The sequence below is a fragment of the Thermoanaerobacter uzonensis DSM 18761 genome, assembly GCF_900129115.1.
Lineage (GTDB): Bacteria > Bacillota > Thermoanaerobacteria > Thermoanaerobacterales > Thermoanaerobacteraceae > Thermoanaerobacter > Thermoanaerobacter uzonensis.
Map to the genome: position 1 here is coordinate 173015 of NZ_FQUR01000006.1, position 115343 is coordinate 288357.

At 33.4% G+C, this 115343-nt stretch carries 105 protein-coding genes, 2 pseudogenes, 2 riboswitches and 1 other annotated feature (2 of these 110 running past the window's edge); of the genes and pseudogenes, 85 read left to right on the forward strand and 22 right to left on the reverse strand.

What is annotated here, in order from left to right:
- The 3 genes from glgA to BUB32_RS00875 all read left to right on the forward strand — a co-directional run.
- Positions 1–83, forward strand: the final stretch of a protein-coding gene (gene glgA, locus BUB32_RS00865; RefSeq protein WP_072966609.1) for a glycogen synthase. The gene continues 1084 nt to the left of window position 1, outside the view; 83 of the gene's 1167 nt are visible here — the last part of the coding sequence; its start codon lies beyond the left edge, outside the window; the stop codon is at positions 81–83.
- An 82-nt stretch (positions 84–165) separates the two neighbouring features.
- A complete protein-coding gene (locus BUB32_RS00870) occupies positions 166–786 on the forward strand; it encodes a DedA family protein (RefSeq protein WP_072966611.1) in 621 nt (206 codons plus the stop codon).
- On the forward strand, positions 759–1868 hold the full coding sequence (locus BUB32_RS00875; protein ID WP_072966613.1) for a GNAT family N-acetyltransferase: 1110 nt from the start codon (positions 759–761) through the stop codon (positions 1866–1868). Before BUB32_RS00870 ends, BUB32_RS00875 begins: the two co-directional genes overlap by 28 nt.
- Before the next feature lie 327 nt (positions 1869–2195).
- Here BUB32_RS00875 and BUB32_RS00885 read toward each other — a convergent pair whose 3' ends face one another.
- Positions 2196–2942, reverse strand: a complete 747-nt coding sequence (locus tag BUB32_RS00885) for a DUF881 domain-containing protein (RefSeq protein WP_200773831.1) — start codon at positions 2940–2942, stop codon at positions 2196–2198.
- 172 nt (positions 2943–3114) lie between these two features.
- Positions 3115–3651 carry a hypothetical protein gene (locus BUB32_RS00890; RefSeq protein ID WP_072966617.1) on the reverse strand — a complete coding sequence of 179 codons (537 nt, stop codon included), beginning with the start codon at positions 3649–3651 and terminating at the stop codon, positions 3115–3117.
- 151 nt (positions 3652–3802) lie between these two features.
- Between BUB32_RS00890 and BUB32_RS00895 the strand changes: the two genes are divergently transcribed.
- The 4 genes from BUB32_RS00895 to BUB32_RS00910 all read left to right on the forward strand — a co-directional run bounded on the left by BUB32_RS00895 (position 3803) and on the right by BUB32_RS00910 (position 7456).
- Entirely contained in the window at positions 3803–4738 is a 936-nt protein-coding gene (locus tag BUB32_RS00895; protein ID WP_072966619.1) for an L-lactate dehydrogenase, read from the forward strand.
- 87 nt (positions 4739–4825) lie between these two features.
- Entirely contained in the window at positions 4826–5284 is a 459-nt protein-coding gene (locus BUB32_RS00900) for a ferritin family protein (RefSeq protein ID WP_072966621.1), read from the forward strand.
- 1 nt (position 5285) lies between these two features.
- On the forward strand, positions 5286–6386 hold the full coding sequence (locus BUB32_RS00905; RefSeq protein WP_072966623.1) for an NAD(P)/FAD-dependent oxidoreductase: 1101 nt from the start codon (positions 5286–5288) through the stop codon (positions 6384–6386).
- A gap of 2 nt (positions 6387–6388) precedes the next feature.
- On the forward strand, positions 6389–7456 hold the full coding sequence (locus tag BUB32_RS00910; protein ID WP_072966625.1) for an NAD(P)/FAD-dependent oxidoreductase: 1068 nt from the start codon (positions 6389–6391) through the stop codon (positions 7454–7456).
- A gap of 12 nt (positions 7457–7468) precedes the next feature.
- Here BUB32_RS00910 and BUB32_RS00915 read toward each other — a convergent pair whose 3' ends face one another.
- Positions 7469–7897: a PPC domain-containing DNA-binding protein gene (locus BUB32_RS00915; RefSeq protein ID WP_072966627.1), complete on the reverse strand. Its 429-nt coding sequence runs from the start codon at positions 7895–7897 to the stop codon at positions 7469–7471.
- A 218-nt stretch (positions 7898–8115) separates the two neighbouring features.
- Here BUB32_RS00915 and BUB32_RS00920 point away from each other — a divergent pair, with 218 nt between their 5' ends.
- Together BUB32_RS00920 and BUB32_RS00925 are read left to right on the forward strand one after the other, a co-directional pair.
- Positions 8116–8424 carry a nucleotidyltransferase domain-containing protein gene (locus BUB32_RS00920; RefSeq protein WP_072966629.1) on the forward strand — a complete coding sequence of 103 codons (309 nt, stop codon included), beginning with the start codon at positions 8116–8118 and terminating at the stop codon, positions 8422–8424.
- Positions 8417–8812: a HEPN domain-containing protein gene (locus BUB32_RS00925; RefSeq protein ID WP_072966631.1), complete on the forward strand. Its 396-nt coding sequence runs from the start codon at positions 8417–8419 to the stop codon at positions 8810–8812. Before BUB32_RS00920 ends, BUB32_RS00925 begins: the two co-directional genes overlap by 8 nt.
- 25 nt (positions 8813–8837) lie before the next feature.
- Here the strand turns inward: BUB32_RS00925 and BUB32_RS00930 are convergent, their stop codons facing one another.
- Positions 8838–10973 carry a sodium-translocating pyrophosphatase gene (locus tag BUB32_RS00930; RefSeq protein ID WP_072966633.1) on the reverse strand — a complete coding sequence of 712 codons (2136 nt, stop codon included), beginning with the start codon at positions 10971–10973 and terminating at the stop codon, positions 8838–8840.
- Positions 10974–11227: 254 nt separating this feature from the next.
- On the opposite strand from BUB32_RS00930, the gene fbp reads away from it, so the two are divergent.
- The 8 genes from fbp to BUB32_RS00970 all read left to right on the forward strand — a co-directional run bounded on the left by fbp (position 11228) and on the right by BUB32_RS00970 (position 21776).
- Complete coding sequence (gene fbp / locus BUB32_RS00935; RefSeq protein WP_072966635.1) at positions 11228–12316, forward strand: fructose-1,6-bisphosphate aldolase/phosphatase; 1089 nt, start codon at positions 11228–11230, stop codon at positions 12314–12316.
- Positions 12317–12498: 182 nt separating this feature from the next.
- Positions 12499–13506, forward strand: coding sequence for a sugar-binding protein (locus BUB32_RS00940; RefSeq protein WP_072966637.1), 1008 nt, complete (start codon positions 12499–12501; stop codon positions 13504–13506).
- A gap of 9 nt (positions 13507–13515) precedes the next feature.
- Positions 13516–15024: a sensor histidine kinase gene (locus BUB32_RS00945; protein ID WP_072966639.1), complete on the forward strand. Its 1509-nt coding sequence runs from the start codon at positions 13516–13518 to the stop codon at positions 15022–15024.
- Positions 15017–16615, forward strand: a complete 1599-nt coding sequence (locus BUB32_RS00950; protein ID WP_072966641.1) for a response regulator — start codon at positions 15017–15019, stop codon at positions 16613–16615. Before BUB32_RS00945 ends, BUB32_RS00950 begins: the two co-directional genes overlap by 8 nt.
- A gap of 3 nt (positions 16616–16618) precedes the next feature.
- Positions 16619–17698: a sugar ABC transporter substrate-binding protein gene (locus tag BUB32_RS00955; RefSeq protein WP_072966643.1), complete on the forward strand. Its 1080-nt coding sequence runs from the start codon at positions 16619–16621 to the stop codon at positions 17696–17698.
- Positions 17699–17872: 174 nt separating this feature from the next.
- Entirely contained in the window at positions 17873–19030 is a 1158-nt protein-coding gene (locus BUB32_RS00960) for a sugar ABC transporter substrate-binding protein (RefSeq protein WP_072966645.1), read from the forward strand.
- A gap of 17 nt (positions 19031–19047) precedes the next feature.
- Positions 19048–20571 carry a sugar ABC transporter ATP-binding protein gene (locus BUB32_RS00965; RefSeq protein WP_072966647.1) on the forward strand — a complete coding sequence of 508 codons (1524 nt, stop codon included), beginning with the start codon at positions 19048–19050 and terminating at the stop codon, positions 20569–20571.
- A gap of 14 nt (positions 20572–20585) precedes the next feature.
- On the forward strand, positions 20586–21776 hold the full coding sequence (locus tag BUB32_RS00970) for a sugar ABC transporter permease (RefSeq protein ID WP_072966649.1): 1191 nt from the start codon (positions 20586–20588) through the stop codon (positions 21774–21776).
- Positions 21777–21831: 55 nt separating this feature from the next.
- Here the strand turns inward: BUB32_RS00970 and gcvPB are convergent, their stop codons facing one another.
- From gcvPB to gcvT, 4 genes are read right to left on the reverse strand one after another with little or no spacing between them, the layout of a single operon-like run.
- The gene (gene gcvPB, locus BUB32_RS00975; protein ID WP_072966651.1) at positions 21832–23286 is read right to left on the reverse strand and encodes an aminomethyl-transferring glycine dehydrogenase subunit GcvPB; all 1455 of its coding nucleotides are present in this window, start codon (positions 23284–23286) and stop codon (positions 21832–21834) included.
- The gene (gcvPA, locus tag BUB32_RS00980) at positions 23283–24626 is read right to left on the reverse strand and encodes an aminomethyl-transferring glycine dehydrogenase subunit GcvPA (RefSeq protein WP_072966653.1); all 1344 of its coding nucleotides are present in this window, start codon (positions 24624–24626) and stop codon (positions 23283–23285) included. The genes gcvPB and gcvPA overlap by 4 nt, the downstream gene beginning before the upstream one ends.
- A gap of 4 nt (positions 24627–24630) precedes the next feature.
- Positions 24631–25011: a glycine cleavage system protein GcvH gene (gene gcvH / locus BUB32_RS00985; protein WP_072966655.1), complete on the reverse strand. Its 381-nt coding sequence runs from the start codon at positions 25009–25011 to the stop codon at positions 24631–24633.
- A gap of 12 nt (positions 25012–25023) precedes the next feature.
- Positions 25024–26130: a glycine cleavage system aminomethyltransferase GcvT gene (gcvT, locus tag BUB32_RS00990; RefSeq protein ID WP_072966657.1), complete on the reverse strand. Its 1107-nt coding sequence runs from the start codon at positions 26128–26130 to the stop codon at positions 25024–25026.
- Positions 26131–26220: 90 nt separating this feature from the next.
- A riboswitch (glycine riboswitch) is annotated at positions 26221–26292 on the reverse strand.
- Between the two features lie 2 nt (positions 26293–26294).
- Positions 26295–26400: riboswitch (glycine riboswitch) on the reverse strand.
- Between the two features lie 93 nt (positions 26401–26493).
- On the opposite strand from gcvT, the gene BUB32_RS00995 reads away from it, so the two are divergent.
- Both BUB32_RS00995 and lpdA read left to right on the forward strand, forming a co-directional pair.
- The gene (locus BUB32_RS00995) at positions 26494–27474 is read left to right on the forward strand and encodes a lipoate--protein ligase (RefSeq protein ID WP_072966659.1); all 981 of its coding nucleotides are present in this window, start codon (positions 26494–26496) and stop codon (positions 27472–27474) included.
- Positions 27475–27657: 183 nt separating this feature from the next.
- On the forward strand, positions 27658–29319 hold the full coding sequence (lpdA, locus tag BUB32_RS01000; RefSeq protein ID WP_072966670.1) for a dihydrolipoyl dehydrogenase: 1662 nt from the start codon (positions 27658–27660) through the stop codon (positions 29317–29319).
- Positions 29320–29365: 46 nt separating this feature from the next.
- Here lpdA and BUB32_RS12890 read toward each other — a convergent pair whose 3' ends face one another.
- Positions 29366–29524: a hypothetical protein gene (locus tag BUB32_RS12890; RefSeq protein ID WP_200773832.1), complete on the reverse strand. Its 159-nt coding sequence runs from the start codon at positions 29522–29524 to the stop codon at positions 29366–29368.
- A gap of 168 nt (positions 29525–29692) precedes the next feature.
- On the opposite strand from BUB32_RS12890, the gene BUB32_RS01010 reads away from it, so the two are divergent.
- The 8 genes from BUB32_RS01010 (at position 29693) to BUB32_RS01045 (ending at position 37667) form a co-directional block, all read left to right on the forward strand.
- A complete protein-coding gene (locus tag BUB32_RS01010) occupies positions 29693–30136 on the forward strand; it encodes an OsmC family protein (protein ID WP_003867059.1) in 444 nt (147 codons plus the stop codon).
- Between the two features lie 112 nt (positions 30137–30248).
- A complete protein-coding gene (locus BUB32_RS01015) occupies positions 30249–31415 on the forward strand; it encodes a pyridoxal phosphate-dependent aminotransferase (RefSeq protein WP_072966674.1) in 1167 nt (388 codons plus the stop codon).
- Positions 31416–31550: 135 nt separating this feature from the next.
- Positions 31551–33674: a BglG family transcription antiterminator gene (locus BUB32_RS01020; protein WP_072966676.1), complete on the forward strand. Its 2124-nt coding sequence runs from the start codon at positions 31551–31553 to the stop codon at positions 33672–33674.
- A 19-nt stretch (positions 33675–33693) separates the two neighbouring features.
- Positions 33694–34347, forward strand: coding sequence for a 3-keto-L-gulonate-6-phosphate decarboxylase UlaD (locus BUB32_RS01025; RefSeq protein ID WP_072966677.1), 654 nt, complete (start codon positions 33694–33696; stop codon positions 34345–34347).
- Positions 34348–34368: 21 nt separating this feature from the next.
- A complete protein-coding gene (locus BUB32_RS01030) occupies positions 34369–35229 on the forward strand; it encodes an L-ribulose-5-phosphate 3-epimerase (RefSeq protein ID WP_072966679.1) in 861 nt (286 codons plus the stop codon).
- A 15-nt stretch (positions 35230–35244) separates the two neighbouring features.
- Complete coding sequence (locus tag BUB32_RS01035; protein WP_072966681.1) at positions 35245–35943, forward strand: L-ribulose-5-phosphate 4-epimerase; 699 nt, start codon at positions 35245–35247, stop codon at positions 35941–35943.
- Positions 35944–35994: 51 nt separating this feature from the next.
- Positions 35995–36282 (forward strand): PTS sugar transporter subunit IIB, encoded by a 288-nt coding sequence (locus tag BUB32_RS01040; protein WP_234949190.1) that lies wholly within the window; start codon positions 35995–35997, stop codon positions 36280–36282.
- Between the two features lie 62 nt (positions 36283–36344).
- Entirely contained in the window at positions 36345–37667 is a 1323-nt protein-coding gene (locus tag BUB32_RS01045; protein WP_200773833.1) for a PTS ascorbate transporter subunit IIC, read from the forward strand.
- A 202-nt stretch (positions 37668–37869) separates the two neighbouring features.
- Here BUB32_RS01045 and BUB32_RS13315 read toward each other — a convergent pair.
- Together BUB32_RS13315 and BUB32_RS13320 are read right to left on the reverse strand one after the other, a co-directional pair.
- Positions 37870–38334: pseudogene (locus tag BUB32_RS13315) on the reverse strand (transposase); the annotation flags it as partial.
- Between the two features lie 54 nt (positions 38335–38388).
- A pseudogene (locus BUB32_RS13320) lies at positions 38389–38961 on the reverse strand (transposase); the annotation flags it as partial.
- A gap of 191 nt (positions 38962–39152) precedes the next feature.
- Between BUB32_RS13320 and BUB32_RS01055 the strand changes: the two are divergent.
- From BUB32_RS01055 to BUB32_RS01065, 3 genes are all read left to right on the forward strand, one after another.
- A complete protein-coding gene (locus BUB32_RS01055; RefSeq protein WP_072966685.1) occupies positions 39153–39953 on the forward strand; it encodes a Cof-type HAD-IIB family hydrolase in 801 nt (266 codons plus the stop codon).
- Between the two features lie 25 nt (positions 39954–39978).
- Positions 39979–41043 (forward strand): L-ascorbate 6-phosphate lactonase, encoded by a 1065-nt coding sequence (ulaG, locus tag BUB32_RS01060; protein ID WP_072966687.1) that lies wholly within the window; start codon positions 39979–39981, stop codon positions 41041–41043.
- A 587-nt stretch (positions 41044–41630) separates the two neighbouring features.
- A complete protein-coding gene (locus BUB32_RS01065) occupies positions 41631–42023 on the forward strand; it encodes a hypothetical protein (protein ID WP_072966689.1) in 393 nt (130 codons plus the stop codon).
- A gap of 680 nt (positions 42024–42703) precedes the next feature.
- Here the strand turns inward: BUB32_RS01065 and BUB32_RS01075 are convergent.
- Positions 42704–44098, reverse strand: coding sequence for an amino acid permease (locus BUB32_RS01075; RefSeq protein ID WP_072966693.1), 1395 nt, complete (start codon positions 44096–44098; stop codon positions 42704–42706).
- A gap of 418 nt (positions 44099–44516) precedes the next feature.
- Here BUB32_RS01075 and BUB32_RS01080 point away from each other — a divergent pair, with 418 nt between their 5' ends.
- The 17 genes from BUB32_RS01080 to BUB32_RS01160 all read left to right on the forward strand — a co-directional run bounded on the left by BUB32_RS01080 (position 44517) and on the right by BUB32_RS01160 (position 61438).
- A complete protein-coding gene (locus BUB32_RS01080; RefSeq protein ID WP_072966695.1) occupies positions 44517–45686 on the forward strand; it encodes an iron-containing alcohol dehydrogenase in 1170 nt (389 codons plus the stop codon).
- Between the two features lie 456 nt (positions 45687–46142).
- On the forward strand, positions 46143–48647 hold the full coding sequence (locus BUB32_RS01085) for a transglycosylase domain-containing protein (RefSeq protein ID WP_072966697.1): 2505 nt from the start codon (positions 46143–46145) through the stop codon (positions 48645–48647).
- Positions 48648–48740: 93 nt separating this feature from the next.
- Positions 48741–51029: a WD40 repeat domain-containing protein gene (locus BUB32_RS01090; RefSeq protein ID WP_072966699.1), complete on the forward strand. Its 2289-nt coding sequence runs from the start codon at positions 48741–48743 to the stop codon at positions 51027–51029.
- A 26-nt stretch (positions 51030–51055) separates the two neighbouring features.
- Positions 51056–52228, forward strand: coding sequence for a M28 family peptidase (locus BUB32_RS01095; protein ID WP_072966701.1), 1173 nt, complete (start codon positions 51056–51058; stop codon positions 52226–52228).
- 20 nt (positions 52229–52248) lie between these two features.
- Positions 52249–53127: a damage-control phosphatase ARMT1 family protein gene (locus tag BUB32_RS01100; RefSeq protein WP_072966703.1), complete on the forward strand. Its 879-nt coding sequence runs from the start codon at positions 52249–52251 to the stop codon at positions 53125–53127.
- 89 nt (positions 53128–53216) lie between these two features.
- Positions 53217–53504: an ArsR/SmtB family transcription factor gene (locus BUB32_RS01105; protein WP_072966705.1), complete on the forward strand. Its 288-nt coding sequence runs from the start codon at positions 53217–53219 to the stop codon at positions 53502–53504.
- 62 nt (positions 53505–53566) lie between these two features.
- Entirely contained in the window at positions 53567–53887 is a 321-nt protein-coding gene (locus tag BUB32_RS01110; RefSeq protein WP_072966707.1) for a NifB/NifX family molybdenum-iron cluster-binding protein, read from the forward strand.
- 23 nt (positions 53888–53910) lie between these two features.
- Entirely contained in the window at positions 53911–54117 is a 207-nt protein-coding gene (locus BUB32_RS01115; protein ID WP_003870223.1) for a 4Fe-4S dicluster domain-containing protein, read from the forward strand.
- Between the two features lie 5 nt (positions 54118–54122).
- Positions 54123–54497: a hypothetical protein gene (locus BUB32_RS01120; protein WP_042834136.1), complete on the forward strand. Its 375-nt coding sequence runs from the start codon at positions 54123–54125 to the stop codon at positions 54495–54497.
- Between the two features lie 177 nt (positions 54498–54674).
- Entirely contained in the window at positions 54675–55769 is a 1095-nt protein-coding gene (locus BUB32_RS01125) for a TDT family transporter (RefSeq protein ID WP_072966709.1), read from the forward strand.
- A 96-nt stretch (positions 55770–55865) separates the two neighbouring features.
- Positions 55866–56885: an arsenic resistance protein gene (locus BUB32_RS01130; RefSeq protein WP_072966711.1), complete on the forward strand. Its 1020-nt coding sequence runs from the start codon at positions 55866–55868 to the stop codon at positions 56883–56885.
- A 17-nt stretch (positions 56886–56902) separates the two neighbouring features.
- Positions 56903–57034 carry a hypothetical protein gene (locus tag BUB32_RS01135; RefSeq protein WP_234949191.1) on the forward strand — a complete coding sequence of 44 codons (132 nt, stop codon included), beginning with the start codon at positions 56903–56905 and terminating at the stop codon, positions 57032–57034.
- Between the two features lie 95 nt (positions 57035–57129).
- A complete protein-coding gene (locus BUB32_RS01140; protein ID WP_072966713.1) occupies positions 57130–57669 on the forward strand; it encodes a flavodoxin family protein in 540 nt (179 codons plus the stop codon).
- Positions 57670–57751: 82 nt separating this feature from the next.
- A complete protein-coding gene (locus tag BUB32_RS01145; protein WP_072966715.1) occupies positions 57752–58336 on the forward strand; it encodes a TetR/AcrR family transcriptional regulator in 585 nt (194 codons plus the stop codon).
- 51 nt (positions 58337–58387) lie between these two features.
- Positions 58388–59371, forward strand: a complete 984-nt coding sequence (locus BUB32_RS01150) for an acyl-CoA dehydratase activase-related protein (RefSeq protein ID WP_072966717.1) — start codon at positions 58388–58390, stop codon at positions 59369–59371.
- Positions 59372–60469, forward strand: coding sequence for an acyl-CoA dehydratase activase-related protein (locus BUB32_RS01155; RefSeq protein WP_072966718.1), 1098 nt, complete (start codon positions 59372–59374; stop codon positions 60467–60469).
- Between the two features lie 6 nt (positions 60470–60475).
- Positions 60476–61438, forward strand: a complete 963-nt coding sequence (locus tag BUB32_RS01160) for an acyl-CoA dehydratase activase (RefSeq protein ID WP_042834126.1) — start codon at positions 60476–60478, stop codon at positions 61436–61438.
- Positions 61439–61990: 552 nt separating this feature from the next.
- On the opposite strand, the gene BUB32_RS01165 is transcribed toward BUB32_RS01160, so the two are convergent.
- Positions 61991–62479, reverse strand: coding sequence for an ECF transporter S component (locus tag BUB32_RS01165; protein ID WP_072966720.1), 489 nt, complete (start codon positions 62477–62479; stop codon positions 61991–61993).
- A 170-nt stretch (positions 62480–62649) separates the two neighbouring features.
- Between BUB32_RS01165 and BUB32_RS01170 the strand changes: the two genes are divergently transcribed.
- The 8 genes from BUB32_RS01170 to BUB32_RS01205 all read left to right on the forward strand — a co-directional run bounded on the left by BUB32_RS01170 (position 62650) and on the right by BUB32_RS01205 (position 70857).
- The gene (locus BUB32_RS01170) at positions 62650–63375 is read left to right on the forward strand and encodes an ABC transporter ATP-binding protein (protein ID WP_072966722.1); all 726 of its coding nucleotides are present in this window, start codon (positions 62650–62652) and stop codon (positions 63373–63375) included.
- Positions 63372–64127 carry an ABC transporter permease gene (locus BUB32_RS01175; RefSeq protein ID WP_072966724.1) on the forward strand — a complete coding sequence of 252 codons (756 nt, stop codon included), beginning with the start codon at positions 63372–63374 and terminating at the stop codon, positions 64125–64127. Before BUB32_RS01170 ends, BUB32_RS01175 begins: the two co-directional genes overlap by 4 nt.
- A 64-nt stretch (positions 64128–64191) precedes the next feature.
- Positions 64192–64402: a binding site (T-box leader), on the forward strand.
- 52 nt (positions 64403–64454) lie between these two features.
- Positions 64455–66905: a leucine--tRNA ligase gene (gene leuS, locus BUB32_RS01180; protein ID WP_072966726.1), complete on the forward strand. Its 2451-nt coding sequence runs from the start codon at positions 64455–64457 to the stop codon at positions 66903–66905.
- Between the two features lie 351 nt (positions 66906–67256).
- Positions 67257–67958: an AzlC family ABC transporter permease gene (locus tag BUB32_RS01185; RefSeq protein ID WP_072966728.1), complete on the forward strand. Its 702-nt coding sequence runs from the start codon at positions 67257–67259 to the stop codon at positions 67956–67958.
- The gene (locus BUB32_RS01190) at positions 67940–68263 is read left to right on the forward strand and encodes an AzlD domain-containing protein (RefSeq protein WP_003867032.1); all 324 of its coding nucleotides are present in this window, start codon (positions 67940–67942) and stop codon (positions 68261–68263) included. Before BUB32_RS01185 ends, BUB32_RS01190 begins: the two co-directional genes overlap by 19 nt.
- 91 nt (positions 68264–68354) lie before the next feature.
- A complete protein-coding gene (locus BUB32_RS01195) occupies positions 68355–68675 on the forward strand; it encodes a nucleotidyltransferase domain-containing protein (protein WP_072966730.1) in 321 nt (106 codons plus the stop codon).
- 158 nt (positions 68676–68833) lie between these two features.
- On the forward strand, positions 68834–69937 hold the full coding sequence (locus BUB32_RS01200) for a PfkB family carbohydrate kinase (RefSeq protein ID WP_003869897.1): 1104 nt from the start codon (positions 68834–68836) through the stop codon (positions 69935–69937).
- The gene (locus tag BUB32_RS01205) at positions 69934–70857 is read left to right on the forward strand and encodes a pseudouridine-5'-phosphate glycosidase (protein WP_006569248.1); all 924 of its coding nucleotides are present in this window, start codon (positions 69934–69936) and stop codon (positions 70855–70857) included. Before BUB32_RS01200 ends, BUB32_RS01205 begins: the two co-directional genes overlap by 4 nt.
- A 14-nt stretch (positions 70858–70871) precedes the next feature.
- Here the strand turns inward: BUB32_RS01205 and tlp are convergent, their stop codons facing one another.
- Positions 70872–71129, reverse strand: a complete 258-nt coding sequence (gene tlp, locus BUB32_RS01210) for a small acid-soluble spore protein Tlp (RefSeq protein WP_009051883.1) — start codon at positions 71127–71129, stop codon at positions 70872–70874.
- Positions 71130–71347: 218 nt separating this feature from the next.
- Here tlp and BUB32_RS01215 point away from each other — a divergent pair, with 218 nt between their 5' ends.
- The 13 genes from BUB32_RS01215 (at position 71348) to dusB (ending at position 89880) form a co-directional block, all read left to right on the forward strand.
- On the forward strand, positions 71348–72346 hold the full coding sequence (locus BUB32_RS01215) for an inorganic phosphate transporter (RefSeq protein WP_072966732.1): 999 nt from the start codon (positions 71348–71350) through the stop codon (positions 72344–72346).
- 14 nt (positions 72347–72360) lie between these two features.
- Positions 72361–72975, forward strand: coding sequence for a DUF47 domain-containing protein (locus BUB32_RS01220; protein WP_052210510.1), 615 nt, complete (start codon positions 72361–72363; stop codon positions 72973–72975).
- A gap of 152 nt (positions 72976–73127) precedes the next feature.
- Positions 73128–75833, forward strand: coding sequence for a sigma-54-dependent transcriptional regulator (locus BUB32_RS01225; RefSeq protein ID WP_072966736.1), 2706 nt, complete (start codon positions 73128–73130; stop codon positions 75831–75833).
- Between the two features lie 173 nt (positions 75834–76006).
- Positions 76007–76315 carry a PTS sugar transporter subunit IIB gene (locus BUB32_RS01230; protein WP_072966737.1) on the forward strand — a complete coding sequence of 103 codons (309 nt, stop codon included), beginning with the start codon at positions 76007–76009 and terminating at the stop codon, positions 76313–76315.
- A 27-nt stretch (positions 76316–76342) separates the two neighbouring features.
- On the forward strand, positions 76343–77641 hold the full coding sequence (locus tag BUB32_RS01235; protein WP_072966739.1) for a PTS sugar transporter subunit IIC: 1299 nt from the start codon (positions 76343–76345) through the stop codon (positions 77639–77641).
- Between the two features lie 93 nt (positions 77642–77734).
- Positions 77735–78823: a DUF871 domain-containing protein gene (locus tag BUB32_RS01240; RefSeq protein WP_072966741.1), complete on the forward strand. Its 1089-nt coding sequence runs from the start codon at positions 77735–77737 to the stop codon at positions 78821–78823.
- Positions 78824–78857: 34 nt separating this feature from the next.
- On the forward strand, positions 78858–79175 hold the full coding sequence (locus BUB32_RS01245) for a PTS sugar transporter subunit IIA (RefSeq protein ID WP_072966743.1): 318 nt from the start codon (positions 78858–78860) through the stop codon (positions 79173–79175).
- 331 nt (positions 79176–79506) lie between these two features.
- Complete coding sequence (locus BUB32_RS01250) at positions 79507–80943, forward strand: PTS mannitol transporter subunit IIBC (RefSeq protein WP_072966745.1); 1437 nt, start codon at positions 79507–79509, stop codon at positions 80941–80943.
- A gap of 11 nt (positions 80944–80954) precedes the next feature.
- Positions 80955–83009 (forward strand): BglG family transcription antiterminator, encoded by a 2055-nt coding sequence (locus tag BUB32_RS01255; RefSeq protein ID WP_084726970.1) that lies wholly within the window; start codon positions 80955–80957, stop codon positions 83007–83009.
- Positions 83002–83442 carry a PTS mannitol transporter subunit IIA gene (locus tag BUB32_RS01260; protein ID WP_042834104.1) on the forward strand — a complete coding sequence of 147 codons (441 nt, stop codon included), beginning with the start codon at positions 83002–83004 and terminating at the stop codon, positions 83440–83442. The genes BUB32_RS01255 and BUB32_RS01260 overlap by 8 nt, the downstream gene beginning before the upstream one ends.
- Position 83443: 1 nt before the next feature.
- Positions 83444–84610, forward strand: coding sequence for a mannitol-1-phosphate 5-dehydrogenase (locus tag BUB32_RS01265; protein ID WP_072966749.1), 1167 nt, complete (start codon positions 83444–83446; stop codon positions 84608–84610).
- A 367-nt stretch (positions 84611–84977) separates the two neighbouring features.
- Positions 84978–88760, forward strand: a complete 3783-nt coding sequence (locus tag BUB32_RS01270) for a 5'-nucleotidase C-terminal domain-containing protein (protein ID WP_072966751.1) — start codon at positions 84978–84980, stop codon at positions 88758–88760.
- Between the two features lie 139 nt (positions 88761–88899).
- Positions 88900–89880: a tRNA dihydrouridine synthase DusB gene (dusB, locus tag BUB32_RS01275; protein WP_072966753.1), complete on the forward strand. Its 981-nt coding sequence runs from the start codon at positions 88900–88902 to the stop codon at positions 89878–89880.
- Between the two features lie 3 nt (positions 89881–89883).
- On the opposite strand, the gene BUB32_RS01280 is transcribed toward dusB, so the two are convergent.
- A complete protein-coding gene (locus BUB32_RS01280) occupies positions 89884–90678 on the reverse strand; it encodes a DUF169 domain-containing protein (protein ID WP_072966756.1) in 795 nt (264 codons plus the stop codon).
- A 12-nt stretch (positions 90679–90690) separates the two neighbouring features.
- Positions 90691–90936, reverse strand: coding sequence for a 4Fe-4S dicluster domain-containing protein (locus BUB32_RS01285; protein WP_072966758.1), 246 nt, complete (start codon positions 90934–90936; stop codon positions 90691–90693).
- Positions 90937–91165: 229 nt separating this feature from the next.
- Here BUB32_RS01285 and BUB32_RS01290 point away from each other — a divergent pair, with 229 nt between their 5' ends.
- The 11 genes from BUB32_RS01290 (at position 91166) to BUB32_RS01340 (ending at position 104069) form a co-directional block, all read left to right on the forward strand.
- The gene (locus BUB32_RS01290; protein ID WP_072966760.1) at positions 91166–91927 is read left to right on the forward strand and encodes a TSUP family transporter; all 762 of its coding nucleotides are present in this window, start codon (positions 91166–91168) and stop codon (positions 91925–91927) included.
- 64 nt (positions 91928–91991) lie between these two features.
- The gene (locus BUB32_RS01295; protein WP_072966762.1) at positions 91992–92738 is read left to right on the forward strand and encodes a hypothetical protein; all 747 of its coding nucleotides are present in this window, start codon (positions 91992–91994) and stop codon (positions 92736–92738) included.
- A 122-nt stretch (positions 92739–92860) separates the two neighbouring features.
- Positions 92861–93019: a hypothetical protein gene (locus BUB32_RS12895; protein ID WP_200773834.1), complete on the forward strand. Its 159-nt coding sequence runs from the start codon at positions 92861–92863 to the stop codon at positions 93017–93019.
- Between the two features lie 340 nt (positions 93020–93359).
- A complete protein-coding gene (locus tag BUB32_RS01305) occupies positions 93360–94442 on the forward strand; it encodes a LacI family DNA-binding transcriptional regulator (protein WP_072966766.1) in 1083 nt (360 codons plus the stop codon).
- 202 nt (positions 94443–94644) lie between these two features.
- A complete protein-coding gene (locus BUB32_RS01310; RefSeq protein WP_072966767.1) occupies positions 94645–96396 on the forward strand; it encodes an ABC transporter substrate-binding protein in 1752 nt (583 codons plus the stop codon).
- Between the two features lie 17 nt (positions 96397–96413).
- On the forward strand, positions 96414–97406 hold the full coding sequence (locus BUB32_RS01315) for an ABC transporter permease (protein WP_042834094.1): 993 nt from the start codon (positions 96414–96416) through the stop codon (positions 97404–97406).
- Entirely contained in the window at positions 97403–98245 is an 843-nt protein-coding gene (locus BUB32_RS01320; RefSeq protein WP_072966769.1) for an ABC transporter permease, read from the forward strand. The genes BUB32_RS01315 and BUB32_RS01320 overlap by 4 nt, the downstream gene beginning before the upstream one ends.
- Positions 98242–99204: an ABC transporter ATP-binding protein gene (locus BUB32_RS01325; protein ID WP_234949193.1), complete on the forward strand. Its 963-nt coding sequence runs from the start codon at positions 98242–98244 to the stop codon at positions 99202–99204. The genes BUB32_RS01320 and BUB32_RS01325 overlap by 4 nt, the downstream gene beginning before the upstream one ends.
- Entirely contained in the window at positions 99201–100139 is a 939-nt protein-coding gene (locus tag BUB32_RS01330; protein ID WP_072966773.1) for an ABC transporter ATP-binding protein, read from the forward strand. The genes BUB32_RS01325 and BUB32_RS01330 overlap by 4 nt, the downstream gene beginning before the upstream one ends.
- 67 nt (positions 100140–100206) lie before the next feature.
- A complete protein-coding gene (locus BUB32_RS01335) occupies positions 100207–102678 on the forward strand; it encodes a glycoside hydrolase family 2 protein (RefSeq protein WP_072966775.1) in 2472 nt (823 codons plus the stop codon).
- Between the two features lie 47 nt (positions 102679–102725).
- The gene (locus tag BUB32_RS01340; RefSeq protein WP_072966777.1) at positions 102726–104069 is read left to right on the forward strand and encodes a GH1 family beta-glucosidase; all 1344 of its coding nucleotides are present in this window, start codon (positions 102726–102728) and stop codon (positions 104067–104069) included.
- A 63-nt stretch (positions 104070–104132) separates the two neighbouring features.
- Here the strand turns inward: BUB32_RS01340 and BUB32_RS01345 are convergent, their stop codons facing one another.
- Genes BUB32_RS01345 through BUB32_RS01365 form a run of 5 tightly spaced genes read right to left on the reverse strand, consistent with a single transcriptional unit; the run spans position 104133 to position 107920 of the window.
- Positions 104133–104927 (reverse strand): metal ABC transporter permease, encoded by a 795-nt coding sequence (locus BUB32_RS01345; RefSeq protein WP_003869869.1) that lies wholly within the window; start codon positions 104925–104927, stop codon positions 104133–104135.
- The gene (locus BUB32_RS01350; protein ID WP_072966779.1) at positions 104920–105684 is read right to left on the reverse strand and encodes a metal ABC transporter ATP-binding protein; all 765 of its coding nucleotides are present in this window, start codon (positions 105682–105684) and stop codon (positions 104920–104922) included. The genes BUB32_RS01345 and BUB32_RS01350 overlap by 8 nt, the downstream gene beginning before the upstream one ends.
- A 6-nt stretch (positions 105685–105690) precedes the next feature.
- Positions 105691–106575 carry a metal ABC transporter solute-binding protein, Zn/Mn family gene (locus tag BUB32_RS01355; RefSeq protein ID WP_072966781.1) on the reverse strand — a complete coding sequence of 295 codons (885 nt, stop codon included), beginning with the start codon at positions 106573–106575 and terminating at the stop codon, positions 105691–105693.
- A 25-nt stretch (positions 106576–106600) separates the two neighbouring features.
- Positions 106601–107485 carry a metal ABC transporter substrate-binding protein gene (locus BUB32_RS01360; protein WP_072966782.1) on the reverse strand — a complete coding sequence of 295 codons (885 nt, stop codon included), beginning with the start codon at positions 107483–107485 and terminating at the stop codon, positions 106601–106603.
- An 18-nt stretch (positions 107486–107503) separates the two neighbouring features.
- Complete coding sequence (locus BUB32_RS01365; RefSeq protein WP_072966785.1) at positions 107504–107920, reverse strand: Fur family transcriptional regulator; 417 nt, start codon at positions 107918–107920, stop codon at positions 107504–107506.
- Positions 107921–108112: 192 nt separating this feature from the next.
- Here BUB32_RS01365 and BUB32_RS01370 point away from each other — a divergent pair, with 192 nt between their 5' ends.
- From BUB32_RS01370 to BUB32_RS01385, 4 genes are all read left to right on the forward strand, one after another.
- Complete coding sequence (locus tag BUB32_RS01370; RefSeq protein ID WP_042834082.1) at positions 108113–109051, forward strand: AAA family ATPase; 939 nt, start codon at positions 108113–108115, stop codon at positions 109049–109051.
- A 19-nt stretch (positions 109052–109070) separates the two neighbouring features.
- Positions 109071–110213, forward strand: a complete 1143-nt coding sequence (locus BUB32_RS01375) for a DUF58 domain-containing protein (RefSeq protein WP_072966787.1) — start codon at positions 109071–109073, stop codon at positions 110211–110213.
- Positions 110197–111522 carry a hypothetical protein gene (locus tag BUB32_RS01380; RefSeq protein ID WP_072966788.1) on the forward strand — a complete coding sequence of 442 codons (1326 nt, stop codon included), beginning with the start codon at positions 110197–110199 and terminating at the stop codon, positions 111520–111522. Before BUB32_RS01375 ends, BUB32_RS01380 begins: the two co-directional genes overlap by 17 nt.
- A 76-nt stretch (positions 111523–111598) precedes the next feature.
- Positions 111599–112171 (forward strand): LemA family protein, encoded by a 573-nt coding sequence (locus BUB32_RS01385; protein ID WP_072966790.1) that lies wholly within the window; start codon positions 111599–111601, stop codon positions 112169–112171.
- Positions 112172–112188: 17 nt separating this feature from the next.
- Here the strand turns inward: BUB32_RS01385 and BUB32_RS01390 are convergent, their stop codons facing one another.
- Entirely contained in the window at positions 112189–113079 is an 891-nt protein-coding gene (locus tag BUB32_RS01390; protein WP_072966791.1) for a selenium metabolism-associated LysR family transcriptional regulator, read from the reverse strand.
- A 344-nt stretch (positions 113080–113423) separates the two neighbouring features.
- Between BUB32_RS01390 and BUB32_RS01395 the strand changes: the two genes are divergently transcribed.
- Together BUB32_RS01395 and BUB32_RS01400 are read left to right on the forward strand one after the other, a co-directional pair.
- A complete protein-coding gene (locus tag BUB32_RS01395; RefSeq protein WP_072966793.1) occupies positions 113424–114227 on the forward strand; it encodes a TPM domain-containing protein in 804 nt (267 codons plus the stop codon).
- 82 nt (positions 114228–114309) lie between these two features.
- Positions 114310–115343 carry the 5' portion of a THUMP domain-containing class I SAM-dependent RNA methyltransferase gene (locus BUB32_RS01400; RefSeq protein WP_072966795.1) on the forward strand. 100 nt of this gene lie beyond the right edge of the window, so the window shows 1034 of its 1134 coding nt (coding positions 1–1034); it begins with the start codon at positions 114310–114312; its stop codon lies beyond the right edge, outside the window.

Genomic DNA, 115343 nt, shown 5'->3' on the forward strand with positions numbered 1-115343 from the left:
TTGAAGAGATGTTTAGTTGGGAAAGCATTGCTAAAAAGACTTATGAGATGTACAAGGATGTAATAGAGAAATATAAAAAATAAATGCACTAAGGCAGGGGTGACAATTGCCCTGCTTTGTTTTTTTGTGTTATAATAAACTTAAAAAATAATGGATGGTGTGACGATGGAAGGACAATCTTTTCTTTATAATGCGATAATAAATTATGGATATATAGCGCTTTTTATAGGGCTTATGATTGAAGGAACTGGAATGCCGGGACCAGTGGAAATATTATTTTTTGCTGCTGCGTATTTAGTTACAAAAGGGGATATGAATCTTTTTTATGCTATACTCATCGCTGCATTAGGAAATGTAACAGGAAATGTAATAGCTTATTTGGTAGGCTATTATAAAGGTAGGCCTGTTGTTGAAAAATACGGTAAATATTTAAAAATAACAGTAAAAGACCTTGAAGCTATGGATAAATGGTTTGCTAAATATGGAGGATTTACGGTTTTATTAGGTAGGTTAATAGGACTTCCGCGGACCCCGGCTATTTGGGCTTCAGGTATAACCCGTATGAATTTTACTGTGTATGTGATATTTTCTGCTATTGCTGATTTTATATGGTCTACTTTTTGGGCAGGAGTATCTTATCTTGCTGCTATGCAATTGATTAGAATAGACTTTTTTGCGAAAAGTCAACCACCTTGGGTATATTTTGCTTCTACAGTAGGTTTCATGATATTTTTGTATGTAGTTTGGAGGGTAGTCCTTTGGATGAAAGAAAAGTATTTAACGTAACTATTGAAAAGATAACAAGTGTTTCTGACCTTTTAGATATAGAGGATATATGGCATGAGTTAGAGGATGTGGCGGAAATTTATCCTTTTAATACTTTTGAATGGGTATTAAACTGGTGGAAATATTTTGGCTATGGTAAAAGACTGTGGATACTGCTCTTTTATGAAGGAAATACACCTATTGGCATTGCACCTTTTATGATGACATATTTTGAAAATGGACTTTTGGCAAGAAGGATAAAGTTTATAGGTTCTAATAACAGCGATTATCTTGATTTTATTGTGAGAAAAGGTTATGAAAATCAATTTTATATGAGTTTAGTGAATTTTTTAGAAAGATATATAGATGCTTTTACAGTTTTGGATTTGGAACATATTCCTGAAAAGAGTGAGTTTTTTCCCTACCTAATGGGGAGTGACCTTTATTATGATTATGATGTGCAAGATATATGTCCATATGTGGAGTTACCTCAAAGTTGGGAAGAATATTTAAACAGCTTAGACGGAAAATTTAGACGAAATCTCAATTATGAAACGAGAAGATTTTTTAAGGAATACGACGGAAGTTTTTCAATGGTGAAGGATATAGAATCAATAGATAAAGCAATGGATAATTTAATAGTTCTTCATCAAAGACAATGGAGGCAAAAGCATATGCCTGGTGCTTTTTATTCTAAGAGAATAAGGGAGTTCCACAAAGATGTGGCAAAAGACATGCTATTAAAAGGAGAATTGAGTCTTTTTGAATTAAAAGACGGGGGAAAAACCGTTGCTAGTCTTTTAAGTTATCATGTAGGGGATAAAAGGTATTATTATATAAGCGGTTATGATTTGGATTATAGCAAAAGAAGTGTTGGTACTATAATTTTAGGTCTTGCTATAAAGCAATCTATTGAAGAAGGAGATAGAATATTTGATTTTTTAAGAGGAGATGAAAAGTACAAAAAAAACTGGACTTCTTTAAAAAAGCGAAATATACGATTTGTGGCGGCAAGGCCCACAATGGCAGGTAAATTTTTTTGCTACTACATAATTGCGGAAAACAAAATTATTAGAAAAATTAAAGACAGGTTTAGTGAATAAAACCTGTCTCAATTTATTGACAAAGTTGAAAAATATTCAAAGGAGATATTTTGCATCGTCACTCCGATGTTCCAAAGCGACAAAACTAAACTCGACCTTCGGGTTCCGGCAGGGTACCGGGCACATTCGACATCCTTGTCTTAGTGCCCGCCTCCGCCATCCGTGGCTACAGCCCTGCCTCCAACCCTCGGTCTTGTTAAGTTTTGTTGACGCTTTGTCACAAGTCGCACCGATTGCAAAATATCTCCTTTACGAAAGTTTGTCTACAGTCTGAGACAGGTTTAGTGAATAAAACCTGTTTTTAATATATTAAGTAGGTAAGAGGGTTTAAGGAGTCACAGGTTTAGCGTAAAAGAATTTAATAGGGTCACTGTATTTAGGCACTACTATTTTATCAGAAGTTTGTATATCTACTTTGATACCATAAAATCTTAAAGTATCTACTATTCCGCCTTTTAAATTAAGGGCTGCTTGTAATGTGTCAGGGTCTCCTATTGCTTTTATTACGTAAGGAGGAGCGTACCTCGTGGAGTTTATGTTTATTGTGGGGCCTACACATCGTATTTCAGATGTTGCAATTATTCTTTGGTCATTTATAGCTATTGCTTCAGCTCCACCCGCTCTCAATTCATTTACAATACTTAATAAATCTTCATCATGGACTAAGTACAAATTAGGGTCTTCACCGTCTCGAGGCTGTAATTCGCTATCATTTACCGTTACTATAACTCCCGGGCCTATCATATCTGTAAGGCCTGATAAAATTTTATATTTTTCAACATCCTGCTGTAGATTTTTTAAAGCGGCATCATCTTTTGATGCAGCATCTTCGTACTCTTTAAATCTTTTAGTGAGCTCTTCTAATTGCTGTTCTAGATTATCCTTTTCTTCTTGAGCTTTTTTGAGTTGCTGAGTAAGTTCTTCTAATCTTGCATAATTTGTAGCTGAAATAGAGGTAGGAGGTCTATTACCGCCTTGTACAGTTTTAAATTGCATAGAAATCATGAGACCCATTGCAATAAATACAAGCATCAAAGATAAAGTTTGCAATGTTTTTCCTTTCAATTTCTCCACATCCTTTCTCTATATAAAAAGACGCATTCATCTTTCTTTTAGTTTCACCTTATATACATTTCTATAAACAACTGTAACACTCTATAAATACTATAACACGGAAAATATTAAAATTTATTAAGAAATTATTAAGTTTTTATTACAAAAAGGTTACAAAAAACTCTGATACTTTTTATATCAGAGTTTCAGGAGAGTCCTCTTTTATTGCGTTTTCTATGGAGTTTTTAAGAAATAATATTTCCTCTAATTCTTTATTGTATTTATCTATTTTAAACATGGTGCTTTTGTATATGCGTATATCTTCTTCGTTTTTTTGTATACATTTTTTAAGAGAGCTTTTTACGGTTTCAAAAAGCGCATCATAAGTGATGTAATTATGTATTTCAAGGTCGGAGATTGGAACTGCGATTAATTCCTCCCCTTCTATTTTATAGTGATAAAAAATGTTGTCGGGTTTTAAAACTATTTTTTCATCTATGCTTTTATCGTAAATTATTATACCTTCTCCTATTTCAAAGGTTTTACCGCTATAACTTCTAAGTTTTATATTTTCGACTCCTATGTATTTTTTTATTACCAAAAGTATGTTTTTTATTTCTGAAATGGATTTTACAAGCACCTCTTGCATTTTTTTACTTGCTATTTCTTTATCTTTTTCGCTTTTTATAAGTTCTTCCATTAAAGATTTTATTTCTTGTATATCTCCCATAAAATATCACCTCTTTCTTAATATTCCACAGAGAACTTATTTTAAACGTTGAATACATTAAATTATTAGAGGGAAAAATAGACTTGACTATTTTTTGAAATTTGATAGACTTTTATTAACAGATAATTAATATTAAAAAGGAGAAGATATTATGAGCAAAATATCTGTAATAGGCTCTGGATTTGTCGGTGCTACTACTGCATACACACTGGCTTTGAGTGGGATTGCCAAAACTATTGTATTAATAGATATTAATAAAGACAAAGCGGAAGGTGATGCTCTTGATATAAGCCACGGGGTACCATTTATTAGTCCAGTTGAAGTGTATGCGGGAGATTATGGTGATGCTGCAGGTTCTGACATAATAATTATTACAGCAGGAGCAGCACAAAAGCCGGGAGAAACCAGACTTGACTTAGTGAAGAGAAATACGATGATTTTTAAAGACATTGTAGCAAAACTTATAAAAGTAAATGACACAGCAATATATCTTATAGTTACAAATCCTGTAGATATTCTTACATATGTTACTTATAAAATATCTGGTTTGCCATACGGAAGAGTGCTGGGGTCTGGCACAGTTCTCGACAGTGCGAGATTTAGATATCTTTTAAGCAAACATTGTAACATAGATCCGAGAAATATACACGGATATATAATTGGGGAACATGGTGATTCTGAGCTTGCAGCTTGGAGCATTACGAACATAGCAGGTATACCAATTGATAATTATTGCAATTTATGTGGAAAAGCATGTGAAAAAGATTTTAGAGAGGAGATTTTTAATAATGTTGTAAAAGCGGCCTATACGATAATAGAAAAAAAGGGTGCGACATATTATGCGGTTGCTCTCGCAGTAAGAAGAATCGTAGAAGCCATTTTCAGAGACGAAAATTCCATTTTAACTGTGTCATCTCCGCTAACCGGCCAATATGGTGTTACAGATGTGGCTTTGAGTCTTCCCTCCGTTGTTGGACGAAATGGAATCGTGAATATACTTGAATTACCACTTTCACAGGAAGAAATTGCTGCTTTTAGAAGGTCAGCCGAAATTATAAAAAGTGTAATACAAGAGCTTGATATATAAGAGGGGAAACCCTCTTTTGTTGTATATAAAAAGTTACAGCGTGAAAATATATAATTAGATAATAATTTTTTTTAGGGTGTGATAGTTGTGCAGAAAATAACTCAGCAGGAAATCATTTTAAGTTCCTTTGTTGAAGCACAAAATTTAGAAAAGATACTGTTGGATAAAGTAAGAGAATATGGGAAACAATCAGTGGACAATCAAAAAAAAGCATTGCTAAAGCAAATTGAAATAATGATAAAAAATCATAAAGAAGACATACAAAAGGCACAAAAGGCTATGCATATTAGTTCTCTTGTCAAAAAAAATACGTCTCAAGAACCTTTAGACATGCTTCAAGATTTATTAAAAAATTTAGTTAATATTCAAGCCTTCTATAATGAAACTGTTGTGAATATTACTAATCCTTACGTTAGGCAGTTGTTTACTCAAATGAGGGATGATGTTATGAGATTTATTTCTATTCTTCAAATAGAAATTGAAAATCTGGAATCGAAACCTTCTATTCCAAATAACACAATTTTAAATACACCGGAGATGAGTTAACATGAAAGTGGCCATTATCGGGGCTGGAGTTTCAGGACTGACTGCGGCAATTACTTTTCAAAGGTATGGCATCACACCAGATATTTTTGAAAAAAAGTGCAAAATAGGCGAATTATTTAACCATGTTGCCGGATTATTGAAAGTAATAAATAGGCCTATAAAGGATCCGCTTCATCATCTTAAAAATGTTTATGGAATAGAAGTTAAACCAATTGACACAATTGACAAAATAGTAATGAAGGGACCAACTGTAACGGCTTCTGTTACGGGAAGTAATCTTGGGTATATGATTTTAAGGGGACAGGACGCAAACTCTCTTGAAAATCAATTGTATAATAAGTTAGAAATACCAGTTAATTTCAATATAGAAGCTGATTATAAGAAGTTAAAAAATGATTACGATTATGTCATTATTGCTACGGGAAGTTCGCAAATTCCAAAAGAATTGGGTTGCTGGCAAGAGCTGGTGACGACCTGGGTGAGGGTAGCAAATGTTTTAGGGAATTTTGACCCGAAAACTCTTTTAATGTGGATAAACACTCTTTACACTAAAAGCGGTTATGTATATCTCATGCCTTATAATGAAAGAAGAGCGGTCTTAGCTATGGTATTGCCTTATATTTCAAAAGAAGAGTTGCAATATTATTGGGATACATTTTTAAAGGTAGAAAAGATGCATGTGGATATTGTAAATATGGTGGATTTAGAGCATACTTCGGGTAATTGTTTTCCACATCAATATGAAAATCTGATTTTTGTTGGGAATGCAGGAGGAGCTATAGAGCCTTTTTTAGGTTTTGGGACTTTTAACTCTATTGTAAGTGGAGCTATAGCAGCAAAAAGTATAGCTGAAGGAGTCGATTTTAAAAAAGAAATAAGCTTTTTATCTGAGGCAAATATAAAGATGTTAGAATTTAGAAAAGCTTTAGACCTTATGGACAATGATAAGTTGGATAAGTTTATAAAAATTCTTACATTTCCTCCTGTGAAAAAACTTATTTACAATACTAATTTCAATGCTATAAAATATGGCTCTATTTTTATGAAATATACAATAAATAAAATGAACAATAAACCTTATGAACATAGAAAGAAGGTATAAAAATGAGAGTGGCAATAATTGGAGCAGGAGTAGCAGGCCTATGTTGTGCATATACTCTTGAGAAATTAGGTATACCTTGCGACATTTACGAAAGAAAACATACAATTGGAAGCCTGTATTCTTACGGAGAATTGTTATTGCAGATTGTGCATAGACCTTGTAAGGATCCTTTTAAGTTTATAGCTAAAGAGTTTGGAATTTTAGTTGAGCCTTTGACTGAAGTAAAAAAGATAGTTATCAAATCTCCAAAGAGGGAAGCTTTCATTGAAGGTAAAAAACTTGGATATATTGTAAAAAAAGGTCAAGAACAGGAAAGCATAGAAAACCAATTAGCAAAAAGAATAAATGCAAAGATAAATTTTAATGTTAATGCGGATTATAGGGAATTAGCCAAATCTTATGATTATGTGGTAGTTGCTACAGGCAGCAGCATGATAGCAAAGCAACTTACCGAAGTTAAAAATGTAGTTTCTTCAAGGATTAAAGGAGGAATTGCATTAGGAGATTTTGAGCCTCATACTGTGTATTTATGGCTTAACACTCTATATGCAAGGTCAGGCTTTGGATATCTTGTACCTCTTAGTAAAAATAAAGCCTCAATAATTCTTGTGGCTACTTATACGCAAAAAGAAGAGATTGAAAATATGTGGCATACATTTTTGTATCAAGAAAAATTAAATTATGAGATGATAGAAACTTTTGAAACGCAATTGGACATCAGTATAACAGATAGACATCAAATAGACAATATGTATCTAATAGGAAATGCAGGTGGATTTTTAGACCCTTTTTTAGGATTTGGACTTTTAAACGCAGTGGAGAGCGCAGTCTATGCGGGAGAATCAATAAAACATGGTGAAGATTATGAGAAAAAAGTAAAAAAAATAACAGATAGAGTTGATAAACTTGTAGATTTTAGGAAGATGATGGATAGGATAAAAAATGAAGACTATGATAGAATAGTAAAAGTGATTGGGAATCCTATAGTTAAAAGAGTGATGTACAAAACTAATTTAGATGTGATAAAATATTTACATTTTCTTATGAAAATAACAAATAGGACCCAGTAATTAAACTGGGCCTTAAATATTCCACAATTGAAGTCCTGTTGTTTCATCGTAAACTCTTTCCAAATTATTGTCGCCGTAATCTGTTATTACGAATTCTGCAGCAAATATTATTGTCCCTTCCATTAAATGACCGCCAAAAGCGTTTCCGTTTTTATCTGCTAATGTTATGTGGACATGAGCAAAGGGCTTGCCATCTTTTACTGAAATATTTCCTGTAGCATTTAGTATTTCCATGTGCTCGTCTTTTGATATGTAGATGTAGTTTTTGCTTTGTGCATCGTAGTAGCCAAATACTGCTTTTGATACAGCACCTATTATGCGTATTTCACCAGAACGTATATTTTCACTGGCGATGACTTTATTAATTTCTTCTAAAAGGTCTTTACCATATGGAAATCTTCCCATGAACCTTCTTTCAATTAATACACTTTTATACCCCATAAAACCACATCCTTCTAATTTTCATTTTTTACAATATAATTATATCACAAAAAACTTGTTTCAGCATGGCATTTGCATAGTACAAAATTTTGGCCCATGACCGGTTGTTACAAAAAGTTGTAATATGAACTTCAGAATAGTATAATTAATTATTAAGAAGGAAAGATTGGTAAGGTAAGTTAAGGCATAGAAATTAAAACTTGTAAGGAGAAAGATGTATGGGACCTTATGAAAAAGAAATACAAAGCATAAAAAATCAGATAATTCAAAAATATAAGCCAGAGGATATATACCTTTTTGGTTCATGTGCGAGAGGTATAATAACTAAAAGAAGTGACATAGATATATGTGTGATTATTGCTACGGATAATAAAAGAAAACTCATTCAGCAAATGCTCATAGAACTTGATTACACCGTTGACATAGATATAATAGTTTACACTCCGGAAGAATGGAAAAAGTACAAAAATGACCCTTCAACTTTCGCTTATTTAATTAAATCAAAAGGAGTGAGTTTGCTTGGTTGATTCTAAAAAAATTGAAGACTGGTTTAATATGGCTAAGAAAGATTTTAATGGTGCAAAAATTTTGTATGAACATGGTGGCGATTATTATCTTATATGCTTTCACTGTCAACAAGCTATAGAAAAATATTTAAAGGGTTATTTAATATCAAAAACGGGTGTAATTAATGAAGGACATAGTTTGGTAAAACTTTGTAAAGAAGCACAAAAATATAATGAGAATTTCAAAAATTTTCTTAAGGATTGTGCATTAGTAAACTCATATTACATTGAAACAAGATATCCTGCTGAAGAACCTCTTTATGTGGAGAAAGAAGAGGTTTTGGAATGCATGAGAATAACAGAAGAAATTATGAATTTTATAGATAAATTAGTACAAGAAAAGAACTAAAAAGGCGGTTTTCCCGCCTTTTTTATCATCTAAATAAAGCCACAAAGACAAGGGTTATTGTGCTTATGAGCTTTATGAGAACGTGCAGTGAAGGACCGGCTGTATCTTTAAATGGATCACCTACAGTGTCTCCTACAACTCCAGCTTTATGAGCTTCAGACTTTTTACCACCGTAATTGCCAAGTTCTATAAATTTCTTTGCGTTATCCCACGCACCGCCGCCGTTGTTTAAGAATAAAGCCAGTATTACACCTGAAATAGTACCTATCATTAAGAAAGCTGCTGCAGCTTCCTTACCAAGGATTACGCCTACTAATATCGGTGTTACTACTACGATAAGTCCTGGAATTACCATTTCTTTTAAAGCGCCTTTAGTTACAATATCTACTGTTTTAGCATAGTCTGGCTTTGTTGTACCTTCCATTATGCCGGGAATTTCCCTAAACTGTCTCCTAACTTCCAGAATAACATATTGTGCAGCTCTACCAACAGCTCTTATTGCAGTTGAACTAAACAGATATACAATCATTGCTCCTATAAATGCTCCTATGAAAACTTCGGGTTTTCCTATATCTACAGCAAACCAAGAATCAATAGGTTTACCCAGTATCTTTTTGACTTCGTCCAAATATGCAGAGAAAAGCAAGAAAGTTGCAAGAGCGGCTGAACCTACTGCGTATCCTTTTGTCAAAGCTTTGGTAGTGTTTCCACAAGCGTCTAACCTGTCTGTCACATGTCTTACTGACTCTGGTGCTCCTGACATTTCAGTAATTCCACCAGCATTGTCAGTAATAGGTCCAAATGTATCCATTGCAAGTATATAAGCTGTTGTTGACAGCATGCCCATTGTTGCAATAGCTGTGCCGTAAAGTCCAGAAGTCCCTATATGAGGAAGTGCTAATTCACCAAGTTTATATGCTATAAATATTGCTGCAGATATAAATATAACTGGAAGGGCAGTAGATTCCATACCCACAGAAATACCTGTAATTATGTTTGTAGCAGCTCCTGTTGTGGAAGCTTTGGCAATTTCCTGTACAGGACGTTTATTTACAGAAGTATAATAGTCTGTCAAGAATACAAAGATGTAACTTAGTGCAACACCTGTTACTACTGCACCATACAGTAACCAATAATTAACTTCACTGCCATCAGGCAAATGTCCAGAAAGCATTATTTTTACTGCAAAGAAAAGAGCGATTAAATTTACAACTGTAGTGACAAAGTAACCTTTATTTAAAGCTATCATTGGGTCTTTTGATTCATCTTTTGTATTGACGAAAAAAATACCTATGATAGAGGCAATTATACCTATTGCACGGGCTACTAATGGAAATAGTATTCCTTTCCAACCAAAAACGGGATAAAGACCTACTCCTAATATCATAGCGCCAATATTTTCAGCAGCAGTTGATTCGAAGAGGTCAGCTCCTCTTCCTGCACAGTCTCCTACATTATCTCCCACAAGGTCAGCTATAACTGCGGGATTTCTTGGGTCATCTTCTGGAATTCCCGCTTCTACTTTACCCACAAGGTCGGCCCCTACATCAGCAGCTTTGGTATATATACCACCGCCTAGCTGGGCAAATAATGCTACGAAAGAAGCACCAAAACCAAAACCGACGATTAGAGAGGGAGCTTCTTTTATCAAGTTTTCTTGACCTGACAAACCACCATATGCCAAAAACAAGGTAGCAACTCCAAAGAGTGACAAGGCGGTTACGGCCAGACCTGTCACAGCTCCTCCTTTTAAAGCAATTTGCAGAGCCCTGTTAAGGCCAGATTTTGCACCAGCCGCAGCTCTTACATTCGAATTTACTGCCATATACATTCCAATGTAACCCGACAGAGCTGAACAAAAGGCACCTGTAATAAAGGCGAGTCCTACATGCCATGCAAAACTTAACGCAGTACTTGTTCCTTCAGATAAATGTCCATAATAATTAGCTACAATAATTATTACAGCTACAATTAATGCTAAAAATGCAATTGTTTTATATTGTCTGTTTAAAAAAGCCATAGCTCCTTCTTTTATAGCGTCTGAAATTTGTTGCATTTTTTCATTGCCTTTATCTTGTGCAAATATAAATTTAACTAAGCCAATTATAACGAGGGCTGCAATAATTATAACCCCGTAAATTAAAACAAGATAGGAACCCAATTTGTATCATCCCTTTCTTTGTATTTTTACCACTATTCATTACTATTTCGACAAACTTTTAAAAATTCCTTCAATTATTTTTGAAATGTTTCTAATTTAAACGATATAACTGAAATTAATTGAAAGTACAAAAATCGCAAACAAATAAGACATGCTATTGAAAAAATATATATAATAATTTAAAATATAAGCATAAGTAGTATAACATTATTAATAAAATATATTATACTAATCCAAAAAAAGGAGGAATTAATTTGTCAAAAATAACTTTAACTGTGATTAAAGCGGATGTTGGTGGTTTTGTAGGGCATACAGATGTACATCCTGAACTTCTTGAGATTGCTAAGAAACATTTAAAAGAAAAAGGAAAAATGCTCATTGACTTTCATGTGACTAGAGTAGGAGATGACATTGAACTTATAATGACCCATAGAGAAGGAGTAGATAGCGAGAAAGTTCATAAACTTGCATGGGACGTATTTTGGATATGTAGTGAGAAAGCTAAAGAACTTAAATTGTACGGTGCAGGACAAGATTTGCTGAAAGATTCATTTTCAGGTAATATAAAAGGGTTAGGACCGGGAGTTGCAGAGATGGAATTTGAAGAAAGAAAAAGTGAGCCTGTCATAATTTTTATGGCTGATAAAACAGAGCCAGGAGCATGGAATTTACCCCTTTACAAGATGTTTGCAGATCCTTTTAATACAGTAGGACTTGTAATTGACCCTAATATGCACCAAGGATTTAAATTTGAAGTTTATGATATGATTGGGCATAAAAAAATAATATTTGAAACTCCAGAAGATATTTATGATATGCTGGTCTTTATTGGAGCGACAGGACGACACTCTATACGAAAAGTGTATACAAAAAACAATGAAATTGCAGCAGTGTCTTCTACTCAAAGAATGAATTTTATGGCTGGAAAGTATATAGGAAAGGATGACCCTGTACTTATTGTGAGATGCCAGAATGGTCTTCCAGCAATAGGTGAAGCGTTGGAACCTTTTGCTAATTCCTATCTTGTTACTGGTTGGATGAGGGGGTCTCATAATGGCCCTATGATACCTGTTTCATTGGAAGATGCTGTGCCTACCAGATTTGATGGGCCTCCAAGAGTATGCGCACTTGGCTTTCAATTAGCAGAGGGTAAGCTTATTGGCCCACAGGACTTCTTTAAAGATGTTGCTTTTGACAATGCAAGGGAAAAAGCGTTAGAAATGGCCGATTATATAAGGAAGATGGGACCCTTTGAGCCTCACAGGTTGCCTTTAGAGGAATTGGAATACACTACCCTACCTCATGTTGTTGAAAAACTTCAAGGGAGATGGAAGGAAGAATGAGGTGCAAATTGCGCCTCATTTTTACATTTTTTCATGAAAGGACTTTTGAAAAGTTTATCGAATAAATATAAAAGATTGGACAATTTTTATGTGACAACTATTTAATAATTTTGAATTGATATGTAATTGTTAATGTTTTATTATTATTGTAAGGGATACACAAGGAGGTAGTAGCGATTTTTATGAAAACGTTAAATGAAAAGTTTTTTAAGTTAATGGACAAGGTCATTTTAATTTTGCTTATTTTGATAGCAGCATTGAGCATTTTTCTATATAAGCTTCAAAAGGTAGAAGAGCCCATTTTTGCAAAAACGCCTCAATATCACTTTTATATGGTAGCTCAAAATTCTGTAGATCCTTTTTGGAAAGAAGTGAAAATGGGTGCTATGGATGCCGCAAAACGTTACAATGTTGCAATTGAATTTAATGCTCCTAAATTTAATAACATCCAAGAGGAACTTCAGTATTTGGATATTTCTATACTGTCTAAAGTTGATGGCATAATAACTCATGTTTCAAACAGTAAAGAATTTGTAGACTTGATTGAAGAGGCCTATAAAGAAGGGATACCAGTAGTTACTATAGAAAATGACGCAAAAGATAGCAAAAGACAGGCTTTTATAGGTACTAACAGTTTTCAGCTAGGTGAAGAAGCCGGAAAGCTTATGATTAAAGCCACCAAAGGAAAAGCCAACATTGCTATAATTGTTAGCAATGATTATCAATTGGACACTGTAAATCAAAATTTGAAAATCAATGGTTTTTTAGATGCCATAAAGGATTATCCTCAAATGAAAGTAGTAAAAGTTTACACTTCAAAATTAGGTACTTTAAGTGCAGAAGAAATTACTCAGTCAATTATAAGCAGTAAGCAAAACATAGATGCAATTTATACTACAGATTCTGTGGATACTATTGGTACTGCACAAGTAATAGTTGATTTTAACAAGGTGGGAGACATAGCGATTGTAGGATATGGAGATACAGCGGATATTTTAAGGTATATCGACAAGGGAATAATATACGGTACAGTTATGAGTGACCCTTACAGAATAGGATATGAAAGTGTAAAATCTATGGTGGAAATTAAAGAAAAAAATAATGTTTCTACATTTGTTGATATAGGAGTAAATGTTATTACCAAGGACAATGTCAAAGAATATTTCAAAAGAATACAATCAATAGAATAAGGTGATGGCATGAAAAAAGATATGTGGGGATTTACGGGCATAAGGCGAAAATTGATAGTTTATTACCTCATAATCACTATTTTAATGGGTATCACAAGTTTTTATTCGTATTATAATGCAAAGTCAGTTATAAATCGTTTAAAATCAATTTTTGTGGATTATATATACCTTAACAATTTAAATACAGATGTAAACATGTTGGAAACAGAAGTGGAGAAATATTTATCTACCAAATCATCAGACGCCCTTTTAAATTATTATACCCTCTATAACAAACTTCAAGAGCAAGCCTCCGCTATTTTAAATGAAAAAAACTATGACCAGGATGGTTTAATGTTAAAGGATATAGGGAATATGATTGAAAGCCTTCTGAATGAAACTGACGCAGCAATAAATGCTAAAAGAGGCAGGATAAGCAGCGAGTACATTGCACATTTTACGAGGTCCAATAAAATAAGTGAATATATAAAATTTTACATTAATAATCTTCTCAACAGTAAATTGCAAGAGGGTTCTTTAAAATATGCATCTATAACAAAAAACATGGAGTTTATAAGTTATTTGAATGTGTTTTTGATAATAGGTTCTATTCTTTTTAACATATTTCTTGCAATATTTTTTACCTATCGAATTACAAAACCTCTTATAGACCTTTCTCATTTGGCAGTGAGAGTTTCAAAAGGAGATTTTGATGTAAAACCGCTTTCTATAAAGACAAACGATGAGATAAATATACTTGCAGAAGCTTTTAATAAGATGGTAGTAAGCATAAAAAATTATATAGGAGAAATAAAAAATCAGGCAGAAGTAGAGAAAAAATTAAAAGAACAAGAGATGCAAAATCTCAAAATGAGAAATATTTTAAAAGAGGCAGAACTTAAGGCTTTGCAGTCCCAAATAAATCCACATTTTCTCTTTAATACCCTAAATGCAGCTGCACAATTAGCGATGATGGAAGGGGCAGATAAATCTTCGGAGTTTATAGAAAACGTTGCAAACCTATTTAGATATAATCTAAAAAAATTGGATACTACAGTTACTTTGCAGGACGAGATAAACAATGTAAAGACATATATGTACATTTTGAAAACGAGATTTGGCGACAGAGTAGATTTTAAAGTAGATGTAGACGAAGGGGTTTTAGATGTAGAAATGCCTTGTACAATAATTCAGCCTGTAGTTGAAAATGCATTTATTCACGGATTAGAAGATGTAGAAAAAGGAGGTTTTATTAAACTTACGGTAAAGAAGGATAATGATAAAGTTTTAATAGAGGTTATTGACAATGGGATAGGAATGAGTGAAGAAAAAGTAAGGGCAATATTATCAGCAGACAATGAGGATTTATCTAAAAGGCATGTTACGGGAATTGGCATGCACAATATCATAAACAGATTAAGACTTTTTTATAACACTTCTGCTATAGAAGATGTAATTGAGATAGATAGCAAAATAGGAGAAGGAACAAAAGTTACTTTAAAAATTCCTTTAATGAAAGGTGATAAAGAAAATGATTAAATTGCTTATTGCGGATGATGAGCAAATAGTTATAGATTCAATTAAATTTATCATAGAAAAGAATGATGTAAAAGCTGATATAATTGGTTTTGCCAAATCTGGAAGAGAAGCCATTGAAAAAGTGGAAATTTTAAAGCCTGATGTAGTTTTTATGGATATAAAGATGCCAGGAATAGATGGAATTGAAGCTATAAAGCAAATTAAAGAGAGGCATAAGGACATAATTTTTGTTATTATTACCGCTTATGAGTATTTTAATTATGCGAAAGAAGCAATAGACCTTGGAGTGTTAGATTATCTTTTAAAGCCCCTTAATAGAAATAAAGTCGTAGAAACTATAAAGAAAGCTATTGAGGTGATTGAAAAAAGAAGAGAGGCAATGTTAAAAGAGTTAGAGTTAAAGGAGAAGCTCAATAAGATTATTCCTTATTTGGAAGGGCAATTTTTGTATACTACTCTTTTTAGCGGTATAACTTATGATGACTTGTCCTTTTATGAAGATATATTTGGAATAAAATTAAAACGTGGTTATGCCATGATAGTAACAGTGGAGGATTTTGGTAAAAATATCAAAGACCAAAGTCTAAAATTGAGCATAGAAAAACAAAATTTTTATGATTATTTTAAATCAATTGTAAAAAATATTAAAAAATGTTTGATAGGTCCATATTCTATTGACAAATTATTTGTGTATTTTCCTGTAGAAGGGGAAAATTCATTTGAGATTAAAAATAATTCTATAGAAACAGCGCAGAAAGTAATAGAAGCTATAAACCAAAAAGTGGAAATTCCTTACAGGATTGGAATAGGTAGAGTTTATAGTTTTGATAATATTTTAAAGTCTTATTATGAAGCAGAAATGGCATTAAAAATGGCAAAAAATGAACTGATTGTGCATTTTGATGATATTGCAATGCCTCAAAATAGATTTAAGCCTTATCCTATTAATAAAGAAAGACTTTTTATTGATAGACTTATGACTGGAGACCTTCAAGGATCTTTTAGCATATTTAATGAAATTTACGAATGGATGGTTTTAGAATACCAAGAGGATGTAGATAAAATAAAGTCCAAACTTATAGAAATAATAGGTGTTATTAAAAGGAATCTTTCCTATTATGCAGAGGAAGAAAACTTTATTGAAAACCGAGAGTTGGAAGAAATTCTGAAAATAAACGATGTTGATAAAATAAAGTTTATATTTATCAATACGCTGAAAAATCTATTCGAAAACATAAAGACTATCAACAAAGAAAAAATGGATACCTTTATGGCCAAAATAATTAGGTTTATAGAGGACAATTTCAATAAAGACATCACATTGGATGATGTTGCAAAAGAAGTAAATATGAGTTACCACTATTTTAGTAAATTTTTCAAAGAGCAAACTGGAAAAAATTTTATCGATTACTTGACAAATTTGAGAGTAACTAAAGCTAAAGAGCTATTAGAGGATGAAACTGTAAGCATAAAAGAAGTGTGCTATAAGGTTGGTTACAGCGACCCAAATTATTTTAGCAAGATATTTAAAAAAGCTACAGGGATGACGCCTACAGAGTACAGATTGGCTATTTACAAAAAGGGGGTGTGATTGGTGGAGAGTAAAAATGTAATCAAAGTGATAGTAGCAATTGCCCTTATGATTATTTTAGGTGTTTTAGTTTTTTTGACTGTTAAGCATGTAGTAGCATATAGAGAGGTAAAGAACCTAAATTCTAACTTAGATAAAAAAGAACACAAAATTAAAATTGGTTTTTCTCTTGGTACCTTAAAAGAAGAAAGATGGATCAAAGATCGAGATATATTAATGGCAAAGTTGCGGGAATTGGGGGCAGAGGTTTTAGTGCAAAACGCTAATAATGATGACCAAGACCAATTAAAACAGGTGAGATACCTTTTGGACCAAAAAATTGACGTACTTATCATTGTTCCTAATGACCTTGAAAAAGCCTCTTATGCGGTATCATTGGCACAAAAAGAAGGAGTAAAGGTGATATCCTATGACAGGCTTGTTACAAAATCAAATGTAGACCTTTATATATCCTTTGACAACGTAAAAGTTGGAAAACTGATGGCGGAATATTTAGTGAAAAAAGTGCCAAAAGGAAATTATCTCATAATAAACGGTGCTACGACGGATAACAACACAAAAATGATAAAGGAAGGATATGACAGTGTTCTAAATTCCAGAATTGAAAGTGGAGACATAAAAATTGTAAAAGAAGACTGGGCACCTAATTGGATGACGGAATATGCTTTTAATTCTACTGATGAACTGCTGCAAAAGGGTGTGAAAATTGATGCCGTAATAGCAGGGGATGATGCTTTAGCAGGAGGAATTATAGAGGCTTTATCAGAGCACAGATTGGCGGGAAAAGTATTGGTTGCAGCTCAGGATGCTGACCTTGCTGCATGTCAAAGGATAGTGGAAGGAACTCAGGCTATGACAGTGTACAAACCAATTGATAAATTGGCAGAAGCCACCGCAAAAATGGCTATGAAACTTGCAAGGGGAGAAAAATTAAACGTGAAGAATACCATATATGACGGGAAATATTACGTTCCTTATTATGTTCTTGAACCAATTGCTGTTGATAAAACTAATATAGATGATACTGTAATAAAAGACGGTTTTCACAATCGCGATGAAGTATACAGAAATATATCTAAATGATTATTCAGGCTTTAAGCCTGTATTTTTTTGTCTTAAAAAAATACAGATTGATAAGTTAAAAAATTTAAATCGCCAAAAAAGTAAAGGATAACAAAAAAAGTTCCAGAGGCATTTTGAGGGGGGAAGTAGAATTAATTATTAAAATAAATTTTTAGAAAGGAGAGATAATGTACAATGAGTAACAAGCGTAGACTTGTAGTGGTAGTGATAGCAGTCCTGTTGTTAGTATCTGCTTTTCTCGGTGGTTGTGGTTCCTCAAAACAAACTTCTAATTCGTCTTCTAATTCATCTTCTTCAAACCAGGCTTCTAATAACAAAATAGCTGTTGGTATTGTATTACCAACAAAGGATGAGCCAAGATGGATTCAAGACGAGACTCGCTTTAAGGATGCATTAAAAAATACCCCTTATTCTGCTGAAGTTCTTTTCAGCCAAGGCGATCCTGCTAAAGAGAAAGCCAATGTAGAAACTTTGATAAGTAAAGGTATAAAGGTACTTATCCTATGTCCTCAAGATGCAAATGCAGCAGCAGCTTCTGCAGAGGAGGCTAAAAAAGCAGGTGTAAAGGTTATATCTTATGACAGATTAATACTTAATACAGATGCAGTAGATTATTATGTCACTTTTGATAGTGTACAGGTAGGTAAAGAACAAGGACAATATTTAGTTGATCATGCAACGGGTAAAGGCAATCCTTTATATCTCTATGCTGGTGCTTTATCTGATAACAACTCTTTCTTATTCTTCCAAGGCGCATGGGAAGTTTTACAGCCAAAGATCGCTGATGGTACTTTTGTAATTGCAAATTCTGACAAAGCAGTTGCATTAAAAGATAAAAAAGATTTAACTCGTGATGAAATGGCAAGTATTATAGGACAAATTACTACAAATTGGGATTTTAATACTGCTAAAAACCTTGCTCAGGCAAACCTTGCTAAGGCGCCAAAAAATTTAAAGGGTAATGTATTTATACTTGCTCCTAATGACGGTACTGCAAGGTCAATAGCAGACACTTTTAAGGCAGATCCGGACATCAAAAGTTATGTAATTACTGGACAAGATGCTGAAAAACCATCTATTCAATACATTATTGATGGCAAACAATCTATGACTGTCTTTAAAGATGTTAGGATTCTTGTTAAGGATGCAATAAATGCTGCTTTGACATATTTAGACGGAAAAACACCAGAATCTACAAAAACTTATAATAATGGTGTAAAAGATGTTCCTTCTAAACCATCTCCTGTACAAGTAGTAGATAAGAATAATGTAAAACAAGCCTTAATAGATTCTGGATATTACAAAGAAAGCGATTTTACTTGGCCTAAATAATGTTGGAGGTGTAAAGAATGGGTACCCCGCTTATAGAGCTTGTAAACGTAACTAAAAGTTTTTCAGGTGTACAAGTATTATTTGGTGTAAATTTTAAAGTTCAACCAGGGGAGATACATTGTTTAGTTGGAGAAAATGGAGCCGGCAAAAGTACTTTAATGAAAATCTTAAGCGGGGTATACCCTTATGGTGAATACGAAGGAGAGATAAGACTTGAGGGATACCCTGTAAGATTTTTTAGCATAAAAGACAGTGAAAAAGCCGGAATTTCCATTATCCATCAAGAACTTTCTTTAGTTCCAGAGATGACAGTATATGAGAATATCTTTTTGGGAAATGAAATTAAAAAGGGAAGTATTGTAGATACTTTTGAGGAAATAGAAAGAGCACGACAACTTTTATTAAAAGTCAAAGGTGAAAATATTAATCCTACTGTAAAAGCTAAGGACCTTAGTGTAAGTATGCAGCAGCTTGTTGAAATAGCAAAAGCACTTTCAAAAAATCCCAAAGTGTTAATTCTGGATGAGCCAACTTCTGCTTTAAGCGAAACTGAAAGTGAAAATCTACTTATTCTTCTGAAAGAACTTAAAGAACAAGGAGTTACAATTATTCTTATAAGTCATAGATTAAAAGAAGTTTTGAAAGTGGCGGATTCTATAACTGTTTTACGAGATGGGCAAACAGTAGCCTATTTTAATTGCAAAACTGAAGAAATAGATGAAAAAAAGATAATAAAGCATATGGTTGGAAGAGAGATTACAAATCTTTATCCAATGCCTATAGCTAAACCTTTAGATGAACCCATAATGGAAACTAAAAATTGGAATGTAGTTGAACCCAATACAGGCCGCTATTTAGTAAAAGATGCGAACATTGTATTAAAAAAAGGAGAAATAGTAGGGTTATTTGGATTAGTTGGTGCTGGACGTACAGAATTTGGACTTAGCCTCTTTGGGAATCCATATGGCTACATTGTTTCTGGAGATATAATATTAAAAGGCAGAAAAGTAAAGTTTAAAACTCCGGAAGATGCAATTAAGCAGGGAGTGCTTTATTTAACGGAGGATCGAAAAGAAAAAGGGCTGATTTTGATAAACAGCATAAAGGAAAATATAAGTTTGGCGAATTTAAAAGCTTTAAAGAAAGGAATTACAGTTGATGAAGCTAAAGAGATAGAAATAGCCCAAGGTTTTCAGAAAAAACTTAATATAAAAGCTCGTAATGTTGAAGTTAATGTTTCTACTTTGAGCGGAGGGACTCAGCAAAAAGTTTTGGTAGCTAAAGGCCTTTTTGCTGAACCAGATGTTATTATTTTGGATGAACCTACAAGAGGTATAGATGTTGGCGCAAAATATGAAATATACACATTAATAAGAGAATTAGCAAGTGAAGGCAAAGCCATTCTTCTTATATCTTCTGAATTACCGGAAATATTGGGAATGAGTGATAGAATATATGTAATGAGCAAAGGTAAAATTACAGGGGAATTGAAATCAGAAGAAGCCAATCAAGAAATCGTAATGGCTTATGCCGTGAGCTAAAGGAGGGTTTAAGATTGAAGGAATTTATTCGCCATTTAAAAGAATTTTTGAAAGATCATGTAAGAGATTATGCTATGTTTATAGCACTTTTTGCAATAATGGCTGTTTTTGCGGCCCTCTCTGGCGGCGATTTTTTATCACCTGTAAATATTAGTAATCTTGTGGACCAGACGGGATATATAGCTGTTCTTGCAATTGGAGAAACTTTAATTATTGTTATACGTCATATTGACCTTTCTGTGGGATTTTTGTCTGGATTTTTAGGAGCAATTGCAGCTATATTGATGCAATTTTATCACTTTTCTGCTTTATCAGCCATTATAATAGTGCTAGGATTAGGAACATTAGCTGGATTACTAAACGGGTCGCTAGTAACCTACTTGAGAATTCCAGCTTTTGTTGCTACTTTAGCAGGTTGGTTAGCTTATCGTGGCGCTCTTTTGTTAGCTACAAAAGGATCTGGAACTATTATAATTACCAATAAAACTTTTAATGCTATAGGCAACGGTTTTATTCCAGACTTGCCTTTTACAAATAATATTTTACCTAATTATCATAAGCTTACATTGTTAGTGGGTATTGTAGCAGCAGTGCTAATTGTTTATTTTTCTCTTAAGAATAGAGCCCAACAAATTAAAAGAGGATTTGATGTACTTCCACTAGACATTTTCCTTATCGAATTGCTTTTTATTGATGCTTTATTGTTATATATAACTTTTATTTTAGCAGCTCATCGAGGGATTTCATGGACCCTTGTAATTATGATAATTACCACAGTTATTTATAGTTTTATTACTAATAGAACCGTTTTGGGAAGACATATTTATGCAGTAGGTGGTAATCCAGAAGCGGCTGCTTTAAGTGGAATTAATGTGAAAAAAATTACCCTTATTGTCTTTGCTTCAATGGGTTTTCTTTCAGGTTTATCAGGAATATTGTTTGCTTCCAGACTTCAATCAGCTACAACTACTGCTGGTACTCTTTTTGAACTTTATGCTATTGCTGGAGCTTATATAGGAGGAGTATCTGCAGCAGGCGGAGTGGGAAAAGTAATCAACTCATTGATTGGAGCATTTGTTATGTCAACTTTGACTAATGGAATGAATCTTCTAGGAGTGGATATTTCGCTTCAGTATATAATTCTTGGAATAGTTTTGGCTGCCGCTGTCATATTTGATGTAGCGACTCGCAGCAAGGAAAGATAAAAAGACGGGTAAAACCCGTCTTTTTTTATCACCCCGCTTTTTCAATGGTCCTCCTTTATTTGCTCCACTTTAAAACAGGATTTCTTGCAGCCAGTACCTCATCAACCCTTCTTACAGGCGTGTTGTGTGGAGCTTCTTTTAAAAGTTGTGGATTTTCTTTTGCTTCCTCTGATATTTTAATCATCGCTTCAATAAAAGCGTCTAATGTTTCTTTACTTTCTGTTTCAGTAGGCTCTATCATTATAGCTTCATCAACAATTAATGGGAAATATATTGTAGGCGGATGGAAACCGTAGTCTATAAGTCTTTTAGCTACATCTAATGTTGTGATATCATTGACTTTTTCTAAGAGACCAGCCAAAACAAATTCATGCATGCATACTTTGTCAACAGCTACTTTATAGTGATTTTTAAGTTTTTCTTTAAGATAATTAGCATTTAAGACGGCCATTTCGCTGGCTCTCTTAAGTCCTTCAGCTCCCATGGTCAAAATATAGGAATAAGCCTTTATAAGTACATTGAAATTACCATAAAAGCTTCTCACTTTTCCAATAGAAAGCGGCCTATCATAGTTTAAGCTATATATGCCTTCCTTAAACTCTATTACGGGCACTGGCAAAAAGTCGGCAAGCTCTTTTTTGACACCTACAGGTCCTGCGCCAGGTCCTCCACCACCATGAGGTGTAGAAAATGTTTTATGAAGATTTAAATGCACAACGTCAAATCCCATGTCTCCAGGACGTGTAATTCCCATTATAGCATTTAGATTTGCACCGTCGTAATATAGAAGTCCTCCTGCTTCATGTACTAGTCTTGCGATTTCTACTATATTTTCTTCAAAAAGCCCCAAAGTACTTGGGTTTGTCAGCATAAGTCCTGCTACTTCATCATTTAAAACAGCCTTTAAGGCTTCTAAATCTATAGCCCCTTCTTTGTTGGATTTAATTTCAATTACGTCAAAACCTGCAACTGTTGCACTGGCGGGGTTAGTACCATGAGCAGAGTCTGGTACGATTATTTTTTTACGTTTTTTGTCATTTCTGTGCTCGTGATAGGCCTTAATTATCATGAGGCCTGTCAACTCACCATGAGCACCTGCAGCAGGCTGTAATGAAAATTTGTCCATTCCAGTTATTTCAGAGAGCATATTTTCTAATTCATACATGAGTTTCAAAGCGCCCTGTACAGTTTCTACTGGTTGGTAGGGATGTAGAGCTGTAAAATCGACAAGGGATGCCATGTCTTCATTTATTTTAGGATTGTACTTCATAGTACAAGAACCTAATGGATAAAAACCCGTATCGACCCCGTAGTTTTTATTTGATAAAAGAGTGTAATGCCTTATTATATCTACTTCACTTACTTCGGGAAGCTCTATTTCTTCTTTTCTCATCATTTGTTGCGGAAGTATGTCATCTAAAGGTTTTTCTTCTACATCCAACTTGGGGAGAGTGTAGGCTTTTCTTCCTTTACTTGATAATTCAAATATCAATTTATTGTACTCTTTCATTCTATCACCTCCAGCAGAGCTTTTAACTCATCAATTTCTTCTTTTGTCCTTTTTTCTGTAAAGGCTAGCAACATTGTATTTTTGTATTTGTCGTAATCTCTGTGGAGGTTGTATCCGCCTAATATGCCCTTTTCTAAAAGTTTTTTATTAATTAAGTCTACATCTACATCAGTCTTTAATGCAAATTCCATAAAGAAGGGCTTGTTAAAAGCAGGTTTATATTTTCCTGACGCCGTAAGCACTGAAAAAGCATAATGAGCTTTTTGAGTGCATTGATAAGCCACTTCTTTTATACCTTTTTTGCCCATAGTTGCTAGATATACTGCAGCAGTCAAAGCATTTAATGAGTGATTGGAGCAAATATTTGAAGTTGCCTTTTCTCTTCTTATGTGTTGTTCTCTTGCTTGCAAAGTAAGCACAAAAGCACGTCTACCATCTACATCTTTTGTCTGGCCTACTATTCTTCCTGGCATTTTCCGCACAAGCTTTTGCGTTGTAGCTAAAAAACCAAGATAAGGACCACCAAAATTTAATCCATTGCCAAGTGATTGACCGTCTCCTACAGCTATATCTGCGCCAATTTCTCCTGGCGATTTAAGTATACCGAGAGGTATTGGATGTACGTAAGTAATAAGCATTGCTTTATTTTCATGTATTATTTTCTCAATTTCTTGCAGGTCTTCGATGATTCCCATGAAATTAGGATACTGTACAATTACTGCCGCGGTGTTAGTCCCAATTTCCGCTTTTAATTTTTCTAAATCTGTTACTCCTTCATTATCGTCTATTTCAATTACTTGTATATCTCTAAAATGCATATAAGTTTTTAAAACTTTTCGCGTTTCTGGATTTACAGTTTTTGAAACTAATATGGTTTTTCTTTTTGTATTTTCACATGCCATAATTGCAGCTTCTGCACAGGCAGTTGCACCATCATACATTGAAGCATTTGTGACTTCCATTCCTGTGAGGTTTGTAATCATTGTCTGGTACTCAAATATAGCCTGTAGTGTTCCTTGACTTATTTCTGGCTGGTAAGGAGTATATGCCGTGTAAAATTCAGAACGGGATATTATGTGCTTTACAACAGAAGGAATATAATGGTCATATACTCCAGCGCCTAAAAAACTTGTCAGCTCTTCAAGACTTTTATTTTCTTTGGCATATTTCTTTATGTGAGCTGTAAGTTCTACTTCTGACATTGGACTTCCAAGATTTAAAGGCTTTTTTAAGCGAACTTCTTTAGGTATGTTTTCAAATAGATCTTCTATAGAATTTTTTCCTATTGTTTTGAGCATTTCTTTTTCGTCATTGGAGGAGGTGGGAAGGTAGGGGAACATATTCTCACTCCTCATCTAAAAATTTTTTATATTCTTCGGCTGTCATCAAATTATCAAGCTGTGACTTGTCTTTGAGTTCTACTAATACCATCCAACTGCCATAGGGGTCATTGTTTACTAAAGAGGGGTCATCAACAATAGAATTGTTTACTTCAAGCACTTTTCCATCTAGAGGTGTGTAAACATCGGAAGCAGCTTTTACAGATTCTACAACTCCAAGTACATCGCCAGCAGAAAGTTCTGCGCCTACTTCTGGAAGCTCAACGTATACTATGTTTCCTAAGGAATGCTGTGCATAGTCAGTTATTCCTATGTATGCTTTTTCTCCTTCTACTTTGACCCATTCATGGTCTTTTGAATAATACAAGCCTTCTAAAACTTCCATACCAAATACCTCCTATTTTTTATAATTTTTTTTGTAAAAGTTTTTGCTTATGATTAAAGCCTTAAGTGGCTTATTTCTTATCACAATTTCAATTTGATTCCCTAATTGGGCATATTTTGAATCAATCAATGCAAGGCCTATATTTTTCTTTAATGTAGGAGAGAAATACCCTGTTGTTACATAACCTATTTTTTGATTGTCAGCGCGAACTTCATAGCCGTGTCTTGGAATTCCATTGTCTATCATTTCAAATCCCACGATTTTACGCTTAAGTCCTTCTTCTTTTTGCTTTAATAGAGCATCTTTTCCGATAAAGTTGCCCTTATCAAGTTTGACGAAAAACTCAAAACCTGCTTCTAAAGGGGTTATTTCTTCTGAAAGTTCATTTCCATATAGAGGCAAACCTGCTTCAAATCTCAAAGTATCTCTTGCACCTAATCCTGCCGGTTTAAGTCCATATTCTTTTCCAACTTCAATTATTTTTTCCCACAATTCTACCGCGTATTTATTAGGCATGTAAATTTCAAAGCCATCTTCACCGGTATATCCTGTTCTTGATACCAAGCATTCAATCCCAGCTATTTTTACATTGTCTTTAAAGTAGAAAAATTTAATTTCTGAAAGATCAGTATCTGTAAGTTTTTGAAGTATTTCTTCTGCTTTTGGACCTTGTATTGCAAGCTCCGAAATTTCATCTGAAATGTTATTTATCTCTACCTCATATACTCCTTTGTTATCCTTCATCCATTTATAATCCTTTTCTATATTAGCCGCATTTACAACCAAGTAGAAGTGTTCATCAGAATATTTGTAGACTAATAAGTCATCTACAACGCCGCCATTGTAATTGCACATAAAAGTATAAAGGACTTGATTGACTTTTAGTTTTGACAAATCATTTGTTATGAGATTTTGCAAAAAGTTAAAAGCTTCTCTTCCTTTTACAGTAATTTCTCCCATGTGAGAAACATCAAAGAGCCCTGCAGCATTTCTCACTGCTTCGTGTTCAGAGATTATACTTTCAAACTGAATAGGGAGAGCCCATCCTGCAAAGTCAATGATTTTTCCATTATATTTTTTGTAAAGGTCAAAAAGAGGTGTTTTTTTGAGGTTATCCAAACATACCACACCCTTTCATAAAATTTAAAAGAGGAGTTATGATGAGCACAATTAAAACACAACAAGAGAATATGACATGCCATCACAACTCCTCTGTTTTTTAACCTGAGAGCTTCTACTTAAAGTATTGCTCCTTCGGTGCTCTTCCGAGCTTTCCAGAGGTCTATCCGATAGCGATACTTTTGCCTGAGAGCTTCTATAAAGGCTTGGCGGGCCTTTATATTTCCCCTTCGGCTATCTTTTTACAAAGATATCTCTCGCTATCATCATCTAGAACAGTATTAAATTTTTTTAAAATATGCTATACTTTTATTATATTATATTCCATTAAATAGTCAATAATCAAAACGAGGAGAGGTGGATATGTTATATATTTACAATAAGAACACAAATCCCTATTTTAATTTAGCAGCTGAAGAATACGTTTTAAAAGAATTTCAAGAAGAATGTTTCATGCTGTGGAGGAATGAACCTAGCATTATAGTAGGAAAAAATCAAAATACATTAGCGGAAATAAATTTAGATTATGTGAGACAAAATAAAATTCCGGTTGTCAGAAGATTATCAGGAGGAGGAGCGGTTTTTCACGACCTCGGCAATTTAAATTTTACTTTTATAGTAAATGAGGATGTCAGTAGTTTCAGCGATTTCAAAAGATTTACGCAGCCGATCATAGATGTGCTTAGAAAACTTTCTATTAATGCTGAGTTTTCAGGAAGAAATGACATAACAATTGATGGCAAAAAAATTTCGGGAAATGCGCAATATTATTACAAAAATAGAATATTACACCATGGAACACTTTTGTTTTCTTCCAGCATTACAGATTTATCAGAGGCACTAAAAGTGCGACCTGTAAAATTTGAAGATAAAGGTGTAAAATCGGTGTCTAAAAGAGTCACAAACATAAGTGAGCATTTGAAAGAGCCTATTACGATAGAACAATTTATAGATCTCATTATGAATTACATTAGAGAACAAACCGCTGAAAGTGAAATGTATGAATTTACATCGGAAGATATACAAAAAATAGAGAAATTGGTCAGGGAAAAATATAGCACATGGGAATGGAATTTTGGAACATCGCCAGATTACAGTTTTAAAAATGAGAAAAAATTTACTGGTGGCACTGTAGAGGTAAATTTAAATGTAGAAAAAGGAATAATAAAAGATATAAAAATTTACGGAGACTTTTTTGGGAAATACGATGTTTCAGAGGTAGAAAACCTTTTAAAAGGAGTAAAGCATTCAGAAGAGGAGATAAGAAAAGTGCTTTCAAATATTGACATGAATGATTATTTTACCAACATAACTGTTGACAATTTAATAGAAGTGATGTTTTGATAAAAAATACTTTTAAATTGTTGAATTTTTAACTAAAAAGTGATAAGATATATGTAAAAGAAATTGTTAAATAATTATCGTTTTTATTTTATCAAAATTACCCCTTCCCTAATGGGGAGGCTCATACAGAAAATATGATTTATAAATGATTAATGAAATATAAAGAATTGGAGGCATATTTAGATGGATATAGAAATAAAAGTACCTGCTTTCTCAGATACGATGAAAAGTGGGCGAATTACAAAATGGTACGTAGAAGAAGGACAATACGTGGAGAAAGACTCTTGTCTATGTGATATAGCAGTAAATAAAGTAAATTTTGAAGTGTACAGTAATTATGAAGGCATTATTTCAAAAATTGTTTGTCCTGCTGGAACTACAGTTGAACCAGGAGATGTCATTGCAATTATTGCACACTCTGAAGAAGTAAAGCCTTCTTCTACACAAAAAGAAATTAAACAGGAATATGGATACAAGGAATATGATTTAGCTGTCATAGGGGCAGGTCCTGGAGGATATGTTGCTGCTATTAAAGCTGCTAAAAAAGGTGCAAAAGTAGCCTTATTTGAAAAAGATAAATTAGGTGGTACCTGTTTAAATAGAGGCTGTATACCAACAAAAGCTTATGCAAGAATTGCCGAAGTGTATGACATTTTAAACAGAGCTTTTGAATTTGGATTTGACATAAAAATAAACTCTTTTGATTACACTCAAGTTGTAAAGAGAAAAGATGGTATTGTAGGGGAGCTTGTTGAAGGCATTAATGCTTTGCTTAAAGCTAATGGAGTAGATGTTTTTAATGCTGAAGCAAAAGTTGACAAAGAAAAGAATGTACTATTTGGAGAAAACAAAATCAAAGCGAAAAACATTATTATTGCAACTGGGTCATCACCGGCTGAACTTCCTATTGAAGGCATTAATTCTAAAAATGTCATGAATAGTGATACTATTCTTGAAATGACCTCTTTGCCACAAAGTTTATGCATTATAGGCGGCGGAGTAATAGGCATGGAATTTGCCTTTATAATGAATCAATTTGGAGTGAAAGTGTCAGTTGTTGAAATGATGCCTAATATACTTCCTACACTTGATAAAAAGATAAGCTCATCTATAAAATTCACTGCACAAAAAAGAGGAATTAAGATATATACTTCTTCAACAGTTGAGAGAATAGATGAAGAAGAAAACGGCGGAAGTATAGTAACAGTTAAAAATGGTGAAAATATAAAACGCATATACGCAGACAAAGTATTTGTGTCAATAGGAAGAAAATTAAACACAGATATTGGACCGATTGCAGAACTATTAGAATTTGAAGGAAAAGCTATTAAAGTTGATGAGCACATGAAGACAAATATAGAAGGAGTTTATGCAGTAGGTGATGTCACAGGCAAGATGATGTTAGCCCATGTGGCTTCTGCACAAGGGGAAGTAGCAGTAGATAACATTTTTGGCGAACCATCTACCATAGATTATATGAAAATACCTGCTGCAGTATTTACAGAGCCAGAGATTGGATATTTTGGATACACAGAAGACCAAGCAAAAGAAAAATTTAAAGGAATAAAGGTAGGAAGATTTGATTTTAAGTTTAATGGAAGAGCGAAAACTTATGGAGAAACGGAAGGATTTGCAAAGATAATCTCAAATGAAAATGACGAAGTAGTTGGCGCATGGGTAATAGGTAGTGGAGCTTCTGAACTTATACACATACTTTCGACTGCTTGTCAGGCGGGAGCAAAAGTAGAAGACCTGAAAAAAGCAGTTTATGCTCATCCCACTAAAAGTGAAACCATTATGGAAGCTGTGAAGGACATCTTTGGTGAGTCCGTACACAAAGTGTAATTTTAATGTCATTTATCTATATGCTTTCGAAGCTCTTATAGAGCTTTCAGTTTGTTGACAAAATAAAAAAATATTCAAAGGAGATATTTTGCATCGTCGCTCCGATGTTCCAAAGCGACAAAACATAAGCTTCCCCTTCGGGCTCCGGCAGGGTACCGGGCACAATCGGCATCCATGCCTTAAGGTGCCCGCCTCCGCCATCCATGGCTTCGGCCCTGCCTCCACCTTCGGTCTTGCTAAGTTTTGCTGCCGCTTTGTCACAAGTCACTCCTTATGCAAAATATCTCCTTTACGAAAGTTTGTTTACAGTCTGGAAGCTCTTATAGAGCTTTCGAAATACATAAAATTTGAAAAATAAAAGGAGGAGTTTAAAATGGCAATTGAAACCTTTAAAGCGGTTTCAAGAAAATTACCAGAAGGCTTAGCAGTTGAAAGCGAGGTAAGAGGCTTTAAAATAATCTTAGATGAACCTAAAGAGCTAGGTGGCACGAATAAAGGGATGAATCCTGTTGAGGCTTTACTTTGCGCTTTGGGGTCATGCCAGACGATTGTAGCAGCAGCTTTTGCACAGGCGAAAGGCATAAATCTACAAGGTTTTTGGGTAGAATTAGAAGGAGACCTTGATACAGATGGATTTATGGGAAAAGCTGGTGTAAGGCCGGGGTTCCAAGAAATAAGATTTAAAATGCACATAAAGACAGATGCTCCAAAAGAAAAAGTAGAAGAATTTGCAAAGTTTATAGAAAATACCTGCCCAGTAGGAGATTCTTTAGCAAATCCAGTAAAATTAGTTTTGTCAGATGTGATTGTTGAATAATAATCAAAAACACTCCACCTTTTTGCGGTGGAGTGTTTTTGATTTATAAAGAGGATTTTTAAGATTTTTGTAGAACTATAATAATAAAACTATTGTTTTAGGGGGATTAGAGATGAACTTTGAAGACAGAGTGGCAAAAAGAGCGAAGTCCATAGAAATATCTACCATAAGATATTTCTTTAACATGGCACGAGAGGTGCCGGGCGCAATATCTCTTGCTATTGGAGAACCAGATTTTGTAACGCCATTCCACATAAGAGAGGCAGCAAAAAAAGCCCTCGATGAAGGCAAAACAGGATATACTGTAAATCCTGGACTTATTGAATTGAGGCAAGAAATTTCGAATTATCTTAAGAGGAGGTATAGCCTTTCTTACAATCCGGAAACTGAAATTTTAGTTACAATTGGGGCTACAGAAGCTATATACGTCGCTTTAAATACTTTAGTAGAAGAAGGAGACGAAGTTTTAATTCCAGAACCTTCATTTGTAGCTTATGATCCTTGTACAATAATAGCAGGTGCAAGATCTGTTTTTGTGCCAACATATGAGGAAGACGATTTTGTATTAAGGGCAGATGTTTTAGAGAAGTACATTACGGACAAATCAAAAGTGTTAATTCTTCCTTATCCTAATAATCCAACTGGCGCGGTAATGCCAAAAGAGGCGATGGAAAAGATAGCTGAAGTGGTCAAAAAGTATGACCTCATTGTAGTTACTGATGAAATTTATTCTGAGCTAGTATACAGTGGTTTTGAACATGTAAGTTTTGCATCTTTAAAAGACATGTGGGAAAGAACGGTTACTATAAATGGTTTCTCGAAGTCATATGCGATGACAGGATGGCGTCTCGGATATATAGCTGCACCGGAATATTTCGTGAAACACATGACCAAAATACACCAATACGGCGTGACAGCAGCAGCTACAATGTGTCAGTATGCCGGAGTTGAGGCTATAAAAAATGGGGATGAAGATATTTTAAGAATGAGAGGAGAATATGACAAAAGAAGAAAGTATTTACTTCAAAGTGTGAGAGAAATGGGGCTTTCCTGTTTTGAACCCAAAGGTGCTTTTTATATATTCCCATCGATAAAAAAGACAGGTCTTACGTCGACAGAATTTGCCAAAAGACTGCTTTACGAAGCAAAAGTTGCAGTTGTGCCGGGGAATGCCTTTGGAGAAAATGGGGAAGGATATGTTCGCATGGCTTATGCAACCTCTATGGAAAACCTAGAAGAAGCAGTAAAAAGAATGAAAGAATTTATGTCAAAGTTTTAAAAATAAACTGCGGAAGGCGAATAACTTACCTTCCGCAGTTTATTTTTTTTGTTATTTTATTTAGTTTATTTTTGCCACATTTATATTGCAAAATGTTAAGCTTTTCATTATAGTATAAATAGAATATAATTTAAAATGAAAGAGGTGATAATTATCACACTCAATGAAAGATGTACTCAAATTCTTATTAAACTTATTAATTCTAATGCGCCTATTAAAATTTCTGACCTTGCAAAAATATTCAATGTAAGCAGTAGAACTGTAAGATATGACCTTGATACAATTGATGAGTTTTTAAAGTACAATAATTTGCCACAATTGATACGCAAACCGAATGTAGGTGTGAAATTTTCTGAACTATTGGAACACAGAAATAAAGTTTTATCTCTTCTTGATAATCTTACACCCTATTACTACAACTTATCGCAACAAGAAAGGGTAAATATTATCTTAAGTGAACTTATACAACAAAGAGATTATATAACTATAAATGACCTGGCGGATAAACTAATGGTTTCAAGAAGTACCGTTATAAATGACCTAAAAAACGTAAGAAAGTGGCTTATAGAACATGGACTTCAGTTGAAGTCTGCACCGAAATATGGAATCAAAGTTGTGGGGGATGAAAAACAATTACGAAGAGCTGCTATAGAACTTCTGACAGAGGCAATTGACATTGATAAGGCGCTAGATATTGTAAAATCTCCAATTTATACCCGTTCTAGTGTAGGAATTGACAAACAAATTACTAAGCTATTTGAAGATATAGACATACCTTATATCGAGAATTGCATACAAATAGCAGAGAAGGAACTGGAAACTGTTTTTTCGGATGCGGCATTTTCTGGTCTTGTAGTACACATAGCAATAGCGATTAAGAGGATTCAACTAGGAAAAGACATAATTATGCCAAAAGAAGAATTAAAAGCTTTGGAAATTACAAAGGAATTTGCTGTGGCATCAAATATTGCAAAAATGCTGGAAGACCATTTTAAAATTTCTATTCCTCTTGACGAAATTGGATATATTACTGTTCATCTTCTTGGAAGTAATGTTTCAAAAACACGTCCTTATCCTAATGAAAATTGGGTTGAGTACCAGTTATTGACTGAAAAAATTATTATAAATGTCACCAACAAAATACACCAAGATTTGTCAGGAGATAGGCAGCTTTTTGAAGGGCTTTTAGACCATTTAAGGCCTACAGTATACCGGTTAAAACATGGGCTTAAATTAAAAAATCCTATTTTAGATGAGATTAAAGCAAATTATAAAGAATTGTTTGAGATAGTCAAGGAAAGTTTAAAACCTTTAGAAGATTATACAGGCAAAGCATTAAACGACGAAGAAATAGGTTATTTTACAATACATTTTGGTGCTGCAATTGAAAGATTAAAAGTTACGAGAGCCACTAAGCCTAATATCCTCGTGGTATGTGGTACAGGAATAGGTACCGCGAAACTTCTTTCTTCTAGATTACAATCAGTTTTTGATGTAAATATAGTAGATACTGTTGCATACCATCAGGTAAAAGAAATTTTAAGAGAAAAAGATGTAGATTTAATAGTGTCTACTGTTCCAATTCAAGATGAAAGAATTAAAACTATTGAAGTAAACCCCCTTCTTACAGAAAAAGACATAGAATTATTAAAAGACCTTGTTATTAAACCTAAGGTGCAAGGGACAGTTGTTGATGATTTAATAAAAATAATAGAAAGACATTGTGTGATAAAAAGTCGTGAAAAATTAATAGAAGATTTATCAAAATTTTTAAATGTAGCATCATATGAAAATACGAGAGGAGTTGCAAAACCCGTGTTAAAAGACCTTTTGACTAAGGATACTATAAAACTAAATGTTGAGGCAAAAGATTGGGAGGAAGCAGTGAGGATAGGAGGTGAGTTGCTAGTTAAAAACGGTTTTGCTGAACCGCAGTATGTTGACGCAATGATAAACACCGTTAAAGAAATAGGGCCTTACATTGTTATTGCGCCAGGAATAGCGATGCCCCACGCAAGGCCAGAAGCAGGTGCAAAAAAAATAGGCATGAGTTTAATTACACTAAAAAATCCTGTAAATTTTGGCAACAAAGAAAACGATCCAGTAAAAATAGTAGTTTCACTCTGTGCAATTGACCATTCATCACACCTTAAAGCATTATCCGAACTGGTAGAACTTTTGGGGGATGAGAAATTTATAGATATTTTAGATTTAAATAGTACAGAGATGATTTTAAATTATATCTTATCTAGAAAATAATATATGGGAGGATTGGTTAATGAATAATTTACCGAAGTTACAAATTGCTTTAGATGATCAAATGCTTTCAGAAGCAATAAAAACTATGCAGTTGGTATATAAGGAGATTGACATAATTGAGATTGGTACAATCTTATGTTGTTCCGAAGGAATGAGTACAGTTAAAAACTTAAAAGCAATGTATCCAGACAAGATTATACTTGCAGACATAAAAATTGCTGATGCAGGAGAGATATTATCAAAAATGGTTTTTGATGCAGGAGCAGATTGGACAACAGTTATATGTTGTGCACCAATAGACACAGTGAAAGCTGCTTTAAAAGAAGCCAAAAAAAGAAATAAGGATATTCAGATCGAATTAACTGGTAGTTGGACATTTGAACAAGCAAAACAGTGGAAAGAAGTAGGCGTTGAACAGGTAGTTTATCACAGAGGTAGAGATGCTCAAGCAGCTGGACAAACATGGGATGTACATGATTTGAATAATATTGAACGACTTATAAATATGGGGTTTAAAGTAAGTGTTACTGGTGGTATTACAGTTAAAGATTTAAAATTATTCAAAGATATGGCGATAAATATATTTATAGCTGGAAGGAGTATAAGAGATTCAAAAGACCCCTTAGAAGCTGCAAAGGAGTTTAAAACGGCAATAAAGAAATATTGGGGATAAATTTAGAATAGGGTGATTAAGATGTTTGACCTTACTAAAATACCAATTGGTATATACGAAAAAGCTATTTCAAATGATTTATCATTTTATGAAAAACTAGTTATTGCAAAAAGAGCAGGATTTGATTTTGTAGAAATTTCTATTGATGAAAATGATGAAAGGATAAAACGACTTTATATGAATGAAAAAGAGTTAAAAGAATTTAAAAATATAATTGAAGAAGCCGGAATACCAATATTATCTATGTGCCTTAGTGTTCATAGACGCTATTCACTAGGTAGTACTGATTATAATATTAGAAACAAAGCACTAGATATAATGAAAAGAGCAATAATATTCTCAAATTTATTAGGAATAAGGACAATACAAATTGCTGGATATGATGTTTACTATGAAAAAAGTACAGAATATACCAAAAACATGTTTAAACAAAATTTGTTACAAGCAATAGAATGGGCTTCAAAAGCACAAGTGATGCTTGCAATAGAAACTATGGATTATGAACTTGTCAATTCAGTTAACAAAGCATTGGAATATGTAAATTATTATAACTCACCTTGGTTTAAAATTTATCCAGATATAGGGAATTTAACAGCATGGGGATTTAATGTGGAGAATGAAATAGAGGCAGGGATGGGTAATATTGTGGCAATACATTTGAAAGATACACTTCCTGGCCAATATAGGAGAGTACCTTTTGGAAATGGAGTAGTGGACTTTGTCAGATGCTTCAAAAAATTAAATGAGATTGGATTTAATGGTCCTTATCTTATTGAGATGTGGTCATCAGATAAAGATTTAGAAATATCTTATAATACAATATACAATGCAAGATTATGGATAGTAGATAAAATGAGAAAAGCCGGCTTTAAACTTGAATAAGAAGAAGGTGAAAACATGCTTGAAGAATTGAAGGAAAGAGTTTGTAAGGCGAATATTGAATTATTTAATAAAGGGCTTGTTATTTATACATGGGGTAATGTAAGTGCAATAGATAGACAGAAATTACTTATTGTTATAAAACCAAGTGGTATTCCCTATACTGAACTTACACCAGATCAAATGGTAGTAGTTGATTTAAATGGAAGAATTGTGGAAGGGAGTTTAAATCCATCATCTGATACTGCAACTCATTTAGAATTATACAACAACTTTGATGAGGTGGGTTCAATTATACACACCCATTCTACCTGGGCAACCATTTGGGCTCAAGTTGGGAAAGATATTCCACCTCTAGGTACAACTCATGCTGATCATTTTTATGGTTCAATACCTTGTACAAGAGATTTAACAGAAAATGAAGTATTAAATGACTATGAAAGGAATACTGCGAAAGTAATTTTAGAATGTTTTAAAGATAAAGAGTATACTAATATTCCTGGTGTATTAGTAAACAAACATGGTGTATTTGTTTGGGGAAAAAATCCAGAAGAAGCAATTTATAATGCTGTTGTGATGGAGGAAATAGCTAAGATGGCATATTATACATTATTAATGAATGGAAACAATAAAAAAATAGAGAAGTATATATTAGATAAACATTATTTGCGCAAACATGGTCAAAATGCATATTATGGACAAAATATTCATAAATAAAACGAATATTTTTGATATATGCTACTAAAAAAACGGAAAGGAGGTGAAATGTTGATTAAAGTTGTTACAGTTTGTGGGATGGGTGTTGGTTCTAGTGTTATTGCGAAACTTAATGTTGAGAATTTACTAAAAAAACTAGATATTAATGGTAATGTAGATTCATGTGATTTAGGTAGTGTTACATCAACAAATGGAGACATATATGTTACTACAAAAGAAATATTTGAAAATTTACCGGAAAACATAAAAGATAAAACAATAGTAATTTCCAATTTCGTTGCAATAAAGGAAATAGAAGAAGTTTTGGCACCTATTTTTAAAAAATATAGTAAAATTTAGTTTTTACTTCTAATTTAAAGTATAGTTAGTGATTTTAAAATAAATAAAAGGGGGTATAAAATGTGAGTTCAATAATAAATAATGTTGTTATACATTTTATAGTGTTCCAGTTAATGGATAAAGCCCCTATATTTTTGGGGTTGGTTTCCTTAATAGGCCTTTTATTGCAGAAGAAAAAAAGTACAGAAGTAGTAGATGGTGTAGTCAAAACTATGATAGGTATGGTTTTACTTTCAAGTGGTGCTGGGATTTTAACGTCATCTATTGGACCTCTTATAAATACTTTGAGCAGTACATTAGGCATTAAAGGTGTTATGCCTGCGAATGAGGCAGCTTTTGGTGTTGCTATGGGTACAAAGCTTGCCGATGCTATAACAATAACATTTATTTTGGGTTTTTTAATACATGTTTTGCTTGTCAGAATTATTCCTTTTAAAAACAATAAAAATGTTTATTTAACTGCACATATGATGTTTTTTCTAGCCACATTTCTGAATTTAGCTTTGCCTAATGTAATAAAGATAAGTGGTAATTCAGTTATAATTTTTGCATCAATTTTAGCAGCTCTCTATTGGACTTTTTCACCTTCACTTCCCAGAATAGTAGGAAGGCCTTTTTTAAATGACGTAATAACAGTTGGACATTGTAATCAAAGTGGTGCTTTTATGGCTCACTTTATTGGAAAATGGTTTGGGGATAAAACGCAAGATGCAGAAGATTTAAAGTTGCCAGGTTTTCTTTCTATATTTAGGGACAATACAATTGTAACTACTGTAATAATGTTATTAATATTTTTAGGAATAGGGATTGCAATTGGACCAAAGAATATGGCTACTTTGAGTGGTCCTAAAACTAATTGGGTTGTATGGACAATAATACAAAGTTTAACTTTTGCAGCAGGTATGATTATACTTTTATCAGGAGTAAGAATGCTTATTTCTGCTATAGTACCAGCTTTTAAAGGGATATCTGACAAAGTCATACCAAATGCAATACCTGCAGTCGATTGTGCAGTATTTTTCCCTTATTCACCAATAGCTTCAATTATTGGCTTTTTAGGATCAGTAATAGCTGCAATATTAGTTTTAGGGCTTTTAATTGCAATAAAAAGTTCAATAATTATTTTTCCTAGCCCAATAATAATGGTTTTTGACGGAGGATTGGTTGGAGTATTTGGAAATAAAGCAGGCGGATGGAAAGGAGCATTACTTGCTGGATTTGTAAATAGTTTCATAGCACATCTGGGGCTTGTAGTATTATATCCCTTAATGGGACCGGTATATGGTTCTGGTTTGATGTTCTCTAATATTGACTGGACTATTATTTGGCTACCTGTATTATATATTATTAAGTTTGTTGGTAGTATATTTGGGTTTGCATTATAAATTAGGAATGTGTAAAATTAATTAAAATAGTTATTACTAAAAGCCAGAATATGTATGACATACAGTATATAGTAATCAAGACTGACAATCAAACATAAAGGGATAAGAGAAAAGAAAAGACAAAAAGAGGAGCTAAAGCAGGGCATAAATATCCTGTAGAAGTCAAATGTTAAAAAGTACTATAAACTAAATTCAGCGAAATTTAAGCCAATTGCATTAGACCAACAGAGATTTAAACTTATCGAATTTACCTAACTTAATAGTTACAATATTAACAGTAAACAAAGTAACATGGCAAAAAGTATTAAGGTTGTTGAAGGAATTAATATTTCTGACATAAGCTTTTTCAAAATCCAGAGCTTTAAAGCTAAATTTATCTTTATTATTAAATCTTCAATTTATAGACAGCCTTAAAATATAGCGAGTCTATATTAATAGAAGAATAGAAGACCTATAAGTCAGAAAATATAATAGCATACTTGCTACAGCCTATATGCTTTTTGCCATTAAAATATTTAGAATGTTTTATAGGGCAAGCAGAGTCATCTTTAGAATTGACATAACTTGCAAACAAATTTTTGCTTAATAAAATCATCAAAATATTGCTTGCCGTCCTTGGCATTTTAATATCCGCTTTATTACAAACTATATAACCATCATCAGTCAACAGGGATAGTAATTTCAGTGATAGGTAAACCAGAGATATATAGATAGCATCAACAATAATATAATTTTTATGACACCAATAAAACTTATAGCATTTATTAGAAACAGAATAAACTTCTAATTTACAATCCTAAAAGACTTAGGCTGATTATCTTTAGAGAATTTATTTTTACAAAAAGACTAAGGTTATTTAACTAGTGTTAGCTTTAATAGGGGTAGAATCCATGGAAATAGATTCACCTGAGATAATACCCATATTTTTGAGGATATTGACCTGATTTTGAAAAATAGAGGTCAAATAATCATAAGAGAACTCATTAATAAAACGGCGAAAAGTCCAATAAGAAGGAAGAGGTTTAGAAATGTCGAAGCCACAAAGATGAGCAATAATAAGATTATTGCGGAGATAATCTAAAAGGTCAGAAATTGTACCGAATCTTTCAGCTTTCATAACAATAAAAGCTCTAAAAAGTGCATGATGAGAGTAACCCTTACGGCCAGGACTAGAGGAAGGGAATTCAGGTATTGAAGACAGGTCAAGATTTTCAAACATAGAAGAATAGAAATCAATTTTAGACTGAGAGGTAAAGAGTTCAGGTATATTTAAAAGTAATTGAAGCTGGTACATGTAGGATTTCATCCTTCTTAAAAAATATTTTATAGTGTATATATAATAATTCGACAAATGGGAGGGGAAATCCTACATAAAAGATAAAAAATTCAAGAGTGATAGGAAAAAAGTATGTCTGTAGAATGGCTTAAATTAAGGGTTTTGAATTTTATACAAGTTTATATTTTAAATGTTTATGGAGTGATTCAATGTTTATAAAGATGGTAGCTATGGATATGGATGGAACTTTGCTAAATGATGATTTGAAAGTAAGTGATACAGATAAAGAAACTATATACAACTGTTTAAAGAAAGGAATATATATTGTTTTTTTAACGGCTAGATCTTATATTTCCGCAAACTCTTATGCACAAGAAATGAGAATTAATATACCTATGGTGTGCTATAATGGTGCTTTAATTAGGGACTCTTATTTTGGATATCTCTATTATAAGAATACGATCTCATTAGATTTGGCAAGGTGGATTTTAAATGAAGCATTGAAAGAAAATGTTTATGCAAAAGTATATATAGAAGATAAATTTTATATTAAAAATTTTAATAAGGAAGCTGAGAATTATTCCCAAATTTTTAAGACTAAATATGAAATATGTGATATTGAAAAAATAGATGAGGAACCATATATGATTGTTTTAAAAGATGATGAATTAAAATTGAAATATTTTACTAAAAAAATTATAAATAAATCTAAATATAAAAACATGTTTTCATATACATCATCTAAGACTGGAAATTTGGAAATTACAAATAAAAATACAAATAAAGGTAGAGCTCTAGAAATTTTATCTGAATACTTGAATATAAAAAAAGAAAATATTTTAGCAATAGGTAATTCATTGAATGACATAAGTATGTTGAATTTTGCAGGTATAGGTGTAGCTATGAAAAACTCTGATATAGAGCTAAAAAATAATTGGCATGATATTTCCCAATACAGCAATAATGAAAGTGGAGTTTCACACATTATCAAAGATTTTCTAAATCTATAAATTTTATTTTGGAGGTATGATTTTAATGGGTAAAATTGATGAAATTTCAAGAGAAAGTTGGATACTAAATACTTTTCCAGAATGGGGGACCTGGTTAAATGAAGAAATAGAGAAAGAAGTTGTCAAATCTAATACTTTTGTAATGTGGTGGTTGGGATGCACGGGAGTTTGGGTTAAATCAGAAAAAAATACTAATATATGTATTGATTTATGGGTTGGTACAGGTAAAAAAACTAAGAAAAAAGAGTTTATGGATTCACATCATCAAATGGCAAGAATGACAGGAGGTAGGAGGGTACAACCGAATTTGAGAAACGTGCCTGTTGTTTTAGATCCGTTTGCAATTAAACAGATTGACGCTGTTTTGGCTACACATGCTCATAGTGATCATATTGATATAAATGTTGCTGCTGCAGTTGTTAAAAATTGCGATAAATCTGTCAAATTTATAGGTCCTAAAACATGTGTTGATTTGTGGGTTAGTTGGGGAGTACCTGAAGAAAGATGTGTAATTGTAAAACCAGGAGATATGGTAAAAGTAAAAGATATAGAAATATTAGCGCTTGAATCATTTGATAGGACAGTTGCTATTACAGCTCCTGAAGGAATCACACTAAAAGGTAAGATGCCGCCAAGTCTTGATGATAGAGCTGTAAATTATTTAATAAAAACATCAGGAGGTAATATATATCATAGTGGAGATTCACATTATTCTAATTACTACGCAAAACATGGTAATGAACATAATATAGATGTGGCTTTAGCTTCTTTTGGTGAAAATCCGAGAGGTGTTACAGATAAAATGACTGCTTGTGATATTTTAAGAATGGCTGAAGCTTTAAAAACAAAAGTTATAATACCTGTTCATTATGATATTTGGACAAATTTTCAGGCTGATCCCAAAGAAATAAGTATACTTTATGAAATGAAAAAAAATATATTGAAATATAAATTTAAACCTTTTATATGGCAAGTTGGAGGTAAATTTATATATCCAGAGGACAAAGACGCAAGAGAATATCACCATCCTAGAGGATTTGACGATTGCTTTGCTAATGATAATGATCTTCCATATCCATATTTTTTATAACCAAAATAGTTATATTTGAGACAAAGGTGATTGATAGACTGAAGACGGTTTCGTCAGACAAGAGGGACGGTTCCTCTTGTCTGAATTTTTTAGATAAAAGGAACCGTCCCCTTTGTCTGATTACTCTAATAATATATTCTTGCATAATTAATCTGTTTCAAAAGTTGTAAGAAAAGTTAAATTTAATAAAGATTGGTTAACATAAAAACTATATTTTTGTATAGTTTTTTATTTTTTATGCAAAAACTATACAAAAATATAGTAGATATTGAGAAAATATCGCTGTAAAATGAAAGTGAAGAAATCAATTCGATAAAGAATTGATCAAAAAATACGTAATATTAGAGGGAGGAGAAAAAATTGATAAAAAAGTTAGTTTCATTACTTCTAGTTGTGTTATTTCTTACTGTTTCATCTTTTAACCTTGTTTTTGCTGATGATTTAAATAACGTAAAAGATATGACAATGAAATCAAAACTTGAATTATTACAAAAAAATATAACATAGTTCTTTCTGACGTTAAAGTTCTTCCTCCAGGAATTGAACCACAAAAGTTTTCAAATGTAGAAGAATTTGAAAAATACCTGATGGAAAGACAAGTTAGCAACAAAAATTTTATTAATTTAAAAGAAGTACGTAATGAGCCAAATGAACAAATAAATAATAATATAGTAAGTACATTAAACAGTTCAGGAAAACTAATACATCGAAAGCATGTACATTTTTCAACTTGGTTGAATATACTAGTCAAATTTGATTATGTGCATAATAATTATTATCAAAGGAATCAATTTACATCATGTAATAGTGTTGATTCTTGGTATGATGGTTATTCAGTTCCAACAGGTTATGAATGGGAACAAAAAGATTATTCAGCGCAAATATTAGATGGTGGACGCAGTTTAGCGGTAACTATAACAGGTCTAGAAAAACAATATATACTAATCGAAAATGTATTACAAATAATGTCTTTACAATAAATTATTATGATGAATTTTATTATAATGAAATATAGAATAATTATAAGTAAAGCATTTTTGCTTGATAGCTATGCTATATAATCGAAAAGGTTGTGAGGCAAATATTTTAATTAATTAAATCCGAAAATAAAAAATAGCATGTATTGCTGTAGGAATTGCATTTTATACTGTTAAACAAGCATTTTTATATATTGATTGCTAGCTTAAGTTATATATGTATAGGAATTTGAATTTATAGCATAGGCAAGATAGTAAAATTGCTTTCTATAGGTTTTTAAAGTACAATTTAAGTATAATTTTAAATAATTATAAAAAATATTTTTGGAGTTAGGAGGATTTAATAATTGGAATTAAAAAAAAGACTGTTAAAAATTATCGGAATAATATTTACTATAGTTGGCTTATTTAGCATTATTATAATTATTAAATCTATTGTATCTATGGATATGAAGTCTTTTGCAAGTACGGAAAATATATTAGATATATTTGTTTCTCTATTATTTTTGTATATAGGATATATAATTTTAAGATACAGTTGAAAGCAAATCATAGAAATCCTAGTTAAAAAAATGAGAAAGAGGCAGTTTAATTACCTGAGACAAAGTGAGACAAAAGGGACGGTTCCTCTTGTCTGAATTTTTCGGATGAAAGGAACCGTCCCCTTTGTCTGTGTCTTATTTTTATGAATTGTGCTTACGAATCTCTTTCTTTTCATATCGTATATACAACAAATACCCAATAAATCCCAATATAAAAGGTCCGCCTATTACTTCAATTTCGTAGATAACTATATCTTTCATGGTTTTTAAATCACTGGGTGGAATGAAAGACAAAACTATAGCAAGCATAACTGATAGAAAACCTATAATGGCCACTAAATATGGCAATACCTTATTTCCGGGTATCATGAAAGGCCTTGTAATATCTTTGTATTTTTTTCTAAGTGTTATAAAAGAAGAAAACATAAAGAGGTATGGTATAAAGTAAGTTATAGTAGTCATAAGTACTAAAACTGCATAAATTATTTCGACTGTTGGTAAGAAAGTTGTAGAAATTATTATCAAACTAACTAATATTGCTTGGGAAATCATTGCATTTTGTGGCATATCATATTTATTTAATTTTGTAAAGAATTCAGGAAATATACCTTCTTTTGTGCTTTCGAATAACATTTTAATTGGGCCTAACACCCAAACGCCTATACCACCTAAACTTCCTATTAAAATTGTAATTACAAAAAGAGGAACTAAAAAGCTAAGATTAATTTCTTTGCTTATTAATTCTACTGCTTGCATGATTCCACTGGCTGCTCCAATTTTTTCGGGCGATATTATAAACGTTATAGCAACAGTTCCAATAATATATATGCCTGCTATTATAAATGCAGAAATTACTGTTGCTAGAGGAAATGTTTTTTGGGGATTTTCTGTTTCTCCTGCAAGAATTGGAGTTAATTCAATTCCTGCCATTGCAAACATTAAGGTTGACAAAAAAGCGATATTTGACATTTTATTTAAATTAGGTATCCAGTTTGTTAATGAATAATCTGTTGGTATTGGTCGTGTAAATAAGGCTATTAAACCAAGGATTATTAATATTATTCCTGGCAAAAGTGTTCCAAAAAGGCCACCGAAGTTTGAAAGCCATTTACCAAAACTTGTTCCTTTTATATTTATAAGTGTTACAATCCAAAAAACTATTAAGGTAACTGCAATTATATATAGTTTGTTTTCTTTTAAAGATGGATTAATTATATAGGATAAAGTTACTGCAACAAATGTGAGAAGTGAGGGATAATAAAAAAGATTATTTATCCAGTAAAACCATGATGTTATAAAACCCCATTTTTCTCCATAAGCCTTTTTAACCCAAACGTACATACCACCTTGTTCTGGCCAGGTAGTAGCTAATTCTGCAGAGACAAGTCCAGTTGGGATAAAAAATAAAAGTGCGGCAAGAATCCAGAGTATTATTGAAGCAGCACCATAACTAGCAGCTATAGGGAGCCATCTTAGGCCTATTATGGCTGTTACGTTCATGAGTATGATATCCCAAAGCCTCATGGTCTTTTTCATTTGCTTTTACCTCCCACTAACAAATTATTAAAAGATGAAATTTTGACATAATTTATTATACACTTTATGTGGACACAAGAAAAAGAGTAAACGTTATAAAAAATATACAAATAAGCGAGTTAAACTTTATTTTATTGAGAATAGGACTATTAATCTTAGCAGTTCTTTGTTATACTAATACTTACATATTATACAATTATTTATTCTTTTTTATGAATAATATTTTTAAGGCACTTTCTTTAGCTCCAAGTACAGATTGAAATTAGCAAAAATGTCGTATTAATAAATATAAAATCCCATTTCATTATTTTCTCCCTTTGTGTTATAATTTTCTAAGAGGCATTTTTATTAATGTATTTTGACATCTTGTAATTTCACATATGGCAACATGATAAAAAACTCTTGGGGGAGTGATTTTATGGAAAACTTTGTTTTTTCAAGCCCTACAAAGATTATTTTTGGTAAAGGAACAGAACATCAAGTGGGTGAAGAGGTAAAAAAGTATAGCAGCAAAGTATTATTTTGCTATGGTGGAGGAAGCATAAAGAAATCTGGCTTATATGATAAAGTTGTAAATTCTTTAAAAGAAGCTGGAGTTGAGTTTATAGAGCTATCAGGGGTAAAACCTAATCCTAGGCTTAGCCTTGTGCAGGAAGGAATAAAATTATGCCGAGAAAATAATATCGATTTTATTTTAGCTGTTGGCGGAGGAAGCGTTATTGACACTGCAAAGGCTATTGCAATGGGAGTGCCCTATGAAGGCAATGTATGGGACTTTTTTGCAGGAAAAGCGAAGCTTGAAAGGGCTTTACCTGTAGGTGTCATTTTAACTATTCCTGCAACAGGAAGTGAGGCCAGCGACTCTACAGTTATTACAAATGAAGACGGGTGGTTTAAAATAGGATTTCATCATGAGCTGATAAGGCCCAAATTTGCAATTATGAATCCAGAGCTTACATATACATTGCCTAATTATCAAACAGCCTGTGGTGTTGCAGACATTATGGCCCACGTAATGGAAAGGTATTTTACAAATGTGAAAAATGTTGATTTAACTGATAGACTTTGTGAGGCTACTTTAAAAACTGTTATAAATAATGTGAGAATAGTGCTAAAAGACCCAACAAATTATAATGCAAGGGCAGAAATTATGTGGGCGGGTACCATTGCACACAATGATTTATTAAGCACAGGAAGAATAGGAGATTGGGCTTCCCATAGGATTGAACACGAACTAAGTGCTATTTACGATATTGCCCATGGAGCAGGACTTGCAATTATTTTTCCAGCGTGGATGAAATATGTTTACAAGCATGATATAAATCGTTTTGTACAATTTGCTGTAAGAGTATGGGATGTGGACCTACCTTATGAAAACCTCGAAGAGATAGCGTTGGAAGGTATAAGACGAATGACAGAATTTTTTAAAGAGATTGGTCTTCCTGTTACGCTCAAAGAAGCAGGCATTTCTGATGACAGATTTGAAGAAATGGCCAATAAAGCTACAGCGAATGATACTAAAAAACTTGGCAATTTCGTAAAGTTAGGAAAGGAAGATGTCATCAATATATATAACTTAGCAAAGTAAGATTTCTGAAAGTCAGTCATTATTGGCTGACTTTTCAGTTTGTTAACAAAGTAAAAAATATTCAAAGGAGATATTTTGTATCGTCGCTCCGATGTTCCAAAGCGACAAAACTAAAACTCGACCTTCAGGTTCCGGTAGGGTACCGGGCACAATCGGCATCCATGCCTTAAGGTGCCCGCCTCCGCCATCCTTGGCTTCGGCCCTGCCTCCACCTTCGGTCTTGCTAAGTTTTGTTACCGCTTTGTCACAAGTCACTCCTTATACAAAATAGCTCCTTTACGAAAGTTTGTCTACAGTCTGAAAAGTCAGTCATTCTTGACTGACTTTTTTAATGGGATTTTATATTTTATAATTAGTTAATAATTTGTTACAAATTGGACATAAAAAATTGATATGATTTGTGATATAATCAATATGACACAGTAGAAATTAGTAATTTTAATATGGGGGATCAATATGGATAATAACGCAAATTTAAAGCGCAGTGAAAGAAAAAGGCATAAAGAAAAAGGGAAAAATAAAAGTACAGCAAGAAGTATTTTAAAATTTATAATATATGCCGTTATAATCTTAGTATTTGCAGGGATGGGGGCAATTGGCGGAAAAGTTTTAGCTATAATAAAAAATACTCCTCCGATTTCGCAGGAAGCTTTGACAGCGCAGAGCCAATCCTCCATTGTATATGCAAAGGACAGTAATGGTCAGTGGCAAAGAGTAGCAATACTTCATGGTGCTGATAATAGGCTATGGGTTCCTATAGAGAAAATACCTAAAGACTTGCAAAATGCTTTTGTGGCTATAGAAGATCAAAGGTTTTATAAAAATAATTTGGGAATTGATCCCATAAGAATTATTGGAGCACTCATTGCCGATATTAAAGCAGGGGGTAAGCCTGTTGAAGGCGCAAGTACTATAACGCAACAGCTTGTAAAGAATACTATGCTTTCTAGTGAAAAGACGCTTACCAGAAAAATACAAGAGGCTGTACTTGCGTGGAGATTAGAGCAAAAGTATACAAAGGAGCAAATACTTGAAGCATACCTTAATACAATATATCTTGGAGGACCTAATGTAAATGCTTATGGGGTTCAGGCAGCAGCTTTGGCTTACTTTGGCAAAGATGTAAGCCAGTTAGACTTAGCAGAATGTGCTATGATTGCTGGTATTACGAATAATCCTTCTTTATATTCACCTTATGCCAATTTAGAAGCTGCTACAGAAAGGCAGCACCTTGTTTTAAAAGAAATGCTTAAACAGGGGTATATTACTAAAGAACAGTACGATAAAGCAATAGCAGAGAAATTGGTATTTAAAAAGACGAATTTTACCACATATGACCATAAATATTTTATAGACCAAGTCATAAATGATGTAGCAGATGAATTGTCTAAAAAACTCGATATCTCTCATGACGAAGCAATAAACAAAATATATAATGGTGGACTCAGAATTTATTCGACAATGGATTCGAGAATACAAAATTATATTGAAGAAGCTTTTAAAAACCCAGAACTTTTTCCTATGAATTCAAAGATTAAAGACGAAGTTCAGGGTGCAATGGTTGTAATGGATTGGAGAACAGGAGAAGTTAAGGGACTTGTTGGGGGACGCGATACTTCTAATATAGTTAGAGGATTCAATAGGGCAACTCAAGCTTATAGACAACCGGGCTCTTCAATAAAACCTCTTACGGTTTATGGACCGGCTTTAGAAACTGGGCTCACAGCAGCGACAGTTGTTGATGATGTTCCAACAACTTTTGGCAATTGGACTCCTCATAATTACGAAAGTTCTACTTATAGGGGACTTGTAACGTTGAGAGAAGCTTTGACTCATTCATTAAACATCCCTGCTGTCAAAGTCGTTGATAGGGTAGGTATAGCTACTTCTGCAAACTATGGTAAAAAATTTGGACTTGATATAACCAAGAACGATATGTATTTGCCCGCTCTTGCTCTTGGGGGCCTTTACAAGGGAGTTACGCCTCTTCAAGAAGCTGCTGCTTATGGTGCAATTGCAAATGGAGGAGTTTATACAACACCCATTACTTTTACTAAAGTTACAGATTCTGAGGGGAATTTGATTTTAGAAAATAAACCGTTAAGACATGTAGTTTTAAGCGAGCAAAACGCCTATATATTAACGAGCATGATGCAAGATGTTGTAAAATACGGTACAGGTACTCGTGCGAGACTTCCTAATATGCCTGTTGCTGGTAAAACTGGTACTACTGACAATTACAGTAATGCATGGTTTTCAGGTTTTACTCCTTATTATGTTGCTACTGTGTGGATGGGCTATGATAATAATTCTATTTCATTGTACGATACCAGAACGGGTACTAGGGTAGTAGGTGGCAGTTATCCTGCTCAGTTGTGGAAGACGGTGATGCTTCAAATACACAAAGATTTACCTTATAAAGATTTTGTAAGACCACCGGGAATTATTTCTGTCACAGTATGCAAGGATTCAGGGGAACTTCCTACAGATTTGTGCCATTTGGATCCTAGAGGTGACAGAACCTATACTGAAATTTTTGTACAGGGTACACAGCCTACCACTTATTGCACTGTTCATGTTACAGCAAAAATAAATTCTCAAAATGGGAAACTTGCAACTGCTTTAACGCCTCCTGACCTTGTAAAAGATGCTGTATTTATAGATCCACCTGGAAGAACACCAGAACAAAATGCAGTAGCAGCTGATGGCAAGTATGTAGTACCGACGCAATATGATGATACTACTTCAATATTGCCAGGAAATAATGAACCAAACAATGCTCCTAATACTCCATCGGATGTGGTGCCACCGCCTTCCAACAATGGCACTACTCAACTCCCTCCTGCTGGAGAACCGACTACACCTACAAACAATAATGGCTCTACGCCGCAAAATCCAAATAACGAAGTGCAAAGTCCGACCAATCCGATACCTCCAACAAACGGCAATAAAAACCCGTAATTTTAAAAAGCATACTCGAAAGGCTAGCTTTCGAGTATGCTTTTTTTATAAAATGTGCTATTATTAAGGTAATGGATGGTTGGAGGGGTCAATTTGAAAAAAATTATTTTTTTAATAGTCATTTTAGTGGTAATTTTATCAGGATGTAGTGATTTAAAAACGCCAGGGGAAGCTATAAAGCCTCCTAAAAATAATATGGCAGCTATCATTTCACAGGATGGAAATTTGCCCCTTTGGGTAATTCGAAGCAATGGAGAAAGGTTTTTCGATACGGGTTTTATATCCAATGACAAAATTGTTACTTTGGTTTACAAAGACGGTGGCATATATTTAAGAACATATAAAAAAAGTGAAATGATTAAAGAAAAGTTTTTAGGTACAAAAGCAGATTACAGAATATTAGATAGGGCTCTAGATAGATTTGTTGTTAAAAAAGGAGAGACGGAAATAACGCTTTATGACGATAAACTAAATACAATTTTAAATTTTGATGTAGACGTTCAAAAAGATGCCTATCAAAAAAATGTATTAGATGCTATATTGTCTCCTGATGGGAATGTTCTTGTTATTTCAAATGTACATTATAAGGACAATTATCCGGTTAATGGGGAATTTATTTTATTTAACAAGGGGAAGATTGTTAAAAAGATAGATAAGGTAATACCACAACTTGCAAATTTTAGTGATGATAGTAGTAAGTTTTTGTTTGTTGATTTAAATAGTGAAAATAAAGCCAATAATACTTTTTTATATAATCGAGAAGGGAATCTGATAAAAGGGATGAAAATGCCCATTTATTCTTCAACAATGAGGGAAAATTTAAATATAACAAAAGTTTCGGCCGCATTATCTGGCGATGGAAATGCAATTTTGTTTTCTAATTATTATGGTGATGGGCTATATATAGAAAAATTAAATGAGAATAAGATAAAAATTCCGATGGCAACAGAACGATTTTACACTAATAAAAATGCGACTAAATTTGTCATAGGCAATTATGGAGTTTCTAAGATTTATGATGGTTATGGAAAACTTTTAGATTATATTGTAGTGAACTATGGGCTTATAAATGATGTACATTTTGAAGGTAACAATACTTTCTTTGCGGTAAATGGAACGACAGTTCCTAATTCAAAGAGTAAAGATTACATAGGTGTTATGGATGAAAGCGGGAATATGGTGTGGACTGCAAAAGTTTATGATACTGTGGCTATGATTAGATTTTCTCCAGATGGTAAAAGAATTATGGCACAGTCATCAAGATTTATATCAGTGTATGACTATCACAATGGTAAAGTAGATGTCATACCTCGTCCTATAAATGGCAAATATCCTGAATCTATTTGGAAAAAACTATTAAATGAAGATATTGATGCAGAAAATGCCTTTATTTTTACAGATGAACTGGGAAATATTTATGCTGCAAAAAATAGAACTTTGACAAAAGCAACAAAGAATGGTAATAAGTTTTGGGTTGTAGATACAAGCAAGCCGATTAAATTTTTCGCTTTGTCTCAAAATGGGGAAATGATCGCTTTAGCTGTAGAAGGTGACAATGGTAGTGAAATTATAGTTTACAATAAGTCTGGAATGGTGATATCTCACAAATATATAAGAAATGGGCATCAAATCACTTCAATTGCAGTATCCCCTGATGGAAAATATTTTTCTTATGCTGTATCCACTCCTGAAAATGAGGAATATGGGTCATTTATAGACTTATTTAATGATAAAGGGTACATGATATGGGAACAAAAAATTAAATCAATACATGTTTATAAATTAGATATAAATAAAAATGTGGTTACTGCATGTTTTAATGACGGTAAATTTTCAGGATATTTAGCTTTAGATTTTAGTGGCAAAATGCTTTATAATAAAGATATGAAAAACAATATGCCTTTTATAAAAAGTTCGAGAAATGGCCAAATATTTTTTATAAGAAGCTTAGATGATGAATTTGCGTTTTATAATAGAGAAGGTATGCCCTTAAGTGAGAGTTATACCAACAAGGGTATTATACAAGATGTATTAATGTCTGAGGATGGTAAAATTGCAGTATTGATATCTTACAGTGAAGATTATAAAAAGTACGATATTACTTTTTTCAATAATTTTAAAGCCATAAAAAATATAACTTCAGATTGGGGTATTACAAAAGCAGTCATGACACCTGATGGAAAGTACGTTGTAATTCTATCGCGGGAATACAGTAATATAATGAATAATGCTAATAAATTGACCATGTATGACAGTGAAGGGAATACGTTATATACCTATTATCATAAGAGTGGTATTTATGATATTTCGATTACAGATGACGGTACGAATTTGTACTTGTATTGTGCAGACGGTTATGTATACAGATATCGCAATAAATAGTATTTTGTTGAATGGGGGCTTTTAATTTGAAAAGCATTGACTATTTAAAAGAATTAACTAAGTTTGAGCACAGGGGCTCTGCGACAAAAAATGAAAGGCAAGCCGCAGAATATATTTTACAACAATTAAAGAGGATGGGGTATAAAGTTGAGAAGCAGACTTTTAAAACTACAAGAGACAATCTATATATGCTTCCTTTACAAGTGGGTATTTTGCTATTTATTTGCGGTTTTTTCTCATTGATGTACGGCGGACCTTTAGAAATAGCAGTACTTTTACTCAGTTTATTTGCGATAAGCCTTTTGTTATTAGAAGTAAGTGGTAAGCCAGTTGAAACAAGCATGATGCCAAGGTTTTTATCTCAAAATGTTTTTACAAGTTTTGATGAAAGCCGCAGCAAAAGAATAATTGTATCAGCTCATTATGATACGCAAAGAGGCAGTATAATGTTTCATCCTAAGATTGTAGATAGTCTCAATTTTATTTACAACATTTCATATGTGGGTTTTGGGCTTATACCAATTGGAATTTTGTTTAATATTTTCAATTTAAAAGTTATAGCTTCTGCAATATTGTATATTGGACTTGTTATTGTTTTTGCAAATATAATTTTTGTGGCTATATGTGAAGTAACGGGTAGGTACACACAGGGGGCAAATGATAATGGCACAGGGGTAGCTTTAGCTTTAGCATTGGCAGAGTATTATATAAACCATAAAGACAAATTTCCAGATAATGTTGACATGGTATTTTTATTTACTGGCAGTGAAGAAACAGGGGAAAGAGGAATGAAAAATTTCATAAGGGAATACCGTAAAAAACTTTCTAAAGAGACCAAATTCATCATACTTGATAATCTTGGAACTGGTAAAGTTACATACCTTGAGGGGGAAGGAATGATATTTTATAAAAAAGCTGGGAAAATGTTACTTGATATAGCAGAGGAGATGGCAAAAGGTCATGCTGGAAAAGTTCAAAAAATGAAAAATTTGCTCCTCCCTACAGATGCTCTTCCAGCAATGGCCGCTGGATTTGGTGCAATAGCGTTTCTTGCAAAAGATGAAAAGGGAAGACTAGGTAACTACCATTGGCATACAGATACAATAGAAAATGTTGACACACAACTATTAAGTTATGAAGAAGAGTTTTTTAAAGAGTATTTAGTTAAAGTAGCAGAAAGATTAAGTAATAAAAACTAAAATATTTGAGGTGATAATAGATGAAATTAGATCCACAATGTATTCCTTGTGTATTAAACCACGCTTACAAAATGGCTGATAGATACCTTAAAAGTGATGAGGAAAAGGTGACCTATTTGAAAGATGTGATGGAAAGTATAATAAATACACCATCTTCTAAAGCTTCTCCTTATATAACAGGCATTTCGTATAAGCTTCTAAAAAGTTATCTTGGCTTGGATGAAAATTACGACTTTTATTCGGAGGAGAGAAAATATTTTAATGAAAAATTGTTAAATCTGGGAGATGAGTTAGAGCAACTTATAAAAAACTCATCGGACAGGCTTTTGACTGCTGTAAAAATTGCTGCAGCGGGGAATATCATAGATTTTGGAGTTTTTGATAATGTCGAAAAAAATGTAATGGAGAAAGCAATTATACCTACTCTGAAAAAAGAGTTTCCTATGGAAGTCTACAATAAATTTAAAAAAGACCTTGAAAAGAGTAAATATCTTCTTTATGTAGGTGATAATGCAGGAGAAATTGTTTTGGATATGCTTTTAATAAAGGAGATAAAGAATTATAATCCTAAATTGCAAATAATTTTTGTCACAAGAGGAGGATATATACTAAATGATGTAACAAAAGAAGATGCCTATATGGTAGGGATAGATAAATTTGCCTGTGTTATTGACAATGGTACAAATATACCTGGCACAGATTTAGAAGAAGTCTCAGAAGAGTTTATGAAGTGGTTTGAAAAAGCAGATATCATCATATCAAAAGGGCAAGGGAATTTTGAGACTTTAGGAGATGTTCATGGACATAATATTTATTTTATTTTTTTGTGCAAATGTGATCTTATTATGAAAAAGACTAATCTCAAAAGCCTTGATATCGCTTTTTTAAATGTAGAGTAATTTGACCTTTATTATTAACGAATTGACAAAAAATTAACTTGACTATATTTGAAAAATCGAATATAATTTATATGAAAGGGTGAAAAGAAGTGGAAGCTGATGTATATAATAAAGCTGCCGAATACTTTAAAGCATTATCGCATCCTACAAGAATAAAAATAATAGAGCTTTTAAGCAAGAGGGAAATGTGCGTATGTCAAATGATGGCAGCACTAAATTTAGACCAATCCCATGTATCAAGGCATTTAATGGTATTAAGAGCAAATAAAATGGTAAAAACCAGAAGAGAAGGTACTATAATTTTTTATTCTTTAACAGATGAAAATATCATAAACATTATCGAGAAAGTGAAAAATATCTTTCTTGTCACAAAATAAATTTTTTTACTTGCTATATTCGAATATTCGAATATAAAAATATATGAGGGGGGTTAATATAAATGATAATTGCTTTTGCATCAAAAAACCATCTTGGCTTAAATAGCGATATAGGAAGTAATATTGTTTCATCAGAGTATTTTACTGTTGCAGAAATTGAAAATGGAAAATTAAAGAAAGTCAAAAACTTAGAAAATCCCTTTTTTAAAGAAGAGGAAATAAATGCACAAAAATTTGTTGATTTTATCAAAAATACCAATGCACAAAAAATCGTAATTTCAGTTGTAGATAATGCTGACATAGAAAATGAGCTCTTATTAAATGATATAGAAGTTATAAAGAATGTAAATGGAAGGATAGCTGATATATTGAAAGAGCTTTAAACGCTGGAGAGGAGGTGAAATATGTGGCAAAGAATTGGTATCCTATAATAGATAAAGATAAATGCATTCAGTGCTATCAATGTGTGAACTTTTGTCCACACGACGTTTATACCATTGGTGACGATGGGTATCCGGCTGTTGTAAATCCAGACAACTGCGTGGAATTTTGCCGTGGATGTTCAAAAATTTGTGATAATGAAGCTATAACATATTTTGGAGATAGGAGGTAATTTTTATGAGTAAAAAAGGATTACTTTTATGTGTCTGCCAAGGCACATGTCCATCATTTCAAGAGATGGATACATTTGAAGTTTTGAACACTCTAAGAAGAGAGGGAATTTTTGAATGGGTAGGATTACATCCTCAACTTTGTGCAGATGATGGAGACAGGTATTTAAGGGAATTATTAAGAGGAGCTCAAATAGATGAACTTTATGTTGCTGCCTGTGATCCTACAATGCAGAGAAAAATGTACAGAGATGCTTTTGATGACGTAGGATTTCCTAGAGATAAGCATATTGGAATCGAGATAAGAAACATGAATACACAGCAGGTTATTGAGGAAATAAAGAAAGCTGTTGCTCAAAGAGAACAATCTCAAAGTAAATAGTTTGTCTAAAAAGGCTTCGATTGTTGCTAATGCTGTAAAAAAAAATATTTAGCAACAATCGAAGTCATACTTTTTAGGGAAAGTTATAAAGTATTTATCTACTTAGTTGTTGACATATGTTAATTATGCTGATATAATATATTCGTTAATTCGAATATATTAATGGAGGTACGATCAATGGAACACAGAATATGCTTTAACTGCATTATAAGACACTTTTCACCGGCATGGTATGCATCCGTTATGGGTACTGGTGGATTTGCTAATGTTCTTTATTTGTTAAGTGCAAAAATGCCTTTTTTAAAACCAGTAGCTGTAGCACTTTTCTTTTTAAATATATTTTTGTTTTTAATATTTATAATTCCGTGGGTAGGAAGATGGTTTTTACATTTTGATAAATTAATAGAGGATTTAAAGCATCCTGTTATGTCTAACTTTTTTGTTACTATGCCTGTAGGAGGTTTAATTCTTGGAACAAACTTTTTTATGATAGGTAAGGAATATTTTAGCATGGCATTTATTGTGACTTTGGGCACAATTTTGTGGATATATGGTGTAGCTCTTGCCTTAATTTTTGGAGTTTTTGTAACATACAATATGATGATAACAGAGGGTATAGGTCCTGAGCTTACAAATTACTCATGGTATATAACTCCTGTTGCAAGTATTGTAGTGCCTTTATTAGGGAATCTTTTAGTTAAGGCTTATGCTGCTAAAAATATGGAATTGGCAAAATTAATAAATATTACAGATATAGTTTTTTATGGAATTGGATTAATGCTCTTTGTTATACTTAGTAGTATTATTTTGAATAGATTTATAAATCATGCAATGCCGCATGCCATGGCAACGCCAACTTTCTGGATTATACTTGGTCCTATTGGTGTAGGAACTGTAAGTTTGATGGGTATTGCTGACGCTTCGAAGGAAATAGGGTTAATTTTGGTGGCAGATTCTTTAAAGATGCTTTCACTAATTTTATGGGGTTTTGGACTTTGGGCATTTGTGCTTACTGTTATAATAACAATTAAATATCTTATGGAAGGTGGAATACCTTTTTCACTTTCGTGGTGGGCATTTATATTTCCACTGTCAGCATATACTTTGTCAGCTTTTAGTGTATTTATGTATACAAAAATACAGCTTATATATTGGTATACAGTATTATTAGCAATTTTACTTGCTATATTGTGGATAAGCACTTTTATAAAGTCTTTGATTGGAACGCTTAATGGTACACTATTGGTTCCACCAGAAAGTAATAAAAGATAGTTGGATATTTTGGCCAGTAGGCCAAAATATTTTAACTTAAATATTTGATAAATCGAATATTTAAAAGTTCTTTTTAAGCTAAAAGGAGTGTAAGAAATGGTTAATCTTAAAAAATTGCAAAGCCATCTCAATAATTGGATGCTTGTTTATACCTTGATATTAATTATTGCTGGTGTATGGGTAGGCTATGGGCATAGCGCTACTTTATGGGTAAAAGCAAATCAGCAGTTTTTAACTCTTTTAAATACTATTGCAGTTTTCTTTATCATCTATCCTATGATGGTAAATGTTAAACTTGAATTGCTTTTAAAGTCAATGAAAAATTGGAAGGCATTGTTATTAAGTTTGATATATAACTTTGCTTGGGCGCCGATTTTTGGATATTTTATTGCAACATATATGATTAAAGATCCTACTTTGTCAATTGGATTTTTATTGGTTATGGTGGTTCCTTGTTCAAGTATGAGCATTACTTATACAGGTCTTGCTGAAGGAGATGTTGAATTAAGCACTATGATTGTGGCTTTAAGTTTTATTGCGGCAATTTTTGCAGTTCCATTTTGGATGAGGATTTTTGCTTCTCATACGAATGTTCCTGTACCGACAGGTCAACTACTTATGTCTATATTAGAAGTTCTTATTTTGCCAATGGTGTTAGGTTATTTAACAAGGACTTTGGTAGTGAGAGCTTTTGGAGAAGAGAAATTTAAAAATATACAACCAATTTTTCCATCTATATCTATAATTTCAATGTACATTTTAATTTTCTTGATATTCTTTAGTAAAGCTGGTATGGTTGTTGATAAAATAGGATTAATATTGTTTTTGCTTGTTCCAAATGCTATCTTTATTGCAGTTACACTGATATTTGTTACATGGCTTAATAAAGTATTGCACTTTTCGTATAAAGAACATATGGCAATTGTATTTGCTAGTACAGGGAAAAATAATGGGACTGCTGTTGCACTAGCTACTGCCGCTTTTTCTCCTATGGTTGCTATACCAGCAGCTACTATGCCTATCTTTCAGATTATTTTACTGATTTTATATCTTAAATTAGGGCCTTGGATAAAGAAGTATTATGAACCCGTAAATAAAAGAATCTCAGAAGAATAATCAATTACTATGGAGAGTTGATTGCAGAAGCAACGCAAGTTATCAGAATGAACGGAAAAGTTGAAGATATTACGGCAACCATACACACACATCCAACATTCAGCGAAATAATAGCAGAAGCAGCAGAAAAAGCGTTAAGTAGCTTTTAATGTTTTTCCAGTAAATATTATTTCTATAAAAGAATGCCGTCAAACAAGTTGAAAAATTGGTATAAAATATTAAAAGACACGAAAGGGGTGAGGAGATGAATATTTTATATATTTCCGGAAGTCCACGGAAAAAGAGCAACACTGACATTCTTTTAAAATTGACCATGTCAATTACGGGAGGAGAATTTATAAAACTTATAGAGTATGATATAAAGCCTTGTCTGGCTTGTTGGGCCTGCCAAAAGGATGGGGAGTGCCCTATAGAAGATGAGATGACAGAAAAACTTATACCAATGCTTTTAAAAAGTGATGCAATTGTAATAGGAAGTCCAGTTTTTTTTAACAACATTTCTGCTCAACTTAAGGCTTTTATAGATAGAACTTGGTGTATAAAAGGACAGTTAAGAAACAAAATTGGCGGTGCTATTGTAGTGGGTAGAAAATATGGGGAAGAAAGTGCTATAACGGCTATAAATGCGTTTTTCCTTAAGCATGATATGATTCCTGCAAATAGAGGCGTTTGTGGTATTGCTTATAGAGAAAGAGAAATTTTAAATGATACGGAAGCAATAGAGGCGACGAAAAGATTGGGAAAGCGTATATTAGAACTTGGAGAAATATTAGGAATTAAATAGCAAGGTATATTTTGTTTTTTGCTTAAATATGTTATAATATGTATGCAAGCAATTACTTGCATACATATTGTGAGGTGTTTTAATGGGCGATTCGGTGAAGGAAAAGATAGTTATGTCTACTTTAAAACTAATTTCTGAAAAAGGATATAAGTCTACAACTACAAGAAATATTGCAGAAGAAGCTGGTGTAAATGAAGTTACAATTTTCAGATGTTTTGGAAGCAAAAAAGATATAGTGCTTTATGCATTAAAAGAGCTGGAATTATTAAAGCCTGTAGATGAAAGAATATTAGACAATTGTACTGGTAATTTAAAAGAAGACCTACTCATGTTGGCTCATGAATATCATAAAAATTTTACAGAAGAAAAAGCGAAAATCATGATAGGTTTGAGAAGTCCAGAAATTTTCGAAGAGGTAAAAGAATATATGATCAGGATTCCAAAAGGCTTTAAAGAAGTTTTGATAAAGTATTTTGAAAAAATGTATGAGAAAGGATTATTAAATACTGATGATTTTGAACTTTTGGCCTTTGCTTTTATATCATTGAATTTCGGTTTTGTTTTAATGAATGCCTCCTATGGTAACAAGCTAATTGGCTTTAGCGATAGAGAATTTGTTAAAAAAAGCATAGAAATTTTTGTAAAAGCAATAGAAAAAAGTGATTGAAGTAGTGTAAAATATGATATATGATGTACTTGGAGGAGAGGAGAGCAAATAATGAAAATAGGTATTCCAAAAGCTTTAATGTATTATTTTTATTATCCATTCTGGAAAACTCTTTTCGAAAGCCTTGGTTTTGAAGTGGTCACCTCTGACGATACTTCAAAAAGTATTTTAGACATAGGGGTAAAAGAAGCAGTTGCGGAAATATGTGTACCTATGAAGGTATATACAGGGCATGTTTTAAATTTGCTGGATAAGAGTGTTGATTACATATATATTCCTAGGTTTGTAAGCTTAAGGAAAGGTATATTTATGTGCCCTAAATTTATGGGGTTGCCTGACATGATAAAAGGTCTTTTTGATGGCATTGAGAATAAAATTTTGACTCATAACATAGTGTCAAAAAGTACTGACATATCAGAGTTTCACAATTACACAGTTTTTATCGATAAATTGGGTGTGAGTAGAAAAGATTTAAAAAATGCTTTAAAGAAAGCACGAGATAAATGGCTTGAGTTTAGAACTTTGAATAGGCAAGGATATGATATAAATGAGCTTTTGACGAGTGATGAACCAAAAAAATATGATGGTGATATTACAATAGGTCTAATTGGTTATGTATATAATGTTTATGATAGATTTGTCAATATGGACTTGCTTAATGTTTTTCGCAAGCTCAATATAAAAGTTGTGACCTTTGATATGATGGAAGAAAAGATAATACAACGTCAATTGAAAAAATTTAAAAAAAATATGTTTTGGGAGTTTAGCAATATGCTCTTAGGTACGGCTTATGAGTTTATGGAAAGAGATGACATTGACGGCATTATTCATATTACTGCTTTTGGATGCGGTCCTGACTCAATTCTTGAGCCTTTTTTAACTATAGATTCTGAAAAGCACAAAAAACCTTTTATGACTTTAAGAATTGATGAACAAACTGGTGAAAGCCACGTAATTACACGAGTTGAGGCATTTACGGACCTTATAAGGATTAAAAAATATAAAGCTGAAAAATCGATGGAAGGCGTGATTTAAGTGAAGATAACATTTCCTTATATGGGTTCTCCTTATATGTATGAAAAACTTTTTACATTATTAGGACATGAAGTGATAACTCCCCCGAAGCCTTCACAAAAAACTGTAGATTATGGGGTAAAATATAGCCCTGAATTTGCTTGTTTTCCTTTAAAGGTTATTTTAGGGACTTATCTTGAGGCTTTAGAATTAGGAGCGGATACTATAGTGACTTCTGGTGGGAATGGTCCCTGCAGGGCCGGTTACTATGGAGAGGCTCAGAAAAAAATACTTAAAAATATGGGATATGATGTCGAATTTATAATATTTGATGAGCCCAAGAGAGATTTAAAGACTTTTATGGAAAATGTAAAAAAGATAAAAGGAAATAATTCATGGCGGCAGGTTATTAAAACTGTAAAAATTGTATATGACATGGCAAAATCGATGGACAAAGTAGAGAAATTCGTAGAGACCAAGAGAGCTTATGAGTGTAATAAGGGAGAGTTTACTAAGGCATGGCATGAAATTACAGAAGAGTATAGAAGAATAGAGTCTTCTGAAGATGTGAAAAAAGTTGAAAGAAAGGCAATTGAGAGGTTGAATAGTATAAAAATTTGTGAAGTACCGGAAGAAGAAAAAATAAGGATTGGAATAGTAGGAGAAATATATGTTGTGATGGAGCCTTCCATAAATGGTAATATAGAAGAAGTTTTAAATGCTTATGGTGCAGAAGTGGAAAGGTCTCATTACATTTCCGAATGGATTGACTTTAATCTAATACCTTTGCCTTCTTACAAAGAGAAAGAACATCAAATATTGAAAAAAGGTGAGAAATACATAGAGATAATAATTGGTGGGCATGCCAAACAGTCTGTAGGTGCAATAATTGATTTTATGGAAAGAGGATTTGATGGAGTTGTTCATTTAAAACCCTTTGGATGTTTACCAGAACTTGTTTCTCAAAGTGTGATAGATAAAATAATGAGAGAATATGACTATCCAATTTTGTCACTTTCTGTAGATGAACAAATGGCTATTGCCAATGTATTAACGAGAATAGAAGCTTTTTTAGATGTTATAAAACTAAAAAAACACAGAAAAAGGATAGCGAGGTAGACAAAAGTGGAGAAAATATATATTGGTGTTGATGTAGGATCAGTAAGTATAAAAGTTGTAGCCATTGATGAAAATAATGAGGTATTATTCAATTCGTACGTAAGAAATGTTGGGCAACCAATTGATACTGTAAAGGATGAACTAGCCAAATTACACAATGAATTGGCAACTAAAGAAATAGGTGGGGTTGGCGTAACGGGAAGTGGCAGACAGCTTCTTGGATACGTTCTTGGTGCAGATGTAATAAAAAATGAGATTACGGCCCATGCTACTGCTACATTACACTTTCATCCAGATGCTAGTACTATTTTTGAAATTGGCGGACAGGACTCAAAACTTATTATTATAAATGATGGTACGATAGCTGACTTTGCTATGAATACGGTTTGTGCTGCTGGTACAGGGTCATTTCTTGACCATCAGGCACAAAGACTGGGTATAAAGATTGAAGAATTTGGTGAAATTGCATTGACTGCAAAGCGAGATGTGAGAATTGCAGGTAGATGCACAGTCTTTGCCGAATCTGATATGATATCGAAACAGCAATACGGGTTTAGTAAAGCTGAAATATTAAAAGGTCTTTCTAAGGCCTTAGTGAGAAATTATATGAACAATCTTGTAAGAGGAAGAAAATTGAAGCCAGTTTTTGTATTCCAAGGCGGTGTTGCGGCAAATATTGCGATAAAAAAAGCGTTTGAAGAAGAAGTGGGACACGAAGTAATTGTGCCAAAGTATTACGATATTATGGGAGCAATAGGAATAGCGATGTTGGCAAAAGATGAAATGAAGCGGACAGGCAATTCTACTAAGTTTAAAGGGTTTGAGGTTTCAGAGGAGAAATTTGAGACGACGAGTTTTATTTGCAAAGCTTGTCCTAATGAATGTGAAATAATACAAATTAAAGCAAACGGCAAAGTAATAGCGATGACAGGAGATAGATGTGGAAGGTATTCAAATTCTGTCATATAAGCATAAGGAGGCTTTGAAAGTTTTGAAATAGTAGATGAAACGATAGGACATTAAATTAAGTCAAGCAAAATTATTAATGGATCAGATTGAAACTATTCTTGATGAAACTTTTGGCATACATCATGTTACTTTGCAGATGGAATATGAATGTTGCGAGAATGTTGGGCTGATAAATAGAAAAGGTTAGTAATATAAAAAGCCTCCGAATTAGTTTACCAAACAAGGGGAGAAGAATAAAACCTTTTTCCCGTTGTTAGACTGTAGACAAACTTTCGAAAATAGGATATTTTGCAATCGGTGCGACTTGTGACAAAGCGGCAACAAAACTTAGCAAGACCAAGGGTGGAGGCAGGGCCGAAGCCAAGGAGGGCGGAGGCGGGCACTAAGACAAGGATGTCGAATGTGCCCGGTACCCTGCCGGAACCTGAAGGTCGAGTTTAGTTTTGTCGTTTTGGAACATCGGAGTGACGATGCAAAATATCCTATTTAAAAATTTTTGGCTTTGTCAACAAACTGACAATGGGAGAAGAAAACCGTCTTCCCTTGTTTTTATTATTGCTCTTTCGCTTTTTTGAAATAATTTTCAAGCAATGCAATTATTATAATTCCTAATGTACCTCCTATTAAAGCTGTTATAAGTTGAGGCGTTGTAAAAGCCTGTACAATTTTTAGGGGAACTTTTACGTTAAAGAGCTGCATTATATATTTTACTGATAAAGCAAGCCATATAAACTTAACTACAGCACCTATTATCATTCCTATTACTTTGTTTTTTTGTGTTGAAAAGAGCATTACATATAACCCATTACCTACCATTATAAAAGGAATCATTAAAGGAAATCCCATTATGCCTACTAAAAATGCAATTACCGGTGTTAAAAGTCCTATTGTCACTCCTGACCACATTCCAACAGTACCAGCGGCAATTAGAAGCATTGCATTAACGATAGAACCTGTTATAAGTTGGGGCATTTTTAAAAACTGAAATATTAAAGTAATAGCTAATAGGATAGCTGTTCTTGTTATAAATTTTGTATTCACACAAATCGCCTCCTTTCCTCTTATTGTCAATTATATTTTATTACTTTAGCAAAAGAATGTCAAATAAATATCAAAGTTGAAAAGAAATTTTTAGCTTTGTTGACTTTCACACAAAGAAAGGATACAATTTAAATATAAATGTAACAGTTGTTACAATAGAGGTGATTTGTATGAAAAAAATAGAATTTAAAGAGGTTAGTTACGTCACTTCTGAAAAAGAAATATTGAAAAACATTTCTATAAGGTTTGTAGGTGGAGCAATACATACTATTGTTGGCCCTTCTGGAGCTGGAAAATCAACTCTTATTAAGCTGATAAACCGATTGATAGATCCAACCCATGGCAGTATTTTAATAGACGACGTGGATATTAAAACAATGGACGTGATAGATTTGAGAAGAAAGATTGGAATGGTTTTTCAAAAGCCTCATCTTTTTGAAGGAACAGTCAAAGAAAATATTGAGTATGGGCCAATGCTTAAAGGCGAAAAAAATGTGGATGTGAAGTATTATTTGAGTATTGTGGGATTAAACAATGAATATGCTACAAGGGATGTGAAAAATTTATCAGGAGGTGAACAGCAAAGAGTTTCTATAGCTAGAACTCTTGCAAATAAGCCTGAAGCCCTTTTACTTGATGAGCCTACTTCAGCCCTTGACCCTACTTCTACAGAAACAATAGAGAAGTTGATGATTGAGTTAAAGGAAAAAATTAATTTGACGATTATTTGGATAACTCATAATATAGATCAAGCTAAGCGCATTGGAGATTACACAGCATTGCTTAACAAAGGGCAATTAATAGAATATGCTAAAACTCATGATTTTTTTACAAGTCCCCAAAATGAAATTACAGAATTATTTATACAAGGTAAATTAAAGGAGGAAGTTAAATGAGTGTATTATCTTTAACATTGGCCTCAAGTCTTGTGCTAATATCTATTTTTATTTCTTATTATCAGAAACTGGGAATTGAAAAGGAAATATTCATAGGTACCATAAGGGCGGTTGTACAGCTTACAATAGTAGGGTACATTTTACATTACATATTTGCTACAAACAACGCTTTGTTTACTTTGGCAATGGTGACTTTAATGATAGTAGTTGCTGGAAATAATGCTTCAAAGAGAGGAAAGGGAATACCAAATGTCTTTTATTTTATCACTTTTTCGATTGCTTTAAGTGCTGCGATTACAATTTCTTTACTCATTTTGTTTGGAAATATTCATTTTAGGCCACAGGAAGTCATACCTGTATCAGGAATGATAATAGGAAATTCAATGGTAGCTTCAGGACTTGCTGTTTCAAGGTTAAAGGATGAGATAAAAAATAGGTCAGAGGAGATAGAAGCGTATTTATCACTTGGTGCAACTTCAAGACAAGCGGCTCAAAAGGTGATAAAGACAGCGATAAAGACTGGGATGATTCCAACAGTTGACAGCATGAAAACTCTGGGTATCGTGCAATTGCCGGGGATGATGACAGGTCTCATATTGGGAGGAGTGGACCCTATAGAGGCAGTCAAGTACCAGATAATGGTTACTTTTATGCTGGCATCAACAGTAGCGATTTCATGTTTTAGTGTTACTTTTCTCACCTATAGAAACTTTTTTACAAAACATCATCAATTAGTGATTGATTTACAATAATATTGTTTAAAATGATATTGCATTTATTTTTCTTTTATAATAAAATAATGTACAAATCAATTTTTTAAATGCGATGAAGTGGAGCAGTAGGCATTGTAAGCTTTAAGAGAGCCGTTGGTGGGTGTAAAACGGTAGCCTAAGATGCCGAAACTCGCCAGGGAGCAGGCATACTAAATTGTAGTAGGTATGCACGGTTACCGCCGTTACAGGTTTGAGAGGGCGCTTTTGCGCCAAAAAGAGTGGTACCACGGAAGAGTAGCTCTTTCGTCTCTTATGAGATGAAGGGCTTTTTTTAATAAAATTAAAATTAAGTTAGAGGTGAAATATATGGCGTATTCTGTTGAAGTCGATAGAAAGTGGCAAAGAAAATGGGAAGAAACAAAGTTATACAAGTTTAATCCTGAAAATGTGGACAAAAAACTTTACTGTTTAGAGATGTTTTCTTATCCATCAGGTGCTAAACTTCACGTAGGGCACTGGTACAATTATGGTCCTACAGATTCATGGGCAAGACTTAAAAGGATGCAGGGATATGAAGTTTTTCATCCAATGGGGTTTGATGCTTTTGGTCTTCCTGCAGAAAATTATGCAATAAAGACAGGAATACATCCTTATGATTCAACTATGGAAAATATAAGAACGATGGAAAAGCAGTTAAGAGAAATGGGGGCAACTTTTGATTGGGACTATGAAGTAATAACTTGCTTGCCGGACTATTATAAATGGACACAGTGGATTTTCCTTAAGCTTTTTGAGGCAGGCCTTGCCTATAGAAAAAAAGCTCCAGTAAACTGGTGCCCAAGCTGTCAAACTGTTCTTGCAAACGAGCAAGTTATAGATGGAAAATGTGAAAGGTGCGGTACTGAAGTTACAAAGAAAGATTTGACTCAGTGGTTTTTCAAGATAACTGCTTATGCAGAAGAACTCCTTGAAAAACTGGATGAACTTGATTGGCCTGAAAAGACAAAAATAATGCAGAGAAATTGGATTGGAAAGTCGGATGGAGCAGAGATAGAATTTAAAGTTGACGGCAAAGACCTGACATTTAAGGTGTTTACAACAAGGGCTGATACGTTATATGGAGCGACGTATGTAGTTATCGCTCCAGAACATGAGATTGTGGATTTAATTACTACAGATGAATATAAACAAGCTGTTGAGGAGTATAAAGAGTACGCGAGAAAACAAAGTGAAATTGAAAGGTTGTCTACTGAAAAAGAAAAGACAGGAGTATTTACAGGAGCATACGCGATTCATCCTCTGACGGGAGAGAAACTCCCTATTTGGATAGCAGACTACGTCCTTGCAACATATGGAACAGGATGTGTCATGGCTGTTCCTGCCCATGATGAAAGAGATTATGAATTTGCAACAAAATACAACCTTCCTATAAAAAGAGTGATAAAAGGAATTGGAGATGTGGACGACAGTCTACCCTTTGTTGAGTATGGAGTGCTTATAAACAGTGGAGAATTTACAGGTATAAAATCAGAAGAGGCAAGGATAAAGATTGTAGAGAAATTGCAACAAGAAGGTAGAGCTTCTTTTAAGGTTAATTACAGATTCAGAGACTGGCTTGTTTCAAGGCAGAGATACTGGGGGGCTCCAATACCTGTAATTCACTGTGAACGCTGTGGCATAGTCCCTGTCCCAGAAGAAGATTTGCCAGTGTTACTTCCTTATGATGTGGAATTTGCTCCAACAGGTGAGTCTCCACTTAAAAAGCATGAAGGCTTTATGAACGTTACTTGTCCAAAATGTGGAGGCAAAGCGTTAAGAGACCCCGATACTCTTGACACTTTTGTAGATTCTTCCTGGTACTTTTTGAGATATCCCGATAACAAAAACGACAAAGAGCCTTTCAATAAAGAATGGATAAATAAAATGTTGCCTGTTGACAAGTATGTAGGTGGAGCAGAGCATGCGACAATGCATCTTTTGTACGCAAGGTTTGTCACAAAAGCTTTAAGAGACTTGGGATATCTTGACTTTGATGAACCTTTTAAATCATTAGTGCATCAAGGCACAATATTGGGACCTGATGGAAGCAGAATGAGTAAATCTAAAGGAAATGTCATTTCACCTGACGAATACATTAAAGAATACGGTTCTGATGTATTCAGGCTTTACCTTATGTTTGGATTTGCTTATTCTGAAGGTGGGCCGTGGAATGATGATGGTATTAAGGCTATTGCTCGGTTTGTCAACAGAGTGGAAAGATTCATAGAGAAGTTCATTGAAATAAGAAATAATTCCAGTAAAACTAAAGATGAAATGGGAGAAGAAGAAAGAGAATTAAACTATATAAGACATTATACTATAAAAAGTGTCACAGAAGATGCGGACAAATTTCAGTTTAATACTGCAATAGCGAGGATAATGGAACTGGTAAATGCCCTTTATAAATACGAGGCAGATGTGGAAGTTAAAAATATCAAGTTTTATGAAGAAGTGGTGGCAGATTTAATAAAACTTTTAGCGCCATTTGCCCCTCATTTTTCTGAAGAAATGTGGGAAAAACTTGGGCGTGAATATTCTGTCTTTAATCAGAAATGGCCTGAGTGGGATGAAAAAGCTCTACAAAGAGATGTTGTAGAGATAGCTGTCCAGGTAAACGGCAAGCTAAGAGGAAGGATTGAAGTTCCTTCAAATGCTACTGACGAAGAAGTAGAAAAGCTCGCTCTTTCAGATAAAAATGTAAAAGCATATGTGGATGGAAAAGAGATAAAGAAGGTCATAGTCGTCAAAAACAGGCTTGTAAATATTGTTGTGAAATAAACTAAAGCAGGAGGTATGCTCCTGCTTCAGTTTGTTGACAAAGTCAAAAAATTTTAAAATAGGATATTTTGCATCGTCACTCCGATGTTCCAAAGCGACAAAACTAAACTCGACCTTCGGGTTCCGGCAGGGTACCGGGCACATTCGACATCCCTGTCTTAGTGCCCGCCTCCGCCATCCGTGGCTACGGCCCTGCCTCCACCCTCGGTCTTGTTAAGTTTTGTTGACGCTTTGTCACAAGTCGCACCGATTGCAAAATATCCTATTTTCGAAAGTTTGTCTACAGTCTGAAGCAGGAGGTATGCTCCTGCTTTTAAATAAATATTTTTAGTGATGGTGAGGGAGTAAATTATGATAGTAGATAGTGATGTTAAAAAGAGTATAAATGGAGTTAAAAGTGCACTACCTATTGTGTTAGGATATTTGCCAATAGGTTTTGCTTATGGACTAGTTGGCGTGAAAAGCGGTTTTACTATTTCACAAGTGATGGCATTGTCTCTTTTTGTATATGCGGGTTCAGCACAATTTATTGGTATAAGTTTGCTTAGTGCAGGAACAAGTATCGTTACATTGGTATCTACAATATTTATAGTGAATTTGAGACACTTTTTATATAGTACATCACTATCGCAGTATATGAAACACATATCGAGGAAACATATACCAATATTATCTTTTTTTATTACTGATGAGACATATGCTGTTGCGATTACAGATTTGCAAAGTAACTCTGAATACACTGAAGGTTATTTCTACCAACTATTTTTAACCTCCTATACAGCGTGGGTATTTTCTTCATTTTTAGGTGCTGTATCAGGAAGTTTAATAGGAGGCTCTATAAACGTAGGACTTGATTTTGCGCTTCCCGCAATGTATATTGCATTGCTACTTATGCAAATATCAGGGTATAAAAAAGTTTTTATAAGTATATTTTCGGGTTTGCTGTCTATAACTTTGATGTTTATATTACCAGGAAATACAAATGTCATTGCAGCTGCATTAATAGGTGCAGGAATGGGGGTATTGCTTGACAAATGGGTACGAAATTTATAATAAGTGTTATTGGGATGTTTTTAGTTACATATATTCCACGATTTATGCCTGTTTATGGCTTAACTAAAATAGAACTTCCTCAGGCTGTAAAGTCATTTCTTGAGTATGTGCCTGTGGCAGTTCTTTCAGCTCTTTTATTTCCAGTAATTTTTATTAAAGATGAAAAATTATTTTTAGATTTATCAAATGTATATTTACTTTCAGCAATACCGACATTTATAGCTGCATATTTTACGAGGAAGCTATTTACACCTGTTGTTGTTGGTATTGTTAGCTATGTGATTTTATCATATATTATTAAGTAGCTTGGTATGATTTCTGGATAATACATATTATTGTTAAAAAATTTGGTTGTATGATATAATATTTACGAAAGATGAGCTAGAGGTGTTTTTTATGAATGAGGCTGAGAACATTATTAATGAGATAAAAGAGAAGTTAATTGATACTATCAACCCAAAGGCTATCATTCTTTTCGGTTCCACAGCAAAGAATGATAATGATGAAAATTCTGACATTGATTTGCTGATTATATGGGATGGAGTAGAAGATTTAAATAATGTTCAACGACGTATTAAACTAAGAGAGATAATTGGATTTGTTAATAAACCATTGGATATTTTGACATATACTAGTGATGAATTAAAGCAGGTAATAAAAGATGATAGGTCTTTTACTGCAACTATAATAAAGGAAGGAAAGATTATATATGGCTAAAGAAGCTTTTCAAATAGTGAGTAGTTTGAGGGAAGAAATATTAAGAAAATTGAAATGAAACTGCTTTTTAAAATAAGCAGTTTTTTTATTTGCATTTTTGTGATATAATATACTTGCAAATGTTTGATAAACAAATAATTGTTTGGGAGTGTATTGATGTGGCATTGACACAGAGGGAAAAAGAGATATTGAGATTTATAAAGAAAAATCCAATGATTTCTCAAGAAGAATTAGCACAGCTTATGGGTATTAGCAGGTCAGCTGTTGCAGGGCACATAGCAAACCTCATGAAAAAGGGCTTTATATTAGGAAGAGGCTATGTGGTGAGGGACTTTAAAGGTATTACTGTAATTGGAGGAGCAAATATAGATATAAAAGGTAAACCCTATTCAGAGCTTAAGCAGCATACTTCAAATCCGGGACACATAAACATAGCACCTGGCGGTGTAGGAAGAAATATTGCTCACAACCTTGCACAGCTTAGCTTACCTGTTACACTTTTGAGCGTTGTGGGCAATGATGATGAAGGAAGAAGGCTTCTTGAGGAGACAAGGCAAGCAGGGGTAAATGTTGAACAGATTGTAATTTCAAATACAAGGCGTACAGGTATATATCTTGCCATTCTTAATGCAATTGGTGATATGGATGTGGCTCTTTCGGGAATGGACATTTTAGAAGAGTTAAATATACAATATCTTGAGTCCAAGATGGAAGTTATAAAAAATAGTGAGATTGTAGTTTTTGATACAAATATTCCCAAAGACAGCATCAAATATATTGTGGAGCTTTGCTACAATAATAATATTCCTGTAGTGGCAGAGCCCGTTTCCATCGACAAAGCAAAAAAATTAATAGGTGTACTTGACAAAATCGATTATGTAACTCCAAATAAAGAAGAACTTGAATCGATATCTGGAGTTAAAATAGCAAATGATGAGGATATGAAAAAAGCAGTTAAATATTTAAGACAAAAAGGTGTCAAAAATGTCATAGTAACTTTAGGAGAAAGAGGGGTATATATTTCTTCAGAAGAAGTTGAAAAATTTATAGAACCATATCAAGCCGAAATTGTTGATGCTACAGGTGCAGGAGATGCTTTGACGGCTGGCTTGGTCTATGGTATTTTTAATGGCTATACTCTGGATGTATCGGCAAAACTTGGTCTTGCTGCGGCATCTCTTACAATATCCTCACCTTATACAGTAAATCCATTTTTAAATGAAAATCAATTAAAAAATATAGTAAAGGAGATTGTAAAATGAATAAGTTTATTGATTTGTCAAAAGAAGTTAAAGAAGCAATGGAAGAAAGGAAGCCTGTTGTTGCACTTGAATCTACTATAATATCTCACGGAATGCCTTATCCTGAAAATATTGAGACGGCTAAAACTTTGGAGAATATTGTAAGAGAACATGGAGCTATACCTGCTACAATTGCCATTATAAATGGAAGAATAAAAATTGGTTTAAGCGAAGAAGAACTCGAATTTATGGGAACTTCAAAAGAAATATTAAAAGCTAGCAGAAGGGATTTACCCGTAGTTTTAGCAAAAGGACTTAGTGCAGCGACTACAGTTTCCGCAACAATGATTTGTGCAAATCTTGCAGGCATAAAAGTGTTTGTTACAGGAGGTATAGGAGGTGTCCACAGAGGAGCTGAACAGACTTTTGATATATCAGCTGATTTACAAGAACTTGCAAATACAGACGTAGCAGTTGTATGCGCAGGTGCAAAGGCAATACTTGACCTCCCACGTACTCTTGAATACCTTGAAACCTTTGGGGTTCCTGTGGTAGGGTTTAAAACTTGGGAATTTCCAGCTTTTTATACAAGGGAAAGCGGACTTAAAGTTGATTATAAAGTGGAGGACGAAATAGAGGCTGCAAAAATTATAAAGACAAAATGGGATTTAGGCCTCAAAGGTGGAATTTTAATTGCAAATCCTATTCCAGAAGAATATGCCTTGGATAAAGCTTATATAGATAAAGCAATAGAAGATGCTCTTTATGAGGCAGAAAAGCGAAATATAAAAGGTAAAGAAATAACGCCTTTTTTGTTGGATAAAATAAAAGATTTGACACAAGGTAAAAGCTTAAAAGCTAATATTGAACTTGTCAAAAATAATGCCCATGTAGGTGCTAAAATTGCCATTGAATTAAATAAATTGTATAAAGAGGCGTAATCCGCCTCTTATACCTACTTTTTGTCGTTGTCATGTACTTCATCTATTATTTCTTCTCTCATGTTCTGTATACTTGTCAGCCTATTTTTGTTTTTCTGCTTAATCCTTTCTATTTCTTCAGGAGAAAGTTCTTCTGCGTGTAATTTTAGGTAATCTTCTGCTTCTCTATAATTTTCTATAGTATCGTGTATCATCTGTTGCAATTTCTCTACATTATCTGAGCGGTCATCCGGCTTTGGAGGTTTTGTGTATTTATCATTTTCCTTTGCCATAACATCACCCCAATTTTAAAATTTCTCATATTTATTTTGTTCATAAAGAATATTTATATGTATTGTAGAAAAGCATGTTTTTAAGTGCAGAAAATTTTAAAACATGCTTTTTGTGTTTTTTGAAATTTGAAGTACATGTAAATAACTTGTATAATTGTGTTAAGTATTTGTGCGTAAAATAAAAGTTAAATATATACTTTTTTACTTGAGGTGATGTCATGGATTTTTATTCTATCACAATCATAGTAATATTTTTTTATATATTTGTAACTGGTTTTCACGACGAAGGAAATCTTGTTGCTACTATTATATTTTCAAGGTCTATAGATGCAAAAAAAGCTTTTATTCTTGCAGCTGTTGCACAATTTTTGGGTACAACAATAATAAGTACTAATGTCAGTCAAACAATGGCAAAGGATATTGTAAAATATGAGTATTTATTTAAAAGCGGTTCCACTATTAGTTTATTGATATTATCCGGTTTAATAGGTGCCATGACATGGAACTTTATCACTTGGTATTTTGGAATACCTTCTAGTTCTTCTCATGCGTTAATTGGCGGAATGTTGGGTCCTTTTGTCTTAGAATATGGTTATAACTCAATAAATGTACAAGGTATACTATTTAGAGCTATTCTTCCGTTGTTTCTGTCTCCTATAATAGGATTTGTTATGGGATATTTAGTAACGTTTTTTTTATCAGAAATATTGAAAAATCAAACACCGGAAGCGAATAACGTGCTAAAAAAACTGCAATATTTTACTCTCTTTTTTCTTAATGCAGGACAGGGGTCAAATGATGCCCAAAAAGGAATGGGTTTAATCGTTATTTTAATGATGATAAAGGGACAAACTCATAATTTTGAAGTACCTTTTAACATAAAATACATGGCAGCTTTAATGATTTCTTTAGGACTTATATTAGGAGGATTTAGGATGATCAAAAGTGTAGGAACAAGAATATACAGAATAAAGCCTTTTCATTCCTTTAATGCACAGCTTTCTTCCCTTTCAGTTGTAAGTATAGCATCAATCATTGGTGCACCAATCAGTGGGACACAGTTAATTAACTCTTCGATTTTAGGTATTGGGGCGAAAGAAAGGCCTACTGCTGTCAGATGGCAGTTTGCCAGGGGAATGATTATGGCGTGGTTCATAACAATTCCCGTTTCTTTTATAATCTCTTATTTAATTTATGGTTTGACCAAACTTTTATGAGTGAGGTGAAAAGAGTGAATGTATTTAAATGGTTATTTTCTAAAGAAATAGATTTCTATAAATTACTAGAAGAACAGTCAAAATTAACTCTTGAAGGAGTTTGCGCTCTTGAGAAATACATGACAACAGGTAATATCGAAGATGGACATGAAGTAAATAAAATAGAGAAAGAAGCTGACAGAAAAAGACAGGAGCTAATAGATGAACTTGATAAGACCTTTATTACTCCCTTTGACAGAGAAGATATTTTTCAGCTGTCAAAAGCTATTGATGACATATTAGATTATGCTGATACAACAGTTAAAGAGATGGAAATATATAATTTACAACCTACATCAGAATTGCAGGAAATTGTTACTGTTATAAAATTTAGTACTGACCTTATCCACAAATCAGTGTGCAATCTTAATAAAAATAAAAAAGAAGGTATGAAACAGGCATTAAAAGCTAAAAAATATGAAAATGAAGTGGAGAATTTATATAGAAAAAATTTAGCGAAACTGTTTGAAGAAGAAGATGTAAAATATATTTTAAAAATGAGGGAAATTTTCAGACATTTAAGCAACTGTGCAGACAAAATAGACCTTGCAGGGGATATATTAGGGCATATTTATGTAAAGATGATGTAGAAGCTGTAATTGCTTTTATAAAGGAGTCCTGCGGGTTCTTTTTATTATTTATATAGAAAAATTCCTTAAAAATCTTAATAATGATTATGTGTTTTAAAGTGTATTATTTTTTGTCTTTTATGATAAAATGTATCATAAAGGGGGCGAAGAATGTGAAAAGAATTGATAAAGTTTATACCTGTTTGAAGGAATTGTGCAATAAGCAATTGGCTGAAAGAGGAGAAGTAGTGGGAGTTTCAGCTATGGAAATTGCACATGCCCTTAATATACAAAGAACAAATGCTTCCAGCGATTTAAATACCCTTTTTAGAGAAGGAAAAGTTATAAAAGTTGAAGGTAAACCAGTTTTGTATAAGATTAAAGAACTTGATATGGTTTCTGATGAAAGCGATATGGTAGTGAAAGACGTATTTGACAGCATAATAGGAGCTAATTTAAGCCTTAAAAATGCCGTACAGCAAGCAAAAGCTGCTATAATTTACCCACCTAATGGTCTTCATACGCTTTTGCTTGGAGAAACGGGTACTGGCAAATCCATGTTTGCAGAAGTCATGTATAGTTTTGCAAAAGAAATTGGAAGAATAAAAAGAAACGCTCCTTTTGTGACTTTTAACTGTGCTGACTATGCTAATAATCCGCAACTTTTAATGTCACAACTGTTTGGAGTGAAAAAAGGAGCGTATACAGGTGCCGATAAGGATAGAATGGGCCTTGTTGAAAAAGCGGATGGTGGCATACTTTTTCTGGATGAAGTCCATAGACTTCCTCCAGAAGGACAAGAGATGCTTTTTTACCTGATTGATAAAGGGCTTTATAGGAGGCTTGGAGAATCTGAAACACAACATAAAGCAAATGTTTTAATAATATGCGCTACAACAGAGAATATTGAGTCTACTCTTCTTAGGACTTTTATAAGGCGGATACCAATGGTGATTAAATTGCCGGCTTTAGCAGATAGAACATATGAGGAAAGATTTGAACTTATTAAAAGTTTTTTTAGAGAAGAAGCAGCAATTATTAACACTGATATTATGATCACTTCAAATGCTCTAAAAGCTCTTTTGCTTTATGAGTGTCCTAATAATATAGGTCAACTGAAAAGTGATATAAAACTTTCAATTGCAAAAGCTTATCTTGGATACATGATGAAAAGAGATAAAGGAGTATGCGTGCATACTGAAGATTTACCTGAGTATGTTAGAAGAGGATTGTTTAGGTACAAAGAGTCAAAAGATGAGATTGATAAATTTATAACAGGAGATATAATAAAGTTTTCATCCGATAATGCTACTCCTGTTATCCAACAGAATAATCAGATATTCAATTTTTATGAGGCGCTAGAAGAAAAAAGGAAAGCTTTGGAGCAAAAAGGACTTAACGAAAGTGATATAAAACTCATCATGAGTATTGATATAGAAACATATTTGAAAAAGTATCTCTTAAATCTGGATAAAAATAATTTGGAGGAATTATATAAAGTAGTAGATAAAAAGATTGTCAATATAGTAGACGATTTTTTGAATTACGCTAGTAAAAGGCTCAATAGACAGTTCAGTGATAAAACCTTATACGGCCTTTCTATGCATGTAGCCAGTTCTGTTGAAAGAATACTAAGTGGCAAAGACATTGTAAATCATCAGCTGGAAAATATAAAGAAGGTGTATGAGAAAGAATTTGAAGTGGCAAATGTTTTGAGAGAAAGGGTCCAAAAAGAGTTTAACATAAAAGTACCTGATGATGAAGTGGGTTTTGTTACAATGTTTTTATGTCTTGAGGAGGAAACAAAAGAAAAAGACGAAAGAGTAGGCATTATTGTTGCAATGCATGGAGAAGCTGCTGCTACTTCCATTGCGGAGGTTTCCAACAGGCTTTTAGGTGAAAATTATGTAATTGGTTATAATATGCCACTTGATCAAAAACCAGAAGTTGCGTTAAATAATTTAACTAATATTGTAAAAAGAGTAGACAAAGGAAGAGGCGTTTTACTCCTTGTCGACATGGGGTCATTAGTGTTATTTGGTGACATGATATACGAAAAGACAGGAATACCCGTCAAAACAATTGAAATGGTTTCTACTCCTATGGTTTTAGAGGCAGCAAGAAAGGCAATCCTTAACGCATCTTTAGAGGAAGTGTATGATGCAGTTGTCAATTTTAGTCCTTATGTGGGAAAAATCTATAAAGACAGCGTTAAATTTGAAGATTCTCTTAAAAAGAATGTTATCATAACTGCTTGTATAACTGGTGAAGGGACAGCAGTTAAACTTAAATCAATACTTGAAAAAAACCTTGACTTAAAAGAGAAAGATATTCGTGTTATTCCAATTGAAATTGAAAATAAAAGAGAATTTAGAAGAAAACTACTCAACATCAAAGAAGAAAAAAATATTTTAGCTGTTGTAAGTGCTATAAATCCAGAGGATGATTCTATATTGTATATTTCTACCTCAGATGTGTTTGATAATGATAAATTATCTGTATTGAAAAATAAAATTGAAGCTCTTTCGCAAATTGAGGTAATTGATAACATGAAGGAGGTCATAAGAGAAAATATAAAGATAGATTCAGAAAAGTATATATCTTCTTTTAAAAGATTTTACGCAGCTTTAATAAGAGAAGGAGTAAATTTAAATGAAGATATTACAATAGGATTAATACTTCATCTTGCTTGTGTAATTGAGCGTATATTACAAGGGAAACAATTAATACACATTAAGGATACACAAGAATACATTAAGAATTATCCAAAAGAGTTTGATATTATAAAAAAAGTTATAAGGATTATCGAACAAGGATGTAGTGTAAAAATTTCAGACGAAGAATGTGTAAATATGATGAAAATAATCTATTCACTTTAATACACATATGTGTATTGAATACGTTTTTAAACGATACACATTGAAACGGGTTTGATAAACATCGGCATTGAAGGAGGAAAAGAAGCAATCTTGTAGAAGCGATTACTATTTGGCATGAGCTTTGCATATATATCTTACTTGAAAGCAAATAGGATGGGAGGTGAAAGAGTTAAATGAAAATTATATTGGTTTGCTCTGCAGGTATGTCTACAAGTCTTTTAGTAAAACGAATGAATGACGCTGCTATTAGACGGGGCATAAATGTAGAAATCGAGGCTTTAGCTGAAGCAGATTTAAAAAAGAGCCTGGATAATGTAGATGTTATATTGCTAGGTCCACAAGTTAGATATTTATTGAGCAAGATTAAAGAACTTGCAGAGCCAAAAGGAATCGCAGTTGACGTAATAGAAGCAACTTTATATGGAAAAGTTGATGGAGAAGGGGTACTAAATAAGGCATTAGGAATGGTAAAAAAACAATAGCTTAAAATTGAAATGGGAGGGAAGATAGTGAAAAAAGCAATGGAATTTTTGGAAAAATATTTTATCCCTGTAGCTGCTAGATTTGGTTCACAACGACATTTAGTTGCTATTAGAGATGGATTTGCAATGATAATGCCTCTTATTTTAGCCGGTGCTCTTGCTGTCTTAATCAATAATTTACCGATTCAAGCATACCAAAATTTAATGACAGGAATATTTGGTGAGTCGTGGAAAAGTTTTGGGGGAAATCTCTGGACCGGAACTTTTGCAGTAATGTCTATTATAATTGTCGTATCTATAAGTTATAATTTAGCCTTGTCTTATGGTTCAAATGGTATTGCAGCAGGTCTAGTTTCTTTTGCATCACTTCTTATGTTGTATACTCCTTCTTCAAAAGATTGGGCAATCCCCTTTGCTTTCTTAGGAGCACAAGGATTATTTGTGGCAATTATTGTAGCCTTGATTACAACAGAGATTTTTGTACGGCTATTGGGGAATCCAAAACTTGTGATAAAAATGCCTGAAGGTGTACCACCAGCTGTAGCTAAATCTTTTGCAGCGTTATTGCCATCATTAATAGTATTATCTATATGGGCATTATTTAAGTCAATTACAGTAGCTATTGGTTTGACTGATATACATGAAGCTATATTTACTGCAATTCAAAAGCCACTGATGGGTTTAGCTGATACTTTAGGCTCTGCAATTGTTGTAGCATTTATGATACATTTCTTATGGTTCTTTGGTTTACATGGAGCAAATATAATGGGACCAATTTTAAATGCAGTGTATATCCCAGCAATTAACGATAATATAGCCGCTTTCCAAGCGGGAGCCCCTATCCCACATATTGTAACAATGCCATTCTTTGATGCTTTTGTTCATATGGGAGGAGCAGGTACAACATTAGGATTAATATTAGCTATATATATAGCTTCTAAGAGGAAAGAAATGAGGAGTATGGCTAATTTGGGTATAGCTCCAGCATTATTCAATATAAATGAACCGATGATCTTTGGTATGCCTTTGGTTTTAAACCCAGTATTCTTTATACCTTTTGTGTTTACACCTGTGATTTTGACAATAATAAGTTATTTTGCTATTGCTAGTGGGCTTGTACCTAGGACTATAGCTATGATGCCTTGGACAACACCACCAGTAATTGGGGGGTTCTTAGTTACTGGTTCTATAAGAGGGGCTTTACTGGCCTTGTTTAATTTAATTGTAAGCATTATAATTTATTTGCCATTTGTATTAGTTGCAGAAAGAATCGAAAACAGGAGAGAGAAAAAGGTGGAAAAAGAAGAAGCTTTAGCTGATAAATAATATCGAAAGGTATTTAACTATAATTAAGGCATGATAAGCAGTTCAATAAATGCTTATCATGCCTTAAATAAAAATAGCAGGGGAGGTATACTGTTGAGAAAGTTAGGAGTATCAATATATATTAATAAAGATAGTACGGAAAAAATATCAGAATATTTAAATTTAGCGTCAAAATATGGATTTAAAATAGTTTTTACAACATTAATTTCTGTTGAAGAAGAAAACTTTAAGGAGTATTATAAAAAATTTATTTATTTAGTTAAGTATGCAAATAGTATTGGAATGGAAGTAATTGTTGATTTAGAGCCTAAGGTACTTAAAAGGCTTAACGTTTCTTATGATAATTTGAACGAGTTTAAAAAGATGGGGCTATATGGCATAAGGCTTGATTTAGGGTATAGTGGTATAGAAGAGTCAATCATGACTTTTAATGACATGGGATTAAAAATAGTTGTTAATATGAGCAATGGAACTAAATATATTGAAAATATATTATCTTATATGCCTAATAAAGATAATATATTAGGCTGTCACAATTTTTACCCTCACAGATATACAGGATTAAGTTATGAACATTTTGAAAAATGCTGTAGGCAATTTAAAAAATTAGGTATAACAACAGCAGCTTTTATAAGTTCAAATGATGCTACATTTGGTCCGTGGCCTATAACAGAAGGATTGTGTACTCTGGAGATGCATAGAGACCTTCCTATAGAATTACAGGCAAAACATTTATTTGCTACTGACCTTATAGATTATGTGATTATTGGCAATGCTTATGCTTCAGAGAATGAATTAAAAAAATTAAGTAACTTAAATAAACATAAGTTGGAATTTAAAGTTCATTTAGCAGAGAATATTACGGACGTTGATAAAAAAATAGTTTTAAAAGAATTCCACTTTGTAAGGGGTGATGTATCAGAATATGTTGTAAGGTCTACACAAAGCAGAATTAAATATAAGGGGCATAAATTTTTACCTTATAATACTTTTGATATAAAAAGAGGAGATATTTTGATAGATAATTATTTATATCAAAATTATGCTGGAGAGCTTCAAATTGCTTTGAAAGATATAAAAAATAGCGGGAAAACAAATGTTGTTGGAAAGATTGATGAAAGTGAGCTGTTTTTATTAGAATATCTTAAACCATGGAAAAAATTTGGTTTTGTACAAGCATAGCAATTCATACTAATACATGGTAGGAGGATTTTAGATGAATATAGAGGAAATAGTATTTCAAATTATCTTAAATGCAGGAAACGCTAAAAGTAATGCTTTTGATGCATTAAAGCATGCTAAAAAATATGATTTTAAAATGGCAGAAAAGTGTTTAAATAAGGCAGAAGATGAAATTATAAAAGCACATAAAATACAGACTAGTATGTTGCAGAAAGAAGCAGAGGGTGAAAGACAAGAAGCTACACTTCTTTTGATGCATGCAGAAGATCATTTAATGAGCGCAATTTTGGCGAAGGAATTAATTGCAGAAATGATTGAGTTGTACAAGCTTATATATCAAAATAAGGAATAAGGATACAAGTCAAATTATAATAGTTCCTCTTCTGAGTATAAGATAAATCTTTCAAGTTAGCATATCTTTTAAAACTGTTATAAAGTTATAGAAAGCTTCTTTTTTAACCATCTACGATACTCCTACAATAGCCTCCTTGTGCATAAAATAGGAAACTTAAAAAAGATTTTGTCATGCTCTGTACAACCGGTCCTTTTTCACCGGTTATTTTTTTATTTTCAATTTTGTCAAAGAAAACGAATGACAAAACTGATTTTCTTTAAATTGCATAAATGCATATAGGGGTTTACAATAATTATAGAAGAATAAATGCAAGAAGGAGGTAAAATTTATGCAAAACACTAATGCTTTCATAACTGGCGGCGGAAGTGTAAAAGCGAAGTTGCAAAGGCTTGGTGGTTTCTTGGCTGGCATGGTAATACCTAACATTGGTGCTTTCATAGCATGGGGACTTATTACTGCTTTCTTTATTCCAACAGGGTGGATTCCAAATGAACATTTGGCTAAACTTGTTGGACCTATGATAACGTATCTTTTACCAATTTTAATTGGCTATACTGGTGGTAGGCTTGTATACGATATAAGAGGTGGAGTAGTTGGTGCTATTGCAACAGCAGGTATTATAATCGGTTCATCTATACCGATGTTTCTAGGTGCTATGCTGATGGGGCCTTTGGGAGGCTATGTCATTAAAAAATTTGACGAGCTTGTAGAGGGAAAAATCCCAGCAGGTTTTGAAATGCTTGTCAACAATTTCTCAGCAGGCATTTTAGGTGGTTTATTAGCAATTTTAGCATTTCTTTTCATTGAACCAGTGGTAAATGGAATTTCAGTAGGATTAGGTGCAGCAGCTCAATGGGTTACAAACAAAGGCTTATTACCTTTAATAGCAATTTTTATAGAACCAGGGAAGATATTGTTTTTAAATAACGCTATTAACCATGGTATATTAGCTCCTCTTGGAGTAGCACAAGTTAAAGAACTTGGAAAGTCAATATTCTTCTTGCTAGAGACAGATCCAGGTCCAGGTTTGGGGGTTTTACTGGCATATTGGTTCTTTGGGAAAGGCGATGCAAAACAATCAGCTCCAGGTGCTATCATAATACACTTCTTTGGCGGAATACATGAAATATATTTCCCCTATGTTTTAATGAATCCCTCACTACTCTTAGCGGTTATAGGCGGTGGAATGGCTGCAGATGCGACATTTGTTTTGACAAAAGCGGGTTTGGTAGCTACACCTTCACCTGGTAGTATATTTGCAGAGATAGCTATGGCACCAAAAGGCGGATTACTTCCTGTACTTGCAGGTATTACAGTTGGAGCAGTTGTATCTTTCCTTATAGCATCAGTGATTGTTAAGAGAGCTAGTGAAGAGAGTATGTCTGCCGAAAGTATGACCTTTGCACGTTCAGTAGTCAGTGGACTCAAAGCGCAAAGCAAAGGACAAAAAGTTGAAGAAGTAAAGCCTAGTGTACAAAAAATAGAAGGTATGCCTAAAATGATTGTTTTTGCTTGCGATGCTGGTATGGGTTCGTCAGCGATGGGAGAAACTATTTTAAAGAAAAAATTAAAAGAAGCAGGATTGGATATTGTAGTTAAGCATTCTGCTGTAAATCAAATACCAAAAGAGGCCGATGTTGTATTTACACAGGAAAACCTTGCAGAAAGAGCTTCTCAAGTTGTGCCAAATGCTAAAATTGTAACGGTCAAAAACTTTTTAGACAATACAGTCTATGATGAATTTGTAAAGAACCTTAAAAAATAAAATAAAAATTTATGGTGAAGGGTATGGAAGATCTAACTGTAAGACAAAAATTTATATTAAAAACTTTGATAGAGAAAGGTCCTTCTAATATAGAGGACCTTTCCAAGCTTATGGATGTAAGTGGAAGAACTATTATGAGAGAAATAGCCTCTATAAACAATAATTTAAAAAAATATAAAGCTGTTATTATAGAGGACAATGGACAAATCATATTAAAAGGAGAGGAAGAAGCGTTAGATAAAATCCATGCTTCTTTAGGCGCCATTCCTCTCCAATGGCTTTTAACTCCAGAGCAAAGGCAAATATTGATGACAATACAATTGTTACTTTCAAAGGAACCCATAAAAGCTGCTTATTTTAGTTATCAATTTAATGTTGTAGAAGGAACTATAAGTCTCTATCTAGACAAAATAGAGGAATGGCTGAAAATGAGAAATTTATCTCTTATCAGAAGAAGAGGTTATGGGATTAAAGTAGAAGGAAGTGAATTAGATAAAAGAAATGCAATTGTGGAGCTGTTTTATAACTATAAACCCATAGAAGAACTTTTAGCTTTTGTCTATAATGATGAAAAAGACAAATATGTATACACATTTTTTAGTACAGTTTTTGACAATGAGTTAGTTCAATTAGTGAAAAGAATTGCACAACAAATTAAGAATGTTATACATGGTAACTTATCCGACTTAAATTACTTTGGGATGTTTGTACATTTACTTGTTTCTATTTACAGAACAAAAATAGACAAGCCAATACAGCTTAACGATGAATTTGTAAAAGACATTTTACTTTCTAATGAATTTATTTTCATGAAAGATGTAGAGAAAATATTGAAAGAAAATGAGGTATATTTGCCAGATGCTGAATTGGCATATTTGGCCCTTCATTTAAGCCCCAAAAAATACGTCTATAAACAAAATAGATTTGAAGAACTTGGTATTTCTTTACAAGATTTATCAAAAGAGGTTGTGGAAGAAGTTTCTCGACTTTTAAATATAAAGATAAATTATGACGAACAACTTATTGTAGGGCTGTCACAGCATTTTGAACCTGCTCTTTATAGATTGACAATGGGACTTCAGACTACCAATCCATTAGTAGAAGAAATTAAAAATTACTATGGTGATTTGTTTAAAGCAGTAAATAAAGCTTGCAAGTTAATTTTTTCTAAATATAATCTCATGATACCTGAAGAAGAGATTGGCTATATTACAATGCATATTGGAGCTGCAATTGAAAGACAGCAAGCTTTATCAAAAAAATTGAGTGTTTTTGTTATATGTCCGAATGGGATTGGCACGGCGAGAATATTATCAGCTAAATTAAAAGCTCTTTTTAGAGAAATTGATGCTATTGACATTGGGGCAATATGGGAGTATAAGAAAAAAGGTGATAATTATGACCTAATAATTTCTACAGTAAAGCTTGAAGATTTAAAAGATAATGTAATTGTGGTATCGCCTTTTTTGACAGAAGAAGATATTAAAAAGGTAGAAGAGTTTATAGAGAAATATGTAGTCAAGAAAGAAAAAGAATTGCCAGGAAATTTTCCGATGGTGGTGAGAAGACAAAACTTTGAAATAGCAGATGAAATACTTCGAAATTTGCAATTAAAATACGTGGAAGCAAAAACTATTGCAGATTTAATAAAATTCATAGCAAAAGATTTATATGATTTAATGCTTACTGAAGATGCAAAAGAAATAGAAGAGCTAATCTTTAAAAGGGAAGCCATGGGCAATGTTGTCATACCAAACGCCCACATTGCTTTAATTCATACAAGAAGTGACAAAATGGTAATGCCTTTTGTCGGCGTCTATAAACTAAAAACTCCATTAAAGATGAGAAGTGCTGGTTTTTCTTATGAAGAAGTAGATACTTTTCTTGTGATGTTAGCAAGGAAAACAGAAAGCAGTGAGATATTAGAGATGTTAGGTAAAATAAGTATTTCGCTTATAGAGGATAAAGCTTTTAATGAAATATTGAGGTTTGGCGATATCAAAGATATTAGAAATAGCTTAGTTAAAATACTAAATGATACACAGGAGGCTTTGGAGGATGAATAAAGAAATACTAAACGAAAATAATATTGTATTAGATGTGCCATCAGAGTCTAAAATACAAGCTATTGAAAGAGTAGGGAATTTGCTTTTTAAAAATGGCTATGTTGAAAAAGAATATATAGAAGGTATGAAGAAAAGAGAAGAAGATGTAACGACTTATATAGGTAATGGTATTGCTATTCCTCACGGTGTTTCTGAGTATGTAAAATATATAAAAAAATCTGGAATAGTTATAGCGCAATATCCTAAAGGAGTAGATTTTGGAGATGGAAATATTGCCTATATTGTCATAGGAATTGCAGGCAAGGGAGATGAACATTTAGAGATATTATCAAAAATAGCTCTTACCTGCCAGTATGAAGAAAATGTCGAGAAATTGAAAAAGGCAAGGACAAAACAAGAAATAATAGAAATACTTCAAAAAGGTGATGAATAACATGTTAAAAGCGGTTCATTTTGGAGCAGGGAATATAGGCAGAGGATTTATTGGATATTTGTTATATAAGTCTGGATATGAAATAACTTTTGTTGATATATCAAAAGAATTAGTAGAAAGCATAAATAATTATAAAAGTTATAATGTGATTATTTTAAAAGATAATGTGGAAAAGGAAGAAGTAAAAGATATCAAAGCTATTCATATCGAAGATGAAGAAAATCTATCTAAAGCTATTGTAGATGCAGATATAATTACGACTTCAGTAGGAGCTAATAATCTTAAGAACATAGGGGAAAAATTAAGAAATTATTTAAAGGTAAGAAAAGCTAACATTGATAAACCTTTGAATATAATGGCATGCGAAAATGCACTGTTTGCAACAAATATACTAAAAAATAGTATATTGGAAAAAGAGGATAAAGATTTTATTGAGTACGTAAATCGAAAAATTGGTTTTCCTAATACGGCTGTGGACAGGATAGTACCGAATGTAGATATAAAGAAAGAACTGCCAATAGATGTAGCAGTGGAAGATTTTTATGAATGGGATATTGAGAAAAAAGCAATTATTGGGGATTTAAATATCAAAGGGGCGGAACTGGTTGATGACCTTGAACCTTATATAGAGAGAAAATTATTTTTATTAAATGGAGCCCATGCTACCACTGCATATTTAGGATATTTAAAAGGGTATAAATATATATATGAAGCGATTGAGGATGATTTTATAAGAAATGTGGTGTCTGGAATGCAAGAAGAAGCTTCTCTTGCGCTTTCTAAAAGGCACAATATAAAAATTGATAATTTAAGAGAATATTCAATTAAGGTAATAAAAAGGTTTAAAAACTCCTATTTAGAAGACGAAGTTGTAAGAGTAGGAAGAGAACCTACAAGGAAATTGTCTGTAAATGACCGGTTAATGATGCCTGCCAAACTTTGTTATGAAAATGGAGTTATGCCCAAATTTATACTATACGGTATAGCTGCAGGGTTTTTGTTTGATTATAAAGAGGACCCTCAAGCTTGTAAAATTCAAGATGATATTAAAAATTTCGGCTTAGAAAAAACAATAAGCAAAATTACAGGTTTAGAAGAAAATAGTGATTTATTACATGAAATTGTAAAAAAGTATAAAGAATTAAAAGAAACTTTTAAAAAAAGATGATATAGATTGGATTCTATATCATCTTTTTTTTAATGGAAGCTTATTATAATAAATTTAAAAATGTTTACAATACTAAGTAAACGTATAAAAGAAAAAGCAAATGGGAGCAAAATTGGGAATAAATATATGACATTGTTTTAAATCGTGTTTGAAGGTCAAAAAAGTGTTTTATATAATTATATTAAGACTTGTCTGACATCTGATGTATGATGTAATTTACACAAAATTAATAATAGTTTAACTTATATTTAACACTCCTCTAGTATACCTAAAATGTCTAGAATTTTTCCTGCAATTTCTATGGAGGTGGTTGTTGAAAAACTATTTGTTTTCTAACAACAAAAATACGAGTAAAAGGAGGATGTAAATGTTTAGGTCAAGGTCAAGGATACTTGCAACATTTGTTGCAGCAATAATGGTATTTAGCATGTTTTTCTCTGCAATACCGCAGATAGCCTTTGCTGCAACGTCAAAAACATTTGACTTTATAGAAGTCACCGATTTTCACGGTTATTTACAAAATGACGGTAAATTAAGTGATGGAACAATTTATAAGCAGCAAATAGCAGGTGTTTTGGCAAAACAAATTAAAGACATAAAAGCTCAAAATCCTGATAGAACAGTAATTTTATCGGGCGGAGACATGTTCCAAGGGACACCGCTTTCCAACGTCTTAAAGGGACAGCCAGTTATTGATATGATGAATAATATTGGTTTTGATGCAATGGCTCTTGGCAATCATGAATATGATTGGGGAATTGATTCGGTAATTGATACGCAAAATGCTACATTGAAAAATTCAACAATTCCTGTTCTTGCAGCAAATGTGTATGATAAAACAACGGGGCAATTGGTGAATTATGTAAAACCCTATGTAATGATTGAAAAAGATGGAGTAAAAATCGGCATAATTGGCATCGTAGACAACAAAGAATTCCCTAATATAATAATGCCTGCATATATACAAAATGTTGATTTTAAAGATCCTGTTCCAATTGTAAATGACTTAGCACAGCAGTTAAGACAACAAGGTGCACAAATAGTTGTAGTACTGGCACACATGGGTGCATATCAGGATAAATCAGGTAATGTATCAGGTAACCTTATAGATTTTGCAAATCAAGTCCAAGGTGTTGATGCTATTTTTGGCGGACATACACATACAATAGTTACAACACGAGTAAACAATATTCCTGTTGGTGTAGCCGCAAACTATGGTAAAGGGTTTATTGATTTAAAAATAACAGTAAATGATGACGGTACTATTACAACTGGTGACATGCAATACAATAGTATTACGAGTTTGTATTCTACACAAAATCCTATAGTAGATCCTGAAGTACAAGCCATTGTTGACAAGGCTGTTCAAGAAGTAGGGCCAATATTTGATGAAGTTATAGGTCAAGCTGCAATTGACTTGACAAGGACTCAAAGTGCACAACCTTATGGAGACTCTCTCTTAGGTAACTGGGCAGCACAAGTGACAAAGGATGCAGTAGGAGCAGATTTTGGTTTTGCAAATAATGGTGGACTTAGGATAGATATTCCAAAGGGCGATATAACTGTTGGAATGATGTATCAGCTGATGCCTTTTGACAATACAATAGTTACAATGAAAATGACAGGTGCCCAAGTAAAGACTATCCTTGAACAGGCTGTTCAGGATGGAGGAAAGGGCATACAAGTTGCAGGACTTTCTTTTAAGTATGATCCAAATAAACCTACCATGAATAGAGTATTTGACATGAGAAAATCCGACGGAACGCCAATACTCATGGATAAAACTTATCTTGTTGCTACAAATAACTTTATGGGCACTGGCGGAGATGGCTTTGCAGGATTTACAGACCCAAATGTTGCAAAAACCTATGTTGACACATATAAGCTTGTAAGAGATGCATTCATAGATGCAGTTAAAGCCCAAAAGACAGTTACTTCAAAAATAGATAATAGAATTGCACCGGCTAAAATGAGTGATACGACAATAACAGTGCTTGCTACGTCAGATATACATGGTAATATATTCCCATGGGACTACAATACTGCAAAACCAGCAAATCAAGGTCTTGCAAAGGTATCTACTTATGTAAAACAAGTAAGAGCGCAATATCCTTATGTGGTATTAGTGGACAATGGAGATACAATACAAGGAACACCACTTTCTTACTATTATGACAAAATAGACACCACTACAGAGTATCCATTAGCAAAAGTAATGGGAGCAATGAAATACGATACTTGGACATTGGGCAACCATGAATACAATTATGGACTTGACGTCTTAAATAGGGTCATAAAAGACATGAGAAGTGAAGGTATCCATGTACTTTCAGCAAATACTTATAAAGATGACGGAACAAACTTTGTTGACCCTTACTATATTAAGACATTTGATACGCCACAAGGACCTGTAAAAGTGGGTATATTAGGCCTTACAACCAAGACTATACCATCATGGGAAGATAAAGACCACTATGCAGGATTACACTTCAATGACCTTGTAGAGGAAGCAAATAAGTGGGTGCCTAAGTTAAGAGAAGCAGGAGCAGACATTGTAGTTGTTACTATGCATTCAGGCGAAGAATCAGCGACAGATGTAATACCAGAAAATCAAGTAATTGCTGTAGCAACGAAGGTAAATGGTATTGATGCAATAGTCGCAGGACATACGCATGCTATTATATCACAGCACACATATAAGAACCCGGCAGGAGAAACAGTTATAGTTACAGAACCTGGCAAATGGGGACAATATGTATCACAGATAAACTTTAATATAAGCAAAAATGCTGATGGAAAATGGGTAATAGATAGCAAATGGAGTGCAACTATAAAAATGGATGATTCTGTACAAGCAGACCAAGATATTTTAAACCTTGCACAACCATATCAAGATGCAACACTTAAATATATAGGAACAAAAATCGGTGTTGCAGCAGGTGACTTCTTAGGTACTGAACAGACAGTAAAAGAGACAGCTATAATGGACCTTATCAATAAAGTTCAAAAATATTATGCTAAAACTGATCTATCAATTGCTGCACCACTTAGCAGTTCAGCAAAGATATTGAAAGGTGATATAACAATTCAGGACATCATGGGTGTATATGTATATGAAAACTACTTGTATGGAATAAAGATGACAGGAAAACAATTAAAAGACTGGATGGAATGGTCAGCAAGGTATTACAAACAAGTTTCCTCGCCAAATGATCCTATAGCAAAAGATCCTACTTTAAATATACCTGATTACAATCTTGATCAACTATACGGCGCAAGTTATGTAATAGATTTAACACAACCAGCAGGGCATAGAATTAAGAATCTCAAAGTCAATGGCAAACTTGTAAAAGATGACGATGTATTCACAGTAGCAATAAACAACTATAGGTTTAACGGCGGCGGCGGATTTATGCAAGCTGCTGGAATAACAAATCCAGAAATCGTATTTGATTCCGCAAAAGCTTATGGCGATGACGGACAGGTAAGGAATTTGATGATCAGATATATTCAGGAGCATGGTACAATTACACCAACCGTTGAAAATTACTGGTATGTATCAACTACTCCTGTGGCAGAAGAAACACCATCACCAGTAATACAGCCGACACCACAACCTGTACCGAAACCGACCCCACAACCAACGCCGCAACCTGCACCACAACCAACGCCGCAACCTGCACCACAACCAACGCCGCAGCCTGTACCACAACCAACGCCAGCACCGAAACCAGTTCCGCAACCACAACCTGTATACAACTATGGCATTGTAACTGCATCGGTGCTTAATGTGAGGGCAGGTGCAAGCACTTCAGACAAAATTTTAGGAGTACTTCCTGCCGGAAAAGTTGTGACATTGCTCGAAGAAGTCAACGGATGGTACAAGATTGACTACAATGGCAAGACAGGATACATCTATGGCAAATACGTTGCTGCAACGCCAAATCCGTCAAATGTAACTGTTTTGAAAGCTGTAAAAGTCACTGCTAAGAGCGGATTAAATGTAAGAGTAGGGAATTCTATAAATGCAAAGAAGATAGGAGCAGTACCATATGGTACAGAACTAAAAGTAGTTGGAGAATATAATGGATGGTATCAGATACAGTATAATGGCGGATTTGGATATATATACGCAAAATATACAAAATAGGAGCTAAAGAAGAGAAAAGCTGTGGGAAACCGCAGCTTTTCTCTTTTGCAAAAACTGTTGGAGAAAAGAAAATATGTGATAAAATATTTAGGTAAATGGATTATATACAGGAGATTTACAGCGAAAGGATGAAATAAGTTTGAAAATAGGCGATGTAGTTTTAAAAAATAACGTATTTTTATCTCCTATGGCGGGGGTTACAGATAAGCCTTTTAGATTGATTTGCCAAGAAATGGGTTGTGGCCTTGCATACACAGAAATGGTTAGTGCCAAAGGCCTTTATTATGGCAGTGAAAATACAAAAGTGTTGACAGATATTGATGAGAAAGAGAAGGTGGCTCTTCAAATATTTGGCTCTGACCCAGATATTATGGGAGAAATAGCGAGGAGGCTAAACGACAGCAAAGCTTTAATTCTCGATATAAACATGGGATGTCCTACCCCTAAAATAGTTAAAAATGGTGATGGAGTGGCACTTATGCTAAAACCAGAATTAGCAGAGAAAGTAATGGAATCTGTTGTGAAAGCATCAAATAAACCTGTGACAGTTAAAATAAGAAAAGGATGGGATGATAATCACGTAAATGCAGTAGAGATAGCACAAATTGCTGAAAAGGTTGGCGTTAAAGCAGTAGCAGTACATGGAAGGACGAGAGAACAATTTTATTCTGGAAAAGCTGACTGGAGTATAATAAAAAAAGTTAAAGAAAGTGTAAAAATACCTGTTATGGGCAATGGTGATATATTTACACCAGAAGATGCAAAAAGAATGTTTGAGGAAACTGGATGCGATGCAATTTTAATAGGACGAGGGGCGCAGGGGAATCCCTGGATATTTAAAAGAACTGTACATTTTTTAAATACCGGAGAATTACTTCCTGAGCCGACAATACAAGAAAAAATAGAAGTGATTATCAGGCATTTGGAAATGATGATAGAATACAAAGGTGAACGTACAGGTATTCTTGAAATGAGAAAACATATTGCTTGGTATTTAAAGGGATTATATGGAAGTGCCAAACTCAGGGAAGCAGTATTTAAAATGGAAAAGTATAAAAAAATAAAAGAATTTTTGTTAAATATAGCGAGGATGAGTCCTGCTGAATTGCAGGACTCTTAAGAGTTATTTTAAATTGTCGGGCAGTGTTTGCCTCATAGGAATATTTTGACGGTTTAAGAGGTTTTCGACTAATTCAGGAAATTCCTCTGCTGGTATGCCAGCTCCCATTTCTGCAGGGTCATGAAAAGCATGAGATCTTGCTCCACCACAAAGGAGTGAAAAGTTCATTTTCCTATTTAATAAAGGAGAGACTGTCATTTCAGAGCATACCCCACATGTGCCAAGTAAATCTATATTTAATCTTCCGCCTTTTTTCATCAGATATGGTCCTTCAAGAGAAAGAATTTGTGCAGGTAATCCAAAAACAAGGACTACTTGAGGCTCTGCTGGAGCTTTTGAAAGTTTAAATATAATAACTTCAGAAATACTTCCAGGCTCGAGATGGGGGATCATTTGCCTTGTTATTTTTGACGTTTCAAGGGAGTAAAATCTTCTTAAAAGAAAATCTCTTTCTCCATTTTTAATTGATTGCGGCAATTCATATAGTCCAAGGTTAGCAGCTCCTGCAGCGCACAAAAAATCTTCAGCTTTCAATCTTAAGATGTCTGGTGGTTGTGGAAGTCCGGAATAATTAGTAGAGCCTCTCACTGTTTCTACTGCTTGACAGTAAGTTAATTTTCCAATAGGTCTTGGAATAGTCTCAAAAAATTTTTCATACCTTTCACTGTGATGAGCAGGAACTAGATATATTCCAACTGGTTCATATTTCAATTTTAACTTCTTTACTATTTTTGAAGTTAAGTCTTGCCAATCATGTTTTGGTTTTATCAATTGTTCTTCTAACAGTGGACCTGCCATAATTTTTACCTCCTATTGTTTCCCATAGATGTATATTGCATTTGTAGGGCATATTTCGATGCAAGAAAGACACAATATGCATCTTTCTGGATAAATTACTGAAGATTTGTATTCTCTATTGGGGTTAGTTTCATTTTCTCTTTTTGTCAAATTATATACGTCTTCTGGACATACTTCTACACACCGTCTACAACCAATACATTTTTTGTCATCAATCGTTATTTCAGCGCCAGGTCTAAAGAGAGAGAAGTTTGACATTTTATCACCTCAAATTTTATAAAGCTTACAGCTAAATTTTAAGCTTTTTTAACAGATAATTCAAGCGTGTAATATATCAATTTTTCTTATATTTCATATAGGTGTTTTTAGATACAACAAAATGTTGAAGAATTTTTACCTCTAAATTCCACTAAAGTTATAAGTGACAAAAGATAAAAGTGATGATATTATGAAAAAGAGTGGTATTTTTAATGTTGAGGTGGTAACGTTGTCAATTGAATATATTATAGCACTTTGCGGTATAGGATTTGCAGCTGCTTTTATTGATTCTATAGCGGGTGGGGGCGGTATAATAAGTCTTCCAGGGCTTTTAGTACTTGGAGTACCTCCGGCTTTTGCTCTTGGAACGAATAAATTTGCTGCTTCTTGTGCTTCTTTTACCAGTTCTTTGACTTTTATAAAGTATAGAGTGTATGATGGGGATTTGTTGAAATATTTGATATTTGGAACTTTGCTGGGGGCAATTCTTGGTGTTAAAACTGTGCTTCTTTTGGATAGTTCACAATTGAGGATAATTATAATTGCTTTAATGGTTTTTGTTGCAATATATACCTTGTTTGTTAAAAATATAGGCAATGAAAACAAATTTGAAGGCGTTAATAAAAAGACCATTGCAATAGGCCTTATAATTTCTATAATTCTTGGCTTTTATGATGGTTTTTTTGGACCGGGAACAGGTTCATTTTACATTTTTTTATTCTTAACACTTTTGAATTATGATTTTAAAATAAGTGCAGGAAATGGGAAAATACTAAATTTTGTAAGTAATATAACTTCCTTAGTTATGTTCGCATTAAATGGCAAAATTTTATATTCAATTGCGATCCCCATGGCGTTGGCAATGATACTTGGTGCAAGATTGGGAACTAAATTGGCTATAAAAAATGGAGCACGGCTTATAAAGCCTATATTGGTGTCAGTAACTTTCCTATATGCAGTGAAAATGATTTTTGATGTAATAAAACATTAAACTAAGACATGCACAAATGATTTAAATAAACCACATATATGTATCATAGGGAGATGATGCATATATGATGGGGGACAAAATAGAGAAAAAATATGGAGGAATTGATGTTATAGAATTTTATCATAAAGAGAAAATTAAAAAGAAAAAGACAATACCTAAAGAGGCTTTTTATGACAGATTTCTAAAAATTGGAGACCTTATAATGATATCAAAACCTTATGAAGAAAAGTTGAAGGCAAAAAAATATAAAATCAGCCTAAATGAACTTTTAAAAGACGTAGATTATGAAGAAGTATTTGGAATAAATATCCCTACCAAAAGAAAAAAAGAGAGCTATCATAACAATATCTCTTTTGAGAATTTTACTATAGGCGATATTGTTTTGGCTACAAGTCCTGGCTTTCACATACAAGGTGCTATTAGACATGCTGCTATATTCGATAGCAGAAGATATCATGGGAGCGTTGATGATGAATGCTTACTCACTGCAGAACCAAACAAAGGAGTAATATACGAGTCTATTCGATTTTATCATGAAAACTTTGGAGAAGCATGGGGACTTTATGTGCCTAATACGACTTTACGACAAAGAATTGCAGTTGTCGATGAACTTGCAAAACATATAGGAGAGAGGTATTATTGGAGTGCCCATAAAAACAATTCTAAAGTTTGGTATTGCTCATTGGTTCCATGGCGGGGGTATTATAAGATTATGGGAATTGATATTGATTATAACGATGGTTACTGGGTTTTACCTATAGATATTTTTATGAGTGAATATACTGAAGTTTTTGAGTATTCAAGGGGATAGTACAACTATCCCCTTAGACTGTAGACAAACTTTCGTAAAGGAGATATTTTGCATAAGGAGTGACTTGTTACAAAGCGATAACAAAACTTAGTAAGACCGAGGGTGGAGGCAGGGCCGAAGCCATGGATGGTGGAGGCGGGCACTTTAAGGCATGGATGCCGATTGTGCCCGGTACCCTGCCGGAACCTGAAGGTCGAGCTTTAGTTTTGTCGCTTTGGAACATCGGAGCGACGATGCAAAATATCTCCTTTGAAAATTTTTTTACTTTGTCAACAAACTGAGGGGATAGTTGTACTATCTCCTATTAAATTATGAACTCCGCTATATTGTATTATGTTTGACGTTTTGAAAATATATGAAAATGACGAAAGCATATTGACTTTTGAACAGGTTGTATTATATAATTATTTCGTAAACACGTGTTTATGATTGATTTTATTTGCATGTGCGATTTGAAGACAAAAGTATAAGTATGATCAGCAACATAACTTGAGATATTGAGATTTGAGTAAAATAAATTATGTAATAATTGAATTTTTATTTTGTTGAAATATAAGGAAATCTTTATTATAATTATAGAAACACGAATTTATAATTATCTCTTAATAAGGAGTAATGCTTATGAATAGCAAGGACATTGCAAAGATTGCAGGTGTTTCACGGAGCACAGTTTCAAGAGTAATAAACAATTATCCGAATGTTCCACCTGAGACTAAAGAAAAAGTTTTAAAGGTTATTAAAGAATATAATTATGTACCTCATGCTTCTGCAAGGATGCTAAGAGGTAAAAGATCAGAAACAATAGGGATTGTAATTGTAGATTTAAAGAGAGATATACACAAAATTTATGATAATGTTTACTTCGGACCGTTTACAACGGCTGTGATTGATTTTGCAAACCAATTAGGCTATAAAGTACTAGTTATAACTGTTTACAAAGTTAAAGATTATAAAAAAGTGAGAGAGGTATTTTATAATAAGACCATAGATGGAGCGATTTTTATTGGTATAAAAAATGATGATCCAGATATAAAAGATTTAATAGAAGCAGGATTTAAGATAGCAGTAGTTGACCAAGAAATTAGAGATGATGAGGAAGATCCTTTTAATAAAAGTATAATAGTTAACATGGATAATGTTAATGGGGCTTATGAAGCCACTAAATATTTAATTGGCTTAGGGCATACGGAAATTGCTCATATAACAGGTGATATGGAAAAACTTTCTGGATTTGCAAGATTAGAAGGATATAAGAAGGCATTGAAAGAAGCAGGTATTCCTTTTAAAAGCAGGTTAGTTGTAAAAGGTGATTTTGTTGAAGAAAGTGGTTATAAAGCCGCATATAAATTATTTAAAAAGGCAAAACCCACAGCGATTTTTGCTTCAAACGACCAGATGGCTATAGGAGCTATGCAGGCTTTAGAAGAGATGGGATATAAAGTACCTGAAGATGTTTCTATAATTGGATTTGATGATATTACAATATCCCGGTATTTAAAACCTGCTTTGACGACCATGAGTGCATCTTTATTGCAAATGGCAGAATTGGCTGTAGTCAATCTTATAAAATCTATTGAAGAAGAATTGGGTATTACAGCTAAATTTGTAGTGCCTGTAAAACTTGTAGAAAGAGAATCTTGCAAAAGACTTAATATATCTAAAGAAAAAGAGGATACAGAATATGCAATTTCAATGAGGCGTTAAAAAGTATTGATTTTTCAGCATTTTTCTTTTGGCTTTTATAAACACGTGTTAATTTAATATAATTAATATAATTAAATTTAATGATTGATACTAAAGGCTAAAAGCCTTTTAGTTTATAAATGTATGAAAGGGGTGAGAAAAAAGTAAAAAATTCATGAAAACATTTTTATTAAAAAAATAATTTAAAAAGGAGGATTTTAAAGTGAAGAGGCTTTTAAGTCTATTATTAGTTTTAATGCTAGTAATGGGTGCACTGGCAGGCTGTGGTCAAAGCAGTAAGCAAGAGGCAAATAATAATACACCTCAACAAAATAATACGCCACAACCATCGGAGGAAAAAGTATATCAAAGAAATGAGACATTATATTATGGAGGTGCTATGTGGGGACCACCTAGTAACTGGAATCCATTAGTACCTGGTAATGTAGTAGCAGGAGTAGTAGGATTGATTTATGAAACACTTTTTAATTACGACCCTGTGAAAAATGATTTAATACCTTGGTTAGCAGAAAAAGGTGAATGGACATCTGATAAATCATATAAAGTTACTTTGAGAGATGGTCTTACATGGCAGGATGGAAAACCTTTAACATCTGATGATGTAAGATTTACTTTTGAAATAGCTAAAGAAAACAGCGACATCAATTATAGCCCGATATGGAGATGGTTAGAGTCTATAGAAACTCCGGATGCTAAAACAATAGTATTTAATTTTTCTACTCCTCACTATCATGAATGGACTTTTGATTTATATCAAATACCCATTATTCCAAAACATATATGGGAAGGAAAGTCAAAAGATAAATTGTTAAAAGATCCTAATGAGAAAGCAATAGGTTCAGGTCCCTATTTGTTTGATACCTATAGTAATGATCGTATGGTATATAAGAGAAATGACAATTGGTGGGGTATAAAAGCATTAGGATTGACGCCTGCACCTAAGAGAGTAGTTTCTTTAGCAGTACCAAGTAACAATGTTGCATTAGGTATGTTGATGAAAGGAGAACTAGATTTTAGTAATTTCTTCTTACCTGGTATACCGTCTTTAAAATCTAATTATGGAATTACGACTTTCTACGATAATCCACCATATATGATTCCAGATTCAACTGTATTCTTGTTTATCAATACTACTAAAGCACCGCTAAATAATGTAGAATTAAGACGCGCTATGGCATATGCGATTAATCCTAAAGTAATAGTAGATAAAGCATACGAGAATCAGGTAATGGCTGCAAACCCATTGGGATTTTTGCCTATTAAAGCATGGGAAGAATATTATGATAACAATGTGGTTTCACAATATGGATTTAGTTATGACCCTCAGAAAGCGAAATCAATTTTGGATGCAGCAGGATTTAAATTGGGTAGTGATGGTATAAGAACAGCACCTGACGGGAAAAAGTTTAAGTTAGAAATTAGCGTTCCATATGGTTGGACAGATTGGATGGAATCAGCTAAGATTATTGCAGATCAATTAAAAGCTGTAGGACTTGATGTAGAAGCCAAATTTCCTGATTTCAATAAATATTATGAAGATTTGACAAAAGGTAATTTTGATTTAATGATTAATAGTTTTGGTAGCCAGACATCAATAAGTCCATGGACACTATATAACTGGTTGTTCGCAGAAATAAAAGATACACAGTATAATGGCAATTTTGGACGTTTTGATGCTCCTGGATTACGAGATTTAGTAGACAAATTTAATGAAACTAAGATGGGAAGCCCAGAGGCCAAACAAGTTGCTTCACAGTTAGAAGAAATTTTCTTAAAAAATATGCCTGCTATACCTATTTGGTATAATGGTTTGTGGTTCCAGGCATCTAATGCAGTATGGGAGAATTGGCCTACAGAACATGACCCATATGCTTACCCATGTGGTTGGGGTGGCAGATGGCAAACTGGTGGAACAATGACATTAATGAAAATAAAACCGAAAGCTTCGCAGTAATAAATGGGGGTATATAAATGTTAAAATATTTGATAAAGAAATTATACATTTACATTTTAACTTTCTTTTTTGCAGTTACAATTGATTGGTTAATCCCCAGGTTTATGCCTGGGGACCCTATTGGAGTATTAGTTTCACGTTTTACAGGATTGCCAGAATCCGCAAAGGTAATGTACAGTTATTTAACTAAAGCATTTGGACTTCAATTACCTTTGTGGAAACAATATATTAACTTTTGGATAGCTATATTTAAAGGAGATTTGGGAATAAGTATCTACTTATATCCAAAACCTGTTTTGTCAATTATTGCGCAATCTGTACCATATACTTTAATTGTATTATTACCGGCAATTTTATTAAGTTGGACAGTAGGAAACTATATAGGAGCAATTTCGGCGAGACATAAAAGTTTAGATTCTAGCATGTTACCTATTTTTTATATTATAACTTCCATTCCCTATATGTGGTTAGGAATTCTTTTAGCATGGGCATTAGGTATTGTATTTGGAATTTTTCCTATAGCTGGGGCCTACAGTTTTAGTATGAGACCTAATTGGTCATGGCAGTTTGTAGTAGATTTTTTAAGACACTGGATATTACCTTTCCTGTCTCTCTTTATAGTGCAAATTGGTGGTTGGGCGATAGGTATGAGAAATTTAATAATATATGAACTTGAGGCTAATTATTCAAGATATTTAGAAGCTTTAGGAGCATCAGAAGGGCTTATTAGGAGATATGCTTTTAAAAATGCTATACTTCCACAGATTACAGGTTTGGCTCTTCAATTGGGTACAATTGTCGCAGGTTCCATAGCGACAGAGGTGGTTTTTGCTTATCCGGGAATGGGATATATATTGTTGCAAGGAATATTAAACCAGGATTATTTTTTGGTCCAAGGAGTGTTTTTATTCATAATCATTGGAGTATTACTTGCTAACTTTCTGGTAGACATACTTTATATGATAGTTGATCCAAGGATCAGACTAGGACTTGGAGGAGAAAATGTATGAAAGAGTTTATGTATTTTGCATTTAAAAATACGAAATTTAAAATAGGCTTGGCTATATTACTTTTTTTCTTGATATTGGCTATAATTGGGCCATACATTTCTCATTATAAAGATCCACTAGGATATGTCAGTATGAGTAATCTTCCTCCAAGCAGAGAAAACTGGTTAGGGACAACAACCTTTGGGCAAGATGTCTTTACCCAGTTTATATACGGACTCAGGTCGACATTTTTTATTGGGTTATTTGGAGGAGGACTTGCCACAATAATAGGGCTTTTAATTGGTTTTATAGCAGGATACAAAGGCGGATTATTAGACGACCTTTTAATGATGTTGACGAACATATTAATAGTAATACCCACATTAGCTTTACTCATAATCATAGCAGCCTATTTACCTTATAGAGGAATAGGGATACAAAGCGTGATAATAGGTTTGACAGCATGGCCATGGACAGCAAGAGCTGTACGCGCCCAAACACTTTCTTTAAGGTCGAGAGAGTTTGTGAATTTAGCTAAAATAACAGCATTGAGACCATTAAAAATAGTTTTAGAAGAAATAGCGCCAAATATGATGTCTTATGTAGTAATGGTATTCATATTGCAGTTTGCGGGAGCAATATTAGCAGCAGTAGGATTGGATTTTATAGGATTGGGACCAACAAAGGGAATTTCATTAGGTTTGATGTTGCAGTACTCAACATTATGGAATGCTATTCAATTGGGAATATGGTGGTGGTTTATTCCTCCGGGGTTGGCAATAACGATGATAGTAAGTTCGCTGTACTTTCTCAATATAGGCCTTGATGAGATATTCAATCCAAGGCTTAGGGAGGAGTGACCAATTTGGTAGAGATAAAGGGTTTGAAAATATATTATAAAACTTTGCGTGGAGACGCTAAAGCATTAGACGACGTGACTTTTACGATAAATGACAGAGAAATACTGGGGATAGCTGGTGAATCAGGATGTGGCAAGTCGACCCTGGGGAATTCCTTGATCCTTTTAAAGCCACCAATGAAATACGTCTCTGGTGAGGTTAGACTAAATGGCGAGAGATTACCGATTGACAATACTGGTGAGATGAGAAAATATCGCTATAAAAAAATTTCTCTTATACCCCAGTATGCTATGGATGCTTTAAATCCAACTCGTAAAATAGGGGGAATAATAAAGGATTTGGTTGGTCAGCATAGGGTAAAATACGAGGAGATAGAAGGAAGGCTAGATGAAAGGCTTAGAATGGTTAAATTATCTAAAGATATCCTTAATATGTACCCTTTTGAGCTATCAGGTGGAATGAAGCAAAGGTTAGTTTTAGTAATATCAACTTTATTAAATCCAGACCTTTTAATAGCAGATGAAGTCACATCAGCCCTTGATGTATCTTCTCAGAAAGCAGTCTCACTGATGTTTAAAGAGTTTAGAGATAGGGAGATAGTAAATTCAATTATATTCATTACCCATGATATAGCAGTTTTATACCAAATAGCGGATAGGATAGTTATAATGTATGCAGGGAAAGTGGTGGAAATTGGTCCGACAGAAGAAATAATGGCGAATCCTTTGCATCCCTACACAAAAGCTCTGATTAAATCATTGCCTAATGCAGGAATACGTCATACAAAAGAAAAATTAGAGGGTATTCCTGGTCATCCTCCCAATCTTATAAATCCTCCAGCAGGATGTAGATTTAGAGATAGGTGTCCTCTTGCAGATGAAAATTGTTTAGAAGAGCCACCACTTGCAGAAATCAATAAAGGCCGATATGTGGCTTGTTGGAAGGTGAAGGATTTATGATCAAAGCAAAGGATCTTACAAAGGTTTTTAATTCAGGGTTTTTGTTTAGTAAAAACATAATAACAGCAGTAGATGAAGTAAATTTTGAAATAGGCAGGGGAGAAATTTTAGCTTTAGTAGGTGAAAGTGGCAGTGGAAAGTCTACAATAGGTAAAATGATGTTAAAATTGCTAAAACCAAGTGGTGGCCAAATTTTAATTGAGGATAAGGATATCTTTAGCATATCAAATAACAAGGAGTTTTACTCAAGAGTTCAAGGAATTTTTCAAGACCCATATTCCTCTTTTAATCCTATATTTAAAGTAAATAGAATATTTAGATTGGTGAGGCAATCTTTTAAAAAAGAAATTTCTATATCTGAATGGAATGATAGAGTAGAAGAAGTATTAAAAAAGGTTGGATTGAATGCTGGAGATGTATTAAACAAGTATATACATCAATTGAGTGGAGGACAGCTTCAAAGATTATTAATAGCAAGAGCGTTACTGATGGATGTAGAGGTATTAGTAGCAGATGAAATTACCAGTATGTTAGATGCTTCAACCCGAGTAGATGTATTGGAGGCTTTACTGAGCTTGAAGGAGATAGGCGCTTCTATACTCTTTATTACCCACGACCTTTCACAGGCTTATTATATAAGCGATAAGATAGTAGTTTTGTACAAAGGCTCTGTTGTAGAATCAGGGTCTATAGAAAAAGTGTTTTCCAATCCAATGCATCCTTATACTAGAATGCTTTTAGATTCTATACCGCAATTAGATAGAAAATGGGAAACTGACAGAATTGATATTGAAGATTCGGACAAAAAGCAGGCTATATGGAAAGAGGGACTATGTAAGTATATAGATAGATGTCCTGTAGCAGATACAAGTTGCTATAAACCTACACTTAAATTAGTAGAGGAAGACCATTATGTTGCTTGTGTAAAACTTTGATTAAAAATAGAAATTAAATTACAGTAAAAATGGTAAGGCAAGAAAATTTAAAAAAGGTGATTTAATTATGGAAAAACGTATTTCTTTAAATGGAGTATGGCATTTTAGAGAGGTAAATGCTGGCGAGTGGTATGAAGGAGAAGTTCCAGGATGTGTTCAGCTAGATTTAATAAGACTAGGGAAAATAGAAGATCCTTATTATCGAATGAATGAGATAAAATTTCACAAATTAGAAGAAAAAGAATGGGTATACAAAAAAGAATTTGATTTTAATGCAAAAAACAAAAATGAATATGACGCAATAAAATTAGTTTTTGAAGGAATAGATACTTTTGCTGATATATACTTAAATGGGATACATTTAGGAAAAGTACAAAATATGTTTATACCTTATGAATTTGATATTAAAGACATAGTAAAAGATGGAAATAATGTATTGGAAGTGCACTTTGATTCCATAACAAAAACTATAAAGGCTATGGAACAAACAAGTCCTGTCAAACTGGAATGGTCAGGAGAAAGTGGCAGGCCTTATATAAGGAAAGCCCAGTATTCATTTGGATGGGATTGGGGACCAAGGATAGTTCAAGTTGGTTTATGGAGAGGTGCATACTTGTCTTTGGTAAAATATGCAGAGATTAAAAATCCATACTTTTATACGGAAAAAATTGAAAATGATAGGGCTTATGTTGTAGTAAGTGCAGATATTGAAAGATATGTACATGGTGATTTTGAGGCGGAAGTAGAGCTTATTGAAAAAGATATATCTATTATCAAAACAAGAACTAAAGTTGAAAAGAACAGAATAGACCTGAGGATAAAAGTAGACAATCCTAAATTATGGTATCCCAATGGTTTAGGAGACCAGCATCTTTATGAAATAAAAATAAAGCTTTTAAAAGATGCAGAAATATTAGATGAAAAAAGTTTTAGAAGTGGGATAAGAACGATTAGATTGATAAGGGAAAAAGATGAAGAAGGGGAAAGCTTTATATTTGAAATAAATGGAGTAAAAGTCTTTGCAAAAGGAGCCAACTGGATACCAGCTGATAATTTATTGCCAAGGCTTAGCAAAGAAGGTTATTACGAATATATAAGACTTGCAAAAGAGGCAAATATGAACATGCTGAGAATATGGGGAGGAGGGATATACGAAGATAGGGCATTTTACGAAGCATGCGATGAGATGGGCATAATGGTATGGCAGGACTTCATGTATGCCTGTGCGGAGTACCCTGACCAATTTGAATGGTTTCAAAAATTAGCAGAAGAAGAAGCAGAGAAAGTCATATTAAGTCTTAGAAATCATCCTTCCATTGTATTGTGGTGTGGGAATAATGAAAATAATTGGGGATTTCATTCATGGTGGAATAATAAAGACCCAAAATATCTGGGCAATTACATTTATAAAGAAATATTACCTAAAGTGTGCGCAAAATTGGACCCGTCAAGGCCTTATTGGGTATCGAGTCCTTATGGAGGAGAAGACCCAAATAGTGAAACTGAAGGAGATAGGCATCAGTGGAATGTGTGGAGTGGCTGGGTAGACTATGATGAGTATAAGAAAGATAGGGGCAGATTTCTTAGTGAATTTGGTTTTCAGGCAATGCCTGACTGGAAGACAGTTTTATCTTATACAGCGCCAGAAGATAGAAAGATATTAAGCCCAGTCATGATTTCTCACAATAAAATGGTCGAGGGAATGGAAAGACTGATAAGATTTATGGTAGGGCGATTGGGATTTCCGAAGGACCTTAAGAGCTTTGTCTATTTGAGTCAATTCAATCAAGCAGAGGCTATAAAGACAGGAGTTGAGCATTGGAGGTTAAGAAAATTTAAAACATCAGGGACACTGTACTGGCAGTTTAATGACTGTTGGCCTGTCGCAAGCTGGTCTGCAGTGGATTATTACAAGAGGGAAAAGGCTTTGTACTATTATTCAAAAAGATTTTATGCCAAGATTTTACCTTATATAAAAGAAGAAAATGAGGGCATAACAATTTATGGCATAAGTGATTTTGTACATGATAAAGAAGCAGAGATGACTATAAAAGTTTTCAAACTAAATGGTGAAAAAATTGCAGAAAAGCAGTTAAAGGCCAGATTAATAGCAAATGACGTTACAAAAATAGCCTATTACAGTTTTGGAGATTTGAATATTGGATACAGTGTAAAAGAAATGCCTATAGCGATCCCAGGGTGTACGCTGCCGATGGAGAAGAACAGGGAGTTATTAAATAGCGTTGTGTATGTAGAAATAATCACTGATGATGCGGTTTATGAGAATTATAAAGTGTTTGATAAATTTAGAAATTTAAATTTAATAGAACCCAAAATTAATTATCAAATAAAAAATGATTTAATAGTTTTAACAACAGATGTTCCAGCATTTGGAGTGTTCATAGAAACTGAGAATGATATAGATTTATCTGACAATTGTTTAAATATGATGCCAGGTAAAGAATATGAAGTAAAATTTTCACAAAAGCCCGAGAGTGTTGAAGTTTTTGACATTACTCAATTAGCAGCAATTATATAAAGCAAAAAAGTTACAACAATTACTATTAAAAGATAGGAGTGGTAGAATTGATAAAATTTCTAAAAGATTTTCTTTGGGGGACAGCTACATCATCATACCAAATAGAAGGAGCAGTAAATGAAGATGGAAGAACTCCTTCTATATGGGATACATTTTCAAAGACAGAAGGGAAAACCTATAATGGCCACACAGGAGATGTGGCCTGTGACCATTACCACAGATATAAAGAAGATGTAGAGATAATGAAAGAGATAGGAGTAAAAGCTTACAGATTTTCAATTGCATGGCCAAGAATTTTCCCTGAAGAAGGAAAGTATAATCCAAAAGGAATGGATTTTTATAAAAGATTAATAGATGAATTATTAAAGAGAGATATAATGCCAGCTGCGACAATTTATCACTGGGATCTACCTATGTGGGCATACGACAAAGGAGGGGGGTGGCTAAATAGGGACAGTGTAAAATGGTATGTAGAATACGCCACAAAGCTATTTGAAGAATTAGGGGATGTAATACCTTTATGGATAACCCATAACGAACCCTGGTGTTCATCAATATTAAGCTATGGGATAGGAGAGCATGCGCCTGGCCATAAAGATTGGAGGGAGGCCTTGATAGCAGCCCATCATATACTGCTTTCACATGGAGAAGCAGTAAAAGCCTTCAGAGAAATGAATATAAAGGGTAGTAAAATCGGTATAACACTAAACTTAACCCCTGCATATCCTGCAAGTGAAAAAGAAGAAGACAAATTAGCAGCCCAATATGCTGACGGATTTGCTAACAGATGGTTTTTAGATCCAATATTCAAAGGCAATTATCCAGAGGATATGATGGAATTATATAGTAAAATAATTGGAGAATTTGACTTTATAAAAGAAGGGGATTTAGAGACTATAAGTGTTCCAATAGATTTTCTTGGAGTCAATTATTATACAAGAAGTATTGTAAAATACAACGAAGATTCCATGCTAAAGGCAGAGAATGTACCGGGTCCAGGTAAGAGGACGGAGATGGGATGGGAGATAAGCCCAGAGTCTTTATATGACCTTTTAAAGAGATTAGATAGAGAATATACAAAACTGCCTATGTATATCACAGAGAATGGAGCAGCATTTAAAGATGAAGTGACAGAGGATGGACGAGTACACGACGATGAAAGAATAGAATACATTAAAGAGCACTTAAAAGCAGCAGCAAAATTTATAGAAGAGGGAGGCAATTTAAAAGGATATTTTGTATGGTCGCTGATGGATAATTTTGAATGGGCACATGGATATTCAAAGAGATTTGGAATAGTTTATGTGGATTATGAGACACAAAAGAGAATATTAAAAGACAGTGCATTGTGGTATAAAGAGGTAATACAGAAAAATTCTATTGAGCAGTAAATGATAAAAAGCAATAAGAGGCTGTTAAAAATTTGATTGTCAAACAGCCTCTTCTTCTTTTATTTACCTCTTCTTTAATGAAACGAGTCCCATTATTAAAAGCGAGACGAGAACTATACTTCCACCGGGGGATAAGTTTAAGTAAAAGGATAGAAATATTCCTGAAAAAACTGATATAAATGAAAAGAGTATTGCATAAAATATTGTCTGTTTAAAGCTTTTGGCGATTCTTAAACTTGCGGCAGCCGGTATTACCATTAGGGCTGAGACTAAAAGCGCACCTACAATTCTCATGGCGAGAGCAACAGTTAAAGCTACTAGTATTGTAAAGAAGAAATTGATATAGCTTACGGGTATCCCTGAAATTTTTGCGGCTTCTTCATCGAAGGTGATGTACAATAACTCTTTGTACAGCAGCATAATTGACGCCACTACAACGATACCGAGAGTTGAAATCAAAAGGACGTCAGTGTTTGTTACAGACACAATACTTCCAAACAGATAATTCATTATGTTGGCTGCACCGCCACGGGATAAACTCAAAAGAATTATGGCAATTGCCATCCCTGCAGACATTACTATGGCTATTGATATTTCTGAATACCTGAAATATGTTTTCCTCAGTCTTTCTATTCCAAAAGATGCTAAAAGCACTACAATTATGGAACCTAATGTAGGATTTATTCCAAGTAAAATACCTGCTGCCACTCCTGCTAAAGCAACGTGAGAAAGGGTGTCTCCTATTTGTGAAAGCCGTCTGAGGACAAGAAAGCTACCTGTTAAAGGCGCAATTATTGAAATAATGCTTCCGGCTATAAATGCTCTTCTCATAAATTCATAGGAAAAAATATCAATCATTGTTAACACTCCCATTGTGATGATGTTTTGCTACTTTTACTGGATATCCATATACTTCAGCTAATTCTCCTGCTGTAAGGTCGACGGCTTCACATTTTTCGTTGATTTTACCTTCACTCATGCATATTATCCTTGACACCCTGTTGGTAATTGCCCAAACGTCATGGGTTACCATTACTATAGTTATACCTTTTTCTTTGTTCAGTTTTTCTAGGATAGCGTATAAAGCTTTTTCAGACTTTGCATCAATTCCCGTTGTAGGCTCATCCAAAAAAAGTATTTCTGGTTTTGCAACTAAAGAGCGAGCTATGAAAACCCTTTGTAGTTGTCCTCCCGATAGTCTTCCTATTAAACTGTGCTTATAATCGAGCATGTCTACAATTCTTAAAGCTTCATATACTTCTTCCCAATCTTTTTTAGAAAGTCTTTTAAATATTCCTTTCTTTGCGTATAATCCCATTGATACTACCTCTTCTACACTGGCAGGAAAAGAGGCATTAAAGGAATAAGACTTTTGGGGTACATAACTTATAAAAGACCTATTTTTTATTTTTTCCAAATTTACTCCATCGTATAAAACTTCACCAGAAGTGGGAGTGAGATTTCCTACCATAATGTTGACCAAAGTGCTCTTTCCAGAACCATTTGGACCAATAATTGCGACAAATTCACTTTTGTTTATTTTTAGTGAAACATTTGTAAGTACTTGTTTAATATCATAAGCAAAATTTACGTTTTTAAGTTCAATTTGTTTCATTTTTATCTACTCCAATGCTTTTTTTAGTTTTCCTAAATTATCTTTCATTAAAGAAAGAAAATCAGCTTTTCTATCAATGTCTTCTTGGGATAATGTACCTATTGTATTAAGTTTTAAAAGTGTAGCACCACTTTCCTGAGCAATTGCTTCCATTGGTTTTGCTGCTGAGAGACTTTCTGCAAATACATATTTTATGCTTTCTTTTTTGATTAAATCTACCAGTTCACTCATTCTAGCAGGGCTTGGTTCTGCTTCATCACTCATACCTACTAAAGATTCTTGATTTAGCTCATAATCGCGAGCAACATAAGCAAAAGCACTGTGGAAAACTACAAAAGTTTTAAGCCTTGCTTTTGATAATTCATCTGAATATTGCTTATCAAGGTTTTCTAATTGTGCTTTTAAATTTTGATAATTTTTTTCAAAGTAATCTTTGTTTGAGGGGTCAATCTTTTGTAGAGCCTCATTTATGTTTTTGATCATGATTAAGGCTTCTTTTGGAGAAAGCCATGGATGGGGATTTATTGTATTACCTTTTTTAATAGGTTCTATTCCTTTTGATACTTCATAAAATTGTGTATTTGGGGCAGAGGCTTTTACTTTATTGATCCATGGTTCCTCCATTGTCATTCCTAAGTACAAAATGGCATTTGCCTTTGTTATTTTAGCCATTTCTTTTGCACTAGGTTCCCAGCCATGAGGGCTTACATTAAAAGGAATTATATTTTTTACTACTACTTTGTCTCCAGCGATTTTAGAAGTCAAATCATAAATCGGATAAAAAGAAGCGTATACTAATGGCTTTGATGCTTCTGAAGTTTTTGAGCTACAAGCTGTTAAATTTAATACTAATGCAATAATTAAAAGAGTGGTGATTACTACTTTTTTCATGTATTACTTAACCTCCCGATATTGATTATTCATTTAATGCTCTTTTTAAGTTTTCAAGATTTTGTTTCATTAGTGAAATATAATCTTCTTTTTTCTTTACATCTTCTTTTGTAAGGCCTTCGATTGTATTAAGACTTAAGATTTGTACTCCTGCTTCTTTTGCTAGAGTCTGTATAGGTTTTGGAGAAGTCAAGGGTTCTGTGAAAATGTATTTTATATTTTCACTTTTTATAAGATTTATAATTTCTGTCATTCTAGCAGGGCTTACCTCTGCTTCTTCATCTGAACCTACTAATGCTTCTTGCTTTAAGCCATAGTCTCTTGCTAAATAATCAAAAGCACTGTGGTATACAATAAAGGTTTTGTGCTTTGTCTGTGAAAGAGTCTCAGTGTACTCTTTATCAAGAGTCTCTAATGTAGTTTTTAAAGTTTGATAATTTTTTTCAAAATAATCTTTATCATTAGGGAAACTTTTTTGCAAAGCCTCATTTATGTTTTTAGCCATTGTCAAGGCTTCTTTTGGCGAAAGCCATATGTGAGGATTTGTTTGATTACCTTCAACAATTGGGGTTACGCCTTTTGATACTTCATAAAATGTTACATTTGGAGCATTGGTTTTTATTTTGTCAATCCAAGAGTCCATTCCCAAACCTAAGTAAAGGATAGTTTTTGCCTTTGTCATTTCAGCCACGTCTTTTGTGGTAGGCTCCCAATCGTGGGGTTCGACTCCTGGCGGTATTATAGTTCTTACTGTTATTTTTTCACCACCAATTTTTGATGCAAGGTCATAAATTGGATAAAAAGATGCGTACACTACTGGTTTTGAAGATTCTACTGTTTTTGTGCCACAAGAGGTTATACCTAAAATTAAAGCCATGATAAGCAGTATAGCGATTAAAGTTTTTTTCATAAATATTACCTCCTATAGTTAGTTTTTATTGTTTCTGCAATTTCTGCAATAACCAACGATTTCTATTTTGTGGTCTACAACTTCAAAATCTTTTATCTGGTTTATCCAAAGTTCGAGAGGGCATATGTCTAGTTCAAAGATTTTGCCGCATTTTAAACATCTCATGGTATGATTGTGTATTTCTTTTCGCATTACATACATAATATTATTGCCAATTGTCGTTTCATTTAAAATATTTATATCTTTCAAAAGGCTTAAAGTGCGATAAACTGTGTCAATGCTTACTTGAGGGAAGACTTCTTTTACTTTTTCATAGATTTCTCTCACAGAGAGATATCCCTGTTGATTTAACATGATATCTAGTATTAACTCCCTTTGAGGAGTTAATTTGTAATTGTGTTCTTTTAATTTTTTCATTGCCTCTTGCTTATGCATTTTAATCACAACCCTTTATTAAATAAGAAATCTTTCTTAATTAAGATGATATTACAATTTAGCAAAAAAGTCAATAGGAACTTTGCATAAATTTTAATTAAATGTTAACTTTTACATATACTATTGAAATTTTAGAAAATGTTTTCTATAATAAAAAATAGGGTAAGAATTTTATTTGAAAAAGGTGATAAGATGGAATATGCAAAAATATTAGAAGACATAAGGAATAACATTGAAAAAGTGATAGTAGGGAAAAGAGAAGTTATCGATTTAATGCTTACAGCCTTAATCTCTTCAGGGCATATTCTTTTAGAGGATGTGCCAGGTGTTGGTAAAACTACAATTGCCAAAGCATTAGCTAAATCTATTAGTTGTGAGTTTAAGAGGGTTCAATTTACTCCCGATTTACTTCCTAGCGATTTGACAGGAATAAATGTGTACAATCAAAAACTCAATGAATTTGAGTTTAAAAAAGGTCCTTTATTTACCAATATTTTATTAGCTGATGAGATAAATAGGGCCACACCCAGGACTCAATCCAGCCTTCTTGAATGTATGGAAGAAAGACAGGTAACTGTAGATGGTGTGACTTATCCTTTAGACAAACCCTTTTTTGTTATTGCTACGCAAAATCCTATAGAAAGTTACGGCACTTTTCCTCTTCCCGAGGCTCAAATAGATAGGTTTTTGATGAAAATAAAAATGGGATATCCTAAAAGAGAAGAAGAGCAGAGAATAATAGACCTTTTTGATAAAGGTAGTCCTTTAGAGAATATTCAACCAGTCTGCAGCAAAGAGGATATAATAAAAATGCAAAAAGAGTATACCAATGTGTATGTGGAAAAAGATGTTGCTAATTATATTTTAGATATAATTGAAAGGACAAGAGAAGATGGGGAGATAGAATTGGGAGCAAGCCCAAGAGCTACATTAGCTCTTTATAAATCTTCTCAAGCTTATGCTTATATAAAAGGAAGAGATTTTGTAACACCAGACGATGTAAGGTACATTGCACCATTTGTGCTTTCTCACAGAATTATTTTGAAAGGGGTAGGTAAACTTAAGAATTTAAATGCGGAAGATGTAGTGAAAAGAATCTTAGAAGAAGTTCCAATCCCTCTTGAAAAATAAAAATTAGGTGGTTTTGAAAATGAATGCTTTGTGGTTTATTTTTGTTGTGGCTTTTGTATTAGTCATGCAAGCTAATCTTTATAAAAAATACATTTTTAAGGATTTGAAAATAGAAAGGAAGTTTGAAAATCCAGCTATTTTCCCTGGGGAAAAAACAACGCTTAGGATTACACTTGTAAATAAAAAAATTTTCCCTATTACTTATTTGAAGTTACAGCAAAAGATTCCTGTGGAGCTTCAAATGGTAAAATCATCCATGGTGGAAAATAATGATAAAGTTAAGTATTTTCACACTACAGTGCTTTCTATGATGCCTTTTCAGAGAATTACAAGGAAATTTGAAATTGTAGGTATAAAAAGAGGAGTGTACAATCTTTTTGACCCTATTAAAGTTTTTTCTACCGATTTATTTGGCAGTGAGGAATATGAAAGTGAAATATTGGCTCATGCGAGACTGGTGGTTTATCCTGATCTAATAGATTTGAATAGTTCTTTTGTTGTGGCTGATTCTCTTCAAGGAGACGTATTTGTAAGAAGATGGATAATAGAAGACCCTATTATTATAAGTGGAATCAGAGATTATACTCCTTCTGACAATTATAAAGACATAAATTGGAAAACCACTGCCAAAAATCAGACGTTAAAAGTGAATAAATATGATTATACAGCAGATAAAAAAATAATGATATTGTTTAACATTGATTTTCACAGGTATGTGTTTAAGACTATTGACCTACAAGAGTTTGAAAAAGCAGTGGAAGTAGCAGCTTCTTTATCAGTGGATTTATTAAAAAAAGGCATTCCTGTTGGATTTTCTACAAATGCTATCTGCCTTTTTGAAGGGGATTACAGCATTATAGAACCTTCTGCAGGAGAATCTCAGATTTCAAAACTTCTTGAGGTTTTTGCGGGTTTGTCTTTTTTTAAGAGATATGACCTGGAAGAAATTTTAAGGCTTATGACAAATCATTTGTCATGGGGCACAGATTTAGTGGTTGTAACGCCTTTTGTAGATGATAAAGCTATAAATGCTCTTTCTGACATAGGAAATACAAAAATTTCAATTGTTTCAATAAAGCCTAATAAAATTGGTCCTTTACCGTCAAATATTAAGTTATTCTTTTATAATGAAGAGGGGAAGCAACTTGAAACTGTGGGATAGAGAAAAGTTTGTGAGGACGTTTTTGACAGTTTTAGACGGCATGATGGTATTTTTAATTTACACCCTATTAAATGGGCTTTTTATTAGAGAAAAAGGTATTTCCTTTGGAATAATCCTTTTGGCTTCTTTAATAAGCGGGGTTTTTAACATTGCAGAAATTGAGATGAACGAAAAATCTTATAAACAATTGAATTTAACTATAGGTGTTGTAATTAGCGTTTTATTGAGTACAATAATTAGTGAAAATTATTATCAACTTGTGGCCCTATTCATTGTGTTTTTGTATATTTGGTCAAGAGGAGTAAAAAACAGAGGGGTCTTCGTTAATTATATGTTAAATGTAGAACAATTTTATAAGCAGTTAATAGGACTATTTGTCATAAATATTGCGAACTATTTTATGCCTCCTGAAGATATATTGATAATTCCCAAATATAGCATTATTTATATTCTTTTGAGCATTTTTGTGCTTTTGGAAGTTAAAAATCTCAGATTCTCCGATAATAGGTCAAATAAAAGAGTTTCGACTTTTGAGTGGGTAGCAGTAAGCCTTATAATTTTAACTGTGATTTTACTTTCTTCTCCTGCTGTGAGAGAATTTGTCTATCATTATTTGTATGAAAGCATTGTGAAAATTTTTGTTTATGGCGCTTCTTATTTAGCTTATGGTTTGTTTTTAATGTTGTCAAAGCTTTTTAGCTTATTGCCAATAGATAAAGAATTTTTTAAAAAGGCGATGGATAAGGCCTTAAGACAATATAACAATAAGGAAAATATTTTTGAGGAGCAGATTCCTCAGGATTATGCTTGGCTTGCCCACTTGATAAATGGAATAGCTACTTTATTAGCTGTTGTTATAATAATTGCTTTGATAGTGTATATAATAAAAGCAATAACAAGACTACAAAAAGAAAAGCATGAAAGAGATTTTACAGAAGAAAAAGAGATTGATATAAAAATTGGGGATTTGCAAATATATAAAAGATTAAAAGGGATAAGCCAGAAAATAGCTGAAAATGTCCAAGAGCGAGTAAAAATTTATAGGGATTCGAGGGAAAGGGTAAGGTATTATTATAAAAGATTTTTAAAACGCTTATACGAAAACAAAATTCTTGTAAAAGGTAACTATTCTAGTGAAGATGTTTATAAAAAAGTGGTGGAAGTTTTTCCTTTTGTGCATTCTGCAATAGATGAAATTACAGCTCTTTATGAAAAAGTAAGATATGGAAATTATTATCCCCAGTATGAGGAGGTAAAGGAGTTTGAAATAAAACTGAGAGAAATTACAAAAAATTTGAAACAACTTTAGATTTACTTTGCTCAAGTAAATCGTATATAATAGTACTATGGAAGGTGTTTAGAAAAATAGTGAGAGGGGAATGACAGTGAAAAATCCGCTAATTATTACATTGGTTGTTTTGGCTGTAATAGCTGTATTAGTATTTGGGACAATTTATGGAACTTACAACCAGTTAGTGGCTTTAGATGAAAATGTGAACAGCAAATGGAGTCAGATTGATAATCAGCTTCAAAGAAGGGCTGATTTAATTCCTAATTTAGTAGAAACTGTTAAAGGATACGCAACCCATGAAAAAGAGATTTTTGATAGTGTAAATAAAGCGAGAGAAAAACTTTTAAGTGCTAACACTGTTGCCGATAAAGCAGCTTCTAATGAAGAGTTAAATACAGCTTTGGGAAGGCTTCTTGCTATTGCAGAAAATTATCCTAATTTAAAAGCTGATGCAAATTTCAGGCAGTTAAGCGACGAACTAGCAGGAACTGAAAACAGAATAGCTGTAGCGAGAATGGATTATAACAATGCTGTTCAAGCTTATAACACTAAGATAAGGTCTTTTCCAACCTCTATCATTGCTAATATGTTTGGCTTTAAAGAGAGAGAATATTTTAAAGCAGATGAAACAGCAAAAACTGTGCCTAAAGTAGATTTTTCCAAATAAACATTCCTGCCAATAAATTAGAATAACCTTATGCTGCAATTATAAAGGTGCCTTATAAACTCTTCGAACAGATTCGACTTGAACTTATCTTTGTGATAAATAATGCTAAACTTTCTTTCAAATCTTATATTTTCAATGTCAACTTTTACGAGCCTACCTCCTCTTATCTCCTTTTTTACGGCCAGCCTGGATATGACCGAAACGCCTATATTGGCTTCGACAGCCTTTTTTATGGCCTCCGTATTGTTAAGAACGTATTTTATTTTGTACCTCACATTATTTCTCGCCATGGTCTCCTCAAAGACCTCCCTTGTTCCACTTCCCTTTTCTCGCATGATTATATCCTCATTTTCAATCTCTGCGGGGCTGATGCTTTTTTTCTCTGCCCATCTGTGGTTTTTTGAACATACAAGATATAGCTCATCATCTATATAGGGTGTTACAACAATGTCCCTTGAATGGACCGGACCTTCGACAATGCCAAGGTCTATAGAATTGTCAAATATCATCTTTTCTATCTCTGCCGTGTTGCCAATCGTAAAGTAGACGTCGATACTGAACTTTTGCCTGAACTCGCCGATTATCTCCGGTAGCAGGTAAATTCCCACCGTTGTACTGGTTCCCACTCTCAGCCTTCCCATCCTCATGTTCCTCACATCATCAAGAGTACTCTCTGCTTCCTTGACAAGATTGAGTATACGCTTTCCGTAGCTATACAGGATTTCCCCAGGATAGGTAAGACTGAGATTCCTACCTATCCTGTCAAAGAGTCTGACTTGTAGCTCTCCTTCCATCTGCGATATGGCCTGGCTGATAGCAGGTTGGGACATATAAAGTTTTTTTGCGGCAGCAGACATGCTCTTTAACTCGCAAACGGTTACGAAAATCTCTATATCCCTGAGGGTCACAACGACCACCTCATATAACCATAAAATTATCATTTTCATATTATCATAATACTTTACTAATGAAAAGATAAAAAACTTGACATTCCTAAACTTTCTCAAATCTTGTGTGTTGTTGGCCTTATATAAATTATTATTGACATTAAATTAAAATCTACAGTCTTGTAATGATATAACTTTTTAAAAAACCAGCATATTTAGAAATTTGTATTGATACTTATTATTATCTATGCTAATATACTAGACATGAACAGTAATACATTAAAATAGTTTAAATTTAGCGAAAGAATGATATTTTAAAGCTTAATTAAGTTAATCACAAAAATATTGAGATAGGGAGAGGCAAAATGAAAAAGAGAATTTTTTTATTTGCAATTGCCTTTTTACTTTTATTTTTTAATTCCATAGCTTTTTCTGCTCCTGATGTTCCATCTAGACCTACTCAGTTTAAATATGTATATGATTATGCGGGGCTTATGTCTCAAAATGATATAGAGGAGATCGAAAAAGTAGGGAAAGCTTTAGATGATGCCACAAAGGCGCAAATAATAGTTGTTACAGTTGACAGCATTGGAGATTACCCAATTGAGGAATATTCTCTTAGCCTTTTTAGAAAGTGGGGAATAGGAGACAAGGAGAAAAACAACGGTGTTCTCCTTTTAGTGGTAAAAGACAGACTTTTAAAAGGCCAGGCTGGTAAAGTGAGAATTGATGTAGGTTATGGTTTGGAAGGAGCAATACCGGATTCTGTAGCAGGAAGGGTTTTGGATGACTTTGTATTGCCTAATTGGGCAAGAGGCGAATATTCAAAAGGTATATATGAAGGCTATATGGCCATAGCCTCAAGAGTTGCAAAAGAGTACAACATAGGCCTTCAAGGACTGGATGCTTCTAAGTACAGTATCAATGCAAATAATAGCAATGATAGTGGTATATCGTGGGAAGATATTGCTGCAGTGATTATACTCATCTTAATATTTATTATCTTTGGAAGAGGAGGAAGAAATATAAGAAGAAACTGGTGGGGTCCAGGAAGCTTTGGTTCAGGAGGATTTGGAGGCTTTAGAGGTGGTGGCTTCGGCGGCGGAGGTTTTGGCGGCGGGGGAGGCTTCGGCGGAGGCTCTGCCGGCGGTGGAGGAGCTAGCCGTTAAAAATGATATATATAATATTTATAGATGCAAGTGATATAATAAGGTTGAATTAGTTAAACTTAGAGGCAAAGGGAGATAAAATATGTCAAAAATAGAATTTATAGCATCTACTCTTTTTGGTGTGGAAGCAATAACTGCAAGAGAGGTAAAAGAGTTAGGATATAAAGATATCACTGTAGAGAATGGAAAAATCACTTTTGTAGGTGATGAGATGGCTTTATGCCGTTCTAATCTTTGGATTAGAACAGCAGAGAGAATATACGTAAAAATAGGGGAATTTACTGCCACAACTTTTGAAGAACTTTTTGAAGGTACCAAGGCTCTTCCCTGGGAAGATTGGATACCTGAAGATGGCAGGTTTCCTGTGGAGGGTTATTCAATAAAATCCAAGCTTTTCAGTGTGTCTGACTGTCAGGCAATAGTTAAAAAAGCTGTTGTGGAAAGGCTTAAGAAGAAATACAAAAAAGAATGGTTTGAAGAAAACGGCGCAACTTATAAAATAAAATTTTCATTAATAAAAGACAAGGTAACACTTATGATTGACACGAGTGGTGACGGTTTACACAAAAGAGGCTATAGAGTCATATCCAATGAAGCACCTTTGAGAGAAACTTTGGCTGCTGCTATGATAATGCTGAGCTTTTGGAAACCGCATAGACCTTTGATAGACCCTTTTTGTGGCTCTGGGACGATTCCGATCGAGGCAGCTATGATTGGAATAAATCTCGCACCAGGTTTAAAACGACAATTTGTTTCCGAAAAATGGTGGAGAATATCAAATAAATTATGGAAAGAAGCGAGAGAAGAAGCGATTGGTGCTATTAAAAAAGATATAACTTTAAACATAAAAGGATATGACATTGATGAAAACGCCGTCAAATTGTCAAAAGACAATGCGCGTAAAGCTAGTGTAGAGAAATACATAACTTTTGAAAATGCCCCATTAAAAGATTTAAAAACAGATGATAAATATGGTGTTATAATATGCAACCCTCCTTATGGTGAAAGGATGGGGGAATTAAAGGAAGTAGAAAAACTTTATAAAGAAATGGGAAAAGTTTTCAAAAAACTTGATACGTGGTCTTTTTATATACTTACTTCCCATGAAAGATTTGA

What these genes read in the sequence shown, in the direction of transcription:
- BUB32_RS00870 (WP_072966611.1), top strand. Translation starts at nt 166, where the DNA reads ATGGAAGGACAATCTTTTCTTTATAATGCGATAATAAATTATGGATAT.
- BUB32_RS00890 (WP_072966617.1), bottom strand. Translation starts at nt 3,651, where the DNA reads ATGGGAGATATACAAGAAATAAAATCTTTAATGGAAGAACTTATAAAA.
- BUB32_RS00895 (WP_072966619.1), top strand. Translation starts at nt 3,803, where the DNA reads ATGAGCAAAATATCTGTAATAGGCTCTGGATTTGTCGGTGCTACTACT.
- BUB32_RS00905 (WP_072966623.1), top strand. Translation starts at nt 5,286, where the DNA reads ATGAAAGTGGCCATTATCGGGGCTGGAGTTTCAGGACTGACTGCGGCA.
- BUB32_RS00910 (WP_072966625.1), top strand. Translation starts at nt 6,389, where the DNA reads ATGAGAGTGGCAATAATTGGAGCAGGAGTAGCAGGCCTATGTTGTGCA.
- BUB32_RS00915 (WP_072966627.1), bottom strand. Translation starts at nt 7,897, where the DNA reads ATGGGGTATAAAAGTGTATTAATTGAAAGAAGGTTCATGGGAAGATTT.
- BUB32_RS00920 (WP_072966629.1), top strand. Translation starts at nt 8,116, where the DNA reads ATGGGACCTTATGAAAAAGAAATACAAAGCATAAAAAATCAGATAATT.
- BUB32_RS00940 (WP_072966637.1), top strand. Translation starts at nt 12,499, where the DNA reads ATGAAAACGTTAAATGAAAAGTTTTTTAAGTTAATGGACAAGGTCATT.
- BUB32_RS00945 (WP_072966639.1), top strand. Translation starts at nt 13,516, where the DNA reads ATGAAAAAAGATATGTGGGGATTTACGGGCATAAGGCGAAAATTGATA.
- BUB32_RS00950 (WP_072966641.1), top strand. Translation starts at nt 15,017, where the DNA reads ATGATTAAATTGCTTATTGCGGATGATGAGCAAATAGTTATAGATTCA.
- BUB32_RS00960 (WP_072966645.1), top strand. Translation starts at nt 17,873, where the DNA reads ATGAGTAACAAGCGTAGACTTGTAGTGGTAGTGATAGCAGTCCTGTTG.
- BUB32_RS00965 (WP_072966647.1), top strand. Translation starts at nt 19,048, where the DNA reads ATGGGTACCCCGCTTATAGAGCTTGTAAACGTAACTAAAAGTTTTTCA.
- gcvPB (WP_072966651.1), bottom strand. Translation starts at nt 23,286, where the DNA reads ATGAAAGAGTACAATAAATTGATATTTGAATTATCAAGTAAAGGAAGA.
- gcvPA (WP_072966653.1), bottom strand. Translation starts at nt 24,626, where the DNA reads ATGTTCCCCTACCTTCCCACCTCCTCCAATGACGAAAAAGAAATGCTC.
- gcvH (WP_072966655.1), bottom strand. Translation starts at nt 25,011, where the DNA reads ATGGAAGTTTTAGAAGGCTTGTATTATTCAAAAGACCATGAATGGGTC.
- BUB32_RS00995 (WP_072966659.1), top strand. Translation starts at nt 26,494, where the DNA reads ATGTTATATATTTACAATAAGAACACAAATCCCTATTTTAATTTAGCA.
- lpdA (WP_072966670.1), top strand. Translation starts at nt 27,658, where the DNA reads ATGGATATAGAAATAAAAGTACCTGCTTTCTCAGATACGATGAAAAGT.
- BUB32_RS12890 (WP_200773832.1), bottom strand. Translation starts at nt 29,524, where the DNA reads ATGGATGGCGGAGGCGGGCACCTTAAGGCATGGATGCCGATTGTGCCC.
- BUB32_RS01010 (WP_003867059.1), top strand. Translation starts at nt 29,693, where the DNA reads ATGGCAATTGAAACCTTTAAAGCGGTTTCAAGAAAATTACCAGAAGGC.
- BUB32_RS01015 (WP_072966674.1), top strand. Translation starts at nt 30,249, where the DNA reads ATGAACTTTGAAGACAGAGTGGCAAAAAGAGCGAAGTCCATAGAAATA.
- BUB32_RS01020 (WP_072966676.1), top strand. Translation starts at nt 31,551, where the DNA reads ATGAAAGAGGTGATAATTATCACACTCAATGAAAGATGTACTCAAATT.
- BUB32_RS01025 (WP_072966677.1), top strand. Translation starts at nt 33,694, where the DNA reads ATGAATAATTTACCGAAGTTACAAATTGCTTTAGATGATCAAATGCTT.
- BUB32_RS01030 (WP_072966679.1), top strand. Translation starts at nt 34,369, where the DNA reads ATGTTTGACCTTACTAAAATACCAATTGGTATATACGAAAAAGCTATT.
- BUB32_RS01035 (WP_072966681.1), top strand. Translation starts at nt 35,245, where the DNA reads ATGCTTGAAGAATTGAAGGAAAGAGTTTGTAAGGCGAATATTGAATTA.
- BUB32_RS01055 (WP_072966685.1), top strand. Translation starts at nt 39,153, where the DNA reads ATGTTTATAAAGATGGTAGCTATGGATATGGATGGAACTTTGCTAAAT.
- ulaG (WP_072966687.1), top strand. Translation starts at nt 39,979, where the DNA reads ATGGGTAAAATTGATGAAATTTCAAGAGAAAGTTGGATACTAAATACT.
- BUB32_RS01065 (WP_072966689.1), top strand. Translation starts at nt 41,631, where the DNA reads ATGGAAAGACAAGTTAGCAACAAAAATTTTATTAATTTAAAAGAAGTA.
- BUB32_RS01075 (WP_072966693.1), bottom strand. Translation starts at nt 44,098, where the DNA reads ATGAAAAAGACCATGAGGCTTTGGGATATCATACTCATGAACGTAACA.
- BUB32_RS01080 (WP_072966695.1), top strand. Translation starts at nt 44,517, where the DNA reads ATGGAAAACTTTGTTTTTTCAAGCCCTACAAAGATTATTTTTGGTAAA.
- BUB32_RS01085 (WP_072966697.1), top strand. Translation starts at nt 46,143, where the DNA reads ATGGATAATAACGCAAATTTAAAGCGCAGTGAAAGAAAAAGGCATAAA.
- BUB32_RS01100 (WP_072966703.1), top strand. Translation starts at nt 52,249, where the DNA reads ATGAAATTAGATCCACAATGTATTCCTTGTGTATTAAACCACGCTTAC.
- BUB32_RS01110 (WP_072966707.1), top strand. Translation starts at nt 53,567, where the DNA reads ATGATAATTGCTTTTGCATCAAAAAACCATCTTGGCTTAAATAGCGAT.
- BUB32_RS01120 (WP_042834136.1), top strand. Translation starts at nt 54,123, where the DNA reads ATGAGTAAAAAAGGATTACTTTTATGTGTCTGCCAAGGCACATGTCCA.
- BUB32_RS01125 (WP_072966709.1), top strand. Translation starts at nt 54,675, where the DNA reads ATGGAACACAGAATATGCTTTAACTGCATTATAAGACACTTTTCACCG.
- BUB32_RS01130 (WP_072966711.1), top strand. Translation starts at nt 55,866, where the DNA reads ATGGTTAATCTTAAAAAATTGCAAAGCCATCTCAATAATTGGATGCTT.
- BUB32_RS01140 (WP_072966713.1), top strand. Translation starts at nt 57,130, where the DNA reads ATGAATATTTTATATATTTCCGGAAGTCCACGGAAAAAGAGCAACACT.
- BUB32_RS01145 (WP_072966715.1), top strand. Translation starts at nt 57,752, where the DNA reads ATGGGCGATTCGGTGAAGGAAAAGATAGTTATGTCTACTTTAAAACTA.
- BUB32_RS01150 (WP_072966717.1), top strand. Translation starts at nt 58,388, where the DNA reads ATGAAAATAGGTATTCCAAAAGCTTTAATGTATTATTTTTATTATCCA.
- BUB32_RS01170 (WP_072966722.1), top strand. Translation starts at nt 62,650, where the DNA reads ATGAAAAAAATAGAATTTAAAGAGGTTAGTTACGTCACTTCTGAAAAA.
- BUB32_RS01175 (WP_072966724.1), top strand. Translation starts at nt 63,372, where the DNA reads ATGAGTGTATTATCTTTAACATTGGCCTCAAGTCTTGTGCTAATATCT.
- leuS (WP_072966726.1), top strand. Translation starts at nt 64,455, where the DNA reads ATGGCGTATTCTGTTGAAGTCGATAGAAAGTGGCAAAGAAAATGGGAA.
- BUB32_RS01185 (WP_072966728.1), top strand. Translation starts at nt 67,257, where the DNA reads ATGATAGTAGATAGTGATGTTAAAAAGAGTATAAATGGAGTTAAAAGT.
- BUB32_RS01190 (WP_003867032.1), top strand. Translation starts at nt 67,940, where the DNA reads ATGGGTACGAAATTTATAATAAGTGTTATTGGGATGTTTTTAGTTACA.
- BUB32_RS01195 (WP_072966730.1), top strand. Translation starts at nt 68,355, where the DNA reads ATGAATGAGGCTGAGAACATTATTAATGAGATAAAAGAGAAGTTAATT.
- BUB32_RS01205 (WP_006569248.1), top strand. Translation starts at nt 69,934, where the DNA reads ATGAATAAGTTTATTGATTTGTCAAAAGAAGTTAAAGAAGCAATGGAA.
- tlp (WP_009051883.1), bottom strand. Translation starts at nt 71,129, where the DNA reads ATGGCAAAGGAAAATGATAAATACACAAAACCTCCAAAGCCGGATGAC.
- BUB32_RS01215 (WP_072966732.1), top strand. Translation starts at nt 71,348, where the DNA reads ATGGATTTTTATTCTATCACAATCATAGTAATATTTTTTTATATATTT.
- BUB32_RS01230 (WP_072966737.1), top strand. Translation starts at nt 76,007, where the DNA reads ATGAAAATTATATTGGTTTGCTCTGCAGGTATGTCTACAAGTCTTTTA.
- BUB32_RS01245 (WP_072966743.1), top strand. Translation starts at nt 78,858, where the DNA reads ATGAATATAGAGGAAATAGTATTTCAAATTATCTTAAATGCAGGAAAC.
- BUB32_RS01250 (WP_072966745.1), top strand. Translation starts at nt 79,507, where the DNA reads ATGCAAAACACTAATGCTTTCATAACTGGCGGCGGAAGTGTAAAAGCG.
- BUB32_RS01255 (WP_084726970.1), top strand. Translation starts at nt 80,955, where the DNA reads ATGGTGAAGGGTATGGAAGATCTAACTGTAAGACAAAAATTTATATTA.
- BUB32_RS01260 (WP_042834104.1), top strand. Translation starts at nt 83,002, where the DNA reads ATGAATAAAGAAATACTAAACGAAAATAATATTGTATTAGATGTGCCA.
- BUB32_RS01265 (WP_072966749.1), top strand. Translation starts at nt 83,444, where the DNA reads ATGTTAAAAGCGGTTCATTTTGGAGCAGGGAATATAGGCAGAGGATTT.
- BUB32_RS01270 (WP_072966751.1), top strand. Translation starts at nt 84,978, where the DNA reads ATGTTTAGGTCAAGGTCAAGGATACTTGCAACATTTGTTGCAGCAATA.
- BUB32_RS01280 (WP_072966756.1), bottom strand. Translation starts at nt 90,678, where the DNA reads ATGGCAGGTCCACTGTTAGAAGAACAATTGATAAAACCAAAACATGAT.
- BUB32_RS01285 (WP_072966758.1), bottom strand. Translation starts at nt 90,936, where the DNA reads ATGTCAAACTTCTCTCTCTTTAGACCTGGCGCTGAAATAACGATTGAT.
- BUB32_RS01295 (WP_072966762.1), top strand. Translation starts at nt 91,992, where the DNA reads ATGATGGGGGACAAAATAGAGAAAAAATATGGAGGAATTGATGTTATA.
- BUB32_RS12895 (WP_200773834.1), top strand. Translation starts at nt 92,861, where the DNA reads ATGGATGGTGGAGGCGGGCACTTTAAGGCATGGATGCCGATTGTGCCC.
- BUB32_RS01305 (WP_072966766.1), top strand. Translation starts at nt 93,360, where the DNA reads ATGAATAGCAAGGACATTGCAAAGATTGCAGGTGTTTCACGGAGCACA.
- BUB32_RS01315 (WP_042834094.1), top strand. Translation starts at nt 96,414, where the DNA reads ATGTTAAAATATTTGATAAAGAAATTATACATTTACATTTTAACTTTC.
- BUB32_RS01320 (WP_072966769.1), top strand. Translation starts at nt 97,403, where the DNA reads ATGAAAGAGTTTATGTATTTTGCATTTAAAAATACGAAATTTAAAATA.
- BUB32_RS01330 (WP_072966773.1), top strand. Translation starts at nt 99,201, where the DNA reads ATGATCAAAGCAAAGGATCTTACAAAGGTTTTTAATTCAGGGTTTTTG.
- BUB32_RS01335 (WP_072966775.1), top strand. Translation starts at nt 100,207, where the DNA reads ATGGAAAAACGTATTTCTTTAAATGGAGTATGGCATTTTAGAGAGGTA.
- BUB32_RS01345 (WP_003869869.1), bottom strand. Translation starts at nt 104,927, where the DNA reads ATGATTGATATTTTTTCCTATGAATTTATGAGAAGAGCATTTATAGCC.
- BUB32_RS01350 (WP_072966779.1), bottom strand. Translation starts at nt 105,684, where the DNA reads ATGAAACAAATTGAACTTAAAAACGTAAATTTTGCTTATGATATTAAA.
- BUB32_RS01355 (WP_072966781.1), bottom strand. Translation starts at nt 106,575, where the DNA reads ATGAAAAAAGTAGTAATCACCACTCTTTTAATTATTGCATTAGTATTA.
- BUB32_RS01360 (WP_072966782.1), bottom strand. Translation starts at nt 107,485, where the DNA reads ATGAAAAAAACTTTAATCGCTATACTGCTTATCATGGCTTTAATTTTA.
- BUB32_RS01365 (WP_072966785.1), bottom strand. Translation starts at nt 107,920, where the DNA reads ATGCATAAGCAAGAGGCAATGAAAAAATTAAAAGAACACAATTACAAA.
- BUB32_RS01370 (WP_042834082.1), top strand. Translation starts at nt 108,113, where the DNA reads ATGGAATATGCAAAAATATTAGAAGACATAAGGAATAACATTGAAAAA.
- BUB32_RS01375 (WP_072966787.1), top strand. Translation starts at nt 109,071, where the DNA reads ATGAATGCTTTGTGGTTTATTTTTGTTGTGGCTTTTGTATTAGTCATG.
- BUB32_RS01395 (WP_072966793.1), top strand. Translation starts at nt 113,424, where the DNA reads ATGAAAAAGAGAATTTTTTTATTTGCAATTGCCTTTTTACTTTTATTT.